The organism is Sphingobium sp. DC-2 (assembly GCF_000722555.1).
GTDB classification, from domain to species: domain Bacteria; phylum Pseudomonadota; class Alphaproteobacteria; order Sphingomonadales; family Sphingomonadaceae; genus Sphingobium; species Sphingobium quisquiliarum.
Window position 1 is genome coordinate 54237 of the sequence record NZ_JNAC01000026.1, and the last position, 111014, is coordinate 165250.

At 65.0% G+C, this 111014-nt stretch carries 110 protein-coding genes and 1 tRNA gene (2 of these 111 cut by a window edge); 33 read left to right on the forward strand and 78 right to left on the reverse strand.

The genetic code is table 11. The features are described from left to right. The 6 genes from ileS to gpmA all read right to left on the reverse strand — a co-directional run. Positions 1 to 1458: the beginning of an isoleucine--tRNA ligase gene (gene ileS / locus ET21_RS0104020; RefSeq protein ID WP_030538687.1), read on the reverse strand. It extends 1494 nt beyond the left edge of the window; only the first 1458 of its 2952 coding nucleotides appear in the window; its start codon is at positions 1456 to 1458; the stop codon falls past the left edge of the window. 160 nt (positions 1459 to 1618) lie between these two features. Then, on the reverse strand, positions 1619 to 2560 hold the full coding sequence (locus tag ET21_RS0104025) for a bifunctional riboflavin kinase/FAD synthetase (RefSeq protein WP_030538688.1): 942 nt from the start codon (positions 2558 to 2560) through the stop codon (positions 1619 to 1621). Between the two features lie 44 nt (positions 2561 to 2604). Then, complete coding sequence (locus ET21_RS0104030; RefSeq protein ID WP_030538689.1) at positions 2605 to 3105, reverse strand: dihydrofolate reductase; 501 nt, start codon at positions 3103 to 3105, stop codon at positions 2605 to 2607. Then, positions 3102 to 4172: a 5-(carboxyamino)imidazole ribonucleotide synthase gene (locus ET21_RS0104035; RefSeq protein WP_030538690.1), complete on the reverse strand. Its 1071-nt coding sequence runs from the start codon at positions 4170 to 4172 to the stop codon at positions 3102 to 3104. The genes ET21_RS0104030 and ET21_RS0104035 overlap by 4 nt, the downstream gene beginning before the upstream one ends. A gap of 1 nt (position 4173) precedes the next feature. Continuing rightward, entirely contained in the window at positions 4174 to 4665 is a 492-nt protein-coding gene (gene purE / locus ET21_RS0104040; protein WP_030538691.1) for a 5-(carboxyamino)imidazole ribonucleotide mutase, read from the reverse strand. Between the two features lie 179 nt (positions 4666 to 4844). After that, positions 4845 to 5531, reverse strand: a complete 687-nt coding sequence (gpmA, locus tag ET21_RS0104045) for a 2,3-diphosphoglycerate-dependent phosphoglycerate mutase (RefSeq protein WP_021237881.1) — start codon at positions 5529 to 5531, stop codon at positions 4845 to 4847. A 165-nt stretch (positions 5532 to 5696) separates the two neighbouring features. Between gpmA and sppA the strand changes: the two genes are divergently transcribed. Then, positions 5697 to 7574: a signal peptide peptidase SppA gene (gene sppA / locus ET21_RS0104050; RefSeq protein WP_030538692.1), complete on the forward strand. Its 1878-nt coding sequence runs from the start codon at positions 5697 to 5699 to the stop codon at positions 7572 to 7574. A gap of 451 nt (positions 7575 to 8025) precedes the next feature. On the opposite strand, the gene ET21_RS0104055 is transcribed toward sppA, so the two are convergent. From ET21_RS0104055 to ET21_RS0104070, 4 genes are read right to left on the reverse strand one after another with little or no spacing between them, the layout of a single operon-like run. Then, positions 8026 to 8643, reverse strand: coding sequence for a trimeric intracellular cation channel family protein (locus ET21_RS0104055; RefSeq protein ID WP_030538693.1), 618 nt, complete (start codon positions 8641 to 8643; stop codon positions 8026 to 8028). Positions 8644 to 8675: 32 nt separating this feature from the next. Further along, positions 8676 to 9221 (reverse strand): glutathione peroxidase, encoded by a 546-nt coding sequence (locus ET21_RS0104060; protein WP_021237878.1) that lies wholly within the window; start codon positions 9219 to 9221, stop codon positions 8676 to 8678. A gap of 46 nt (positions 9222 to 9267) precedes the next feature. Beyond that, positions 9268 to 10020 (reverse strand): VIT family protein, encoded by a 753-nt coding sequence (locus ET21_RS0104065; protein ID WP_021237877.1) that lies wholly within the window; start codon positions 10018 to 10020, stop codon positions 9268 to 9270. Between the two features lie 15 nt (positions 10021 to 10035). Beyond that, positions 10036 to 11913 carry an ABC-F family ATP-binding cassette domain-containing protein gene (locus tag ET21_RS0104070; RefSeq protein WP_030538695.1) on the reverse strand — a complete coding sequence of 626 codons (1878 nt, stop codon included), beginning with the start codon at positions 11911 to 11913 and terminating at the stop codon, positions 10036 to 10038. A gap of 144 nt (positions 11914 to 12057) precedes the next feature. Here ET21_RS0104070 and ET21_RS0104075 point away from each other — a divergent pair, with 144 nt between their 5' ends. From ET21_RS0104075 to ET21_RS0104095, 5 genes are all read left to right on the forward strand, one after another. Beyond that, positions 12058 to 12789 carry an SIMPL domain-containing protein gene (locus ET21_RS0104075; protein WP_030538696.1) on the forward strand — a complete coding sequence of 244 codons (732 nt, stop codon included), beginning with the start codon at positions 12058 to 12060 and terminating at the stop codon, positions 12787 to 12789. A 76-nt stretch (positions 12790 to 12865) separates the two neighbouring features. Continuing rightward, positions 12866 to 13171 carry a hypothetical protein gene (locus tag ET21_RS0104080; protein WP_030538697.1) on the forward strand — a complete coding sequence of 102 codons (306 nt, stop codon included), beginning with the start codon at positions 12866 to 12868 and terminating at the stop codon, positions 13169 to 13171. 36 nt (positions 13172 to 13207) lie between these two features. Continuing rightward, positions 13208 to 13873, forward strand: coding sequence for a response regulator transcription factor (locus ET21_RS0104085; RefSeq protein WP_021237873.1), 666 nt, complete (start codon positions 13208 to 13210; stop codon positions 13871 to 13873). Positions 13874 to 14062: 189 nt separating this feature from the next. Then, positions 14063 to 15367 carry a HAMP domain-containing sensor histidine kinase gene (locus ET21_RS0104090; protein WP_021237872.1) on the forward strand — a complete coding sequence of 435 codons (1305 nt, stop codon included), beginning with the start codon at positions 14063 to 14065 and terminating at the stop codon, positions 15365 to 15367. Further along, on the forward strand, positions 15367 to 15735 hold the full coding sequence (locus tag ET21_RS0104095) for a YbaN family protein (RefSeq protein ID WP_021237871.1): 369 nt from the start codon (positions 15367 to 15369) through the stop codon (positions 15733 to 15735). Before ET21_RS0104090 ends, ET21_RS0104095 begins: the two co-directional genes overlap by 1 nt. A gap of 46 nt (positions 15736 to 15781) precedes the next feature. Here ET21_RS0104095 and ET21_RS0104100 read toward each other — a convergent pair whose 3' ends face one another. Beyond that, positions 15782 to 17005 carry a polyhydroxyalkanoate depolymerase gene (locus tag ET21_RS0104100; protein ID WP_037470219.1) on the reverse strand — a complete coding sequence of 408 codons (1224 nt, stop codon included), beginning with the start codon at positions 17003 to 17005 and terminating at the stop codon, positions 15782 to 15784. A 118-nt stretch (positions 17006 to 17123) separates the two neighbouring features. On the opposite strand from ET21_RS0104100, the gene ET21_RS0104105 reads away from it, so the two are divergent. Then, positions 17124 to 17780, forward strand: a complete 657-nt coding sequence (locus ET21_RS0104105) for a glutathione S-transferase (RefSeq protein ID WP_030538699.1) — start codon at positions 17124 to 17126, stop codon at positions 17778 to 17780. Between the two features lie 9 nt (positions 17781 to 17789). Here ET21_RS0104105 and ET21_RS0104110 read toward each other — a convergent pair whose 3' ends face one another. The 3 genes from ET21_RS0104110 to acnA all read right to left on the reverse strand — a co-directional run bounded on the left by ET21_RS0104110 (position 17790) and on the right by acnA (position 21680). Beyond that, the gene (locus ET21_RS0104110; RefSeq protein ID WP_030538700.1) at positions 17790 to 18491 is read right to left on the reverse strand and encodes a glutamine amidotransferase; all 702 of its coding nucleotides are present in this window, start codon (positions 18489 to 18491) and stop codon (positions 17790 to 17792) included. Positions 18492 to 18562: 71 nt separating this feature from the next. Then, entirely contained in the window at positions 18563 to 18820 is a 258-nt protein-coding gene (locus ET21_RS0104115; RefSeq protein WP_030538701.1) for a hypothetical protein, read from the reverse strand. A 187-nt stretch (positions 18821 to 19007) separates the two neighbouring features. Beyond that, positions 19008 to 21680, reverse strand: a complete 2673-nt coding sequence (gene acnA, locus ET21_RS0104120) for an aconitate hydratase AcnA (RefSeq protein ID WP_030538702.1) — start codon at positions 21678 to 21680, stop codon at positions 19008 to 19010. A gap of 400 nt (positions 21681 to 22080) precedes the next feature. Here acnA and ET21_RS0104125 point away from each other — a divergent pair, with 400 nt between their 5' ends. Next, on the forward strand, positions 22081 to 22347 hold the full coding sequence (locus ET21_RS0104125; protein ID WP_030538703.1) for a hypothetical protein: 267 nt from the start codon (positions 22081 to 22083) through the stop codon (positions 22345 to 22347). A gap of 25 nt (positions 22348 to 22372) precedes the next feature. Here the strand turns inward: ET21_RS0104125 and ET21_RS0104130 are convergent, their stop codons facing one another. From ET21_RS0104130 to ET21_RS0104150, 5 genes are all read right to left on the reverse strand, one after another. Then, the gene (locus tag ET21_RS0104130) at positions 22373 to 22576 is read right to left on the reverse strand and encodes a DUF5818 domain-containing protein (RefSeq protein WP_030538704.1); all 204 of its coding nucleotides are present in this window, start codon (positions 22574 to 22576) and stop codon (positions 22373 to 22375) included. A 4-nt stretch (positions 22577 to 22580) separates the two neighbouring features. Continuing rightward, on the reverse strand, positions 22581 to 22766 hold the full coding sequence (locus tag ET21_RS0104135) for a DUF1328 domain-containing protein (protein ID WP_021237862.1): 186 nt from the start codon (positions 22764 to 22766) through the stop codon (positions 22581 to 22583). 97 nt (positions 22767 to 22863) lie between these two features. Further along, positions 22864 to 23826, reverse strand: a complete 963-nt coding sequence (locus ET21_RS0104140; protein WP_030538705.1) for a copper resistance protein B — start codon at positions 23824 to 23826, stop codon at positions 22864 to 22866. Then, entirely contained in the window at positions 23823 to 25541 is a 1719-nt protein-coding gene (locus ET21_RS0104145) for a copper resistance system multicopper oxidase (protein ID WP_030538706.1), read from the reverse strand. Before ET21_RS0104145 ends, ET21_RS0104140 begins: the two co-directional genes overlap by 4 nt. Positions 25542 to 25553: 12 nt before the next feature. Then, the gene (locus tag ET21_RS0104150; protein ID WP_030538707.1) at positions 25554 to 26552 is read right to left on the reverse strand and encodes a D-glycerate dehydrogenase; all 999 of its coding nucleotides are present in this window, start codon (positions 26550 to 26552) and stop codon (positions 25554 to 25556) included. A 127-nt stretch (positions 26553 to 26679) separates the two neighbouring features. On the opposite strand from ET21_RS0104150, the gene ET21_RS0104155 reads away from it, so the two are divergent. Next, on the forward strand, positions 26680 to 27147 hold the full coding sequence (locus tag ET21_RS0104155) for an SH3 domain-containing protein (protein WP_030538708.1): 468 nt from the start codon (positions 26680 to 26682) through the stop codon (positions 27145 to 27147). A 137-nt stretch (positions 27148 to 27284) separates the two neighbouring features. Here the strand turns inward: ET21_RS0104155 and ET21_RS0104160 are convergent, their stop codons facing one another. Further along, on the reverse strand, positions 27285 to 28871 hold the full coding sequence (locus ET21_RS0104160) for a peptide MFS transporter (protein WP_030538709.1): 1587 nt from the start codon (positions 28869 to 28871) through the stop codon (positions 27285 to 27287). Positions 28872 to 28990: 119 nt separating this feature from the next. Between ET21_RS0104160 and ET21_RS0104165 the strand changes: the two genes are divergently transcribed. Continuing rightward, a complete protein-coding gene (locus ET21_RS0104165; protein ID WP_021237856.1) occupies positions 28991 to 29569 on the forward strand; it encodes a nitroreductase in 579 nt (192 codons plus the stop codon). A 72-nt stretch (positions 29570 to 29641) separates the two neighbouring features. Beyond that, positions 29642 to 29986, forward strand: a complete 345-nt coding sequence (locus ET21_RS0104170; RefSeq protein ID WP_030538710.1) for a GntR family transcriptional regulator — start codon at positions 29642 to 29644, stop codon at positions 29984 to 29986. Positions 29987 to 30017: 31 nt separating this feature from the next. Here the strand turns inward: ET21_RS0104170 and ET21_RS25590 are convergent, their stop codons facing one another. The 6 genes from ET21_RS25590 to ET21_RS0104200 all read right to left on the reverse strand — a co-directional run bounded on the left by ET21_RS25590 (position 30018) and on the right by ET21_RS0104200 (position 35761). Then, positions 30018 to 31973, reverse strand: coding sequence for a tetratricopeptide repeat protein (locus tag ET21_RS25590; RefSeq protein ID WP_081856591.1), 1956 nt, complete (start codon positions 31971 to 31973; stop codon positions 30018 to 30020). A gap of 10 nt (positions 31974 to 31983) precedes the next feature. Continuing rightward, positions 31984 to 33372 (reverse strand): TIGR03013 family XrtA/PEP-CTERM system glycosyltransferase, encoded by a 1389-nt coding sequence (locus tag ET21_RS0104180; RefSeq protein ID WP_030538711.1) that lies wholly within the window; start codon positions 33370 to 33372, stop codon positions 31984 to 31986. A 269-nt stretch (positions 33373 to 33641) separates the two neighbouring features. Next, positions 33642 to 33908, reverse strand: coding sequence for a hypothetical protein (locus ET21_RS0104185; RefSeq protein ID WP_030538712.1), 267 nt, complete (start codon positions 33906 to 33908; stop codon positions 33642 to 33644). A 47-nt stretch (positions 33909 to 33955) separates the two neighbouring features. Then, positions 33956 to 34621, reverse strand: a complete 666-nt coding sequence (locus ET21_RS0104190; protein WP_030538713.1) for a sigma-70 family RNA polymerase sigma factor — start codon at positions 34619 to 34621, stop codon at positions 33956 to 33958. A gap of 107 nt (positions 34622 to 34728) precedes the next feature. Continuing rightward, on the reverse strand, positions 34729 to 34872 hold the full coding sequence (locus ET21_RS28145) for a hypothetical protein (RefSeq protein WP_021237762.1): 144 nt from the start codon (positions 34870 to 34872) through the stop codon (positions 34729 to 34731). A 94-nt stretch (positions 34873 to 34966) separates the two neighbouring features. After that, on the reverse strand, positions 34967 to 35761 hold the full coding sequence (locus ET21_RS0104200) for a response regulator (RefSeq protein ID WP_021237761.1): 795 nt from the start codon (positions 35759 to 35761) through the stop codon (positions 34967 to 34969). Between the two features lie 325 nt (positions 35762 to 36086). On the opposite strand from ET21_RS0104200, the gene ET21_RS25595 reads away from it, so the two are divergent. Together ET21_RS25595 and ET21_RS0104210 are read left to right on the forward strand one after the other, a co-directional pair. Next, positions 36087 to 36284, forward strand: a complete 198-nt coding sequence (locus ET21_RS25595) for a NepR family anti-sigma factor (RefSeq protein ID WP_156029016.1) — start codon at positions 36087 to 36089, stop codon at positions 36282 to 36284. A 190-nt stretch (positions 36285 to 36474) separates the two neighbouring features. Next, positions 36475 to 38025 (forward strand): sensor histidine kinase, encoded by a 1551-nt coding sequence (locus tag ET21_RS0104210; protein ID WP_030538714.1) that lies wholly within the window; start codon positions 36475 to 36477, stop codon positions 38023 to 38025. A 3-nt stretch (positions 38026 to 38028) separates the two neighbouring features. Here ET21_RS0104210 and tgt read toward each other — a convergent pair whose 3' ends face one another. Together tgt and ET21_RS0104220 are read right to left on the reverse strand one after the other, a co-directional pair. Next, the gene (gene tgt, locus ET21_RS0104215; RefSeq protein ID WP_030538715.1) at positions 38029 to 39159 is read right to left on the reverse strand and encodes a tRNA guanosine(34) transglycosylase Tgt; all 1131 of its coding nucleotides are present in this window, start codon (positions 39157 to 39159) and stop codon (positions 38029 to 38031) included. A 104-nt stretch (positions 39160 to 39263) separates the two neighbouring features. Continuing rightward, a complete protein-coding gene (locus ET21_RS0104220; RefSeq protein ID WP_021237757.1) occupies positions 39264 to 39443 on the reverse strand; it encodes a hypothetical protein in 180 nt (59 codons plus the stop codon). Between the two features lie 239 nt (positions 39444 to 39682). Here ET21_RS0104220 and ET21_RS0104225 point away from each other — a divergent pair, with 239 nt between their 5' ends. Beyond that, complete coding sequence (locus ET21_RS0104225) at positions 39683 to 40636, forward strand: crotonase/enoyl-CoA hydratase family protein (protein WP_021237756.1); 954 nt, start codon at positions 39683 to 39685, stop codon at positions 40634 to 40636. Between the two features lie 22 nt (positions 40637 to 40658). Here ET21_RS0104225 and ET21_RS0104230 read toward each other — a convergent pair whose 3' ends face one another. The 3 genes from ET21_RS0104230 to groES all read right to left on the reverse strand — a co-directional run bounded on the left by ET21_RS0104230 (position 40659) and on the right by groES (position 44943). After that, complete coding sequence (locus tag ET21_RS0104230; RefSeq protein WP_081856598.1) at positions 40659 to 42680, reverse strand: bifunctional diguanylate cyclase/phosphodiesterase; 2022 nt, start codon at positions 42678 to 42680, stop codon at positions 40659 to 40661. A gap of 245 nt (positions 42681 to 42925) precedes the next feature. Further along, positions 42926 to 44569 carry a chaperonin GroEL gene (gene groL / locus ET21_RS0104235; RefSeq protein WP_021237754.1) on the reverse strand — a complete coding sequence of 548 codons (1644 nt, stop codon included), beginning with the start codon at positions 44567 to 44569 and terminating at the stop codon, positions 42926 to 42928. 86 nt (positions 44570 to 44655) lie between these two features. After that, on the reverse strand, positions 44656 to 44943 hold the full coding sequence (groES, locus tag ET21_RS0104240) for a co-chaperone GroES (RefSeq protein WP_007688871.1): 288 nt from the start codon (positions 44941 to 44943) through the stop codon (positions 44656 to 44658). Positions 44944 to 45381: 438 nt separating this feature from the next. Between groES and yghU the strand changes: the two genes are divergently transcribed. Further along, positions 45382 to 46260, forward strand: coding sequence for a glutathione-dependent disulfide-bond oxidoreductase (yghU, locus tag ET21_RS0104245; RefSeq protein ID WP_030538717.1), 879 nt, complete (start codon positions 45382 to 45384; stop codon positions 46258 to 46260). Positions 46261 to 46333: 73 nt separating this feature from the next. Here the strand turns inward: yghU and ligA are convergent, their stop codons facing one another. The 13 genes from ligA to rimP form a co-directional block, all read right to left on the reverse strand. After that, positions 46334 to 48478, reverse strand: coding sequence for an NAD-dependent DNA ligase LigA (gene ligA / locus ET21_RS0104250; protein WP_030538718.1), 2145 nt, complete (start codon positions 48476 to 48478; stop codon positions 46334 to 46336). 85 nt (positions 48479 to 48563) lie between these two features. Beyond that, positions 48564 to 50225 (reverse strand): DNA repair protein RecN, encoded by a 1662-nt coding sequence (gene recN, locus ET21_RS0104255; RefSeq protein WP_030538719.1) that lies wholly within the window; start codon positions 50223 to 50225, stop codon positions 48564 to 48566. A gap of 144 nt (positions 50226 to 50369) precedes the next feature. After that, the gene (locus ET21_RS0104260) at positions 50370 to 51158 is read right to left on the reverse strand and encodes an outer membrane protein assembly factor BamD (RefSeq protein ID WP_030538720.1); all 789 of its coding nucleotides are present in this window, start codon (positions 51156 to 51158) and stop codon (positions 50370 to 50372) included. Positions 51159 to 51226: 68 nt separating this feature from the next. Continuing rightward, positions 51227 to 52243 carry a sensor histidine kinase gene (locus ET21_RS0104265; protein ID WP_030538721.1) on the reverse strand — a complete coding sequence of 339 codons (1017 nt, stop codon included), beginning with the start codon at positions 52241 to 52243 and terminating at the stop codon, positions 51227 to 51229. Between the two features lie 141 nt (positions 52244 to 52384). Continuing rightward, positions 52385 to 54739: a polyribonucleotide nucleotidyltransferase gene (gene pnp, locus ET21_RS0104270; RefSeq protein WP_030538722.1), complete on the reverse strand. Its 2355-nt coding sequence runs from the start codon at positions 54737 to 54739 to the stop codon at positions 52385 to 52387. A gap of 287 nt (positions 54740 to 55026) precedes the next feature. Further along, on the reverse strand, positions 55027 to 55296 hold the full coding sequence (gene rpsO, locus ET21_RS0104275; protein WP_021237747.1) for a 30S ribosomal protein S15: 270 nt from the start codon (positions 55294 to 55296) through the stop codon (positions 55027 to 55029). A gap of 19 nt (positions 55297 to 55315) precedes the next feature. Beyond that, a complete protein-coding gene (gene truB, locus ET21_RS0104280; RefSeq protein WP_030538723.1) occupies positions 55316 to 56239 on the reverse strand; it encodes a tRNA pseudouridine(55) synthase TruB in 924 nt (307 codons plus the stop codon). Between the two features lie 18 nt (positions 56240 to 56257). Then, the gene (gene rbfA, locus ET21_RS0104285; protein WP_030538724.1) at positions 56258 to 56656 is read right to left on the reverse strand and encodes a 30S ribosome-binding factor RbfA; all 399 of its coding nucleotides are present in this window, start codon (positions 56654 to 56656) and stop codon (positions 56258 to 56260) included. Positions 56657 to 56751: 95 nt separating this feature from the next. Beyond that, on the reverse strand, positions 56752 to 59349 hold the full coding sequence (infB, locus tag ET21_RS0104290; protein ID WP_030538725.1) for a translation initiation factor IF-2: 2598 nt from the start codon (positions 59347 to 59349) through the stop codon (positions 56752 to 56754). Positions 59350 to 59417: 68 nt separating this feature from the next. Continuing rightward, the gene (locus ET21_RS0104295; protein ID WP_021238082.1) at positions 59418 to 60074 is read right to left on the reverse strand and encodes a DUF448 domain-containing protein; all 657 of its coding nucleotides are present in this window, start codon (positions 60072 to 60074) and stop codon (positions 59418 to 59420) included. 195 nt (positions 60075 to 60269) lie between these two features. Continuing rightward, entirely contained in the window at positions 60270 to 60506 is a 237-nt protein-coding gene (locus ET21_RS0104300) for a tautomerase family protein (RefSeq protein ID WP_021238083.1), read from the reverse strand. Positions 60507 to 60511: 5 nt separating this feature from the next. Then, positions 60512 to 62083, reverse strand: coding sequence for a transcription termination factor NusA (nusA, locus tag ET21_RS0104305; RefSeq protein WP_021238084.1), 1572 nt, complete (start codon positions 62081 to 62083; stop codon positions 60512 to 60514). Between the two features lie 12 nt (positions 62084 to 62095). Beyond that, a complete protein-coding gene (gene rimP / locus ET21_RS0104310; protein ID WP_021238085.1) occupies positions 62096 to 62620 on the reverse strand; it encodes a ribosome maturation protein RimP in 525 nt (174 codons plus the stop codon). Between the two features lie 238 nt (positions 62621 to 62858). On the opposite strand from rimP, the gene ET21_RS0104315 reads away from it, so the two are divergent. Next, positions 62859 to 63995, forward strand: a complete 1137-nt coding sequence (locus ET21_RS0104315; protein ID WP_030538726.1) for a PQQ-dependent sugar dehydrogenase — start codon at positions 62859 to 62861, stop codon at positions 63993 to 63995. Positions 63996 to 64202: 207 nt separating this feature from the next. Here the strand turns inward: ET21_RS0104315 and ET21_RS0104320 are convergent, their stop codons facing one another. From ET21_RS0104320 to tpiA, 3 genes are all read right to left on the reverse strand, one after another. Further along, positions 64203 to 65834, reverse strand: coding sequence for a CTP synthase (locus ET21_RS0104320; protein WP_021238087.1), 1632 nt, complete (start codon positions 65832 to 65834; stop codon positions 64203 to 64205). An 89-nt stretch (positions 65835 to 65923) separates the two neighbouring features. Then, positions 65924 to 66316: a preprotein translocase subunit SecG gene (secG, locus tag ET21_RS0104325; RefSeq protein WP_030538727.1), complete on the reverse strand. Its 393-nt coding sequence runs from the start codon at positions 66314 to 66316 to the stop codon at positions 65924 to 65926. 110 nt (positions 66317 to 66426) lie between these two features. After that, complete coding sequence (gene tpiA, locus ET21_RS0104330) at positions 66427 to 67170, reverse strand: triose-phosphate isomerase (RefSeq protein ID WP_030538728.1); 744 nt, start codon at positions 67168 to 67170, stop codon at positions 66427 to 66429. Between the two features lie 156 nt (positions 67171 to 67326). Here tpiA and ET21_RS0104340 point away from each other — a divergent pair, with 156 nt between their 5' ends. Beyond that, positions 67327 to 69276 carry a peptidylprolyl isomerase gene (locus tag ET21_RS0104340; protein WP_030538729.1) on the forward strand — a complete coding sequence of 650 codons (1950 nt, stop codon included), beginning with the start codon at positions 67327 to 67329 and terminating at the stop codon, positions 69274 to 69276. Position 69277: 1 nt separating this feature from the next. Next, positions 69278 to 70807 (forward strand): anthranilate synthase component I, encoded by a 1530-nt coding sequence (trpE, locus tag ET21_RS0104345; protein WP_030538730.1) that lies wholly within the window; start codon positions 69278 to 69280, stop codon positions 70805 to 70807. A 65-nt stretch (positions 70808 to 70872) separates the two neighbouring features. On the opposite strand, the gene ET21_RS0104350 is transcribed toward trpE, so the two are convergent. The 3 genes from ET21_RS0104350 to ET21_RS0104360 all read right to left on the reverse strand — a co-directional run bounded on the left by ET21_RS0104350 (position 70873) and on the right by ET21_RS0104360 (position 72516). Continuing rightward, positions 70873 to 71598, reverse strand: coding sequence for an extensin family protein (locus tag ET21_RS0104350; RefSeq protein WP_030538731.1), 726 nt, complete (start codon positions 71596 to 71598; stop codon positions 70873 to 70875). 3 nt (positions 71599 to 71601) lie between these two features. Next, on the reverse strand, positions 71602 to 72372 hold the full coding sequence (locus tag ET21_RS0104355) for an NUDIX domain-containing protein (protein ID WP_030538732.1): 771 nt from the start codon (positions 72370 to 72372) through the stop codon (positions 71602 to 71604). Between the two features lie 68 nt (positions 72373 to 72440). Further along, a tRNA-Ala gene (locus ET21_RS0104360) sits at positions 72441 to 72516 on the reverse strand. A gap of 228 nt (positions 72517 to 72744) precedes the next feature. On the opposite strand from ET21_RS0104360, the gene ET21_RS0104365 reads away from it, so the two are divergent. Together ET21_RS0104365 and ET21_RS0104370 are read left to right on the forward strand one after the other, a co-directional pair. Beyond that, positions 72745 to 73677, forward strand: coding sequence for a DUF2171 domain-containing protein (locus ET21_RS0104365; RefSeq protein WP_030538733.1), 933 nt, complete (start codon positions 72745 to 72747; stop codon positions 73675 to 73677). A gap of 117 nt (positions 73678 to 73794) precedes the next feature. Continuing rightward, the gene (locus ET21_RS0104370) at positions 73795 to 74133 is read left to right on the forward strand and encodes a DMT family protein (protein WP_030538734.1); all 339 of its coding nucleotides are present in this window, start codon (positions 73795 to 73797) and stop codon (positions 74131 to 74133) included. A gap of 11 nt (positions 74134 to 74144) precedes the next feature. Here ET21_RS0104370 and queA read toward each other — a convergent pair whose 3' ends face one another. From queA to ET21_RS0104395, 5 genes are all read right to left on the reverse strand, one after another. Beyond that, positions 74145 to 75173, reverse strand: coding sequence for a tRNA preQ1(34) S-adenosylmethionine ribosyltransferase-isomerase QueA (gene queA, locus ET21_RS0104375; RefSeq protein ID WP_030538735.1), 1029 nt, complete (start codon positions 75171 to 75173; stop codon positions 74145 to 74147). 70 nt (positions 75174 to 75243) lie between these two features. After that, positions 75244 to 75999: a peptidylprolyl isomerase gene (locus ET21_RS0104380; protein ID WP_021236831.1), complete on the reverse strand. Its 756-nt coding sequence runs from the start codon at positions 75997 to 75999 to the stop codon at positions 75244 to 75246. A 95-nt stretch (positions 76000 to 76094) separates the two neighbouring features. Beyond that, a complete protein-coding gene (gene coaD, locus ET21_RS0104385; protein WP_021236830.1) occupies positions 76095 to 76607 on the reverse strand; it encodes a pantetheine-phosphate adenylyltransferase in 513 nt (170 codons plus the stop codon). 1 nt (position 76608) lies between these two features. After that, positions 76609 to 77517, reverse strand: a complete 909-nt coding sequence (locus ET21_RS0104390; protein WP_030538736.1) for a polyprenyl synthetase family protein — start codon at positions 77515 to 77517, stop codon at positions 76609 to 76611. A gap of 11 nt (positions 77518 to 77528) precedes the next feature. After that, positions 77529 to 77789, reverse strand: coding sequence for an exodeoxyribonuclease VII small subunit (locus tag ET21_RS0104395; protein WP_021236828.1), 261 nt, complete (start codon positions 77787 to 77789; stop codon positions 77529 to 77531). Positions 77790 to 77958: 169 nt separating this feature from the next. Between ET21_RS0104395 and ET21_RS0104400 the strand changes: the two genes are divergently transcribed. Next, positions 77959 to 78339, forward strand: a complete 381-nt coding sequence (locus tag ET21_RS0104400; RefSeq protein ID WP_021236827.1) for a hypothetical protein — start codon at positions 77959 to 77961, stop codon at positions 78337 to 78339. Positions 78340 to 78402: 63 nt separating this feature from the next. On the opposite strand, the gene ET21_RS0104405 is transcribed toward ET21_RS0104400, so the two are convergent. Next, entirely contained in the window at positions 78403 to 78837 is a 435-nt protein-coding gene (locus ET21_RS0104405; protein ID WP_030538737.1) for a DUF805 domain-containing protein, read from the reverse strand. A gap of 103 nt (positions 78838 to 78940) precedes the next feature. Between ET21_RS0104405 and purL the strand changes: the two genes are divergently transcribed. Next, positions 78941 to 81118, forward strand: a complete 2178-nt coding sequence (gene purL, locus ET21_RS0104410) for a phosphoribosylformylglycinamidine synthase subunit PurL (protein ID WP_030538738.1) — start codon at positions 78941 to 78943, stop codon at positions 81116 to 81118. Positions 81119 to 81297: 179 nt separating this feature from the next. Here purL and ET21_RS0104415 read toward each other — a convergent pair whose 3' ends face one another. Further along, positions 81298 to 82077, reverse strand: a complete 780-nt coding sequence (locus ET21_RS0104415) for a methyltransferase domain-containing protein (RefSeq protein WP_030538739.1) — start codon at positions 82075 to 82077, stop codon at positions 81298 to 81300. A gap of 62 nt (positions 82078 to 82139) precedes the next feature. On the opposite strand from ET21_RS0104415, the gene ET21_RS0104420 reads away from it, so the two are divergent. The 3 genes from ET21_RS0104420 to bfr all read left to right on the forward strand — a co-directional run bounded on the left by ET21_RS0104420 (position 82140) and on the right by bfr (position 84245). Beyond that, on the forward strand, positions 82140 to 83384 hold the full coding sequence (locus ET21_RS0104420; protein ID WP_030538740.1) for a DUF418 domain-containing protein: 1245 nt from the start codon (positions 82140 to 82142) through the stop codon (positions 83382 to 83384). A gap of 53 nt (positions 83385 to 83437) precedes the next feature. After that, positions 83438 to 83608, forward strand: a complete 171-nt coding sequence (locus ET21_RS0104425) for a bacterioferritin-associated ferredoxin (protein WP_021236822.1) — start codon at positions 83438 to 83440, stop codon at positions 83606 to 83608. Between the two features lie 157 nt (positions 83609 to 83765). Next, a complete protein-coding gene (gene bfr, locus ET21_RS0104430; RefSeq protein ID WP_021236821.1) occupies positions 83766 to 84245 on the forward strand; it encodes a bacterioferritin in 480 nt (159 codons plus the stop codon). A 52-nt stretch (positions 84246 to 84297) separates the two neighbouring features. On the opposite strand, the gene ET21_RS0104435 is transcribed toward bfr, so the two are convergent. Continuing rightward, on the reverse strand, positions 84298 to 84705 hold the full coding sequence (locus ET21_RS0104435; RefSeq protein ID WP_030538741.1) for a (deoxy)nucleoside triphosphate pyrophosphohydrolase: 408 nt from the start codon (positions 84703 to 84705) through the stop codon (positions 84298 to 84300). 80 nt (positions 84706 to 84785) lie between these two features. Between ET21_RS0104435 and ET21_RS0104440 the strand changes: the two genes are divergently transcribed. Next, a complete protein-coding gene (locus tag ET21_RS0104440) occupies positions 84786 to 84971 on the forward strand; it encodes a Flp family type IVb pilin (protein WP_030538742.1) in 186 nt (61 codons plus the stop codon). 133 nt (positions 84972 to 85104) lie between these two features. After that, positions 85105 to 85263, forward strand: a complete 159-nt coding sequence (locus ET21_RS0104445; protein ID WP_030538743.1) for a Flp family type IVb pilin — start codon at positions 85105 to 85107, stop codon at positions 85261 to 85263. A 73-nt stretch (positions 85264 to 85336) separates the two neighbouring features. Here the strand turns inward: ET21_RS0104445 and ET21_RS0104450 are convergent, their stop codons facing one another. From ET21_RS0104450 to ET21_RS0104470, 5 genes are all read right to left on the reverse strand, one after another. Next, positions 85337 to 86806: a M48 family metalloprotease gene (locus ET21_RS0104450; RefSeq protein WP_051767999.1), complete on the reverse strand. Its 1470-nt coding sequence runs from the start codon at positions 86804 to 86806 to the stop codon at positions 85337 to 85339. A gap of 67 nt (positions 86807 to 86873) precedes the next feature. After that, a complete protein-coding gene (locus ET21_RS0104455) occupies positions 86874 to 87818 on the reverse strand; it encodes an acetyl-CoA carboxylase carboxyltransferase subunit alpha (RefSeq protein ID WP_030538745.1) in 945 nt (314 codons plus the stop codon). A gap of 11 nt (positions 87819 to 87829) precedes the next feature. After that, positions 87830 to 88747, reverse strand: a complete 918-nt coding sequence (locus tag ET21_RS0104460; protein ID WP_030538746.1) for a tyrosine recombinase — start codon at positions 88745 to 88747, stop codon at positions 87830 to 87832. Between the two features lie 5 nt (positions 88748 to 88752). Next, positions 88753 to 90564 (reverse strand): hypothetical protein, encoded by a 1812-nt coding sequence (locus ET21_RS0104465; RefSeq protein ID WP_030538747.1) that lies wholly within the window; start codon positions 90562 to 90564, stop codon positions 88753 to 88755. 5 nt (positions 90565 to 90569) lie between these two features. Beyond that, positions 90570 to 90758: a hypothetical protein gene (locus tag ET21_RS0104470; protein ID WP_030538748.1), complete on the reverse strand. Its 189-nt coding sequence runs from the start codon at positions 90756 to 90758 to the stop codon at positions 90570 to 90572. Positions 90759 to 90839: 81 nt separating this feature from the next. On the opposite strand from ET21_RS0104470, the gene ET21_RS0104475 reads away from it, so the two are divergent. Together ET21_RS0104475 and aroB are read left to right on the forward strand one after the other, a co-directional pair. Next, positions 90840 to 91388 carry a shikimate kinase gene (locus ET21_RS0104475; protein ID WP_030538749.1) on the forward strand — a complete coding sequence of 183 codons (549 nt, stop codon included), beginning with the start codon at positions 90840 to 90842 and terminating at the stop codon, positions 91386 to 91388. Further along, positions 91379 to 92488, forward strand: coding sequence for a 3-dehydroquinate synthase (aroB, locus tag ET21_RS0104480; protein ID WP_030538750.1), 1110 nt, complete (start codon positions 91379 to 91381; stop codon positions 92486 to 92488). Before ET21_RS0104475 ends, aroB begins: the two co-directional genes overlap by 10 nt. A 241-nt stretch (positions 92489 to 92729) precedes the next feature. Here the strand turns inward: aroB and rpmE are convergent, their stop codons facing one another. The 12 genes from rpmE to rpsB form a co-directional block, all read right to left on the reverse strand. Further along, positions 92730 to 92954, reverse strand: a complete 225-nt coding sequence (rpmE, locus tag ET21_RS0104485; protein ID WP_021236802.1) for a 50S ribosomal protein L31 — start codon at positions 92952 to 92954, stop codon at positions 92730 to 92732. Between the two features lie 122 nt (positions 92955 to 93076). Then, positions 93077 to 93559: a 3-hydroxyacyl-ACP dehydratase FabZ gene (gene fabZ / locus ET21_RS0104490; RefSeq protein ID WP_021236801.1), complete on the reverse strand. Its 483-nt coding sequence runs from the start codon at positions 93557 to 93559 to the stop codon at positions 93077 to 93079. A 7-nt stretch (positions 93560 to 93566) separates the two neighbouring features. Continuing rightward, positions 93567 to 94238, reverse strand: a complete 672-nt coding sequence (locus tag ET21_RS0104495) for an OmpH family outer membrane protein (RefSeq protein ID WP_030538751.1) — start codon at positions 94236 to 94238, stop codon at positions 93567 to 93569. Further along, positions 94238 to 96880, reverse strand: coding sequence for an outer membrane protein assembly factor BamA (gene bamA, locus ET21_RS0104500; RefSeq protein WP_030538752.1), 2643 nt, complete (start codon positions 96878 to 96880; stop codon positions 94238 to 94240). The genes ET21_RS0104495 and bamA overlap by 1 nt, the downstream gene beginning before the upstream one ends. Positions 96881 to 96973: 93 nt before the next feature. Next, entirely contained in the window at positions 96974 to 98107 is a 1134-nt protein-coding gene (gene rseP, locus ET21_RS0104505; protein ID WP_030538753.1) for an RIP metalloprotease RseP, read from the reverse strand. Then, entirely contained in the window at positions 98104 to 99261 is a 1158-nt protein-coding gene (locus ET21_RS0104510; RefSeq protein WP_030538754.1) for a 1-deoxy-D-xylulose-5-phosphate reductoisomerase, read from the reverse strand. Before ET21_RS0104510 ends, rseP begins: the two co-directional genes overlap by 4 nt. Then, positions 99261 to 100037, reverse strand: a complete 777-nt coding sequence (locus tag ET21_RS0104515; RefSeq protein WP_030538755.1) for a phosphatidate cytidylyltransferase — start codon at positions 100035 to 100037, stop codon at positions 99261 to 99263. Before ET21_RS0104515 ends, ET21_RS0104510 begins: the two co-directional genes overlap by 1 nt. A 5-nt stretch (positions 100038 to 100042) precedes the next feature. Continuing rightward, positions 100043 to 100822 (reverse strand): isoprenyl transferase, encoded by a 780-nt coding sequence (locus ET21_RS0104520; protein ID WP_030538756.1) that lies wholly within the window; start codon positions 100820 to 100822, stop codon positions 100043 to 100045. A gap of 44 nt (positions 100823 to 100866) precedes the next feature. Further along, positions 100867 to 101424 carry a ribosome recycling factor gene (gene frr, locus ET21_RS0104525; protein WP_021237497.1) on the reverse strand — a complete coding sequence of 186 codons (558 nt, stop codon included), beginning with the start codon at positions 101422 to 101424 and terminating at the stop codon, positions 100867 to 100869. Positions 101425 to 101429: 5 nt separating this feature from the next. Next, on the reverse strand, positions 101430 to 102155 hold the full coding sequence (gene pyrH, locus ET21_RS0104530) for a UMP kinase (RefSeq protein ID WP_021237498.1): 726 nt from the start codon (positions 102153 to 102155) through the stop codon (positions 101430 to 101432). 171 nt (positions 102156 to 102326) lie between these two features. After that, positions 102327 to 103253 carry a translation elongation factor Ts gene (tsf, locus tag ET21_RS0104535; protein ID WP_030538757.1) on the reverse strand — a complete coding sequence of 309 codons (927 nt, stop codon included), beginning with the start codon at positions 103251 to 103253 and terminating at the stop codon, positions 102327 to 102329. A gap of 99 nt (positions 103254 to 103352) precedes the next feature. Beyond that, complete coding sequence (gene rpsB, locus ET21_RS0104540) at positions 103353 to 104111, reverse strand: 30S ribosomal protein S2 (RefSeq protein ID WP_021237500.1); 759 nt, start codon at positions 104109 to 104111, stop codon at positions 103353 to 103355. Between the two features lie 247 nt (positions 104112 to 104358). Between rpsB and ET21_RS0104545 the strand changes: the two genes are divergently transcribed. Then, positions 104359 to 104586, forward strand: coding sequence for a hypothetical protein (locus tag ET21_RS0104545; protein ID WP_030538758.1), 228 nt, complete (start codon positions 104359 to 104361; stop codon positions 104584 to 104586). 11 nt (positions 104587 to 104597) lie between these two features. Here ET21_RS0104545 and ET21_RS0104550 read toward each other — a convergent pair whose 3' ends face one another. Together ET21_RS0104550 and ET21_RS0104555 are read right to left on the reverse strand one after the other, a co-directional pair. Then, the gene (locus ET21_RS0104550) at positions 104598 to 105323 is read right to left on the reverse strand and encodes a phosphatidylcholine/phosphatidylserine synthase (RefSeq protein WP_051209617.1); all 726 of its coding nucleotides are present in this window, start codon (positions 105321 to 105323) and stop codon (positions 104598 to 104600) included. A 50-nt stretch (positions 105324 to 105373) separates the two neighbouring features. Beyond that, positions 105374 to 106108: a phosphatidylserine decarboxylase gene (locus tag ET21_RS0104555; RefSeq protein ID WP_021237503.1), complete on the reverse strand. Its 735-nt coding sequence runs from the start codon at positions 106106 to 106108 to the stop codon at positions 105374 to 105376. Between the two features lie 166 nt (positions 106109 to 106274). Here ET21_RS0104555 and ET21_RS0104560 point away from each other — a divergent pair, with 166 nt between their 5' ends. The 3 genes from ET21_RS0104560 to ET21_RS0104570 all read left to right on the forward strand — a co-directional run bounded on the left by ET21_RS0104560 (position 106275) and on the right by ET21_RS0104570 (position 109705). Further along, a complete protein-coding gene (locus ET21_RS0104560) occupies positions 106275 to 107495 on the forward strand; it encodes an NADP-dependent isocitrate dehydrogenase (protein WP_021237504.1) in 1221 nt (406 codons plus the stop codon). A gap of 122 nt (positions 107496 to 107617) precedes the next feature. After that, positions 107618 to 109231, forward strand: a complete 1614-nt coding sequence (locus ET21_RS0104565) for a bifunctional GNAT family N-acetyltransferase/carbon-nitrogen hydrolase family protein (protein ID WP_030538759.1) — start codon at positions 107618 to 107620, stop codon at positions 109229 to 109231. A 276-nt stretch (positions 109232 to 109507) separates the two neighbouring features. Beyond that, positions 109508 to 109705 carry a KTSC domain-containing protein gene (locus ET21_RS0104570; RefSeq protein WP_030538760.1) on the forward strand — a complete coding sequence of 66 codons (198 nt, stop codon included), beginning with the start codon at positions 109508 to 109510 and terminating at the stop codon, positions 109703 to 109705. Positions 109706 to 109711: 6 nt separating this feature from the next. Here the strand turns inward: ET21_RS0104570 and glmS are convergent, their stop codons facing one another. Further along, positions 109712 to 111014: the 3' portion of a glutamine--fructose-6-phosphate transaminase (isomerizing) gene (gene glmS / locus ET21_RS0104575; protein WP_030538761.1), read on the reverse strand. It continues 521 nt past the right edge of the window; the window shows 1303 of its 1824 coding nt (coding positions 522–1824); its start codon lies off the right edge, out of view — the gene reads right to left on this strand; its stop codon occupies positions 109712 to 109714.

Genomic DNA, 111014 nt, shown 5'->3' on the forward strand with positions numbered 1-111014 from the left:
GCGGGGCATGATGCCGTCGCTGATCGGGCGATCCATGGGGATGAACCATTGGGGCGTGCAGCGGAAGATGATCTTCGCCTTTGAGCGCCAGCTATGGGGATAGCTGTGCCTGAAATCGTCGGATGCGGCGAGCAGGCCGCCTGCCAGCGCCAAGTCGGTGCAGATCGGGCCGTCCTTGCTGACGAACTTCGGGTTGATGACGCTGCCCTGACCGCCAAGCCAGGCCCAGTCCTCGCGGTACTTGCCATCATTTTCGACGGCGAAGACCGGGTTGATGCCGTTCGCCTTACAGAGCGTGAAGTCGTCCTCGCCATGGTCGGGGGCCATGTGGACGAGGCCGGTGCCTGCGTCGGTGGTGACGAAATCGCCCGCGAGGAACGGGCGCGGCTTGGCGAAGAAGCCGCCGAGGGCGTGCATCGGGTGGCGGGCGACGGCTCCGGCAAGTTGGGAGCCTTTGACCTGACCAAGCACCTTCAAATGGGCATTGAGCGAAACTTCAGGCTGTGTGCTCTTATCGCGCAAATCGTTGTTCATTCGGGCGCGAAGCTTAGCGACGAGTTCGTTCGCCACTAGCAGGCGCTTGAAGTTCAGAGTTTGCATCAGCGGGTTACGCTGCTGCTCGAGCGAGAGATTACCATCGCCAGCATCAGATACGCCGAGGCTCACTTCAACAATCGAATACTCAACTTCCGGCCCATAAGCCAAAGCCTGATTGACCGGGATCGTCCAGGGCGTCGTCGTCCAGATCACCGCATAAGCGCCGGCCAGTTCCGGCGCGTTCGGGGCTTCGACAATCTCGAACGCCACGTCGATCTGGGTCGAGACGATATCCTCATATTCGACTTCCGCCTCGGCCAGCGCGGTCTTTTCGACCGGGGACCACATGACGGGCTTGGCGCCGCGATAGAGCTGGCCGCTTTCCGCGAATTTCAGAAGTTCAGAGACGATGGTAGCTTCGGCGTCGAACTTCATGGTGAGATAGGGATCGTCCCAGTCGCCCATGACGCCAAGGCGCTTGAACTGCTCCTTCTGCACGCCCACCCATTTGTCCGCATAGGCGCGGCACTGGGCGCGGAATTCCTTCGCCGGAACCTCGTCCTTATTCTGCTTCTTCTTGCGATATTCCTCCTCGATCTTCCATTCGATCGGGAGGCCGTGGCAGTCCCAGCCGGGGACATAGGGCGCGTCCTTGCCCAGCAGCGACTGGCTGCGGACGATGATGTCCTTCAAGACCTTGTTCATCGCGTGGCCCATATGGATGTCGCCATTGGCGTAGGGCGGGCCATCGTGGAGGATGAAGCGTTCGCGGCCCTTCCGCCGCTCGCGCAGCTTGCCGTACAGGTCCATTTCCTCCCAGCGCGCCAGAATGGCCGGTTCCTTCTGCGCCAGACCGGCCTTCATCGGAAAGCCGGTGACGGGGAGGAATACGGTGCTTTTATAGTCTGGCTGGTCGGTCATCTTCGGTCCGGCGCTGAAAGGACCGTTCGTGCTGAGTAGGGACTGAGCTTGGCGAAGACCCGTATCGAAGCATCCGCGCCACGCCTGATCCTTCGATACGCCATTTCGGCAAGCTCAATGGCAACTCAGGACGAACGGAGTGATATATGGAGTGTGCGCCCTACGCGACGTGCGGCGTTCCCGCAAGGATTTGCCGTGCGGCGTCGCAGTCCTTCGCGATCTGGGCGGTGAGCGCGTCAAGCCCGTCATATTTCGCTTCGGGGCGGAGGAAGTGGATCAGCTGCACCTCTATGCACTGATCGTAGAGGCTTTCGCTGAAATCGAAGAAATGCGGCTCCAGCAATTCCTTGGGCGGATCGAAGCTGGGGCGGATGCCGAGATTGGCGGCGCCGTCCAGCACGCGGCCGTCCGGCAGCAGCCCGCGCACCGCATAGATGCCGTAGGCGGGGCGCAGATAATGGCCAAGGTCGATATTGGCCGTGGGAAAGCCGATGGTGCGGCCCAGCTTGTCGCCATGCTGAACCGTGCCCTGAATGGCGAAGGGGCGTGTGAGGAGCCGGGTCGCGGTGGCGCAATCGCCTGAGCGCAGCGCCGCGCGGATGCGGCTGGACGACACCACCTCGCCCGCTTCGTTGGTGACGGCGGGGACGGCTTCGGCGCTGATGCCGATTGCCGCGCCGGATCGCGCCAGAAGGTCCACGGTGCCGCTGCGCCCTCTGCCGAAGGTAAAGTCCTCTCCGGTAACGACGCCCGCCACGCCCATATCCTCTGCCAGCAGGCGAATGAATTCGCCCGGTTCGAGCGAAGCCAATTGATGGGTGAAGCCGAACACCAGCATGGCGTCCGCCCCGGCGCGGGCGAACAGCGCCGCCCGCTGATCAAGGCTGGTGAGGCGGAAAAAGGGCGCGTCGGGATGGAACAGGCGCATGGGATGCGGGTCGAAGGTGGCGACGATGACCGGCCGCCCCTCCGCCCGCGCACGAGCGGCCGCGCGGCCCACGACCGCCTGATGGCCGAGGTGAAACCCATCAAAATTGCCCAGCGCCATGATGCTCCCGCGCAGATGGGCGGGGATCGGGGCGCCGCTCTCCAGCCGCTCCATCGTGCCAGCCTATAGGCAGCAGCCCAGCCGCTGGCAATGCGGCATCACGGGGCGGTCCGGCGGTGGAAGGTGACGAAGCTGTGGGCGGGCGCATCCCCCTGCGCCGGGTGATCGGCGCGGGCGGTTTCCTGCCATGCCGTGGGATCGGGATAGGGGATCGCGGCGTCGCCCTGCGCATCGATATGCACTTCGGTCAGTTCGATCCGGGTCGCGAGCGGCAGGAACAGCTGGTAGATTTCCGCGCCGCCGATGACCATTACCGGCGATGCGGCGGCGATGCGGATGGCGCTGGCGGCGTCATGGGCGATTTCAGCGCCCTCCCCCCTCCCCTGCGCATCGCGGGTCAGCACGATATGGCGGCGGCCGGGCAGCAGGCCGGGCAGGCTGTCGAACGTCTTGCGCCCCATGACCATGGGATGGCCGAGCGTCAGCGCCTTGAAATGCCTGAGGTCTGCGGGCAGGCGCCAGGGCAGGCCGCCATCCTTGCCGATCACGCCATTGTCGGCGCGGGCGAGGACGAGGACGATGTCCGGCCCGGCGCTCATAGCGTCAGGCGGGTCACATGGCCCATCTTGCGGCCCGCGCGGGCTTCATGCTTGCCATAGAGGTGCAGGTGGCTGGCGGGATCGGACAGGATCGCCTGCCACTCATTCGCCTGGGCGCCGATGAGGTTGCGCATTTCGACGCGCCGGGCGGCGAGGCCGGTTTCGCCCAGGGGCAGGCCGCAGATTGCGCGGACGTGATTTTCGAACTGGCTGGTGACCGCGCCCTCGATGGTCCAGTGGCCGCTATTGTGGACGCGCGGGGCCATTTCGTTGAAGACGGGACCGTCGGCGCTGGCGAAGAATTCCAGGGTGAGGACGCCGATATAGTCGAGCGCGTCGGCGACCTGGGCAGCGAGCGCGCGGGCGGCCTCGACCTGCGCTTCGATCCGGGGACCGGCGGGCACGGTGGAGGTGGCGAGGATGCCGTCGACATGGACGTTGGCCGCGGAGTCCCAGAAGCGTATTTCGCCATTCGCTCCGCGCGCGAGGACGACGGAAAATTCCTCGTCAAAGGTCACGAAGCCTTCGAGGATGGCGCTCTGGCGGCCGATCGCGTTCCATGCGCCCACCGCATCGCCGGGATCGTTGAGGCGGGCCTGGCCCTTGCCGTCATAGCCCATGCGGTTGGTCTTGAGGATGGCGCGGCTGCCGATGAGGGCGATGGCCTGCTCCAGGTCGTCGAGGCTCTCTACCGGGGCGAAAGGCGCGGTGAGGCCGCCCAGATCCTGGACGAAGCGCTTTTCGGCGAGGCGGTCCTGCGCGATGCGCAGGGCGTGCGCGCCGGGGCGGACGAGGCCATGGCTGGAAAGGACGTCGACGGCGGCGGGATCGATATTCTCGAACTCGTAGGTGACGACATCGACGCTGTCGGCGAAGGCGGCGAGCGCGGCCGCGTCCTCATAGGCGCCGCGGGTCCAGCGGGGCGACACGTCGGCGGCGGGGCCGCTTTCCTCCGGCGCGTAGATATGGGTGCGATAGCCAAGCTGCGCGGCGGCGATGGCGATCATCCGGCCAAGCTGGCCGCCGCCGAGGATGCCGATGGTGGAGCCGGGCGGGACGATCGTCATCTTATTCGGGAGTCTCCGCGACATCGCTCGTCTGCTTTTCGCGCCAGGCGTCGAGGCGCTGGGCGAGAGCTTCGTCGGTGGTGGCGAGGATGGCGGCGGCGAGCAGCGCGGCGTTGATCGCGCCGGGCTTGCCGATCGCCAGCGTGCCTACGGGAATGCCGCCGGGCATCTGGACGATGGAGAGGAGCGAATCCATGCCCTTGAGCGCCTTGGATTCGACCGGCACCCCCAGCACCGGCAGGCGGGTCATGGACGCGGCCATGCCGGGCAGATGGGCAGCGCCCCCCGCCCCGGCGATGATCACCTTGAGCCCCCGCCCCGCCGCGCCGGTCGCGTAATCATAGAGGCGCTCGGGCGTGCGGTGCGCGGACACGACCTTGCATTCATGGGCGACGCCGAGCGCTTCCAGGGTTTCGGACGCGTGGCGCATCGTGTCCCAATCGGACCGCGAACCCATGATGATGCCGACGGCGGCGGCGCTTTCTCCGGTCATGCGCGCTTGTTTCCCCTGATGGCGCGGAAAGCAAAGCCCCTTAGCGCCGCGGGTGCCGGGGGGCAATGCGGGATGTGGTTAAATCATGCCCTGCGTTCGTTTCGAGCCTGCCGGAAAACGGGATGTGAGGCTCCTTGTTTCCCCGCCACGCCCGAAACGAACGGAGGTTGCAGGCGCGATTAGCGTTCCGACAAGTAATAGCGGTCCTTTGCCGTCAGGTCGTCGGCCAGGTCGTAGACGATCGGCTGGCCGGTCGGGATTTCCAGTTCGGTGATCTCGTCATCGGGAATGTTCGACAGATGCTTGACCAGCGCGCGCAGCGAGTTGCCGTGGGCGGAGATGAGGACGCGCTTGCCCGCCTTCAATTCCGGCGCGATGCGGCTTTCCCAATAGGGCAGCACGCGCGCGATCGTGTCCTTGAGGGATTCGGTCGCCGGGATGGCGATGCCCGCATAGCGGCGGTCCTTCGACAGGTCGAACTCGCTGCCAGCCTCCAGCGGCGGGGGCGGCACGTCGAAGCTGCGGCGCCAGATCTTGACCTGCGCGTCGCCATGCCTGGCCGCCGTTTCCGCCTTGTTGAGGCCGGTCAGCCCGCCATAATGACGTTCGTTGAGCCGCCAGTCCTTTTCCACCGGCAGCCACAGGCGGCCCATTTCCTCCAGCGCCAGGTTCAGCGTCTTGATCGCGCGGGTCTGGAGCGAGGTGAAGCACTGGTCGAAGTCCAGCCCCTTTTCCGCCATCAACCGCCCGGCGGCGCGCGCTTCCTCCGCCCCCTTTTCCGTCACATCCACGTCCCACCAGCCGGTGAAGCGGTTTTCCAGGTTCCAGGCCGACTGGCCATGACGGATGAGGACGAGAGTGGGCATGGGGCGCGTCTCCTGCACTAGAGCGACAATTTACGCCCTCCCATAGCGGGTGAAATCATGGGCGCAAGCTTGCGAAGGCCACCCCTGCCCCCACATTGCAGTCGGCCCGCCGATACGATAGCGCGGATGGCCTGTGGGCGGATCGAGGAACAGGGAGACGGCGAGTTGGCATTCGTAAAGGCCGCGTGGCGCATATTGGTCGCGATCAAGGACGGGTTGGTCCTGCTGTTCCTGCTCCTGTTCTTCGGCCTGCTCTATGCCGCCCTGTCATGGTCGCCCAAGCCCGCGCGCGCGGTCAGCAGCGGCGCGTTGCTGTTGAAGCTGGACGGAACGATCGTGGAGCAGCCCGCTGAGGTCGATCCGTTCGCCCTGCTGTCCGGATCAGGATCGCAGATGCGGGAATATCGCCTGTCCGACATCATCACCGCGCTTGATGCGGCGAAGGACGATGCCAAGGTGAAGGCCGTGGTGCTGAACCTGGACGGCTTCATGGGCGGCGGTCAGGTGGCGCTGGCGCGGGTGGGCAAGGCGCTGGACGCGGTGCGCGCGGCGAAGAAGCCGGTGTTCGCCTATGCCACCATCTATAGCGACGACAGCTACCAACTGGCGGCCCATGCCAGCGAAAGCTGGGTCGATCCGCTGGGCGGCGTCGCAATCATGGGCCGGGGCGGATCGGGCCTTTATTATAAGGGGTTGATCGACAAGCTGGGCGTCAACACGCATGTCTACCGCGTCGGCACCTACAAGAGCTTTGTCGAGCCGTTCATCCGTTCCGACCAGTCGCCCGAAGCGCGCCAGGCGAACCAGGCGCTGGCCGATGCGCTGTGGCAGCAGTGGCAGGAGGATATTTCGAAAGCGCGGCCCCGTGCCAAGCTGGCCGCCTATGCCAGCAATCCGGTGGATGCGGCGACGGCGGCGGGCGGGAATCTGGCCAAGGCAGCGCAGGCGGCGGGCCTGATCGACCGGCTCGGCGATGAAGCGGCGTTCGGCGAGCGGGTGGCGCAGGTGGCGGGCGAACCGTCAGACGAACGCGCGGGCGACTTCGCGGCCATCGACCTCAGAAGCTATGCGAAGGCGCATCAGCCCGCCAATAATGGCCAGATCGGCCTGTTAACCGTCGCCGGGGACATTGTGGACGGCGAACGCGGTCCGGGAAGCGCGGCGGGCGATACGATTTCGGCCCTGCTCTACAAGGCGCTGGCCGAAAAGGATCTGAAGGCCCTAGTTGTGCGCGTCGATTCGCCGGGCGGATCGGTGATGGCCTCCGAAAAAATCCGCAGCGCCATCATGGAAGCCAGGCAGCAGGGCCTGCCCGTCGTCGTTTCCATGGGCAATGTGGCGGCGAGCGGCGGCTATTGGATATCGACGCCCGCCAACATGATCTTTGCCGAGCCGGACACGATCACCGGATCGATCGGCGTGTTCGGCATCCTGCCCAGCTTTGAAGGCACGCTGGCGAAGATGGGCATCACCACGGACGGCGTGCGCACGACGCCGCTGTCGGGGCAACCCGATCTGGCGGGCGGAACGACGCCGGAATTCGACCGCATCATGCAGATGGGGGTCGAGGATATCTACCGCCGCTTCGTCGGGCTGGTGGCCAAGGCGCGGAACAAGTCGCCGCAGCAGATCGACGCGATCGCGCAAGGCCGGGTATGGGATGGCGGCACGGCGCGCCAGATTGGGCTGGTCGACCGCTTCGGCGGGCTGGACGAGGCGATTGCCGAGGCGGCGAGACTGGCGAAGATCGATCCCAAGGCGGCGCGCACCTACCGCATCGAAAAGGAGCCGGACAAGTTCGTCGAGTTCCTGCAATCCATGACCGAGCGGGACGAGGATGCCGACGCTCCGCGCGACATGCTGAGCCGTCAGGCGATGATCCAGCGCCGCTGGGCGATGCAGGCCATCGCCGATGTGCGCGCGCTGGTCAGCGGGGCTGGCGTGCGGGCCGACTGTCTGGAATGCCGGAGCTTTGGCGCGCCGCGTGGCATGGCGGATGAGCGGGGATTGATGGGGCTGCTGACGGCCTTGTGGCGGGGATGAGGGTTGGGGAGACGCTTTCCGGCGTGTCCGTTCGCGTTTGTCTGTGGGTTCGGCCATCTTGGAGAGAAGGGGTGGGCTTCGCCACGCTCAGCCCGGACGGTTCCTGTTCAGGTTCAGCTTTTTTGAGTTAGCCCAGCCCTGTTCCTGCGGGGCACTCGGTAGGCTTTAAACCCTGACCAATAGGCTCGCCCCCCAAGCGTTCGGGCTGAGCTTGTCGAAGCCCTTGTCTGAGCGGAGACGAAGACGCCTCACTGCGTTCGGCGGACCCTTCGACAGGCTCAGGGCGAACGGGGTGGGGTTGGACCGTTGGTGCCGAGTAGGTGCTGAACTGCGAAGCGCCGTGTCGAAGCGGCTACCAACTGCTGATCCTTCGATACGCCATTTCGGCAAGCTCAATGGCTACTCAGGATGAACGGATGCTGGTGATCTGTGACGCGCTTTGGGGCGAGTCTTATCCCTTGTACCCCGGCAATCCCAGGCCCCGCCGGATCGCGATCGCCCGCAGCAGGAAGCCGGTGAAGGCGGCGACCAGCCCCGCCACCGGCACATCCAGCCCGCACCAGCGCAGCAGCACGAACAGGCCGGACGCAACCGCCGCCGCCGTCACATAGAGTTCGGGCCGCAGCAGGATGGACGGCTCATGCGCCAGAAGGTCGCGGATGATGCCGCCGACGCAGCCCGTGACGACGCCCATCATCGCGGCGACGAGGGGCGGGATGCCGTAGTTCAGCGCCTTGGCCGCGCCGAACACGGCGAAGGCGGCGAGGCCCACGGCATCGAGCCAGTCCAGCGCACGGCCGCTCCACAAGCGGCGGGGCGTGAACCAGACCAGCAGCGCAGCGGCCATGCAGGTGACGGCGGGTATCGCATCATGCACCCAGAAGACGGGCGCTCCGATCAGCAGGTCGCGTACGGTCCCGCCGCCTACCCCGGTGATCAGCGCGAAGAAGGCGAAGGTCACCAACGTCAGCCGCAGGCGCGCCGCCGCCAGCGCGCCCGACGCCGCGAACACGAAGATACCGACGATGCCCAGCGCTTCGAGCACCGGTCCGATCTGGGGCGGCATCATGGGCGGCGGCGCGGACGGCGTGCGGCGATCGGTTACTTGGCCAGTTCAGCCTCGATCGCCGAAACCAGCGCCGGATCGTCCGGCGTGGTGCCGGGCGCGAAGCGGGCCGCGACGGTGCCATCCTTCGCGATCAGGAATTTTTCGAAATTCCACAGAACTTCCGGTTCTTCCGTCGGGGTCATTCCATAGCCTTTCAGCTTTTCGCGGAAGGCGTCGCTTTCCCCCTGCGCCTTGGGCTGCTGGCTGGTGAGGGCGGCATAGAGCGGGTGCTTTTCCGGGCCGGTCACCGTGATCTTTTCGAACATCGGGAAATCGACGCCGAAATTGGTGGTGCAGAAGGATTCGATTTCCTCATTGCTGCCCGGCTCCTGCCCCGCAAAATCATTGGCGGGGAAACCGGCGACGACCAGCCCCTTGTCCTTGTAGTTGCTGTAGAGCTTTTCCAGCCCTTCATATTGCGGAGTCAGGCCGCATTTGGAGGCGACGTTCACCGCCAGCACGACCTTGCCCGCATAGTCGTTGAGGCTGGCGTCGGCGCCCTTGATCGTTTTCAGGGGAATTTGCTGAATCTCGGTCATGATCGTCTCCTTGAGGGATTCTCTTGAATGGCGGCGGAGAGTGCCATCATATCGCCGCGCCGAAAAGCCTGCCCGCCGCCGCCGTCACGCCCATGGCGAGCGCGCCCCAGAACAGGACGCGGGCGACGGAGCGCAGCCGCCGCCCTCCCCCCAGCCGCGCCCCGGCATAACCGAGCACGGCAAGGCAGAGGAGCGAGGTCGCGATGACGGCCCCCACGGCAAGCCCCTGCGGGCTGACGGCGGACGCGATGACGGGCGCGATCGCGCCCGCGGCAAAGGTGGCGGCGGAGGTGAGCGCGGCCTGCACCGGGCGGGCGGTGCTGACCTCCGAAATGCCAAGCTCGTCCCGCGCATGCGCGCCGAGCGCATCGGTTTCCATCAACTGGCGCGCGACCTGCCCCGCCAGATCGGGGGTCAGGCCGCGTTCGACATAGATGTCGCGCAGTTCGCGCCATTCCTCATCGGGCTGATGAAGCAGCGCCTTCTTTTCCTTGGCAAGGTCGGCGCGTTCCGTGTCCGCCTGCGCGCTGACGGACACATATTCGCCCGCCGCCATGGACATCGCCCCCGCGAGCAGGGCGGCGATGCCGGTGAGCAATATGGTTTCCCGGCTTGCCCCTGATGCGGCAACGCCGGTCAGCAGGCTGGCGGTCGAGACGATGCCGTCATTCGCGCCCAGGATCGCGGCGCGCAGCCAGCCGACGCGGTTGACATAATGGACCGCATGATGCGGCTGTCCGGCCTCTGCTTCCGCCTGCGGCTGCGGCAGAATGGCTGTTGCTGCGTGGCTTTCGACCATGGACGTTCCCCTTTTTCAGCCGCTCATCCCCTCGGCCTTTTCGGCGAGTTCGAGCCAGCGTTCCTCCGCCTTGTCCTTCTCGCCGCGCGCCTGCTCGATCGCCTGGGTCAGGCTGGCGAAGCGCTTGGGGTCGCGGGCGTAGAGATTGGGGTCGGCCAGAGCCTGCTCGTCACGGGCGATCGCGGCCTCCAGCTCCTCGATCCGGGCGGGCAGCAGGTCCAGGTCGCGCTGGTCCTTGTAGCTGAGCTTGGCGGAAGCGGGCCTGGGCGGCGGGGGCGCGGCGGCGGCTTTCTTTTCCACCCTGGGGGCGTTGCGCGGCTGGCGCTTGGCGGTCCAGTCGGCATAGCCGCCGACGATCACGTCGACATGGCCCGACCCGTCCAGCCCCAGGGTGACGGTGACGGTGCGGTCCAGAAAGTCGCGGTCGTGGCTGACGATCAGCACGGTGCCGTCATAGTCGGCAATGACTTCCTGGAGCAGGTCGAGCGTTTCGAGGTCAAGGTCGTTGGTCGGCTCGTCCAGCACCAGCAGGTTGGATTCGCGCGCGAATTCGCGGGCAAAGAGCAGGCGCGAGCGTTCGCCGCCCGACAGGGTGCCGACCCGCGCCTCGGCAAGCGAGGGGTCGAACAGGAATTCCTTCAGATAGCCGTGGACATGCTTGCGCGATCCCCGCACGTCGATCCAGTCGCCGCCCTCCGCCAGCACGTCGCGGACGCGCTTGCCGGGCTGCATCAGGCTGCGCTGCTGGTCAATGAAGATCATATCGAGCGATTTGGCCTGACGGACGGCGCCGCTGTCGGGCTCCATCTGGCCGGTGAGGAGCTTGAGCAGCGTGGTCTTGCCAGCGCCATTGCCGCCGACGATGCCAATGCGGTCGCCGCGCTGGATGCGGAGAGAAAAGTCCTTGATGACCGTGCGGCCCGGCCCCTGCCCTCCGTCCGCTTCGGGCGAAGCCGGGAAGCCTCGCGCGTCCCGTGTCTCGACTTCGCTCGACACGAGCGGGTTTTTTGGCGGCGGCGGAAAGGATTTGGTGACATGCTCGGCGGTGATGACGCTTTTCGTCTTGCTGTCGTCGGCGGCGACGGCGATCTTGGCGACGCCCTGCGGCCCCACCATCGCGGCGCGCTGGGCGCGCATCTCGTGGAGCTTGGCCAGGCGGCCCTGGTTGCGCTTGCGTCGGGCGGTGACGCCGCGTTGCAGCCAGTGCGCCTCGATCTTGAGCTTGGCGTCCAGCTTTTCGGCGGCGCGCGCCTCCTCCGCATAGACGGCTTCCATCCATTCCTCGAAACCGCCGAAGCCGATTTCATTGCGGCGGATCGATCCGCGGTCCAGCCACAGCGTCTGCCGCGTCAGGCGGGTCAGGAAGGCGCGGTCGTGGCTGATGACGATGAACGCGCCGGAATAGCGGGCGAGCCAGCCTTCCAGCCAGTCGATCGCGTCGATGTCGAGATGGTTGGTCGGCTCGTCCAGCAACAGCAGATCAGGCTCGCTGGCGAGCGCGCGGGCGATGGCGGCGCGGCGGCGCTCGCCGCCCGAGGCCGTAGCGGCTTCGCGGTTGAGGTCGGTGCCAAGCTGGCTGGCGATCGCCTCCACCTCATGCGCGGGGGGCGCATAGTCGCCCGCCAGCGCGAAGTCGCGCAGGGTCGCAAAGCCGCTGACGTCCGGGTCCTGCTCCAGCATGATGACGCGCGCGCCGGGGCGGACGGAGCGCGTGCCCTCATCCGCTTCGATCTGGCCGGCGATCAGCTTTAGCAGCGTCGTCTTGCCAGCGCCGTTCCGGCCGATCAGCGCCAGCCGGTCGCGGTCGCCCACGAAGATGTCGAGATGCCGGAAAAGCCAGTGCGTGCCCTGGCTGACGCCAAGATTTTCGAAGGAGAGAATGGGAGCCGCCATGGCCGTGCAGCTAGGCGCTTGCGCGCGCCGGGGCAAGGGCCGCCAAGGAACCATAAGCTGTCTGGCGGCTTTCAGCGCATGTCAGCGTCCATTCATCGCACCCGTTACAATAGGGTCGCACCATCCTTTCAAGGAGATATGCTCATGAAGTCCGCCCTTGCCCTGATGACCCTTGCCGCATCGTCGCTGGCCCCGGCCGCGCTGGCGCAGACGAGCGTCACGGTCGCGGAAAAGGCGCCGATCGTAACGCTGAACGTCACCGAGACGGTGGAGGCGGTGCCCGATGAGGCAGTGGTAGGCACCGGCGTCCAGACCCGCGCGCCGACAGCCGTGCAGGCGATGCGCGACAATGCGGCGCAGATGGACAAGCTGATCGCGACGCTCGCCAAGGCGGGCATCGCCAAGAAGGACATCCAGACCAGCGGCATCAACCTCAACCCGCAATATGATTACAGCAACCGGGCCGGGCAGCCCACGACCCCGCGCTTCATCGGCTATGAGGCGTCCAACCAGTTGAGCGTCAAGCTGCACGACGTGAAGAAGGTGGGCAGCCTGCTGGACGCCATGGTGGCGGCCGGGGCCACCAATGTGAGCGGCCCTTCTTTCTCCATCAGCGACCCTACGCCCATGCTGGCGCAGGCGCGCGGCGCGGCGCTCCAGTCGGCGAAGGCGCAGGCGGAATATTATGCGCAGGCAGCGGGCTATCGCTCCGCCCGGCTGGTGTCGATCAGCGAGAGCAACAGCGGCGGCCGCCCGCCCATGCCGATGATGGCGCGGAGCTTCAAGGAAGACGCCGCCGCCGTGGCGACGCAGGCCGAACCCGGCCAGGTCGGATCGTCGGTGACGCTGACCGTGCAATATGCGCTGGAGCGCTAAGCCAGCGTCGCAGCGGTGTTGAGCGGCATATTCACCACCTGTTCAATGGCTCCCCGCTATGGCATGCCTCATGAAGATGACGCGACACAGGCTGATTGCGGGCCTTGGGGCCATTGCAGCGATGCTGGCGCTGAACCCGGCCGTCCAGGCCGGTCAGCGCGAGGAGCAGGACGCCGCGCGGCGCGCGATGCTGGACGGGCAGACCATGCCCTTTTCCCTCATCAAGCGCCGCGTCGACGCCGCGATGGGCGGCGCGACCTATCTGGGCGCGGAATTCAATCCTTCGTCGAACCGCTACCGCCTGAAATATGTGAAGGACGGCAAGGTGGTTTGGGTTGATGCGGACGGGCGCACAGGCGATATAACCGGCTGGGCGCGATAACGCGCCGCAGCCAAGAACAGGAAGAAACGGGGCCATATGCGTCTGCTGATCGTCGAAGATGAACCCAATCTGGGGCAACAGCTTCGCAATACCCTTGAAGGGGCCGGTTATGCGGTCGACCTGGCGAACGATGGCGAGGACGGGCATTTTCTGGGCTCCACCGAAAATTATGACGCCGTGGTGCTGGACCTGGGCCTGCCGACGATGGATGGCCTGACGGTGCTGGACCGATGGCGCAAGGATGGCCGCGGCTTTCCGGTGCTGGTGCTGACGGCGCGCGATAGCTGGTCGGATAAGGTGGCAGGGCTGGATGCGGGCGCGGACGACTATCTGGCCAAGCCGTTCCAGAGCGAGGAACTGATCGCCCGGCTGCGCGCGCTGATCCGCCGTGCGTCGGGCAATGCGTCGAGCGAGCTGACCGCCGGTGACGTGCGGCTGGACACGCGCAGCGGCAAGGTGACGCTGAAAGGCGAGCCGGTGAAGCTGACCGCGCAGGAATATAAGCTGCTGTCCTACCTGCTGCACCACAAGGGCAAGGTGGTGAGCCGCACCGAATTGATCGAGCATATCTACGATCAGGATTTCGACCGTGATTCCAACACGATCGAAGTGTTCGTGACGCGCATCCGCAAGAAGCTGGGCGCGGATGTCATCACCACGATCCGGGGCCTTGGCTACAGCCTGGACGAGCCGGGGCGGTAAGTTGCTTTCTCCGTTCGTGCTGAGTAGGGGCTGAGCGAAGCCGAAGACCCGTATCGAAGCATTCCGCACGAACCCTTCGATACGCCACTTCGGCTTCGCTCAGTGGCTACTCAGGGCGAACGGCCGTTGGTCAATTCTAGCATAGCAGATCAGCCCCCCGTCCGTTCGACCGGATCGCTGAGCCGCCGCATGATCGGCATAGCGGCGCTGTGGATCAGCCTGCTGCTGCTGGGCGGCGGGCTGGCGCTGGACCGGGTGCTGTCGGACGCCGTCACCCGCAATTTCGACGATGGCCTGAACTATGTGCTGACGGCGATGATCGCTTCGGCGGAAATCGGGCCGGACGGCGAAGTGCTGTTCAACCGCCCGCTGGCGGACCAGCGGTTCCTGGAGCCCAATAGCGGCCTTTACTACCAGATCAGCGCGAAGGGACATGAGGATTGGCGGTCCCGATCGCTGTGGGACCGGGCGTTGAAGGCCCCGGTGGAGCATCATGACCGCAATTTCCACGTCTATGACAGCAAGCAGTTTCCGGGCGAGGACCTGCGCATCATGGAGCGGACGATCATCCTGCCGGGATCGGACACGCGCTGGATGTTCATGGTCGCGGCCGCGCGCGCGGGGCTGGACGACCAGATCAGGACATTGCGGTCCACCCTGTTCGAAAGCTTCGCCCTGCTGGCGCTGGGCCTGATCGTCCTCACCACGCTCCAGACGCTCTACGGCCTGCGCCCGCTGCGCCGGGTGCGGCACGAGATCGTTCGAATGCGCGCGGGGGAGAAGAACCGCGTCACCGAACCCATGCCCAGCGAGGTCCTGCCCATGGTGGAGGAACTCAACGCCCTGCTCGCCCATAACGAAACGCAGGCGGAAGAGGCGCGCACCCATGCGGGCAACCTGGCCCACGCATTGAAGACGCCGCTGACCGTGATCATGAACGCGGCGACGGCGCAGGCGCCCGACCTTGGCGAAACCGTGATCCGGGAAGCGACGACGATGCGCCGTCAGGTGGACCACCACCTAGCCCGTGCGCGCGCCGTGGGCAGGCGCGGCGCGGCGCAAAGCCGGGCGGAGGTGTGGCCGAGCCTGCAAGCCGTGGAGCGCGCGGTGCAGCGGCTTTATCCTGACGTGCGCATCGACATGGATGGGGACAAGGCCGCAGAGGTGCGGGTCGAGCGGCAGGATCTGGACGAAATGCTGGGCAATCTGCTGGAAAATGCCGCCAAATATGGGGGCGGCAGCGTGTTCGCCACCGTGTTACGCAACGGGCCGATGATAGAGATTCTGGTCGAGGATGACGGCGCGGGGATCCCAGAGGCGGACCGGACGCGCATCTTCGACCGGGGCGTGCGGCTCGATTCGGGCAAGCCGGGAACTGGCCTCGGCCTCGCCATCGTCCGCGACGTCGCCGAAATCTATGGCGGATCGGTGGCGATGGAGGAAAGCGAGGATCTGGGCGGGCTGCTGGTGCGGCTGCGGCTGCCAGCGGGCTGATGCGCCGGACGCTCTACCTTGCCGCAGGATTTGCGGCGCTGGGGCTGGGCGCGGTGGGCGTGGTGCTGCCGCTGCTTCCCACCGTGCCGTTCATGATATTGGCCGCCTTCTGCTTCGCACGGTCAAGCCCTGCGCTGGAGGCGCGGCTGCTCAACCACCGGCATTTCGGCGTCCATATCCGGCGCTGGCGCGAACGTGGCGCGATCAGCAGGCGGGGCAAGCATGCGGCGCTTACGGCCTTTGCCATCAGTGCGGCGATCGGCCTGATCTTCTCGCCCTTCCCATGGTCGCTGATCCCGCTGGCGGCGGCGCTGATCGGCGGAAGCTGGATATGGACGCGGCCGGAGGCGGATGGGGAGGAGCGTTAGGCGTTCCTCCCCCAAGCCGGATCGCGCTCCCCCAATGGCGTACGGCTCAGTTCATCGCCAGGATCATGTTGCGCACCTGCGGGAAGACTTCCTTTTCCCACTTGCGGCCTGAAAAGACGCCATAATGGCCCGCGCCGATCTGAAGATGATGGCGTTTCAGATGGGGCCGCAGCCCGGTGCACAGCGCATGGGCGGCGGCGGTCTGGCCCACGGCGCAGACATCGTCCTTTTCGCCCTCGACCGTCAGCAGCGCCGTGGTGCGAATCGCGCCGGGGTTGACCGGGCGGTCCCTGTGCTTGAGTTCCCCCTTCGCCAGCAAGGCGCGCTGGAACACGCGGTCGACGGTTTCCAGGTAGAATTCGGCCGTCATGTCCAGCACGGCGAAATATTCCTGGTAGAAGGTCTTGATCTTCTCGGCCTCCGCCTCCTTGCCATCGGCCAGGAGTTGATAAAGCTCCCGATGCTGCGCGCCGTGCCGTTCCAGGTTCATCGACATGAAGGCGGACAGTTGCAGGAAACCGGGATAGACCCGCCGCCCCGCCCCGGCATAGCGCATCGGCACGGTGGTGATCAGGTGACGGTCGAACCATTCCATCGGCTTTTCATTGGAAAGTTCATTGACCACCGTCGGCGCGGCGCGTGGATCGATGGGGCCGCCCATCAGCGTCATCGACCGCGGAGTCGCCGCGTCGCCATCCTCCGCCATCAGCGCGACGGCGGCGAAGGCCGGAACGCAGGGCTGGCACACAGAGAAAAGATGCGCGCCCGGCCCCATTTCCTGCAAGAAGGTGATCACATAGTCGATATAGTCGTCAAAGCCGAAAGGACCGGCGGACAGCGGCACGTCGCGCGCATTCTTCCAGTCGGTGATGTAGACATCATGGTCGGGCAGCATGGTCCTGACCGTCGCCCGCAGCAGCGTCGCGAAATGGCCGGACATGGGCGCGACCAGCAGGACGCGGGGCTGTTCCGTATCCACATCATCCTTGGCGAAGTGCAGCAGATTGCCGAAGGGCAGGTCCAGCAGCACCTCTTCCCGCACCGCAACAACCGCATTGCCGCTGCGCACCTGATCTATGCCATAGGCGGGACGTTTGTGGGTGAGGCGCGCGCCCTGGAATATATCCATTAGCGCGAACATGCGGCGCGGCATCGGCCAGTCGCCCGCCGGACCCATGCCATCCCGCATGGACAAGGCGAGTCGCGCGCCGAACCGCGCGGGTGCGAGCATATCTTCCAATGCCTGATAGCCTGTGTACAACATCATCATATAACGATTGCGACCCCCCGCAATGTTCCCCATCATTGAACCGTTGTACAATGCTTATATTATTTTTCTATATTGCAGTGCATCATCTTCACGGAAAATCGCATGTGGGAGGATTGCCATGCCGGTCGCTGAACTGACGATTTCCAGCAAGACCTACTCATCCTGGTCGTTGCGCGGGTGGCTTTTGTGCCGCCTGGCCGGGTTGGAGGTCCGGGAAAAGATGGTGGAGCAGGACAACCCGGAAAATCGGGCGGAACTGCTGCTGCTGACGCCGTCCGTGCTGGTGCCGCGCCTGACCCATGAACGGGCGAGCGTGTGGGACACGCTGGCGATCGCGGAATATCTGCATGAGCTTTATCCCGATGCGGGCATGTATCCCAAGGACCGGATCGCGCGGGCGTATTGCCGTTCGGTATCGGGGGAGATTCATTCGGGCTTTGCGAATCTGCGGTCCGCGCTGCCCATGAACCTTAAAGTGCGGCATGAGCGGTTCCCGATCTTTTCCGGCGCGAAGCCCGACATAGAGCGAGTCGAGACGATCTGGACCGAATGCCTGGAAACCTATGGCGGACCGTGGCTGTTCGGGGAAAAGCCGACGGTCGCCGACGCCATGTTCGCGCCGGTGGCGCAGCGTTTCCTGACCTATGCCGTGCCGCTTTCGGCCAGTTCGGCGGCCTATTGCGAGACGATCAACAGCTGGGACCTGATGCGCGAATGGATCGACGACGCGCGCAGGGAAGCGGACGAGGTGGCGGAACTGGACGTCGAATTCTGACGCGGCGGATCAGGGGCGCAACTGATCCAGCCATTCGGCGATCATCGTCCGGCCTGCCGACACCGCGCCCGGCCCATGTTCGTCATGATCACGGCGCAGGGCGATGCGGCATTGCTTCGCCACGTCCAGGTCAGACCAGAAATGGGTCAGCCAGTCCTCGAATCGCGGGTCCTCGCCCATTTCGGCGTGGAATTGCAGCGCCAGCAGATTGCGCCCGCGGCGGAAGGCCTGATGATCATAGGAGTCGGTCGACGCCAGCAGATCGACGCCGCGCGGCAGGTCGAACGTGTCGCTGTGCCAGTGGAGCACGGGGACGCCATCCAGATGGCGCAGCGGCGAATCGGCGCCCGCCGGGTTCAGAGTCACAGGCGCGAAGCCCAGTTCCATCCGGCCGCCGGGGAAGACGCGCGCGCCCAGCGCCGCGGCGATCATCTGGCTGCCCAGGCACACGCCCAGCGTCGGCAGGTCCTGCTCCAGCCGGGCGGCGAGCTTGCTGATCTGCAAGGGAATCCAGGGATGGGCATCATGTTCATAGACGCCCATCGGCCCGCCCATCATGATCAGCAGGTCGGGCGTGCAGAGGTCTACGTCATCGAAATCGGGGCTGGCCACATCGATCCGCTCGATCTCATAGCCCGCGGCCTCGATCGGCTGGAGAAACCCCGCCGCTCCCTCGCGCGGCACATGACGGACGATCAGTGCTTTCTTCATTGCTGGATGGACGGATAATCCATCCCTGCCGCGCCCGCCAGCCAGCCTTTCTTGCGAAGGCGATACTCCTCCTATCGGCCCCGGGCGGCCTTGCCGCGCCGGATGCGCCAGAGGGCCGCGAAGCCGATGCAGCTCCAGATGATGTTGAGCACCATCGACGGGATGGCCCCATGCCACCAGGTGTTGAGCACGAAGAGAGCGGCGCCCAGCGCGTTCATCCACTGGAAGGCAGCGGAATTACCCAGCAACCGGCCGGTCGAGACGAGGACATAAGCGCCAAGGACGAGAAGCGCGCCCAGCCAGCCAAGGACTTCGATGAAGATCGTCATGCCGGCGCCCGCTCCTTTCCGATCCGTCATCCTGAACCTGTTGCAGGAGGCGTTTAACCGGATCGGCGAAGTCTGAGGCACAATGGATGCTGAAACAAGTTCATCATGACGAAGGGGGCGGGAACGTTACGCGAAAGGGCTCCCCCCTTGCGGAGGGAGCCCTTTCTTTCAGCGATAACCCGGCCGGTCAGGCGGCGAGCTTGCGCAGCACGTACTGGAGGATGCCGCCGTTCATGAAATAGTCCAGTTCATTGACGGTATCGATGCGGCACAGCGCGGTGAAGGTGAAGGTCGAGCCATCGGCGCGCTTCACGATCACGTCCACGTCCTGGCGCGGCTTCAACCCGGCGACATTCTGGATGGTGAAGCTTTCATCGCCGGTGAAGCCCAGCGTGTCCTTGCTTTCGCCATTCTTGAACTGGAGCGGCAGCACGCCCATGCCGACCAGGTTCGAACGGTGGATACGCTCGAAGCTTTCGACGATGACGGCGCGGACGCCGAGCAGGCTGGTGCCCTTGGCCGCCCAGTCGCGCGAGGAGCCGGTGCCATATTCCTTGCCGCCGATGACGACCAGCGGCGTGCCGTCCGCCTTGTGCTTCATCGCCGCGTCGTAGATCGGCATCACTTCGCCTTCATAGCGGGTCATGCCGCCTTCGACGCCGTCCAGCATCAGATTTTTGATGCGGATGTTGGCGAAGGTGCCGCGCATCATCACTTCATGATGGCCGCGGCGCGCGCCGTAGCTGTTGTAATCGGCCTGCGCGACCTGATGTTCGGACAGCCACTTGCCCGCAGGGGAGGTCGCCTTGATCGAACCGGCGGGCGAAATGTGATCGGTGGTGATCGAGTCGCCGAAGATCGCCAGCGGCTTGGCCTCGACAATGTCGGTGACCGGCGCGGGCGTCATGGTCAGCCCTTCGAAATAGGGCGGGTTGGCGACATAGGTGGAACCGGCGCGCCAGCTATAGGTGTCCGAACCGGCGACATCGATCGCCTGCCAGCGCGCATCGCCGGTGAAGACGGTGGCGTAGCGGCTTTCGAACATATCGCGGGTCAGCGCGCCGTCCATGACGGAACGGACTTCGTCGTTCGAAGGCCAGATGTCCTTGAGGTACACGTCCTGCCCGTCGCTGCCCTGCCCGATCGGGGTGGTGACGAAATCTTCCGTCACGGTGCCCTTCAACGCATAGGCGACGACCAGCGGCGGCGAGGCGAGGAAGTTGGCGCGCACGTCAGGCGACACGCGGCCTTCGAAGTTGCGGTTGCCCGACAGGACCGAGGCAGCGACGATGTCGTTGCTGTTGATCGCCTTCGAAATCGGCTCCGCCAGCGGACCGGAATTGCCGATGCAGGTGGTGCAGCCATAGCCGACAAGGTTGAAGCCGACCTGATCGAGATAGGACTGGAGGCCCGCCTTGTTCAGATAGTCGGTCACGACCTGCGACCCCGGAGCGAGCGAGGTCTTGACCCAGGGCTTGGGCTTCAGGCCCTTTTCAACCGCTTTCTTGGCGACGAGGCCAGCGGCGACCAGAACGCCGGGGTTGGACGTGTTGGTGCAGCTGGTGATCGCGGCGATGACAACGTCGCCGTCGCCAATGTCATGATCCTTGCCCTCCACGGCGCAGCGGGCGGGCGCGCCCTTCTTGTAGACCTTTTCCAGATCGGCGTTGAACACGTCATCGACTTCGCTGAGGACGACCTTGTCCTGCGGGCGCTTGGGACCGGCGAGCGAGGGTTCGACAGTGCCCATGTCGAGTTCCAGCACATCGGTGAAGACCGGCTCGGCCGACGGATCGAGCCAGAAGCCCTGCTCCTTCGCATAGGCTTCGACCAGCGCGATATTCTCTTCGCTGCGGCCGGTGAGGCGCATATAGTCCAGCGTCTTGTCATCAATGCCGAAGAAGCCGCAGGTCGCGCCATATTCCGGCGCCATGTTGGCGAGCGTCGCGCGGTCGGCCAGCGACAGCGAGGCAAGGCCGGGGCCGAAATATTCAACGAAGCGGCCGACCACGCCCTTGGCGCGCAGCATCTGGGTGCAGGTGAGCACCAGGTCGGTGGCGGTGATGCCTTCCTTGAGCGCGCCGGTCAGCTTGAAACCGACGACTTCCGGGATGAGCATGGAGACGGGCTGGCCCAGCATCGCGGCCTCGGCCTCGATACCGCCGACGCCCCAGCCAAGCACGCCCAGGCCGTTGATCATGGTGGTGTGGCTGTCGGTGCCGACGCAGGTGTCGGGATAGGCGACGGTCGCGCCGCTGTCATCCTGAGACGACCAGACGGCCTGTGCGATATTTTCAAGGTTCACCTGATGGCAGATGCCGGTGCCGGGGGGCACGACCTTGAAATTGTTGAGCGACTTGGAGCCCCATTTCAGGAAGTCGTAGCGTTCCATGTTCCGCTGATATTCCAGCTCGACATTGTCCTCGAACGCGGTCGGGGTGCCGAATTCGTCAACCATGACCGAGTGGTCGATGACCAGGTGGACCGGCACCTGCGGATTGATCTTGGCAGCGTCAGCGCCCAGCGCGTTCATCGCGTCGCGCATGGCGGCAAGGTCGACCACGCAGGGAACGCCGGTGAAATCCTGCATCAGCACGCGCGCGGGGCGATACTGGATTTCCCGTTCCGACTTGCCCTTGTCCTTCTGCCAATCGACGATCGCCTGGATGTCGGTGGTGGTGACGGTCACGCCATCTTCGAAGCGGAGCAGGTTTTCCAGCAGCACCTTCATGGAGAAGGGCAGGCGCGAAACGTCGCCCAGCTTCGCCGCCGCCTTCTTCAGGGAGTAATAGGCAATGTCCTTGCCGCCGACCTTCATCGTGTCGCGCGTGCCGAGAGTGTCCTGTCCAATGGCGGTCATGAGTCGTGCGTCTCCTCGCAGTGCCCGGCCAAGGGGCTAGGAGGATAACGACATTCCACCAGTAACCCGCTGGCGAGCATCGAGATACAGGCCGGCAAGGTGGCGGGATGCGCCCCAACCGATGGCCGAAGCGGGTAATGTCCCTTGATGGGCGCCGCCATAGCGCCTGCACCCGCCAAGTCAATGGAGGCGCGAAATGGGACAGCCGGAGAATCTTTCTTATCGACGCACCATTCGCGCAGGGGATACATTGATGACCAGCCGCGTTCTGATTCATTGGAGCGGCTTCGTAGAACCAAAGGATGGTCGCGCGCTCTGGCTTTTAGTCGTTGCATCACGGCGGCATGAACAAAACACCGTCATCGATGCCCGAAGATAATTGTCTGAGGAGGAAGAGACGATGCGCCCAATTTCCAACTTTGCCGCCGGCAAGTCTTTCGACCCGGCAACAAGGGGTTACATTATCCATTACCATCCGGGGGAAGCGAACCATTGCCCCAGTTGCGGCCGCAGCCAGTGGATGGTCGGCCGGTTGATGGCGGAATGCGCCTATTGCGAAACCGCGCTGCCGCTGGAAAATAATCGTGGCGTCGGCGCCTGCGCCCGCTTCGTCCAGACGAATAGCGGCGTTTCACCCTTTGATCAGGCAGGGCCGATCACCGCCTGAAAAGCCGTAGCTGCCGCCCGGAAGTTCAGGCGGCGGCGACGCCTTCCACCTCGACAATGCCGTTCCCGGCATAATATCCCTGCACGCGCACCCGTTTTTCGACATGATCGACGGGCACGCGCAACAGCACCAGGCGGAACGTGCCGCCAACATCACGCTGGAGCAGAAAACCGGACCCGTCCCGGACGAGCCTGCCCGTCTCATCTACTCCAGCGCCGATGTCTGTCATAAAATTAGTCTATAGCGTTCTTGATACCCTTGCCAGCCAGCAGGCCGAGCACGAGGAACAGAACGAACAGCGCAATCGCGATGAAGAAGAGAATCTTCGCGATGCCAACGAACGTGCCAGCCGCGCCGCCAAAACCCAATATGGCGAGCACGGCCGCGATCACGAGCGAGATAATAGCCAGGCGGATCATCGGACCATCCTTTGTTGCAAGATAACAGGGATGGAACGAGCGATGGGCGCGGCAGTTCCGTTTGCCCCCTACCGGCCTGGCCATCAGGCGTTGCGCGTCAGAACCAGAAGCGCAGGCCCGCGACGAAGCTTGTCACCGACGCATCTTCCCCCGCCGCGCGCGCCAGCCGGGCCGTGCCGCCCAGCTTGCGTTCCCAATTGAAGCCCACATAGGGCGCGAATTCGCGCGCCAGTTCATAGCGCAGCCTGAGGCCGAGTTCGATATCCGACAGGCCGGACCCGATGCCGAGTTCCGGCACGTCCTGCGCGGCGATGTTCGCCTCTGCGGCGGGTTGCAGGATCAGGCGCTGGGTGATGCGCTGGTCATAGCTGCCCTCCAGCCGCAGATGCGCGTCGCCCTTGTCCGACAGGAACGCCTGGGCGCTGACTTCGAAGAAATAAGGCGCGAGGCCATCGATGCCGATCACGGCGTAGCTGCGCTGCGGGCGCGGGCGGATGTCGTGGCGGACGCCTGCCTCCAGGTTGAACCAGGGCCCGATCGCGCGGCTGAACAGCGCCTGGATCTCCGCGCTTTCCAGCGGGCCGCCCAGATCGCCCTCCCCTCCCGTCTTGACCGCGAGGCGGTTGATGTCGCCGCCGATCCAGCCTTCGCCTTCCCAATGATAGCCGTCAGCGCCGCGCACCGTGCGATATTCGAGGCGGTCGAGCATCCAGCGCGAGAAGGTCATGCCGCCATTTTCGCGCCGCATAAGATCGCGTGAGCGGGCCATCGCGGCGGGATCGTAGAAGGCGTCTGCGGCGTGATCTGCCGGAGGAGGCGGCGCCGTGCCCTGGGGAATGGCGGCGCCAGGCGTGGGCCGGGCGTGAGCGGCGTGCGGATCTGGGGCGGGCGTGGCTGCCGCGTCATGCTGCTGATGGGTGGAGTGATCCTCGCCCGCCGCTTCATGACCTGCATGGGGATCGGCTGGCGGCATTGCGCCATGATCCATATGCTGATGGTCCTGCGCCATGGCGGGCAGCGGCGCGAGCGCCAGCATCGCGGCGGCGGCGAGCGTCTTCATGCGCCCTCCCCTTCATGCCGCACGGTGACGACGCGCATCATGCCCGAATGCATGTGCAGCAGCATGTGGCAGTGGAAGGCCCAGTCGCCCAGCGCATCGGCGGTAAGGTCGAAACTGACCTTGCCGCCGGGCAGCACGTTCACCGTATGCTTGCGCGGATTATGCGGCCCTGCCCCGGTCACCAGTTCGAAGAAATGGCCGTGCAGATGGATCGGGTGCGGCATCATCGTGTCGTTGATGAGGTTCACGCGCACCCGCTCCATATGGCGGAAGGCGATCGGCGCTGCTCCATCCGACAGCTTCACCCCGTCGAAGGACCACATATAGCGTTCCATATTGGCGGTGAGATGGATGTCCAGCGTCCGGCTGGGCTGGCGCTGGTCCTTGTTGGGTGTCAGCGCCTTGAGGTCGGCATAGGTCAGCACCCGATGGCTTTCATGCTCAAGGCCGGTGGGGCGGCCGGCGGTGCGATCGGCGGGCATCGGCGACAGGGTGGCGACGCCCGGCCCCATGGCGACCTGCGGCGCGACGGAGGGATCGCGCATCTTCATGGCGTGGCCCGCCATGTCCCCATGGTCCATGCCGGCCATGTCCATGCCCATGTCCTTCATGCCCAGCAGCGGACGGGCGCGCAGGGGCGGCACTCGGGCGGCCATGCCGATGCGCGGCGCCAGCGTGGCGCGGACCTGGCCGGAACGGTCTATGGCTTCGGCGATCAGGGCATAGGCTTGGTCCTCGGGAGGCTGCACCAAGACGTCGTAGGTTTCCGCGATTCCGATCTGGAATTCATCGGTTTCGACCGGCTGCACATCCTGACCGTCGCATTGCACGACGGTCATGGACAGACCGGGCAGGCGGACGTTGAAGTTCGTCATCGCCGACGCGTTGATGATGCGCAGCCGCACCCGCTCGCCAGGGGTGAAGAGGCCGGTCCAGTTCTCCGCCGTGCCATGGCCGTTGACGAGGAAGCTGTAGGTCGATCCGGTGACGTCCGAAATGTCCGTGGGGTCCATCCGCATCGCGCCCCATTGCAGGCGTTCCTGGATGCCTTGGTCCCTGCCCGCGAGCAGCCCGGCCAGAGTCTGCCGCTGCATGTTGAAATAGCCGCCATTCTGCTTGAGCCGCCGCAGCAGCAGATGCGGATGAATGGGGCTCCAGTCCGACAGCACGATCACATGCTCGCGCGTGGCCTGCACCGGGTCCGGCGCGGCGGGATCGATGACGATCGGGCCATAATGGCCGATCGCTTCCTGCATGCCGGAATGGCTGTGATACCAATAGGTGCCCGACTGGCGGACGGGGAAATCATAGGTGAAGGTTTCGCCGGGGCGGATGCCGGGGAAGCTGACGCCCGGAACGCCATCCATCTGGAACGGCACGATCAGGCCATGCCAGTGGATCGACGTGTCCTCCTTCAGCCGGTTGGTGACGGCGATGCGGACATTCTGCCCTTCCTTCAGGCGGATGAGCGGCGCTGGCAGCGTGCCGTTGACCGTCACCGCATGCGCGGAGCGGCCGCCGGTCGAAAAATGGCTTTCCCCAACAGTCAGCGCGATGGCTTCTCCGCTCAACACCCCGGCAGAGGGGAGGAGGCCCGGCGTTCCGCTGCGCGCCCAGGCGGGGAACGCGCCGCCCACTCCGGCGAGACCGGCCAGACCGGCTGCGCCCATGAGAAGGCTACGGCGGGTAATGTCGTGATCGAGGGGCTCAGTCATTGCGGACGGGCCTTACACCCATCCTTCCAGAACCTGGTTGGGCGGGCGGTGGCCATCGGCCCAGCTGCGGATATTGGCGATCACCCGCGCGCCGGTGGCGTCGCGCCCTTCGAAGGTCGCAGAGCCCATATGCGGCAGCAGCACCACGTTGGACAAGGCGAGCAGCCGGGCATCAACGGCCGGTTCATGGGCATAGACGTCCAGCCCCGCGCCAGCGATCCGCCCTTCGGCGAGCGCGGCGATCAGCGCCGGTTCGTCCGTGATCTCCGCGCGGGAGGTGTTGATGAGATAGGCGTCCGGCCGCATCAGCGCGATACGCCGCGCGTCGATCATGCCCCGGCTGTCGCTGTTGAGCGGGCAGTTGATCGACACGATGTCGCTGTCTGCCAGCAGGGAGTCGGCATCGGCATGCCAGGTGGCGGCGAGTTCCTGTTCCACCTCGAAAGGCAGGCGATGGCGGTTGTGATAGGCGACGGTCAGGCCGAAAGCGGCAGCGCGGCGGGCGACGGCGCGGCCGATGCGCCCCATGCCGATGATGCCCAGCCGCTTGCCGCCGATGCGATGTCCCAGCATGCCGGACGGGCTCCATCCGGTCCAGCGGCCCGACCGCACCAGCTTTTCCCCCTCCGCCAGACGCCGGGGCACGGACAGGATGAGCGCCATGGTCATGTCCGCCGTGTCTTCGGTCAGCACGCCGGGCGTGTTGGTGACGATCACGCCCCTGCGCCGCGCCGCTGCCAGATCGATATGGTCGACCCCGCTGCCGAAGCTGGCGATCAGTTGCAGCCGGTCCGGCGCGCCTTCGATCAGGGCGGCGTCGATCTGGTCCGTGACGGAGGGCACCAGCACGTCGCATTGCGCCATGGCGCGGGTCAGCGCGGTGCGGTCCATCGGCGTGTCGCCCACGTTGAAGACCGCATCGAACAATTCGGCCATGCGCGCCTCGACATTGGGAGGCAAACGGCGCGTGACGATGACGCGCGGCTTGGCGGGGCGCGGTTTATGGGCCATGCAAGGCCGCTATTCCCCGTTCGGGCGCTGGTCAAGCGCTTATGCCCCATCGGCAAGTCGGCAGTTGCCCGCAATGGCGGGCAGAGGCTATGGTCATGACCAGGACGGTGAAGGGAACAGGTCAGGCATGAAGGGGTATCTGCTCGGCGCGGGAGCCATCGCGGCGCTGTGCATTGCGGGAGCATCGGGGGCATCCCCGGCCAGGCCGGTCCCTTACTGGGCGTCCATCAGCCAGGACGAGGCGCGGATGCGCGTCGGGCCCAGCCTGGATTATCCGTCCAACTGGGTCTACCGCCGCCGCGACCTGCCGGTGAAGGTCGTGCAGGTGCTGGGCCTGTGGCGCAAGGTCGAGGACCCGGACGGCACGCAGGGCTGGATGCACGTGCGCCTGCTGAGCGATACCGCGACGGCGATCGTCACCGCCCGCACGGCGCCGATGCGCGCGTCCGCCGACGACGGCGCCCGGACCGTATATCGCGCCGAAAAAGGCGTGGTGGGCCGGCTGGCTTCGTGCAGCAACGGATGGTGCCAATTCGACGTAAAAGGTCAAAAGGGCTTTGTGCGGGCCACGGATGTCTGGGGCGCGACGCAATAGAGCGCCGGATCACGATCGCGGCTGACCCCCTGATCCAGGCTGGGTCCGTCCAGGCCTGCGTGGAAAGGGCAAGAGCAAGAGCCTTCGGTTAGCCGGGCCAGCGGCATGCCAGTCCATGCCCGTCCCAACCCTTAGGATCATCCAAGCCGGTCTGGTTTACCGGCCATGTCGTCCCGCACAGCATAGCCGTCAGCGGGAGCATTCCCGAACACATCAACATCGTCCAGCCGGTCTAGGTGCATCAGCCGCTTCACCCATGGCGCGATGGCCATCACCGCCACGCCGATGCCGATCGACCACCAGCCGATCCGGCCGTAGACCGCCAGCACCCCTTCGCGCGAAGCCGCGCCTTCTTCGCCGCCGGCCGCCGCCGCGATCATGCCCGCCGCATATTCGCCCAGCGCCATGGCGAGGAACCAAATGCCCATCATCAGGCCAATCATTCGCGAGGGCGCAAGCTTCGACATGGCGGAAAGGCCGACCGGCGACAGGCACAGTTCGCCCAGCGTGTGGCAGAGATAGAGGAGGAAAATGAACAGCAGCGGCGTCAGCGTGCCCGGCGCGCCGCTGCCTGCGACGAGGACGAGGAAACCCGCGCCGACGAGCGCCAGCGCCAGGCCGAACTTGGCCGGAGTCGACGGCTCCCACCCGCGCCTGGCGAGCCATATCCACAGCGCGGCGATGACCGGCCCGAACAGCAGGATATAGGCGGCGTTGACCGACTGGAACATGGGAGCGGGCACGTTGAAGCCCAGGATCGTTCGGTCGGTATAGCGATCGGTGAACAAAGCGAGCGAGGAGCCGGTCTGTTCGTACAGGCCCCAGAAAATCGGATTGACGACCAGCAGGAACAGCGCCGCCAGCATCCGGTCGCGCCCCACCCGCTCCATCCGGCCGAACGCTTCCCAGAGGATATAGAGCACGACCAGCGCGCTGGCCGCGGCCAGCATCCATCCGACGATCGCATGCTGCTGGATCAGGAACCAGCAGAGCAGGATCGAAAGCAGGCTGGACAGATAGACCAGCCATTCCCGGCTGATCAGTCCGCCCACCCGCTGCGCAAGGCCCGCCGGATCGGGCGGCTCGCCCCCGCCCTGCAACAGCGGCTTGCACCAGACGAAGCCGATCACGCCCGCGATCATCCCCACCGACGCCGCGCCGAAGCCCCAATGCCAGCCCCAGCGCTGCCCCAGATAGCCGCAGATCAGCGGCCCGATGGTCGCGCCCACATTGATGCCCATGTAGAAGATCGTATAGGCCGGGTCCCTGCGCATGTCGGCGCGCGGGTAAAGCTGCCCCACCAGCGCCGACACGCTGGACTTGAGGAAGCCCGTGCCGGTGATGACGGTCGCAAGGCCCAGCCAGAACAGCCCCACGCCCATGCCGCTGGACGCCACGCCCCCTTCCAGGCCGAGGATGATGTGCCCGATGGCGATGACGACGCCGCCGAACAGAACGGCCTTGCGCTGGCCCAGATAGCGGTCGGCAAGGTAGCCGCCCATCAGCGGGGAAATGTAGATCAGCGACATATAGGCGCCATAAGCATAGGCGGCGTCGCGATCGGAAAAGAGGAAATGCTGCGTCAGGTAGAAGATCAGCAGCGCGCGCATGCCGTAGAAGGAAAAGCGCTCCCACATTTCCACGAAGAACAGGAGGAACAGCCCGCGCGGATGGCCGAGCCAGGTCTTTCCCGTTCCGGCCGCGATCGATGTTGAGGTCGCCATCCACTTCCCTGCATGCTGTCCCCAACGGGGCGATGCAGAAGCGTAGAGCGGAAATCATACAAGTGTCAAAGAGGCGCGCATACTTGCGCTGGCGAGGATGCCGCGCCATTTGGAACCGCATGTTCAACGATCTCAGCACGCCCCTGTCACTCCTTCGCACGCGCCGGTCGGGCAAGCCGCGCGATCTGGCCGCGCCCGGACCGGATGACGGGCAGTTGCGCCAGATGCTGGAAATCGCGCTGCGCACGCCCGATCATGGCAAGCTGGCCCCCTGGCGCTTCGTCATCGTGCCGCAGGACAGGCGCGACGCGCTCGCGGCGCTGCTGGAACAGGCTTACCGGGCGGAAAAGCCGGATGCCGGGCGGCTGGAACTGGAGGCGATGCACCAGTTCGCGCATCAGGCGCCCGCGCTGGTCGTGGCGCTCTCCGCGCCTGTGGCGGGCAGCAAGATACCTTTGTGGGAACAGGAATTGTCGTCCGGCGCGGCGATCATGAACCTGCTTCACGCCGCCCATGCGCTGGGGTTCGCGGCAGGATGGCTGACCGGCTGGCCCGCCTATAATGAGGATGTGCGCGCCGCCTTTGCGGGAGATGGGGAGCGCATCGCCGGGTTCGTCTTCATCGGCACGCCCAGCCGTCCGCAGGAAGAACGGCCCCGACCGCTATATGACGAAAAAGTGTCCTTCTGGGACAGATAGTTGCGCGGAAGCGATGGGCGGCGTTCCGCCCTTCCTTGACCTGCATGGCTGTATTATGGCACTGATGCAGTGATGGTCGAAGATTCCAAGCCTGTCTATCTGCGCCTGAGGGACATCATCGCGGCCTCCATATTGGACGGCACTTATGGCGATGGCGACATGCTGCCTTCGGTCCGGGCTCTGGCTGCGCAAGAGGGGGCGAACCCGCTGACGGTGGCGAAGGCCTATCAATGTTTTCAGGATGACGGGCTGGTCGTGGTGAAGCGCGGCGTGGGCATGTTCGTGGCGGAAGGCGCGAGCCGCCGCCTGCGCGAAGCGGAACGGCGGCGGTTTCTGGACACCGTGTGGCCCCCGGTCGCCGACCAGATCAGGCGGCTTGGCATATCGGCCGAAGATCTGGACTTGCAGCGCGTTTGATCCTGAACATGATGGAGCCTGAACGCAGGCTCTAGCGCGCCGCCAGTTTCGCGCCTTTCGCGGCATAGGCCTGCGCCAGATGAGCGCGCAGGACGGGGTGCGCGGGGGCGAGCGCCACGGCCTTTTCCAGCAGGTCGATCGCGGGCTGGCGCTCTCCGTTCGCGAGCAGGACCCAGCCATAGGCGTCCGCCGCCACCGGACTGCCGGGCAGCAGGCGATAGGCATGGGCGGCATAGCTGCGGGCGGCGGGCAAGTCGCCGGTCTCCAGCGCCGCGCGGGCGAGGTCGGCCATCAGCAGCGCGTCATTGCTGCCGATGCGCGCCTGCACCCCGCGCAGCAGGCGGAGCGCCCCGCGCCAGTCGCTGCGCTGCATCGCTTGCGCCGCCGACAGCCGCATGGCGTCCACATCATTGGGGTTCTGCGCCAGCAAGGCACTGACGATCCGGGCGGACTGGCCGGGATCACCGAGCTTGCGCCACGCCGCCGCTAGCCGCAGCGCCGCTTCGCGCGAATTGCCGATCTTCGCGCCCGCTTCATAGGCGCGCACGGCCTCCCGCATCCGCCCTGCGGCATCCAGCGAGTCGCCCAGCACCAGCCACGCCGCCGGAGCGCCGGGATTGGCGCGGCTCAGCAATCGGGCGCGCTCCACCGCCAGACCAGCCTTGCCGCTGTTCAGCAGGGCGCGGATATAGGGAATATTGTCCTGCGCGAAGCGGGCATCGGCGGGCGCGGGACCGGCTGCGATGGCCGCGTCCTGCGGGCTGGCGAAGGGCACGGCGGCCGGGCGCGCGGGCCAGGCAGCGCGGGCGAGCATGTCCTGCGCCATGGCGCTTTGCCCCATCGCCTCCTGCACGCGGGCGGCAAGCGTCAGCACATAGGGATCGGCGTCCCTCTGCGCGACCATGGGCGCGAGCGCATTGGCCGCCGCCACATGATCCCCCGCCTCGAAAAGCGCGCGGCCAAGCAAAGTGCGGGCGACGTCATTGTCCGGCTGGCTGGCGGCGAGCGGCGCGAGCGTCTGCGCCGCCTGCGCCGCCTTGCCGCCCTCGATCAGCAGCACGCCGCGCAGCAGCATCGTCGCGGGTTCCGCGTCCAGCCTGCCGCCGGTGCGCGCGAGCAGGGTCCGGGCGAGGTCCGCCCTGCCCGCCCGTGCCGCCATGACGGCCTGCATGAACCAGGCGCGCGCATTGCCCGGATCGATCGCCAGCAGCCGCCGGGACACGCCCAGCATCCGCCGCGCCTCGCCGCTGTCCGCCAGCGTCGCGCCATATTGCTCCAGAGCGGGCACGTCATGGGGGTCGCGTTCCAGCGCCCGCTCGAACCAGGGGAGCGCGGCGGTCAGGCCATATTGATCGCGCACCAGTTCGCCACGCGCGGTCAGCGCCCGGACGCTGCCCGGCGCGATCTGCAAGGCACGATCGGCGGCAAGGATCGCCCCCGCCTGATCCCCCGCAGCCATGCGCAGCCGCGACAGCGCGACCCATGCCTGCGCATCGGAAGCGTCCAGCTTGAGCGCGCGGTCGAGGGCGGCCGCCGCCGATGGAAGGTCGCCCTTCGCCAGCCATGCCTGCCCCACCACGCGCGCGGCGATGGCGCGCGAACTGGCGGGCACGTCCCCCATCCCCGCCTCCTGCAACGCGCCATCAGGATCGCCCTGGAGCAGCAAGGCTTCGGCCATCAGGTGGCGCGTCGCCGCCGCGCTGCCGCTGAGCTGGCGGGCCCGTTCGATCTGGATGCGCGCGGCTTCGCCATCCCGCAGGTCCAGCAGTGCCCGCGCCTGGGCAATGCGCGCGGGAATCGAATTGGGGTGCGCGCGCACGGCGTTCATCAATTCGACCCGCGCGGTGCGGGCATCGCCCTTCGCCAGCGCCGCGATGCCGCGCGACAGGGCCGCGTCCGCCGCGCCCCTGTGCCATTGCCACAGCGCGGCGGCCGACAGCAGCGCCGCCACGATCGCGGCCAGCAGCAGGAAACGGGCGCGGCTCATCAGCGTCGCCTCAGCGCGCCCCTTCGGGCCACAGGATGACTCGCACCGTCTGGATCAGGATCAGGAAATCCAGGAAGGGCGTGTAGTTCTTGGCGTAATAAAGGTCATATTCCAGCTTGTGCCGGGCATCCTCGATCGATGCGCCATAGGGATAGTTGATCTGCGCCCAACCGGTGATGCCGGGCTTCACCATATGGCGTTCGGCATAATAGCGCAGATGCTGTTCCAGATCGTCGACGAACTGGCGCCGTTCGGGGCGGGGGCCGACGAAGCTCATCTCCCCCTTCAGCACCGTCCATGTCTGGGGCAGTTCATCGATGCGCAGCTTGCGCAGCCAATAGCCGAGGCGGGTGATGCGCGGGTCATCCTTTTCCGCCCAGACCGCCTGCCCGCTGACCTCCGCATCCTGGCGCATGGTGCGCAGCTTCACGATCCAGAATTCCTCGCCGAACAGGCCGACGCGCTGCTGGCGGTAGAAGGCGGGACCCTTGCTGTCGAGCTTCACCAGCAGCGCCGCGATCAGGATGACCGGGCCGGTGAGCAGCAGGAGCAGCGAACTGGCGATGATGTCGAACAGGCGCTTGGCGATGCTCGACAGGCGGCGGCCCGCGGAAAAGCCGTCGGAAAAGATCAGCCAGCTCGGATTGACGCTGTCCAGATCGACGCGGCCGGTCTCCCGCTCCAGAAATGTCGAGATTTCGTTGACGTGGACGCCGGTCGTCTTGATCCGCAGCAGGTCGGACAATGGCAGGGCGTTGCGCCGTTCCTCCAGCGCCAGCACGACCTCGCTCGCGCCAAGCCGGACGACGAAATCGGCCAGATTGTAGATGGCGTTGCGGTTGATGGCTTCGGGAATGACCTGCGCGCCGTCATTCATGGCGATATAGCCGACGACGAGGAAGCCCGATCCCTTGCGCTGCTCCAACTGGCGGATGCGGTCAGCGCGCTGTCCCGCGCCCAGCACGACCAGCCGCCGCTTGAAGGCTTCGCCGCCCAGCATCGATCCCAGCAGCAGCCGGATGGCGAGAAGCAGGACGACCGACAGGCCCATGGCGTAAAGCGAGTTGGACCGCCACAAGGTCAGGTCGGGCAGCAGGAAATGCATGACCGACAGGAAAATGACGCCCAGCGATATCGCGACCAGCAGCCGGGCCATTGCAAAGCGAAGGGATTGCAGCGCCTCCGTCCCGTAAACGCCGACCGCGATCATGCCGGTCTGGATCGACAGGGCAAAGCTTAGCAGCGGGCCGATGCGGGTCATCACATGGTCCACCTCCATGCCGATCTGGCTGGCACGGATGATCCACCCCGCTTCGGCGGCGCACAGCAGCAGAACGAAGTCCAGCAATCCCAGCAGCAGCACCGCATGCGGCACATAATGTTTGAAAAGCCTGATCATCGTTCGCGCATATATCCCGACGCTGCCCGCACAGAAGCGAGCCCATGGCATCGGACCGGCCTGGCGCTGCAAGACGATCCGACAATGACCGGACCCTTGCACGAAATTCGCAAAGATTCTCTGAAGATGAGGATGGAGGCCGGGTGGCGAAGCGCTCCATCCATTACAAAAAGGCGAGATCCTTTGACCAGCAGCAGGCGATCAGGAGGAGGATGTGGCAAGCTCAGCCCGAAGGGGGCAAGAGGTGGCGATGATCATCGAATGATCAGCTAACGGCGATTGCCGATCTGGTCCGCCGCATTCTGTGCAGCGTCGCCGACGAGGCGGACGGCGCTGTCGGCGGAGTTGGCCGCGTCCGTCACGGCGCGCTCCGGGCCGCTTTCGCGATCTTTGGTCAGGTAGAAAAAGCCGATTGCAAGGACAAGGGCGATGGCGATCAGGATGAAGATCAGACCGCTGCCGCGCGTCATCGCAGGGTCCGTGGCGCGTGGCGCCCCAGGCTCGTCGTCCGGCAGGCCTTCTCCATTTCCCACCATGCGCCCTCTCCCATATCCGCCTCTCCTTTCAAGACGGATTGCAGGGTTTAATCCGCATCGGGGCCGGTTTCATCTTCCTTCTTTTCCCGTCCCCGGCTCAACCGGTCGACATCATCCATAATCTCGTCGAGCACCGCCGTATCCGTGGCTTCCTGGCTCCGCCGCGAAGGCAGGTCGCCATTGTCCAATATCTGTTCCAGCGCGGCGCGGCCCCGCGCGACACGGCTTTTGATCGTGCCCACGGCCACGCCGCAAATTTCCGCCGCTTCTTCATAGGCGAAACCGCCCGCGCCGACCAGGATCAATGCCTCGCGCTGCGGCTGGGGCAGCTGGAGCAGCGCGCGCTGCATGTCGGAAAGCTCCACATGCTTGTCCTGACCCGCGGGCGCGGCCAGCAGCCGGTCTGCCGTCAGGTCGTCCCAATCGCCCCGGAAGCGGGAGCGCCGCATCTGGGAGAGATAATGGTTGCGCAGGATGATAAAGGTCCAGGCGCGCATGTTGGTCCCGGCCTGGAACCGCCCACGCGCGGCCCATGCCTTCAACAGCGTTTCCTGGACCAGATCGTCCGCGACGTCGCGATTGCCCGACAGAGAGCGGCCGAAGGCGCGCAGGTGCGGAATGACCGCCGCCAGTTCCCGCTTGAAATCGGAATCCGACAGGGATTCGCGTACAGGTTCCTGCTGCTCCCCTTGCTGGCTCAGCCCTTCGCTCATGGGAACAACCCTCTCACTGGCTGTCGCCCTCGCCGCATGAATCGAAGTCGTCAAAGCCATAAATGCGTCCGCATCCTATACCCATTGCTTCCGGCAGCCAAAGACCTTCACCCTTTATAATATGCCCAAAGCACGATCAGCATTCCAATAACCACCAAAGGCAAGGAAATGCCCAGGATGTAACGGACGATGTGCGGGGTGGAACCTGAACGCGCGTCATCGGTAACGACATGCTGTTCTTCGTCCGCCATTGCTTCATCTCCCGATCGTTACGCATAAATAACGCGGGGTGGCAGCACCGGTTCCGCCCGCCATCCACTCTTTCGCCAAAGTGCCTGGCGCGACTCAGGCCGGCGCGGTCGCCTCGTCAAAGAACAGCGCCTGCGAAATCGCCGCCTTGACCGTCGACCGCTGGAACGGCTTGGTGATGAGGAAGGTCGGTTCGGGGCGCTCGCCGGTCAGCAGCCTTTCGGGGAAGGCGGTGATGAAGATCACTGGGACGGAGAATTCGGCCAGAATGTCCTTCACCGCGTCGATACCGCTGGAATCGTCGGCGAGCTGGATGTCGGCGAGCACCAGGCCGGGACGTTCCGCCATCGCCTCCCGCACGGCATCCTCGCGGGTGACGGCGATCGCCGTGACCTCATGCCCCAGGTCGCGCACGATGGTTTCGATGTCCATCGCGATGATCGGCTCATCCTCGATGATCAGCACCTTGGCGCGCGTCTGCGCCTCGATCTCGCTCAGCGCTTCTTCGACCAGCGCCTCGACATCGGCGGGCTCCAGCCCGATGAGATAGGCCACGTCATCGACGGTGAAGCCTTCCAGCGCGGTCAGCAGAAGCGCCTGGCGCGGCAGCGGCGTCAGCCGGGCAAGCCGTGCCTGCGCCACCGCTTCATGCCCGTCCGCGCCGGTCAGCACCGGCCCATCCTCCAGATGGGAAGACGACCAGATGGCGTGGAAGATCTTGTAGAGGCCAAGGCGCGGATCGACATCGGCCGGAAATTCCTCCGGCGCCGCGACGATCGCTTCCAGGGTCGCGCGGACATAGGCGTCGCCATGCGCCTGACTGCCCGTCAGGGCGCGGGCATAGCGGCGCAGGAATGGAAGGTGGGGGTGCAGTTGCTGTCCTAGCGACATCTGTAGGTCTTCTCCCAGCCCGAAGGCGCGTTGTTCAAAAACATTTGCAAAGGGGGAAGGATGGATCGCTGACGCCGATGTGGCAAGCCCCCGCCCCTTTTTCCGCCACCGGCGAACCAGTCGCAAAAAATGCTTCGGCACAGGGAACCAACGAGCGGCGGATTTGTTTCACAGCCGTTCGGTTTTTTCATCAATGCTGCCAATTCGTTTCGCACTCGCATGACGATCGATTGACGTCATCCGCGAAAGCCGCGAAAAGAACGGGCATTACGGCTTATTGTTTCAGAGGGGCATGGTTTTGGTTGCTTCAACGACGGAACGGGATGTGAAGGGAGGGGACAAGAAAGATGTCGGCGCCAACACCCCCGCTTCGGGCGTGAAGGGGGAAGCCGCGCGCAAGCGCCGCTCCGCCCCGCATAAGGAAGAAAATCAGGTCTCCAACGCTTTGCGCTCGGTCTATCAGCGCGCCGTGGACGAAGATATTCCCTCTGAAATGCTCGACCTGCTGCGCAAGCTGGACTAGGCAGCCGCATAGCGGCCACGGCCGCCTTCTGAATCGATGCGAGCGGAGGGGGTGGCCTTGCATTTTGAAACCGGAAGACCGCAATCGCCGTTTGCCATGCAAGGCAAGCGCGCAACCGCTCTTGCTGAAGTTCGAATGGCCCTGACGATCGCATGATCGGGAGCCGCCCCATCCGGCGAACCTTTTGCTCATGCTCAAATTGAACAGCATCATCCATTCCACGGGCGTCAAGATGTTCCTCATCCTGACGCTGGCGCTGCTGCCGTTGGGCCTGATCGCGCTCATCGCCTCCTTGCAGGCGATCCGCACCGCTGATCTGGAAAAGGAGGCGCTGCTGCGCGTGGCGGTGACGCAGAGCGCGCGCAAGCTGACCGCGGATCTCGCGTCGGACCGTACCGCGCTGATGCTGACGGCCAATGCGCTGGCGAACGGCGATGCCGACACCGGCATGTGCCGCCGCCTGTCGGTGTTCCTGACATCCCATGATCGTGAAGGCGCGCGCTTCTATATCTATGATCGCGCGGGACGCCGCCTGTGCGGGTCGCCCCAGCCGGAGCCTGCGGGGCTCACCGGCGAAACGCGCTTTGCCAGGCCGCCGTTCGAACTGCTGCCGCAATCGGGATTTCTGGTCAGCCGCGCGCAAAGCGGCAACGGCCGGATCGTGGCGCTCGCTTATTATTCGCGCGGCTATCTGGAAAGCATCGCCAACCCGGCCACGGCTTTGCAGAACCGGCAGCTCAGCCTGCGGCAGGGCGAGAAGACGCTGGTCGTCAGCCGCCCCTCCCGGCATCCGGGCGGCCATAGCACCAGCCTGTCCGCGCGGCTCGACCCGCCCGACATACTGTTGACCATGACCCTGCGCGACCCGCCGGTGACGCTGGCGCGCATGCTGTCGCTGTTCCTGCCGCTGGTGATGTGGTTCGCGGCGGCGGCGATCGGCTGGCTGGTGGTGAACCGCCTGCTCATCAAGCCGCTGGTGGTGCTGCGCCGGACGGTGGCCGCCTATCATCCCGGCGAAGTGCTGGAGCCCATGCGCCGCATCCGCACGCCCGCGCAGGAAATCGTGGCGCTGGGCGAAACCTTCCGCGAGATCAGCGAGGATGTCGCCACCCACGAGGCCGAAATGGCGGAGGGACTGGAGACCCAGCGCAAGCTGACGCGCGAGGTGCATCACCGGGTCAAGAACAACCTTCAGATCATCGCCAGCCTGATCAGCCTGCATGCCCGGTCCGCGCATGATCCCGAAGCGGTGGAAGCCTATGCGTCGATCCAGCGCCGGGTCGACGCGCTGTCGGTCGTCCACCGGAACCATTATGCCGAACTGGAGGAAAATCGCGGCGTCGGCGTCCGGTCGCTGATCAGCGAGCTTTCCGCCAGCCTGCGCGGCACCGCCCCGGCCGAAGCGCGGCGGTTCGGCATCCAGATCGACAGCGACAACCTGCACATCAGCCAGGATGTGGCCGTGCCCATAGCCTTCCTGCTTACCGAACTGGTGGAACTGGCGATGATATGCGATCCGCGCGCGGGCATGCGGATTTCCGCGCATCTCGACAGCGAGCAGGCGGACCGGGCGATCCTGCATGTCAGTTCCCCCGCCCTGCGCGGTTCCGAAACGATGAGCGCGCAGGTGGACGAGCGTTACGGGCGGGTGCTGACCGGATTGTCACGGCAGCTTCGTTCGCCTCTGGCGCATGATCCTGAGGCGGGCGATTATGCGATTGCGTTCACTGTCCTCCCCTGAAGGTCAGGCGCGGCGGTAGCCTTCACGGAATTCCGCTGCAAAGGCCGCGAAACGCCCCTGCGCGATGCTGTCGCGGATGGCCTGCATCAGCGCCTGGTAGAAGGAGATATTATGCTGCGTCATCAGCATGGCGCCCAGCATTTCCCCTGCCTTCACCAGATGATGCAGATAGGCGCGGCTCCAGGTGGCGCAGACCGGACAGCCACAGCGCGGATCGAGCGGCGAGAGATCCTCGGCGAAGCGGGCATTGCGGATATTGAGCGGCCCGGCCCAGGTAAAGGCCTGCCCGTTGCGCCCGCTGCGCGTCGGCAGCACGCAATCGAACATATCGATGCCGCGCTCCACCGCGCCGACGATATCGTCCGGTTTCCCGACCCCCATCAGGTAGCGCGGCTTGCCGGCGGGCAGCATGCCGGGCGCATAGTCGAGGCAGGCGAACATCGCTTCCTGTCCCTCTCCCACCGCGAGGCCGCCCACGGCATAGCCGTCAAAGCCTATCTCGATCAGCTTTTCCGCTGAAACGCGGCGCAGATCCTCGTTCAACGATCCCTGCTGAATGCCGAACAGCGCGGCCCGTTCCGTATGATCGCCGCCCTGGTCGAAGGCGTCGCGGGACCGTTTGGCCCAGCGCATGGACCGTTCCATGCTGTGCGCCGCCTCTTCATGCGTGCAGCCATTCCTGGTGCATTCGTCGAAGGCCATGACGATGTCGCTGTCCAGCAGGCGCTGGATTTCCATCGAACGTTCCGGCGTCAGCATGTGCCGCGACCCGTCGATATGGCTGGCGAAGGCGACGCCCTCCTCGCTCATCTTCGTCAGCGCCGACAGGCTCATCACCTGATAGCCGCCGCTGTCGGTCAGGATCGGCCGGTCCCATCCCATGAACCCGTGCAGGCCGCCAAGCCGCGCCACGCGCTCCGCGCCGGGGCGGAGCATGAGATGATAGGTGTTGCCAAGGATGATGTCCGCGCCCGCCGCGCGGACTTCGGTCGGCCGCATCGCCTTGACCGTGGCGGCCGTGCCGACGGGCATGAAGGCGGGCGTGCGGATGTCGCCCCGGCGCATCTGGATCGATCCGGTGCGGGCCTTGCCGTCGGTGGCGGCGATGGTGAAGGAAAAACGGTTCTGGGTCACCCGCCGCGCTCTAAAGCATCGCGCGCGAAAGTGGGAACGGCTTTTTTCGCGCGGCACGAGCGGCAAAGGCTTACCGCGAGCCGCCCCCGCCCAAGACCTGAGCGTCAGCCGTTCCGGCGGACTCCGTCGAAGGCGACGATCGCATCGATGTTGAAACCTTCGACGCGGCGATAGTTGCCGATGAAGCAGAGGCAGTCCGCAGCGAGGCTGAGGCGCCAGGACGCCCCCTCCTCATCATGTAGCAGGAGCGTCACGATCTGTCGGCCGGTGCGATGCTGTTCCATGCATCCAGCCTCTAATTAATAATGGTTAACAAAGCCCTGACGCCATATTTTTACACTTGTATGAGTTGCCACCTTGTTGCATTAATACAACGTTAACCTTGATGATCGGGCGATTTCGGCAGCTTATGCGCAACAGTTCCCGATAAAAAGGGTTAACGCGGCGGCGTTTGCAGCATGGGCGGTTGCCTCCGGTCATCAAGACTGTTTTCTTCACGACGGATCGAAATTCGGGGGCACAGATGATTGATTCCGCGCGGTTTAGCCCAGCACGCGACGAGGCTGACGATCTGTCCATGAGCGATCTGCCGCATGATGACGAAATTCATCAGATCGCCGCTACGGAACCCTCCATTCCCGGCATGCTGGGACGATCGAAACTGTTCGACCTGGGACAGATCGACGTGCGCTGGGAACCGGAACTAAGCACGCTCTGGGCGTTCATGACGCCTCTTGAACGGCCCAACTCCAATCTCGCCTTGATTCGCGATACGCGGGCATGGCTGCATGAAAGCCGCGAGTTGTTCGCCGATCAGGCTGGCATGCTGAAATTCATGGTGCTGGGATCGCGCTTTCCCGGCGTCTTCAACCTGGGCGGCGACCTGGAGATGTTCGCCGAATGCATAGAGCGCCGCGACCGCGACACTCTGCTGCGCTATGGCGTGGCCTGCTGCGAGATCGTCGATCGCATCTGGCACAGCAACGACATGAACATCATCAATATCGGGCTGGCGCAGGGCGACGCGCTGGGCGGAGGTCTGGAAGCCCTGCTCTGCTTCGACGTCATCATTGCGGAACGGCAGGCGCGCTTCGGCCTGCCTGAGGTGCTGTTCGGCCTGTTCCCCGGTATGGGCGCTTTTTCCGTCCTGTCCCGAAGGGTCGGGCCGCTGCTGGCGCGGCGGATGATAATGGAGGGCCAGGTCTACACCGCCGAAGAAATGTACGAGATGGGGATCGTCACCCAGGTGGTGGAGGAAGGCGAAGGCGAAGCGGCAACGGTCCGCTGGATCAAGGACCATATCTCCCATCATGCCGGTTATGTGGGGATCAACCGGGCCGGACGGCGGGTCAATCCGCTTACGCTCACCGAACTGACGGATATCGTGGAAGCATGGACCGACACGGCCATGTCGCTGCCGTCACGGGATTTGCGGATGATGCGGCGGCTGGCATCGGCACAGACGCGATTGCGCTGAATGGCGATGCCTGACGCCGGGTTCAGACGATCCGGCTGCGCACCGGCCTGCCCGGCCATTGATGTTCGCCCAGTTGCAACGGACCAGCGGCGATAAGGCCCGTGATTTTGTCGAGCGGGATGGGACGGCTGAACAGATAGCCTTGAACGTCCGTGAAACCCGCCTCCTGCGCGTGGTGGAGTTGATCCGCCGTTTCGATCCCTTCGGCCACCGTATCCATCGCAAGCTCACGGGCCAGGCTGCCGATCGCCCTCACGATCGCGCGGTCTTCCGCATTTGCGCTCACCCCCGCCATGAAGCTCTGATCGATTTTCAGCGTGTCGAACCGGTAGGAACGCAAATAGGCCAGGGACGAATAGCCGGTGCCGAAATCATCCAGCGCCAGACGCAGCCCGATCCTTTGCAGGTCGCGCAGAATGGCGTTGGTTTGCCCGCTATCGTCCAGGAAGATTGACTCGGTCACTTCCAGTTCCAGGCGTCGGGCCGGAAGCCCCGTCTCCAACAGCACGGCGATGATATTCGCGGGCAGTTCGGCGGACTTGAGCGAGGCGGGCGAGATGTTCACGGCGATGCGGACATCGTCCGGCCAGGAGGCCGCGGCAAGACAGGCCTGACGCAGCACCCAGGCCGTGATCGACTCGATCATCCCCATGCCTTCGGCGATGGGGATGAACTCGGACGGCGGCACTGGGCCCAATATGGGATGATCCCAGCGCAGCAACGCCTCGCAAGCGCTGATCCGTCCGCTTTCCAGATCGATGATCGGCTGGAACAGCAGCTTCAATTCGCCGCAATCCAGCGCACGCCGCAGGCCCGTTTCAATTTCGTGGAGGCGATTGAAACGTTCCTTGAACGACCAGTTGAAGCTGGTCGCGCGATTGCGGCCGCCACGCTTCGCCTCATACAAGGCCAGGTCGGCATGCTGCATCAACTCGTCCATGTCGCGGCCGTCCTGCGGCGCGACCGCGTAGCCGATGGATGCAGTGACCTGCAATTGATTGTCGCCAAGGTCGAAGGCGTGGGAGAAATAGGAGATGATTTCCTGCGCGAGGCCCGCCGCCGTCAGACGATCCATATCGGGGCAGATGATGACGAACTCGTCCCCGCCGAACCGGGCGATGCGCCCGCGATCCTGAACGACCTCGTTCAACCGCTCCGCGACATTGCGCAGCAGTTGATCGCCGATGATGTGGCCCAGCGAATCGTTGATTTCCTTGAACCGGTCGATGTCCATCCACAGGATGGTCACCGCATCGTTCCTCTTGTGATTATGTTCGAAGATTTCCCGCAGGCGCATCTGCATCGCCATCCGGTTTTCAAGCCCGGTGAGGCTGTCGAAACGGGCAAGGCGCTTGAATTTTTCGGCAAGCAGGGACTTTTCCCTTTTGCCGATCAGCGCCTGAAGCACGATCCGGTGGATGGTCGAGCTGATTTCCGCGAGGCCCAGCACCATCATGATCATGGCGACCGCGAGCACCCGGTAGCCGGTCGAACCCTGCAACCACAGGCCAAGCGCGGTGGGCAGCAGCGTCAGGCACACCTGACCGATGGCGATTTGAACCCGGCCCGCGTTGCGGCCAGAAATGCCGCCCGCATAGCCGGTCGCCATGGAGACGCTGAGCATATGCGTGACCGGATTGGGCGATCCGGTGAGCGTGACGAACGCCATGAGCCCCAGCAGCCCGGAATAGCACCAGGCCCCCAGCTCATAGGCCACTTCCCAGCTTCGCGACGCCACGGCGGTGCCGCGCACCAGTTGACGATGGAAGAAAATGGCGGAGACGACACGCAGCGTCGCCACCAGGCACAGCAGCGCCACGACGATCCGAACCGGGCCGGAAGGCGACAAGGTGCAGTTGACAAGCCCCACGGCGACGCCGGTGACTGCACCGATGGTCAGGGATGCCGGGGACGCGTAAAGCGATTCCACCAGGCTGCGGCGCACGTCTGCATCCTGGCCCGAGGGGTGGAGCCCAAGCCTCTGCAACAATGTAGTCAGAACGTGCAAATTGCGGGTCTCCGCTTCCCAACCCGCTGATCGCATCATCCCTTTATTTTTTCGTTAACGCTATTGTCCTGATCGGAACGAAACGCCTGCAAAATGTAGGTTGCGCTGCATTTTTCGGTTAACATTTGAAAGCGGCCCGGAAAGCCGCCGGCAGGCAAGGCCACGAAAAAAGCCGGCGGATCGCTCCACCGGCTTCTTCCTTTTCGCGTGAGCGAAGGACTGGTCCTCTGCCGCGATCCAGGCAGCGGGCGGAGTGTGGTCCGCCCGCTGCTGCGATCGCTTTAGAAGTCCATGCCACCCATGCCACCCATGCCGCCCGGCATCGCGGGAGCAGCGGACTTGTCTTCCGGCAGTTCGGCGATGGTGGCTTCGGTGGTGATCAGCAGACCGGCAACCGATGCCGCGTCCTGCAAGGCAGCGCGGACGACCTTGGTCGGGTCGATGACGCCAGCGGCGACCAGATTTTCATAGGTGTCGGTCGCGGCATTGAAGCCCTTGGTCTCGTCATTTTCGCGCAGCAGGTTGCCAGCGACGACCGCACCGTCAACGCCCGCGTTCGTGGCGATCTGGCGCAGCGGCGCTTCGATCGCCTTGCGGATGATGTCGATGCCACGGGTCTGGTCGTCGTTCGCGCCCTTGAGGTCCTTGAGGGCCTTGGTCGCGTACAGCAGAGCCGTGCCGCCGCCGGGAACGATGCCTTCTTCAACAGCGGCGCGCGTCGCATGCAGCGCGTCATCGACGCGATCCTTGCGCTCCTTCACCTCGACTTCGGTCGCGCCGCCGACCTTGATGACGGCAACGCCGCCAGCCAGCTTGGCGAGACGCTCCTGAAGCTTCTCACGGTCATAGTCGGACGTGGTCGTCTCGATCTGGGCGCGGATCTGCTCGGTGCGGGCCTTGATCGATTCAGCGTCACCGGCGCCATCGACGATGGTGGTGTTGTCCTTGTCGATGGTGACGCGCTTGGCGGTGCCGAGCATGCCGAGCGTGACGTTCTCAAGCTTGATGCCGAGGTCTTCGGAGATGACTTCGCCCTTGGTCAGGACGGCGATGTCTTCCAGCATGGCCTTGCGGCGGTCGCCGAAGCCGGGCGCCTTGACCGCAGCGACCTTCAGGCCGCCGCGCAGCTTGTTGACGACCAGGGTCGCCAGCGCTTCGCCTTCGATGTCTTCCGCGATGATCAGGAGCGGACGGCCCGACTGCACCACGGCTTCGAGGATCGGCAGGATCGACTGGAGGTTCGACAGCTTCTTTTCGTGGATCAGGATGTAGGGGTCAGCCAGTTCGACCTGCATCTTTTCCGGGTTGGTGATGAAGTAGGGCGACAGGTAGCCGCGGTCGAACTGCATGCCTTCCACGACGTCCAGTTCGAAGTCGAGGCCCTTGGCCTCTTCCACGGTGATGACGCCTTCCTTGCCGACCTTTTCCATCGCTTCGGCGATCTTCTGGCCGACTTCGACGTCGCCATTGGCCGAAATGATGCCGACCTGCGCGACTTCGTTCGAACCGGCAACCGGCTTGGAACGGGTCTTGATGTCTTCGACGACCTTGGTGACGGCGAGGTCGATGCCACGCTTGAGGTCCATCGGGTTCATGCCGGCGGCAACCGACTTCATGCCTTCGCGGACGATCGCCTGAGCAAGGACGGTCGCGGTGGTGGTGCCGTCACCAGCGATGTCGTTGGTCTTCGAAGCGACTTCGCGGACCATCTGGGCGCCCATATTCTCGAACTTGTCCTTCAGTTCGATTTCCTTGGCGACCGAAACGCCGTCCTTGGTGATGCGGGGCGCGCCGAAGCTCTTGTCGATGACGACGTTGCGGCCCTTGGGGCCCAGGGTCACCTTGACCGCGTCGGCCAGGATGTCGACGCCGCGCAGGATGCGCTCACGGGCGTCGCGGGAGAATTTTACGTCTTTTGCAGCCATGGGTAAAAACCTCTGCTTTTTTGACTATTGGGAAATTGCCGGTCTCCGTTCGAACTCAGGACGAACGGAGGAAAAGCTGATCACTGTCAGGCGATAACGCCCAGAATGTCGCTTTCCTTCATGATGAGCAGGTCTTCGCCGTCGACCTTCACCTCGGTGCCCGACCACTTGCCGAACAGGATGCGGTCACCAGCCTTGACGTCCAGCGGAGTCACCTTGCCATCTTCGGCCTTCGAGCCGGTGCCGACGGAGACGATTTCGCCTTCCTGCGGCTTTTCCTTGGCGGTGTCGGGGATGATGATGCCACCGGCAGTCTTCTCTTCCGCCTCTACGCGGCGGACGAGAACGCGGTCGTGCAACGGACGAAATGCCATGTTGAGTACCTTTCCCTCTTACGACGTTGATGGGATCTGGAAGGGCGGCCGGCAAAGGAAACACATCCCCTGAAAGCCTGCGCCCGTCGCTCCTTCTCCCGATGAACCTGGTTCTGTTAGCACTCCCGGTTGGGGAGTGCCAGCGCCGTTTCATATGGACGGCGGGAAATCATCGTCAAGAGGCAGGCAGAAAATTTTGTTCATCCGCCGTCCATGTCCGCCTACCCCGATTTGCCTCGCTCAGCCATGCACGGCGGGGCTTTGACTGGCCCGCCGTGCAGGAAACGAGACGTGGCGAGCGGTGCTGGCAATGCCCTGCCCCAAGCATATTTTTGCTTGTACGGCTTTTGCCCGGCCCGGCCGCTTCCTACCTTGCGGCGGAAAGCGGGGGTGCTGCCTTCGTCTTCCATCGTCATCAAGTGCCTTGGGGAAACCGGAATGACAGAGAAACAGCCTTACACACCGCCGCGCGTCTGGACCTGGGAACCGGGAAATGGAGGCGCCTTCGCCAATATCAACCGGCCCATCGCCGGTCCGACCCATGACAAGGAACTGCCGGTCGGCAAGAATCCGCTGCAACTCTATTCGCTGGGCACGCCCAATGGGCAGAAGGTGACCATCATGCTGGAGGAGCTGCTGGCGGCGGGGCATCAGGGTGCGGAATATGACGCCTGGATGATCCGCATCAACGAAGGCGACCAGTTCGGCAGCGGCTTTGTCTCGGTCAATCCCAACAGCAAGATCCCGGCCCTGATGGACCATAGCGTGTCCCCGCCGCAGCGCGTGTTCGAATCGGGATCGATCCTCCTCTACCTTGCCGAAAAGTTCGGCGCATTCCTGCCCGCCGATCCCGCCAAGCGGACGGAGGCGCTGAGCTGGCTGTTCTGGCAGATGGGCAGCGCGCCTCTGCTGGGCGGCGGGTTCGGCCATTTCTTCGCCTATGCGCCGGAAAAGTTGGAATATCCGATCAACCGCTACACCATGGAAGTGAAGCGGCAGATGGATGTGCTCGACCGGCGGCTGGCGGAGCATGAATTTGTCGCGGGCGATGAATATACGATCGCCGATATCGCCATCTGGCCCTGGTATGGCGGGGTGGCGCTGGGCCGGAGCTATGAACGGGCCGCGGAATTTCTGGATGCGGAGAGCTACAGCAATCTCCAACGGTGGGCGAAGCAGGTCGACGCCCGCCCCGCCGTTAAGCGCGGCCGCATCGTCAATCGCGCTTTCGGCCCGCCGGAGGAGCAATTGCACGAGCGCCATGACACCAGCGACTTCGAAACGAAGACGCAGGACAAGGTAGAAGACGCGGCTTAAATCCGATCTGCCGTTGCAGGTAGGAGTCCGTTCGGGCCTTGAACTGATTCCTGCCTGCGCAGAAGCGATTGATCTAGCCCGCCGCTTTCACGATCTCGGCCCAGGCGGCTTCGTCTATGACCTGGATGCCCAGGGCAGCGGCCTGTTTCAGCTTCGATCCGGCACCGGGTCCCGCGACGAGCAGGTCGGTCTTGGCGCTCACCGACCCGGCGGCCTTGGCCCCCAGCCGTTCCGCCTGCGCCTTTGCCTCGTCGCGGCTCATCGTCTCCAGCTTGCCGGTGAACACGACCGTCTTGCCCGTCACCGCGCTGGCGGTGGTTTCCACGACATAGGGCGGCGGCGACACTTCCGACAGCAGGTCTTCCCATGCTTCCCGGTTATGCGGTTCATGGAAGAAGTCGGCCAGCGCGTGGCCGACAGCGGAGCCCGCATTTTCGACGCCGATCATCTCCGCGATCGCCTTGTTCAGGCGATTGGCGCGCCTGGCCTCCTCCTCCCCTTCACCCATGGGGAAACTGTCCCGCAGTTCGATGATCTGCTCCGCCAGGGCACGGATCGCGGGGAGCGTTTCGTAGCGCTTGAGCAGGTCGCGCGCGGTCACCGCGCCGATATGGCGGATGCCCAGGCCAAAGAGCAGGCGGGCGGCGTCGGGGCTGCGCTTCGCCTCAATCGCCGCCAGCAGATTGTCGACGGACTTGTCCTTCCACCCTTCCCGGCCCAGCAACTCGGCCCTGTGCGTCTTCAGCCGGAATATGTCGGCAGGCTCCGCGATCCAGCCAAGCGCGATGAATTCCTCGATCGTCTTTTCGCCCAGTCCTTCAATGTCCAATGCCCCCCGGCTGACGAAATGGCGCAGCCGTTCGAAGCGCTGCGCCGCGCAGATGAGGCCGCCAGTGCAGCGGACATCCACCTCCCCCTCTTCGCGCACCGCTTCGGACCCGCAGACGGGGCAAGAGGCGGGAAAGACGAAGGGCGGCCGCGCTTCGCCACGGGTGAGGTTGTCCACCACCTGCGGAATGACGTCACCCGCCCGCTGCACGACGATGCGATCGCCCGGACGGACGCCCAGGCGCGCAATCTCATCGGCATTGTGCAGCGTGACGTTGGACACGACGACGCCGCCGACCGTCACCGGGGTCAGCCGCCCGACCGGGGTCAGCTTGCCCGTCCGCCCGACCTGGATGTCGATCGCCTCCAGCGTGGTTTGCGCGCGCTCCGCCGGGAATTTATGCGCGATCGCCCAGCGGGGAGCCTTGGCGACGAAACCCAGACGCTGCTGCCAATCGAGCCGGTCCACCTTGTAGACCACGCCATCGATGTCGAAGGGCAGGTCCGCCCGCGCCGCTTCGATATCGCGATAATGGGCGATGAGCGCATCCAGCGTATCGACGCAGGCCAACCGGTCCGACACGGGCAGGCCCCAACTGGCGATCGCCTGCATGACGCCAAGCTGCGTTTCGGCGGGGAAGGCGCTGACCTCGCCCCAGCCATGCGCCAGAAATCGCAGCGGGCGGCTGGCGGTGACGCCGGGGTCCTTTTGCCGCAGAGATCCGGCGGCGGCATTGCGTGGATTGGCGAACTGGCGCGCCTTGGCCGGGTCCTCCGCTTCGGCCAGCAGCCTTTCGTTGAGGGCGGCGAAATCGTCCTTCGCCATGTAGACCTCGCCCCGCACCTCGAACAGGCCGGGGACGTCAGCGCCGGTGAGCGTCTGGGGAATGTCGCCGATGGTGCGGACGTTGGCGGTTACATCCTCGCCGGTCGTCCCGTCGCCGCGCGTCGCCGCCAGCCGCAGCTCCCCCTCCTCATAGCGCAGCGAGCAGGACAGGCCATCAATCTTGGGCTCCGCCGTCAGCGCGACCGGCGCGTCGTCCGGCAAGGCAAGGAAGCGCCGGACGCGGGCAATGAATTCAGCGATGTCCTCGTCGGAAAAGCCGTTGTCCAGGCTCATCATGCGGACGGCATGCTGGACCTTTTTCAGGCCCGATGTCGGGGCCGCGCCGACCTGCGCATTGGGCGAATCCGCGCGGACAAGCTGCGGGAAGGCTGCCTCCAGCGCGTTATTCTCGCGCATCAGGGCGTCATATTCGGCGTCCGTGATCTCCGGCTGGTCCTGGTCATGGTAGAGCCGGTTATGCCGCGCGATCTCCCTGGCGAGGCGCATGAGGCGGTTGGCGGCTTCGGCTTCTGTCAGCTGGGCGGGGGTGACTGAGTCATTCATATCTGCTCCATCCCCGTTCGGTTCGAGCTTGTCGAGAACTGTTGCGCTGCCTGCTTCTCGACAAGCTCGAACCGAACGGAACGTGTCAAACCTCCAGCAGCCGCTCCGCCTGCGCGCGCGCTTCCACGGTGATCTCGGCGCCCGACAGCATGCGCGCGATTTCCTCGCGCCGTTCGCCATCGGTGAGGGCATGGACGCCGGTGCGGGTAACAGTGCCGTCGCTGGACTTTGCGATCAGCATATGGCCCGCTCCCCGCGCGGCGACCTGCGGGCTGTGGGTGACGACCAGTATCTGGTTGGTCCGCGCCAGCCGCGCCAGCCGCTCCCCGATCGCCGAAGCCACCGCGCCGCCCACGCCCCGGTCGATCTCATCGAAGATCAGCGTGTCCGCCCCGCCCTGCTCCGCCAAAGCGACCTTGAGCGCCAGGATGAAGCGCGACAATTCGCCGCCGCTGGCGATCTTCACCAAGGGGGCGAAGGGCGCGCCGGGATTGGTGGAAATCTCGAACTCCACCCGATCCATGCCATGGGCGCTCCACTGCCCTTCCTCCAGCGGCGCGACCACGGTGCGGAAGCGCGCGGCGTCCAGCTTGAGCGGCGCGAGTTCGCCCGCAACCGCCGCGTCCAGCCGGGCCGCCGCATCCTTGCGCGCGGCGGACAAAGCCTGCGCCGCCCGCGCATAATCCTCTGCCCGCGCCGCGACTTCTGCCTCCAGCGCGGCGAGATGCTCCTCCCCGCCCTCGATCGCGGCCAGCTTCGCCGCCATGTCGTCGCGCAGGGCGGCCAGATCGTCAGGCTGCACCTGATGCTTGCGCGCAAGGCCGCGCAGGTCGAACAGCCGGGTTTCGATGGCGTCCAGCCGCGCCGGATCGAAGCTCAACGCCTCGGCCGCGCCCGCCAGCCGGTCCTCCGCCTCCCCCGCCTCGATCACCGCGCGGTCGAGCGCCGCCAGCACATCGGCGAGCGGTTCATATTCGGACACGATCCGGTCCAGCCGCCGCGCCGCCTGCCGCAACTGGGCAAGGCCGCCGTCCGATCCGGTCAGGCAGTCTGTGACGGCGGACAGGTCATCGGCTAGGCGCGCGCCCTTCTGCATCGTCGCGCGTTCCTCCGCCAACGCCGCTTCCTCCCCCGGCTCCGGCGCGAAGCGGGACAGTTCCTCCACCGCATGGGTCAGATAGTCGCGGTCGCGCGCGGCGATCTCCACCGCTTCGCGGCTTTCCGCCAGCTTGTCCGCCGCAGCCCGCCATGCGGCATGGGCGCTGGCCACCGCCCCCGTATCGCAGCGGCCATAGCTGTCGAGCAGGCTGCGGTGGCCGCGCGGGTTGAGCAGGCCGCGATCGTCATGCTGCCCATGGATTTCAACCAGCGCCCCGCCCAGTTCCCGCAGCAACGCGGCGGAGCAGGCCTGATCGTTCACAAAGGCGCGGCTGCCCCCGTCCGCCTTCAATGTCCGGCGGATGATCAGCGGTTCGCCCGGTTCGATGTCGATGCCATTGTCCGCCAGCAGCCGGGCGGCGCGGTGATCAGGGGCCGGAGACTCGAAGGTCGCGGATACGCTTGCCTGCGCCTCTCCGCTGCGCACCAGCCCGCTGTCGGCGCGCGCGCCAAGCGCCAGGCCCAGCGAATCAAGCAGGATCGACTTGCCCGCGCCCGTTTCCCCCGTCAGCACGCCAAGGCCTGCGCCGAATTCCAGGTCCAGCGCCTCGATCAGGACGACATTGCGGATGGAGAGGGTGGTCAGCACCTGACAATCTCCCCCCTCCCTTTCTAGGGAGGGGCCGGGGGTGGGTGTGCCGTCCCAAGCGGCACCTGTATCCGAGAGGCCGGACGCTCGCTGCGCTCGCACCCACCCCGGCCCCTTCCCCTGAATGGGAGGGGCTATATTCCGTTACGCCTTTCCGCCATGTTCCCGCATGAGCTTGAAGGAACGCTCATACCATTTGGAACCGGGATAGTTCCGGCCCAGCACGGCGGCCGCCTTCTGCGCCTCTTCCCGGATGCCGAGCGAGAGGTAGCTTTCGACCAGGCGCTCCAGCGCTTCGGGCGTGTGGGTGGTCGTCTGATATTTGTCGATGACCGTGCGGAAACGCAGTGTCGCCGCCAGCCACTGGCCGCGCCGCTGATAGAAGCGGCCGACTTCCATTTCCTTGCCCGCCAGGTGATCGTTCACCAGGTCCAGCTTCAACCGCGCATCGGCGGCGTATCGCGTGTCGGGATAGCGGCGGATGAGTTCGCCCAGCGCGTCCAGCGACTGCTGCGTGATCTTCTGGTCGCGGGTGACATCGGCGATCTGCTCATAATAGCAAAGCGCGATGAGATAATAAGCGTAGGGCGCGTCCTTGTTGCCGGTATGGATCGACAGGAAACGCTGCGCCGCGCCGATCGCCTCGTTATAGTCCCGGTTCATATAATAGCTGAACGCGGACATGAGCTGCGCGCGGCGGGCCCAGGGGGAATAGGGATGCTGGCGTTCCACCTCGTCGAACAGGGCGGCGGCGAGCTTGTACTGGCCCCGATCCAGCCGGTATTTGCCCGCATTGTAGAGGGTGGACACGTCCCGCGCGACATATTGGGTGTCGGCCTTGTTCTTGGACGTCGCACAGCCCGAAAGCGCGAGGGCGGCGAGCAGGACCGGAGCGGTGGCCGCGCCGATGCGCGTCATTGTTTTCGTCAGCATGGCCGGGTCATAGCGGAGCGAATGGCGCTCGCCAAGCGGCAGAATGGGCAGGCAGGCCCATGCGGCGTTCAGTGCGCTCCCGCAGGCAGGTCGAGCCGGGCGATCACGCCGCCTTCGGGCCGGTGATCGAGCGCGAAACGGCCCTTGAGCTGGGCGGCCAGCGCCGTCGCGATCTTGAGCCCGATCGAGGGGCCATGGCCAAGTTCGAAGCCGGGCGCCAGCCCTGCCCCGTCATCGGCGATCTTCAACGACAATGCGCCGCTGCTGTCTTCCAGCGTCACGGCGATGGAGCCGCCCCGGTCCGGCAGGCCATGTTCGATCGCATTACTGACCGCTTCGGCCACGATGATGGCGAGCGGCACGGCGACGCGGGATTGCAGCGTCAGGCCCGGCGGCGCTTCCACGCTGACGCTGATATCCTCGCGCCCGCTGGCGGTCACGACATCCTGCGTCAGGCGCGTGAGGAAGCCCTGAATATCCTGCCCTTCATCGGCCGGATCGTACAGGGTGCGGCTGATCCGCCCGATCAGGGCGAGGCGGCCGGCCGCGTCGTCCAGCGCGGCCCGCGCCTGCTCATGGTCCACATGGTTCTTCCGCAGCGCCAGCATCGCGGCCACCACCTGCAAATTGTTGGACACGCGATGCTGCAATTCGTGGAACAGCAGCTCGCGGTTTTCGGCGAGCGCGCGGCTGCGCTCCCGCTCCAGCGCCAGATTGACATTCGCCCGTTGCAGGAAATGGATCAGCGCAATGTCGACGGCGGCGACAAATCCATAGAAGCATAGCGCGAGCGCCACGCCGGGATTCATCGTGAAGGCCATGCGCGGCGGGATGAAGGCGTACCAGGAAACAAGGCCGCACAAGATCGCCGCGAACGTGCCGGGCCGCACGCCGAACAGAAAAGCCGTCAGGATGATCACCGGAAAGAAGGCGACGAAGGGATAGCCGATCGGCAGGAAACTCTCCGCCAGCAGGCGAAGGCCGAAGGCAACGCCGCAAAGCAGCGCGCTGATCAGATAGGCATAAGCGGGATGAGGAAGAACGAGCGGCAGGCGCTCGACGAACCGTTCATTGGTGCGCTGCATCAACTTCCCCCCGGTAACGGGCGGCACAATATCAGAAGAATCCGCAGCGCCAATTGATGGATATCAGGCACATGGCGTCAATGACAAAAAAAGGGGCGCCCCGAAGGACACCCCTTTCCTATTCATCAGAAGCAGGAACAATCAGTCCTGCGTCAGGAAGTCCGGCAGACCGGCGTTGGAGCCGTCATCGTCTCCGCCGCCATTGCCGCCACGGCCTTCGCCACGCGGGCCCCGATCACCACCGCGGTCACGGCGCGGGCCGCGATCGCCGCCACGGTCACCACCGCGACCGCCACGATCACCGCCGTCGCGGCGCGGGCCACGGCCACGATCGCCACGGTCGCCGCGATCACCACGGGGCTCGCGAGGTTCGCGCGGAGGACGGGTGTCTTCCAGTTCCTCGCCGGTTTCCTGATCGACGACGCGCATCGACAGGCGAACCTTGCCGCGCGGATCGATCTCCAGGACCTTGACCTTCACTTCCTGGCCTTCCGACACGACGTCGGTCGGCTTTTCGACGCGCTCATTCTTCATTTCGGACACGTGGACGAGACCGTCCTTGCCGCCCATGAAGTTCACGAAAGCGCCGAAGTCGACGATGTTGACGACCTTGCCGTTGTAGATCTTGCCGACTTCCGCTTCCTCGACGATGCCGAGGATCCACTTCTTTGCGGCTTCGATCTGGTCGATGTCGGACGAGCTGATCTTGATGATGCCTTCGTCGTCGATATCGACCTTCGCGCCGGTTTCCGCGACGATTTCGCGGATGACCTTGCCGCCGGTGCCGATGACGTCGCGGATCTTCGACTTGTCGATCTGGATCGTCTCGATGCGCGGGGCATGCGCCGACAGCTCGGTCCGGGTCGAGGACAGGGCCTTGTTCATCTCAGCCAGGATGTGGGCGCGGCCTTCCTTCGCCTGACGCAGCGCGACTTCGAAGATTTCCTGCGTGATGCCGGCAACCTTGATGTCCATCTGCATGGTGGTGATGCCCTGTTCGGTGCCCGCCACCTTGAAGTCCATGTCGCCCAGATGATCTTCGTCGCCCAGGATGTCGCTGAGAACCGCGAAATCCTTGCCGTCGAGGATCAGGCCCATGGCGATGCCCGACACCGGACGCTTGAGCGGAACGCCCGCGTCCATCATCGACAGCGAACCGCCGCAGACCGTCGCCATCGAGGACGAGCCGTTGGACTCGGTGATGTCGGACAGGACGCGGATGGTGTAGGGGAATTCTTCCTTGCTGGGCAGCACGGGGTGCAGGGCGCGCCATGCCAGCTTGCCATGGCCGACCTCGCGGCGGCCCGGCGCGCCGAAGCGGCCGACTTCACCGACCGAATAGGGCGGGAAGTTATAGTGCAGCATGAAGCTTTCATAATGAACGCCGGTCAGGCCGTCGATCATCTGCTCGGCGTCCTTGGTGCCGAGCGTGGTGGTGCAGATCGCCTGCGTTTCGCCGCGGGTGAACAGCGCCGAACCGTGGGTGCGCGGCAGGAAGCCGACCATCGCTTCGATCGGGCGGATCTGCGTGGTGGTGCGGCCGTCGATGCGCTTGCCATCCTTGATGATGGCGGTGCGGACGATTTCCGATTCCAGCTTCTTGGTCAGCTTGATGCCGGCCATGACGGCCTGCGCGTCCAGACCCTCTTCCGCGAAGAAAGCCTTCGCCTTGTCGCGGGCGGCGTTGATCGCATCCGAACGGGCCGACTTGCTGGTCAGCTTGTAGGCGGCCGCGATGTCCTTGCCGATCAGCTTCTTGAGCTTCTTCTTGAGGTCATCCAGGTCGTCGCCCTTTGCGACTTCCCACGGCTCCTTCGCAGCCTTTTCAGCCAGCTCGATGATCGCGCCGACGACCTTCTTGCTCGCTTCATGAGCGAACAGGACGGCGCCGAGCATGACGTCTTCCGAAAGCTCCTTGGCTTCGGATTCGACCATCATCACCGCGTCCTGGGTGGCGGCGACGACCAGGTCGAGTTCGCCGGTCTTCACCTCGTCCATCGACGGGTTCAGCTGATATTCGCCATCCTTGTAGCCGACGCGGGCAGCGCCGATCGGGCCGAGGAAGGGCACGCCCGACAGGGTCAGCGCGGCCGAAGCGGCGATCATCGCCACGATATCGGGCTCGCTCTCGCCATCGAAGCTCAGAACCTGAGCGATGACGTTGATTTCGTTGTAGAAACCTTCGGGAAACAGCGGGCGGACCGGGCGGTCGATCAGGCGGCTGGTCAGCGTTTCCTTTTCGGTCGCGCCACGCTCACGCTTGAAGAAGCCGCCGGGGATGCGGCCGGCCGCGGAATATTTTTCCTGATAGTGGACGGTCAGCGGGAAGAAGTCCTGCCCTTCCTTCACCGACTTGGCGGCGGTCACGGCGCACAGCACCACGGTTTCGCCATAGGTCGCCAGCACGGCGGCGTCAGCCTGACGCGCAATGCGGCCGGTTTCGAGCGTGAGGGTCTTTCCGCCCAGCTCGATTGATACCTTCTTTACATCGAACATAATGTTTTCCTTCGCCCGCCGGGCCCTATTGCCGGGCGGGGCCTTTGATGGGCCTGATGGCCCAAGATGGAGAGCTTTACCTCTCCTCCGTTCGCCCTGAGCGAAGTCGAAGGGTCCAGCTGAGCGTAGCGAAGGCACTTCGCCTTCGCTCAGTGGAGGGCTTCGACAAGCTCAGCCCGAACGGTTGGGGGAGGTTCCCCCGTCATGGCGCCGTGCCGGATTGCCCGGAGCCATGTTGTCAGAATCGGAAACGGCCCCGATCGGGGGCCGCTCCTTCTTTAGCAGACTTACTTACGCAAGCCCAGCTTTGCGATGAGGTCGTTATAACGGCCCGCATCCTTTTTCTTGAGGTAATCCAGCAGCGAACGGCGCTTGTTGACCAGCATCAGCAGGCCGCGACGGCTGTGGTTATCCTTGTGATGACCCTTGAAATGCTCGGTCAGGTTGGAAATGCGTTCCGAAAGGATCGCGACCTGGACTTCCGGCGAACCGGTATCGCCTTCCGCGCGGGCATGTTCCTTGATCAGCGCTTCCTTGCGCTCAGCAGTAATCGACATCGGCTTCCTTTCATAACATCTAGAGATTGAAGCCGCGCACCACCCGGATTTCCGGGCCACTGGCTTCGACCAGCGCGACGGGCACATCGCCCTCCATCGCCAGCATCAGGCCGGTATGCGGTTTCCCCACGAGCACCTTCCCCTGCCGGAGAGCCAATGCGTCATCGGGAGAGACTGCGAGAGCCGGGATGTCGTCCAGCCCTGCGGTCAACGGCAGCATCAGACCGCCGAAGCCGCCGCCCCTAGCAGCTTCGTCCAATTTGTCCAGCGAAATCGCGGATTCCAGGGTGAACGGGCCTGCCTTGATGCGCCGGAGCATGGTGACATGGCCGACGGTGCCAAGGGCAATGGCGATGTCGCGCGCGAGGGAGCGGATATAGGTGCCCTTGGAGACATGGGCGGTGAGGGTGACGCTTCCCACTTCCTCCGCGTCTCCGCGTCTCCGCGTGAACTGATTTTCCTCGCGCGGAGACGCGGAGACGCGGAGGGAATATATGGTGACCTGGCGCGTCTTCATTTCCACGTCCTGCCCCGCGCGCGCGAGGTCGTAGGCGCGCTGGCCGTCGATCAGGATGGCGGAATAAGCAGGCGGCGCCTGCTCGATCGGGCCGGTGAAGCTGGGCAGCACCGCCTCGACTTCGGCAAGTGTGGGCCGGGCATCGCTGCTGGCGATCACCTTCCCTTCCAGGTCGAGCGTGTCGGTCTGCGCCCCGAACGCTATGGTGAAGTCATAAATCTTGTCGCTGTCGAGCATCCGCCCGGCAAGCTTGGTCGCCTCACCCACCGCAACCGGCAGCACGCCCGTCGCCAGCGGATCGAGCGTTCCGCCATGGCCGACCTTCAACTTGCCCGCCCCGCTCTGCCTCAGCGCGCGCTTGACGGCGCTCACCGCCTGCGTGGAGCCGAGCCCATGCGGTTTGTCGAGGATGATCCAGCCGTGCATGCAAATCGACGCGGCGCGTCAGTCCTCGCCGCCCGGCTGCTCAAGATCGCGCGCCACCTTGGGGTCGCGCAGCAACTTGTCGATATGGCTGCCCTCATCGAAGCTCTCATCGGCGAGGAATTTGAGCTTCGCCGCATATTTGAGGCGTACGCGATGGGCGACCTCACGCTGGAGATAAGCGGTGTTGGTGCGCAGCGCCTTCAACACCGCGTCTTCATCCTGCCCCAGCAGCGATTTCACGAACACGGTCGCGTGGCGCAGGTCCGGGGACATGCGTACTTCGGTTACGCTGACGACATGCCTGGCGAGAACATCGTCATGCACGTCGCCGCGCTGGAGGATGCCGGACAGGACATGGCGCACCTGCTCGCCCACGCGAAGGAGGCGGACGGAGGGGCCTTCGGGTTGATTGGACATAAATCCTCCCCTCCCGTGAACGGGAGGGGCCGGGGGTGGGCTCTTCCCATCGGCCGTTGCAATTCAGGAGAGGGCGAGGCCGAGGGGAGCACGGATCACAGCGTCCGGGCGCGTTCTTCGACCTCGAACAGTTCCAGCGTATCGCCAGCCTTGATGTCGTTCGTGTCCTGCAACACCGCACCGCACTCCATGCCCGCCCGGACTTCGGACACATCGTCCTTGAAGCGGCGGAGCGAGGCGATGTGGGTGCGCGACACGATGACATCGTCGCGGGTGAGGCGCGCGGCCAGCCCCTTGCGGATGATGCCGTCGAGGACGAGCAGACCAGCGGCCTTGTCCTTCTTGCCCGCGGGGAAGACCTGCAACACCTCGGCGCGGCCGACGATGGTTTCGATGCGCTCTGGAGCCAGCTGGCCCGCCATTTCGCCGCGAACTTCCTCAAGCAGGTCGTAGATCACGTCATAATAGCGCAGCGAGATCTTCTCGCGCTCCGCCAGCTGACGCGCCTTGGCGTTGGGACGGACGTTGAAGCCGATCAGCGGCGCGCGGCTGGCGGCGGCCAGCGTGACGTCGCTTTCCGTGATCGCGCCGACACCCGAATGCAGGATGCGCACCTTGATCTCGTCGGTCGAGATGCGGTTGAGCGACGACACGATCGCTTCGACCGAACCCTGCACATCGCCCTTCACCACCACCGGATATTCGATGACCTTGGTGTTGAGCGCCGAGAACATATGTTCGAAGCTGGTCGGAGCCGCCGTGGTCCGCTTCTTCGTCGCCTGTTCCTGACGGTAGGCGGCGACTTCGCGGGCGCGCGCTTCATTCTCGACCACGGTCAGCTGATCACCGGCGAGCGGAACGCCCGACAGACCCAGCACTTCGACCGGAGTGGACGGCCCTGCGACCTTCACATTCTGGCCCTTGTCGTTGATGAGAGCGCGGACCTTGCCGCTTTCCGCACCGATGACGAAGGTGTCGCCGACCTTGAGTGTGCCCTTGCGGACCAGCACGGTCGCAACCGCGCCACGGCCCTTGTCCAACTGCGCCTCGACCACATTGCCTTCGGCCGGGCGGTCGGGGTTAGCGGTCAGCTCCATCAGTTCGGCCTGGAGCAGGATCTTCTCGATCAGCGTGTCGAGGCCGGTGCCCTTGAGCGCCGAAACTTCGACGTCCTGCGTTTCGCCGCCCATGTCCTCGACGATCACCTCATGCTCCAGCAGGCGCTCGCGCACGCGCTGGGGATTGGCTTCGGGCTTGTCGATCTTGTTGATCGCGACGATCATCGGCACGCCAGCGGCCTTGGTATGGTTGATCGCCTCGATCGTCTGCGGCATCAGCCCGTCATCGGCCGCCACCACCAGGATGACGATGTCCGTGACGTTCGCGCCACGCGCGCGCATTTCCGAAAAGGCTTCGTGGCCCGGCGTGTCGAGGAAGGTGATGGTGTCACCGCCCTTGGTCTTGATCTGATAGGCGCCGATATGCTGGGTGATGCCGCCGCTTTCGCCCGACACCACATTGGTGCCGCGCAAAGCGTCGAGCAGCGACGTCTTGCCGTGATCGACATGGCCCATGATCGTGACGACAGGCGGACGCGGCTTCAACGTTTCGGGCGCGTCAACCTCGCCTTCCATGCCGATTTCGACGTCAGCGTCGGACACGCGCTGGATACGGTGGCCGAATTCCTCGACCAGCAGCTCCGCCGTATCCTGATCGATCGGCTGGTTGAGCGTGACGGCGGTGCCCATCTTGAACAGGGCCTTCACCAGATCCGCGCCCTTTTCGGCCATGCGGTTGGCGAGTTCCTGAACGGTGATGCTTTCCGGCACGACAACGTCGCGGACCTGCTTTTCACGCTGCTGCGCGCCGCCCGAATAATGAGCGCGGCGCTCCTTCTCCCGGGCGCGCTTGAGCGCGGCGAGGCTGCGGGCGCGGGCGCTGTCATCATCCGCGAGGGCACGGGTGACGGTCAGCTTGCCCGACTGGCGGCGATTGTCGTCGGCACGCTTGGTCCGGTCCGGCTTGGCCGGTTCGGGACGCTTGATCGGAGTGACCGGCGTGAAGCGGCGCGGCGGTGGCGTGGTGGCGGCAGGCGAGGCGGCGGCGGGGCGCTGTTCGGGCGCTTGCGCGGCGGGCTGTTCCTCCGCGGGAGCGGGAGCAGGCGCAGGCTCGACGGCCGGAGCCGCGGCAGGAGCCCTGGCCTCTTCCTCCGCACGGCGCGCGGCTTCTGCCTCGGCAGCTTCGGCGGCCAGACGGTTTTCCTCGGCGCGGCGCTTCTCTTCTTCGGTCGCGGCAAGGCGCTGCGCATCTTCGCGGCGGCGCGCTTCTTCCAGCGCGTTCATCCGCGCTTCCTCAGCCTCGCGCAGCAGCTTGGCCTGCAATTCCTGACGCGACATCAGGCTCTGCGGCGGAGCGGGCCTTGCGGGGGCGGCAGGCTGCGGCGCGCGCGCCTGGGGCTGCTGCGGCGCGGGCGCTGCGGCGGCGGGCGCCGGGGTCGGATCAGCCTGCGGCGCAGAAGCGGGCGCACCGGCTTCGCCCGGCTTGCCCAGGATGCGGCGCCGCTTCACCTCAACCACGACCGTATTCTTGCGGCCATGGCTGAACTGCTGCTGCACCTGGCCGGATTCGACGGTCCGCTTGATGCCCAGCGGCTTGCGGCCCAGAACCGGCTTGTCTTCCTTGCTGTCACTCATACGACTGAACTATACCCTTCACTTCAACCCGGCTGGTAAGGCCCGCCGGCGCCTTCATTCCATGCAGCCTAGACGCCCTGCGCACCGGCGGAGTCCTGCTCCCCATGCGCGGGCGCCTCGGTAGCGCAACCCAGATAGCTTTCCAAGCGGCCGATGGCCGTACGCAGACGCGACGCGGCACGCGAGTCGGTCACTGCGATATGGACGACATTGTCCCGCCCCATTGCCATAGATAGGGCGTGTCGGTCCACAGGCAAGACGATGCCTGCCAAATCCGTGCCTTCCGCCTCCTGCCCGACGCGCAGGGCCTGGTCCAGCTTGCGATTGCCGTCCGCCGCCGCATCGCTGGCGTGGAGCAGCAGTTCGACCTTGCCCTGACGGCAGGCCACGTCGATCTTTTCAGAGCCGGTGAGGACCATGGACGCCCGCGCCTCCAGCCCCAGCCGGTCGAGCAGCGCCTTGCGCAGCCCCTCCTCTATGAGGTCCGGCAGCGCATCGGGAATGTGCAGATCGCCGGTCTTGAAAGCGCGGGACAGCGCGCCCTTGAGCTTGCCCCTGGTTAGCGCCTGCTCCAGCTCGGCGCGCGGCACACCGATCCATGCGCCACGGCCGGGCGCCTTTGCGCGGATATCGGGCAGCACCTCACCAGCCGGTCCGATGGCCAGCCGCACGAGCCCTTCGGGATCAGCGCGATCGCCGGAGAGGATGCACTTGCGTTCGGTCACAGGATCAGCCCCTCCCTTTCAAGGGAGGGCCGCCCAGAGGCACGTGACTCTGGATGAGGGTGGGTCGCGCAAAGCGCATCCGCCCTCACCCTTTCCTGGTAGCTGGCGATTGCCACCCAATCGCACCCACCCCCGGCCCTTCCCCTGAAATGGAAAGGCGCGGATAGAGCAGCGCTATATGCCGGTCTTAGCCTCTCATTGGGGAGTAACCGCAGCATTGGCGTCCTCCCCAGGCTTGGGCGCGGGCGGACGATCGGCAATCAATATGCCGTTCGTCCCGTAATTTTCCGTCGAAATCTCCGAAATCACCACCTGCACGGCGGCAGCGGGCTTGCCCAGCCGCTCTACCATCGACCTGGTGATGTCGGCGACGATGGCCGATTTCTGTTCGCGGGTGGCGCTTCCGGCCAGACGGATATCGATGAACGGCATGAGCCTTACGCCTCCTCGCCTTCGAACCAATGCGCGCGGGCGGCCATGATGATCTCATTGCCCTGTTCTTCGGTCAGGCCATATTCGGCAAGGATGCCGCCCTTGTCCTCACTGCCCTCATTACGGCGGCGGCGCTGATCGACGCGCTTCTTCGCGATCAGTTCATCGGTCGCAAGGTCGGCGAGATCGTCAAGCGTCTTCACGCCCGCCTTGCCCAGCGTCACCAGCATGGCTTCGGTGAGGTGCGGCATGTCGGCCAACGCATCCTCGACGCCCAGCGCGCGGCGTTCGTCGCGGGCAGCGGCTTCGCGGCGCTCCAGCGCTTCCTGCGCGCGGCTCTGCAACTCGGCGGCCAGTTCCTCGTCGAACCCTTCGATCGAGGCCAGCTCGTCCACCTCGACATAGGCGACTTCTTCCAGCTCGCCAAAGCCTTCCGCCACCAGCAGCTGCGACAGCGTTTCGTCCACGTCCAGTTCGTTCTGGAACATTTCGGAGCGGGCAACGAATTCCTTCTGGCGCTTTTCGGAGGCATCAGCCTCGGTCATGATGTCGATGGCCTTGCCGGTCAGCTGGCTGGCGAGGCGGACATTCTGACCACGGCGGCCGATGGCGAGCGAGAGCTGATCGTCGGGAACGACGACTTCGATACGCTCCTCCTCCTCGTCGATGACGACGCGGGCGACCTGCGCGGGCTGGAGCGCGTTGACGACAAAGGTCGCCGTGTCTTCCGACCAGGGGATGATGTCGATCTTTTCCCCCTGCATTTCCTGCACGACCGCCTGCACGCGGCTGCCCTTCATGCCGACGCAGGCGCCGACCGGATCGATGCTGCCGTCGCGGCTGATCACGCCGATCTTGGCGCGCGAGCCCGGATCACGGGCGGCGGCCTTGATCTCGATCACGCCGTCATAGATTTCGGGCACTTCCTGCGCGAACAGCTTCTTCATGAATTCGGGATGCGCGCGGGACAGGAAAATCTGCGGCCCGCGATTTTCGCGGCGCACGTTCAGGATCACCGACCGGATGCGGTCGCCGACGCGGACGACCTCGCGCGGGATCTGCTGGTCGCGGCGGATGACGCCCTCGGCCCGGCCCAGGTTCACGACGACATGGCCGAACTCGACGGACTTGACGACGCCGGTGATGATCTCACCCACGCGGTCCTTGAATTCCTCATATTGACGCTCGCGCTCGGCGTCGCGGACCTTCTGGAAGATCACCTGCTTGGCCGACTGGGCATCGATGCGGCCAAGGTCGATCGGGGGCAGCGGATCGACGATGAAGTCGCCGATGACGGCATCCTTCTTCAGCTTCTGCGCCTGCTTGAGGTCTACCTGCTTGAAATAATCGTCCACGGCCTCGACCACTTCGACGACGCGCCACAGGCGCAGGTCGCCGCTATCGGGGTCCAGCTTCGCGCGGATGTCGTTTTCCGCACCATAGCGCGCGCGGGCGGCGCGCTGGATCGCGTCTTCCATCGCCTCGATGACGATCGCCTTGTCGATCATCTTCTCGCTGGCGACGCTGTTCGCGATGGCGAGCAGCTCGGCCTTGTTGGCGGAAATGGCGTTGGCCATGGTCGTGAACCCTTACTCTTCGGTTTCGAACTCGTCCGCCCCATCGGATGAGAGCGGCATGCTAGCAGAAATGAGCGCGTCGGTCAGTATCAGCTTGGCATCGCCGACCAGCGCGAAGGGGATGGAGACATCCCCGGCCTTATTGTCCTTGAACTGGATGTTCCCACCCTCGACGCCGTTCAGCGTGCCCCGGAAGCTCTTGCGCCCCGCGACAGCCTCCGCCGTGGCGATCTTCGCCTCATGCCCGGCCCATTCCATATAGTCGTGGAGGCGGGTCAGCGGCCGGTCGATGCCGGGCGAGCTGACCTCCAGCCGGTAGGCTTCCTCGATCGGATCAGCCTCGTCCAGCACATCGGACAGGCGGCGCGAGATGGTGGCGCAATCTTCGATGACGAGCTGCTTGGTCGCGGGATTTTCCGCCATGACCTGCAACGTATATTCGTCACCCGACCCGAACAGCTTCACGCGCACGAGGTCGAAGCCCAGGGCCTTCACCTCCGGTTCGATCAGCGCGGTCAGTTCGGCGATGTCCGCCATGCAGTCTCCAGCAAAATATATGCGCCTTCCCCGCCGCAGGCTTTCCGCCCGCGACCCCGACATGTTTGACGATGTAAGGAAGCAAGGGCGATATAAGGGGCGTGTGGAAAATCTGCAACAAAATTAATCCTGGCCCATTTCATCCGTTCGGGCTGAGCTTGCCGAAGCCCTTCGCTTTCTTGCAGAAGTAGAAAACGCCGCCTCCGGCGCGAAAGGCTCAGGACGAATGGAGATTGGAATGGACCGCGCACTCATCACAGCCCTGCCCCTCATCCTCATCGCCTGCTCGGCGGACAACGCCACGGGACAGAATAGCAGCGGCGTGGCGGACAAACCGTTCAAGACATCCGTCATCGCCGATTTCGATTCGCCCTGGGCCATGACGTTCCTGCCCGACGGCCGCGCGCTCATCACCGAAAAGGCGGGCGAGATGATCCTGTTCGACCCGAAGAACGGGGCGAAGATTCCGGTCGCGGGCATCCCGAAAGCCGACAGCGCGGGCCAGGGCGCGCTGATGGACGTGGTCCTTTCCCCCGGCTTCGCGCGCGACAGGAAAGTCTATTTCAGCTTTTCGGAGGCCGGGCCCGGCGGCAAGGGCGTCGCGCTGGCGACCGGCACCTTCAACCAGGCGAGCGACGGCACCACGAAACTGGACGGCGTGAAGACCATCTTCCGCGCCACGCCCTATGTCGATGGCAACGGCCATTATTCCGGCCGCATCGCCTTTTCACCGGACGGGAAATATCTCTTCTTCACCAATGGCGAGCGGCAGAAGTTCGATCCGGCGCAGGACCCGAAGGCCACGCTTGGCAAGGTGCTGCGCCTGAACCTCGACGGCACGCCTGCCGCCGGAAACCCGCTCGCGGCGAAGGGCTTTCATCCTGCCGTCTGGTCCTATGGCCACCGCAACCTGCTGGGCATCGCCTTCGACAAGGACGGGCGGCTGTGGGAGCAGGAGATGGGGCCCAAGGGCGGGGATGAGGTCAATCTCATCAAGCCGGGGCTCAACTATGGCTATCCCAAAGTGTCCAATGGCGACCATTATGACGGCAAGCCGATCCCCGATCACAGCGCGGGTGACGGCTTCGAAGCGCCGAAAGTCTGGTGGACCCCGGTGATTTCGCCCGCTGGCCTGCTTTATTATTCAGGCGACCTGTTCCCGCAGTGGAAAAATTCCCTCTTCATCGGCGGCCTGTCGAGCCAGTCGCTGGTGCGCGTGAAGCTGGACGGAGAGAATGCGGCGAAGGCGGATCAGTGGGACATGGGCGCGCGCATCCGCGAGGTGGAACAAGGACCGGACGGCGCGCTCTGGCTGCTGGAGGATGGTGGTCAGGGGTCGCAGGGGCGGCTGCTCAAGCTGACGCCTGCCAGTTGACCAGCCTCACCTCCGTTGGTTTCGAGCGACGTCGAGAAATGGAAAGCGCATCCCCATCGTTTTCTCGACTTCGCTCGAAACGAATGGAGGCATTAATCGTCATCCCCGCGAGGGCGCGGACCCACTTGCCGCCTTATAGCTGGATGAAACCCGGGTTCCCGCCCGCGCGGGACGACGAAGACATGCTGGAAGCGGCGCGTACCAGCCTTAAACCAGCCGGCTCTGCTTCACCGCCGCCTCGATGAAGCTGGCGAACAGCGGATGCGGGTCGAAGGGTTTGGACTTCAACTCCGGGTGGAACTGCACGCCCACGAACCACGGATGGTCAGGCCGCTCGACAATTTCGGGCAGAGTGCCGTCAGGCGACATGCCGGAAAAGATCAGGCCGCCCTTTTCAAGCGCGTCGCGATAGCCCGCATTCACCTCGTAACGGTGGCGGTGGCGCTCGCTAATCTCTTCCACGCCATAGATGCCCGCGACGACACTGTTGCCGGTCAGCTTGGCCGGATAAGCGCCCAGCCGCATCGTGCCGCCCAGATCGGTCTCGGCCGTGCGCTTCTGGAGCCCCTCGCTGCTCATCCATTCGGTGATGAGACCGACGACGGGCTCCGACGTTTCGCCAAATTCAGTGGTGGACGCATCGGCAATGCCTGCCGTGTTCCGCGCGCCTTCGATGCAGGCCATCTGCATGCCAAGGCAGATGCCGAAGAAAGGCACGTTGCGTTCGCGCGCGAAGCGGACGCTGGCGATCTTCCCTTCCGACCCGCGCACGCCAAAGCCGCCGGGCACCAGGATGCCGTGCATCGGCTCCAGGCTGGCGGCGACGTCATCGCCCTTTTCAAACAGTTCCGCGTCGATCCACTTGATGTTCACCTTCACCCGGTTGGCGAAGCCGCCATGGGTCAGCGCTTCGTAGAGCGACTTGTACGCGTCCGGCAGGCCGACATATTTGCCGACGACGCCGATCGTCACTTCGCCTTCGGGATTCTGCTGGCGATCCATGATGTCGATCCAGCGGTCGAGCGACGGCTTGGGCGCGCCCTCAATCCCGAAGGCGCGCAGCACTTCCTCATCCAGCCCTTCGGCATGATATTGCGCGGGCACGGCATAGATGCTGCTGGCGTCCAGCGCCGGAATCACCGCTTCCTTGCGGACATTGCAGAACAGCGCGATCTTCGCGCGCTCGCTGTCGGGCAGAGGATGTTCGCAGCGGCACAGCAATATGTCCGGCTGGATGCCCAGCGACGTCAATTCCCGCACGCTATGCTGCGTCGGCTTGGTCTTCAACTCGCCCGCGGCGGCGATATAGGGGACCAGCGTCACATGGACGAAGATCGACTGGCCGCGATCCAGATCATTATGCAACTGGCGAATCGCTTCCATGAAGGGCAGCGATTCGATGTCGCCCACCGTGCCGCCAATCTCGCACAGCACGAAGTCCAGATCGTCGGTGTCGGCGGTGGCGAAGGCCTTGATCTCGTCCGTGACGTGGGGGATCACCTGCACCGTCGCGCCCAGATAATCGCCGCGCCGCTCGCGCTGGATGATCGTCTGATAGACGCGGCCCTGCGTCACATTGTCGGACTGGCGCGCCGAAACGCCCGTGAAACGCTCATAATGACCAAGGTCAAGGTCGGTTTCCGCCCCGTCGTCGGTCACATAGACTTCGCCATGCTGATACGGGCTCATCGTGCCCGGATCGACGTTGAGATAGGGGTCGAACTTCCGAATGCGCACACGGAACCCTCGCGCCTGCAACAGAGCTGCAAGCGAAGCGGCCATCAGGCCCTTGCCAAGCGAGGAGACCACGCCGCCGGTGATGAAAATATACCGCGCCATGGGAGGAGAGGCTTAGCCTTTTACAAACGAGTTGGGCAAGCACGCGAATCCACGCGCGAGCAAAAAAGATCGGAAATGGGAAAGAAAGATCAGTTGGCGAGCGGGACCGCGCCGCCATTGGCGTTGCCGCCGGCCTGACCTTCGCCCGCCGCGCCTGCCGCACCGGCGAGCGGATCGGCATTGCCCGCCGCGGGAGCCGGGGCCGCGGGCGCCGCGGGCGCCTGCTTCACCAGCGACGTGTCGATGTCGCTGGGCGCATGCTGCACCGACGCGATCACCGCCAGCACGATCGACAGCAGCACGAAAATGCTGGCGAGCACGGTCGTCGAACGGGTCAGAAAGTCCGCCGCGCCCCGCGCCGACATCAGCCCCGCCGGGCTGCCGCCCACGCCCAGCCCGCCGCCTTCCGACTTCTGCATCAGAATGACGGTGACAAGCAGGGCCGCCACAATGGCCTGCACGACGAGGATGAAAGTGAACATGCGAGGAATCTGTCCCAGTGGGTGCGTTGGGGAGCCCATAGCGGCGAAGGGCGGCGGGGGCAACCGGGCTAAACTCCCCTCCCGCGCGAGGGAGGGGATGGTTCGATCGTTCAGCCCGCCGCAGCGATCACCGGCGCGAACTTCTCCGCCGTCAGGCTCGCGCCGCCGACCAGGCCGCCATCGACATCCGCGATCGCCATCAGGTCGGCCGCATTGTCCCCGCTCATCGACCCGCCATAGAGGATGCGCATCTTCTGCGCCTCGTCCGCGCCGATGCGGCTGGCGAGCGCCGCGCGCAGCGCCGCGTGCATGGATGCGACCGCCTCCATCGCCGGGATTCGCCCGGTGCCGATCGCCCAGATGGGTTCATAGGCGATGGCCAGCCAATCGGCCGCAGCGCCTTCGGGCAGGGAAGCGAGCAGTTGCGCCGAAACGACCGCTTCGGCATTGCCCGCGTCCCGCACGTCCAGGCTTTCGCCGACGCACAATATCACCTTGAGCCCGGCGGCCCGCGCCGCCGCCGCCTTGGCCGCGACATCGGCGTCGCTTTCGCCCTGCGCCTCGCGCCGTTCGCTATGGCCCACGATGATATATTCCGCCCCCGCTTCGGCCAGCATCTGGGCCGAAAGGCATCCGGTATGCGCGCCGCTGGCGTTCATATGGCAATCCTGCGCGCCGATAAACGCGCCGCCCTTCCGCTCCGCCGCCGCCATGATCAGCGTGGCGGGCACGCACAGCCCCACTTCCACCACGGGCCGCTCGGCGGCGATGCGGCCGATCGCCTCGACCTCCGCCAGGTGGCTCCGCATGCCGTTCATCTTCCAATTGCCGACAACCAGCTTTCGCCTGCCCATCGATCCGATACCTCTTCATGATTATTGCTGCACGCCGATGGCGATGGACGGCGCTTCGTCATTTGTCCAGCCTGCCCGGCCATGGCGCACTTGCCGCAGCGGCGATCCGCCCTTAAAGCGGGCCGCCACAAAGCCCTAGCGTCTGGACTTTCCGTCATGCTTTCAACGTTCCGCCGCCTCATCCATTCCAAATTCGGCGCGCTTTTCGCGCTGCTGTTCCTGGGCGTCATCGCGGCGGCCTTCATCCTGGGGGACATCAGCAGCGGCAAGTTCGGCCCGTCGATCGGCGGCGGCGCGACCGTGGCCAAGGCTGGCGGGTCCCGGCTGACGCTGACCGAGTTTCAGGAGCGGGTGCAGCGCGTGTTCGAAAACGCGCGGCGCGCCAATCCCGGACTGCAAATCAGCGAGTTTCTGGGGCAAGGCGCGGCGCGCCAGATTTTCGACCAGCTTGTCGCGGCCATGACGCTGAAGGAATATGCGCAGGATCAGGGCGTCCATATCTCCAAGCGGCTTGTCGATGCGCAGATCGCGCAAATCCCCGCATTCCAGGATGCGGCGGGCAATTTCAGCCAGGATAATTTCCGCCAGTTGCTGCTGCGCGAACGCATCACCGAACAGGCGCTGCGCGACGATATCAGCCGCGAGATTCTGGAGCGGCAGATGCTCGCGCCGCTGGGCCTGGGCGTGAAGCTGTCCGACAGCCTGATCCTGCCTTACGCCTCCCTGCTGCTGGAAGCGCGGCAGGGCACGATCGCCGCCATCCCGTCCATGGCGTTCAAGGATATCAAGGACCCGACCGAGGCGCAGCTGGCGGAATATTACCGTTCGAACGCCGCGCGCTACACCATCCCCGAACAGCGCCGCATCCGCTACGCCGTGATCGACGGCCAGCGCTTTGCCCAGGCGGCCCAGCCCAGCGATCAGGAAATCGCCGCTTATTACAACCAGAACAAGGCCGCCTACGCCGCGAAGGAAAGCCGCAGCTTCGAACAGCTGATCCTGCCGACCGAAGCCGGGGCTAAGGCGATCGCCGCTGAGGTCAGGGGCGGCAAGCCGCTGTCCGCCGCCGCGCAGGGTGCGGGATTTGCCGTGTCCACGCTGAACGGCCAGAGCCGCCAGGCGCTGGCCTCCGCCTCTTCCGCCGCCGTTGCCGATGCGGGCTTCCGCGCCAAGGAGGGGGAGCTGGTTGGTCCGGTTCGCGGGCCGCTCGGCTGGCTGCTGCTGCGCGTGACATCGGTCAAGACCATCCCCGCCCGCCCCCTTGCCGCCGTGAAGGATGAGATCGCCTCGACCCTGCGAGAGCAGAAGGAAAAGCGGCTGCTGACCGAGTTCACCGGCAAGATCGAGGATCAGATCGCCGATGGCGGCAGCTTCGAGGAAGTGGTGAAGGATAACGGCCTGAAACTGGAAACCACGCCCTTCCTGCTGGCGACCGGCAAGCAGGTGGAGGATCAGGCCTATCAGGCCCCCGCCGACGTGCAGCCCCTGCTCGCGCCCGTTTTCCAGATGAGCCAGGATGACGATGCGCAACTGATCCCGATCACGCAGGACAAGCGCTATGCGCTGGCCGCGCCCGCCCAGATCCAGGCCGCCGCTCCGCCGCCGCTGGAAAAGGTGAAGTCGCTGGTGGCGATGCAGTACAAGCTCGCCAAGGGCAATGAGAAGGCCAAGGCGCTGGCCGAACAGATCCGCGCGAAGGTGGCCAAGGGCATGAAGCTGGCCGACGCGGTCGCCTCGGCTGGCGTCCAGCTCCCCGCGCCGCAGGTCGTGGGCGGCCGCCGCGCCGACATATTGCGCGGCGAACAGCGGCCGCCCGCAGAGGTGATGATCCTCTTTTCCATGGCGGCGAACAGCGTGAAGACGATGCCCATCGGTCAGGATCGCGGCTATTTCGTCGTCCAGCTGAACGGCATAAAGCGCGGCGATGCGGGAGGGCAGCCCGCGCTGCTCAATCAGGTGCGCAGCCAGCTTGGTGATGTCGTCGGCCAGGAATATGCGCAGCAGTTCGTCCACGCCGTCGAAAAGGAACTGGGCGTGGAACGTAACCCTTCGGCCGTCGCGCAGGTCCAGCGCGCGCTCAGCAGCACCAATAGCGGCGCTCAATGATATGAGCGCGGCGGGGGATGTTCCGGGCAGCGACGGCATTCAAAGCGCGCGCGCCGCGCTGGCGGCGGGCAAGTCGGCGCTGGTGTGGCGGCGGCAGATCGCCGACACCGACACGCCGATTTCCGCCGCGCTCAAGCTGTTCGAGCCCGATCGCGGCGACTTCCTGCTGGAATCGGTGGAAGGCGGCGCTGTTCGCGGGCGCTACAGCCTGATCGGCCTTGCCCCGGATCTTGTCTTCCGCGCGAATGGCGAACAGGCGGAAATCAACCGCCAATGGGCGACGGACCGCGACGCCTTCACCGCCGAACCTGCTGGCACGCTCGATGCGTTGCGCGCGCTGGTGGCGGAATGCCGGGCCGATCTGGATGCGGCGCTCCCGCCCGCCCTTGCCTGCCTCGTCGGCTATTTCGGTTATGAGACGGTCGGGCTGGTGGAAAAGCTGCCCCGTCCTGCCCCCAATCCGCTCGACGTGCCGGACATGCTGTTCGTACGGCCGACCGTCATTCTGGTTTTCGACCGGCTGGCCGACGCGCTCTTTCTCGTCGCCCCTGTGTGGAAGGGCAGCTTCCGCGACGCCGGTGCCGCCATAAGCGAGGCGCTGGACCGGATCGACGCCACCGCCGCCCGCCTCGCAGCGCCGCTCCCCGCCGTCAGCCCTCCTGCCGATATCGCGGACATAGAGGTGACGCCAGCGCTCGAACCGGGCCGCTATGCCGCGATGGTGGAGCGGGCGAAGGATTATATCGTCGCGGGCGACATCTTTCAGGTGGTGCTGGCCCAGCGGTTCAGCAGTCCCTTCACCCTGCCGCCCATCGCCCTGTACCGCGCGCTGCGGCGGATCAATCCGTCGCCCTTTCTCTATTATCTCGACCTGCCCGGCTTTGCCCTGATCGGGTCGAGCCCCGAAATATTGGTGCGCACCCGCGATGGGGAGGTGACGATCCGGCCGATCGCGGGCACTCGCCCCCGTGGCAAGACCGCCGTCGAGGACGCGGCGAACCGTGAAAGCCTGCTCACCGATCCCAAGGAACGTGCCGAACATCTGATGCTGCTCGACCTTGGCCGCAACGATGTCGGCCGTGTCGCGGCCGCCGGAACGGTGACGGTGACGGACAGCTATACGGTCGAATTCTACAGCCATGTGATGCACATCGTGTCGAACGTGGTCGGCCGCCTCGCGCCCGGCAAGGATGCGCTCGACGCCCTGTTCGCTGGCTTCCCCGCCGGGACCGTGTCAGGCGCGCCGAAAGTGCGGGCGTGCGAGATCATCGCCGAACTGGAGCCGGAAACCAGGGGCGCCTATGCGGGCGGCGTCGGCTATTTCGGACCGGACGGCAATATGGACAGCTGCATCGTCCTGCGCACGGCCGTGCTCAAGGATGGCGTGATGCATGTGCAGGCCGGGGCGGGCATCGTCGCCGACTCCACGCCCGAATATGAGCAGCGGGAATGCGAGGCGAAAAGCGGCGCACTGCTCGCGGCGGCGCGCGAGTCGGTGAAGATCGCCCGCGAAGCAGGCTTCGGCCAGTAAGCCCCACTTTCCAAGCGCCTGCCCCGTATCAGGGCCGGTCTGTCAATGGGATTGGGCGTCTCCCCTCAACGGCACGCCCGCCAGCCGAACGCGCCGCGATCCGCCTGGTCCAGGTGAAAATGGTCGCGATGCGCCGCATTATAGTCGGGTGACAACACCGTTGAAAATAACGGACATGCGCCGTCCCGCACCTCGCGCAGGAAAGCGGCATCCTTGTCCTCGCCCTTCCAGCCGCCCACGACCGTGACGCGCCTTCCATCCTCCAGCGTGAAGCCCGCTATGTCGATGGCGTCGGCGGTCGCATGCTCGCTGAAATCGCCCTCCGACCGGCCATATATGCGGCGGCAACTGAAGGAGCCGAAATGCGACATGCTCCTGACCGCCTGGCCGAAATGGCGCTGGGCGGCGGGCTGCACCACATGCCATTCCCATAGCTTCAGCGCCGCAGCCACGGGGCAGGACGGCCCCACCGAAGCAGGCGACAGCCGTATCGCGTCCTCTCCCCCCTCCAACCGGACGGCATCGTCATAGCGGCACTGCCCACTCCCGCCCGGCGGCAGCGCCACATAGGCGACCCCCGCCCGATCCAGCAGCGCGCGGCACTGGTCAGGCGACTGGCCCAGCGCCGCCAGCTTCCGCCCGGTGAACAATCCCACCGGCTGCGCCAGATCGATCTGCGTCCAGGGAAGGTCCTGCGGCCGTTTCCTCAAATAGGCATAGCCGCCGAACAGCAGCGACAGGATGATGGCCAAAGCGACGATCCGGCGAGCGATGACATGAATGCGGCGCATGGCCTAACCACGCCGCACACGGCCCAACGGTTCCGAAGTCACCGGATAACCCAGATGATCGGGGATGCACAGATAGCGCTCCCCCGCCCGTTCCTCGATCCAGGGCCGCACCATTTCCACCGGGATGGAGGCCGCATGCGCCGCCATCGCCTCGAAACTGCCGAACAGCGCCAGCCGCTCAAGGTTGCGCCGCGTCGGAAAGATGATCCGCCCGTCCCCCGCATCGCAGCGGCGGATGGTATCCTGCGCCGCGCTCCAGAACAGCCGCACATTTTCGGTCGCATCCACGCTCGCGTCCTGACCCGAAGGCGCGCGCGCAAGGTAGAAGCGCGTGTCGAAGATCCGCGTCACATGCTCCGCGACGGCCGGGTGCCAGCGGCTGAAAGGCACCAGCCGATCGAGCGCAAGCCGCAGCTTATGCGCCCGCACGACCTCCGCCAGGCTCGCCCCGTCCGCCAGCGCCGCGCGCATGTCCGTCAGTTGCGCTTCACCCAGGACATTGTCGAAGCCGATGCCAAGCCCGCTTTCCTCCAGCGTCTCGCGGATCGCCGCGATCCGGGCCGCGATGTCGTCCACATCCCCGTCCAGCCCCAGCGCCTCCGCCAGCGCCCGGTCGGCGGGATCGACAGCGCCGCCCGGAAAGACCAGCGCGCCGGAGGCAAAGACCATGCTCGCCGCCCGCTCCATCATCAGGATGTGCGGCGGCGCAGCGGGCATGTCGCGTACGATCACCACCGTGGCCGCAGGACGTCCATTACCAATATTTTCAGACATGAGAACCGCCTTAGGTCAGCAATGCGCCTGCGGTAAAGTCTTCCACCCCTTCCGGTGAAAAGGGGGAATGGTGGAGCCGAGGGGGATCGAACCCCTGACCTCGTCATTGCGAACGACGCGCTCTCCCAGCTGAGCTACGGCCCCAAAGGAGCGCTGCCTATAAGCGAGCGTCCCAAGGCTTGCAACGGTCTTTTTATGATGAAGAAGCAGGAAGCTTTCCCCCTTCGCGCCCCACCGCCGCCATTCGATGAAACGGTCCAAAGCATGGACGTTACCGCCGCGTAACAGGCGGAACGATGCGCCCTAACGTACATTAGTGCTGCAATGGCTCCTTCGGCAACGGAGGCGAATTCCAGGTTAAGGAGAAAGATGATGGGCTATCAAGGCGGACGCCGCTATGGCGAATATGATCGCAGCCGGGGTGACTGGGATCGCGGATCGGACCGGTATCGGGGCCAGCGTGACTGGCGTGACGACCGCAGCCGTTACGGAACGCGCGGACAGTTTGGCGGATCGGACTACCGGCACGGGCCGGAAGGCTATGACCCCGACGAACGCGGCTTCTTCGACCGGGCGGGCGATGAAATCCGTAGCTGGTTCGGCGATGAAGAGGCGGAGCGCCGTCGCGAATATGACGAATATTACAACCGCCCCTATGGCGATCCCCGCGATGAAAGCAGCCGCATCGGCTATGCCTCCGCCTCGCGCAGCAACCAGTATCTCCCCAATCGCGGCTACGCGCCCTATACCGGCGAACGCAGCGGCTTTGGCAGCGAGGATCATGGCAACCGCGTCCGCTCCTATGGCCCGGCGCATGATTATGGCGAACATCATGACGCCAACTATCATGCATGGCGGCAGCAGCGGATCGATGAGCTTGACCGCGACTATGCCGAATATCAGCGGGAACATCGCGACCGCTTCAACCAGGAATTCGGCAGCTGGCGGACGCGGCGCGGCGAACAGCGCCAGGCGATCCAGCAGGTGCGCGAACATATGGAAGTCGTCGGCAGCGATGGCGAGCATGTCGGCACCGTCGACAAGCTGAGCGGCGACCGCATCATCCTGACCAAGACGGATCAGGATGCGGGCGGCGTGCACCACTCCATCCCCTCGTCCTGGATTCGCTCCGTGGACGCGCAGAAGGTGACGATCGAAAAGACGGCCGACGAAGCCCAGCACGCATGGCGCACCGAACGGGAACAGAACGCCATGTTCGGCGATCGCGACAGCCGCAGCAGCTGGGACCAGCAGGGTTCTACCGGCAGCAGCAATGCGCAGGGCCAGACCAGCCGCTATCGCTGAACAGCGGACGCGGCGGCAACGCCAGTCAGGGAGGCCCGGCCGCAAGGCTGGGCCTCTTCGCTTGCGCGGCCCGCGCGCGCATGAGAAAGCGGCCTCTTCCTGTTATCGAGGCCGCGCATGCCAACCATCCTGCTGCTCGTCATTTCCAACATCTTCATGACGGTGGCCTGGTATTGGCATTTGAAGGGCGGGATGCACAAACCGCTGCTGATCGTCATCCTGATCAGCTGGGCGATCGCCTTCGTCGAATATTGTTTCGCCGTGCCCGCCAACCGCATCGGCTTCGCCCATGGCTGGAGCGCGGGGCAATTGAAGATCGCGCAGGAAGCGATCGCGCTGATCGTCTTCGGCGGCTTCATGGTGACCGTGCTGGGCGAGCCGCTGCACTGGCGCCATTTCGCCGCCTTCCTGTGCATCATCGCGGCGGTGGCCTTCCTGTTCGCGGGCCGGTCCTAGGCCGCCCTGCCTCACGGCAGCAGCAGTGAGGAATCCCCGTAGGAATAGAAGCGATAGCCCTGCGCGATCGCATGGGCATAGGCCGCCTGCATCCGCTCGCGTCCCATCAGCGCGCTCACCAGCATGAACAATGTCGATTTGGGCAGGTGGAAATTGGTCATCAGCCCGTCGACCGCGCGGAAACGATAGCCCGGCGTGATGAAGATGCGCGTTTCATCGGCGAAGGGGTGGATGCGGCCTTCTTCGTCCGCCGCGCTTTCCAGCAGGCGCAGGCTTGTCGTGCCGACCGCGATCAAGCGCCCGCCGCGCGCCCGCGCCGCATTCAGCCGGTCCGCGGTATCCTGCTCGATCCTGCCCCATTCGGCATGCATGCGGTGATCGTCCGTGTCATCGGCCTTCACCGGCAGGAATGTGCCAGCGCCGACATGCAGGGTCAGCGTCTCCGCCTGCACCCCGGCCTTACCAAGCGCCGCCATCAATTCGAGCGTGAAGTGCAGCGCCGCCGTGGGCGCGGCCACAGCGCCGTCCTCGCGGGCGAACATGGTCTGGTAATCGCTGCGATCGCGCGCATCGGTGGGCCGCTTGCTGGCGATATAGGGCGGCAGCGGCATGCGCCCCGCCCGCTCCAGCAGCAGTTCGACGGGCTCCTCGCCCTCAAAGCGCAGCGTCACGCCGCCATCCTCGTCGCGCGGCCCGGCGATGGCGGTGACGCCCGCGCCGAAATCGATCCGGTCCCCGTCCCGCACCCGCTTGGCATTGCGCAGAAAGGCCTGCCATTGGCGCAGCCCCAGCCGCTTGTGCAGCGTCGCGCCGACCCTGGCCTCTCCCCGCATCCCCTCAAGCTGGGCGGGGATCACCTTGGTGTCATTGAAGACCAGCACGTCGCCGGGACGCAGCATGGAAGGCAGGTCGCGGACGACCCTGTCCTCGAATGGCGCGTCACCAGCGACCAGCAGCAGACGCGCGGAATCGCGTGGAGAGGCGGGCCTCAGCGCGATGCTCTCCGGCGGCAGGTCGAAGTCGAACAGATCTACGCGCATGGTGAAACGCTCTGGCAGTTGCGCACCGTGCTCCTGCCTTCGCAGGAGTACGGCCGGGTCTGCCGCTGCCTTATTTCTTCTTGCCCGCAGCCGCCTTCCTGGGCGCTGGAGCCGGGGCAATGATCGAAGGCGCAGGGGGCGCCGGCAGCGCGGTTACCGGCGGCTTGCCGTCGCTTTCGATCGACGCTTGCAGGATGACGGTGGGATTGGCGGGCGGCTCGCCCGGCGTGATCGCGTCGACATATTGCATGCCCTCGATCACGCGGCCGAAGACGGTATATTTCTTGTCGAGCTGCATGCGCGGCAGCAGCACGATGAAAAACTGGCTGTTGGCGCTGTTTTCATCCTGCGCGCGCGCCATCGACACGGTGCCGCGCAGGTGCGGCATCGGGTTGAATTCGGCCGCCAGGTCGGGCAGCGCCGACCCGCCCGTGCCGTCGCCCTTGGGATCGCCCCCCTGCGCCATGAAACCGGGGATGACGCGGTGGAATTTCAGGCCATTGTAGAAGCCCTGCCGGGTCAGCTGCTTGATCCGCTCGACATGGTTCGGCGCGATGTCCGGGCGTAGCTGGATGCGCACGCGTCCGCCGCTCGACAGGTCCAGGTCCCAGATATTCTCAGGGTCTGCGGGCACGGTCGCGGGGGGCAGCTTGAGCGCCGGGTCCTGCCCCATGACCTTGGCGTTCTGCTCGGCGCGCGCGGCGGCTTCGGCTTTCTTCGTGGCCTCCGCATTGCCCTGCCCGCCCCCCTGCGCCAGCGCGGCGCCGCTGGAAGCGTAGAGAGCGAAACCGATCGCCACCGTCTTGAGCGCAGACGTAAACCGCATGGATAAGCATTCCCTGACAAGTGCCTGATGAGGCGAAGACGCCCTGATAACGCGCTCTTCGCGATTGGCAACTGAACGAAGGCTGAGCGCCGCCTTTAGCTGGTCCCCTTGCGGCCGATCACGCCGACCCGCGCAACAACCTCTTCGCCCACGCGCGGGCTGACGAACTTGTGGATCGGGCCGCCATAAAGCGCGATTTCCTTGACCAGCCGCGACGCGATCGGCTGCAACGAAACATCGGCCATCAGGAAGACCGTCTCGACCCGCGAATTGATCTGCTGGTTCATGCCCGCCATCTGATATTCATATTCGAAGTCAGCCACGGCGCGCAGGCCCCGGATGATGACGCTGGCCCCCTGCGATTCGGCAAAGTCCATCAGCAGCGAATTGAATCCGGTGACGACGATCTCCGTATCGATGCCCGCGCATTCCCGCCGCACCATCTCCAGCCGTTCCTCGTCGGAAAACATCGGCGACTTGGCGATGTTGGTGGTGACGCCGATGACCAGCTTGTCGACCAGCTTCGCCCCGCGCCGGATGATGTCCATGTGGCCAAGCGTGATCGGATCGAAGGTGCCGGGATATACGCCTACCCTCTGCCTGCTCATCCTAACGGTCCCTTTCCACGATATAGTCGGCGATCGCGCGCAGCAGGTCCGCCCGCGCGCCATGCGCGTGCAGATGCGCCTTCGCCTGCTGCACCAGAAGCTGCGCCTGTTCCCGCGCCCGTTCGACGCCCAGCAGGGAAACGAAGGTTTCCTTGCCCGCCGCCTCGTCCTTGCCCAGCGCCTTGCCCGCGGCGGCCGCATCGCCTTCCACGTCCAGCAGGTCGTCGGCGATCTGAAAGGCAAGGCCGATGTCGCGGGCATAGCCGTGCAGGCTGGTGCGCCCCTCCGCCGGGATCCGCGCCATGATGGCGGCGGCATCGACGCAGAAGGCGATGAGCGCGCCCGTCTTGAGCTGTTGCAGCCGGGTGACGGTCGCCAGGTCGAAGCTCGCCCTTTCCGCTTCCAGGTCCATCATCTGGCCGCCCGCCATTCCCGCCGGGCCGCTGGCGATGGCGAGCGCCTTCACCAGTTCCACGCGCACGAACGGATCGGGATGGGTCTCCTCGTCGGCCAGCAACTGGAACGCCAGGTCATGCAGGCAATCGCCCGCCAGGATGGCTGTCGCCTCGTCAAACGCCTTGTGGATGGTCGGCTTGCCCCGGCGCAGGTCGTCATCGTCCATCGCGGGCAGATCGTCGTGGATCAGCGAATAGACATGGATGCACTCGACGGCCAGGCCCACCCGCAACGCTGATTCACGCGAAATGTTGAACAGGTCGCTCGCCGCCTGCACCAGCAGCGGGCGCAGCCTCTTGCCGCCGCCGATCGCCGCGTGGCGCATCGCCTCATACAGGCGGGATCGCGGATCGGCGGGAACGGTCAGCAGCGCATCGAACGCCCGGTCCACCTCTGCGGCGAGGGCGGCGGAGCGGCTGGCGATCAGCGCCTTGCCGGAGGTCGCTCCCTCCATCGCCAGCACGCTCAATCCGCGCCGAACGGCTGGGCGCCCGTCACGGCCCCGCTGGGATCGATGGTCAGTTTCTGGATGCGCGCCTCGGCCGCCTGCAACCGTTCCAGGCAGCGCTTGCGCAACTCTTCCCCCCGCGCATAGAGCGAGATGGACTCATCGAGCGGCACGTCGCCGCTTTCCAGCCGGCGAACGATCGACTCAAGCGCGCGCAGCGCATCCTCGAACGACAATTGAGACGTATCGTCCCCCTGGGTCATGCTCTCTTCGGCCATGTCTCCTGCATTGACCGGCCCCGTGCGCCCGGTCAAGCCCGCAGCGGCCCTGCCCGCCTTTTAGCGCCCCCTGTCATCAAGGCGTCATGACGCCACGCCACGGCGCTGGCGGTTTTTTGGCAGTTTTGCGTTGACGCTCCGTGTCGCAGATGCACATAGAAGGATCGCTATGAAATATCATCTCCCCCTGATCACCGCAGCCGCGGTCAGCCTGCTGTCCGCCTGCAACCAGAATGACGAACCCGAAGTCGTGGGCGGCCCCGCCGATCCCATGGCCCAGCAACTCGCCAACGCCGCGCCGGTCGAACTGCCCCCCTCGGTGAAGGTCAGCCATCAATATCGCTGCAAGGACAACAGCCTGTTGTTCGTCGATTTCCTGAGCGACGACAAGACCGTGAACCTGCGCACCGAAAAGGACGGCTCCCCCACCAAGCTGGTGGCGTCCGAACCGGGCAAGCCCTTCACCGCCGAAGGCTATTCGGTCGAAGGCACCGGCAAGCAGATCACCGCCACCCTTCCGGGCAAGAGCGCGCTCAGCTGCAAGGCCTGAGGGTTTCAGCTCCCCTTTTTTCCCAAGGCCGGGCCTCCCCATCGGAGCCCGGCCTTTTTCATGTCAGCCCTTCGCCAGCTCCGGCTCGCCCGCCTCGACCGGGTCCGGTCCGAAACGGTTCGGCCCGCGCGTCCCGCTCATGATGAAGAAGACCAGCAGCACCAGGCTGCCGATGATCGGAAAGAACAGGATCAGCAGCCAGAAACCGCTCCTGTCGCTGTCATGCAGCCGCCGCACCGCCACCGCGATCCACGGGATCAGCACCGCAAGGCCGAACAGCGCGGTCAGCGGCCCGCCCCGCGTGCGATAGCCCGTGTCGAACCCCCACTGCCCGCTCTGCGCCCAATGTTCGGTCGTGCTGATGCCCAGCGCCCCTTCTATGATCGCGATGGCCGTGAAGCACAGGATCAGGAACAGGATGAACATCCAATATTCCTTCGGCCGCGATCGCCCGGAAAATTTGGCATAGCGGCGCAACGGCAACAGCATCCATTCCATCTGCACTCTCCCGGCCAGACCGACTGCTCTTTGCTAGCATGTTTTGTCCGGCGGCGGCGCGCAAGGATTGTCTATCCGCCGCGCCCCGGCTAAAGGCGCGCTCATGTCGACCGCAGCCACTCAGATCACCCCGGAAATCGTCGCCGAACATGGCCTTTCGCCGGAAGAATATGACCGCGTCCTGAACGCCCTCGGCCGGGAGCCGAACCTGACGGAACTGGGCATATTCTCCGTCATGTGGTCCGAACATTGCTCCTACAAGTCCAGCCGCATCCATTTGAAGAAGCTGCCGACCGAGGGGCCCCAGGTGATTTGCGGCCCCGGCGAGAATGCGGGCGTCATCGACATAGGCGACGGGCAGGCGGCGATCTTCAAGATGGAGAGCCACAACCACCCCTCCTATATCGAACCCTATCAGGGCGCGGCGACGGGCGTGGGCGGCATCCTGCGCGACGTGTTCACCATGGGCGCGCGGCCGGTGGCGAACATGAACGCGCTGCGCTTCGGCCGTCCCGATCATCCCAAGATGAAGCATCTCATCAGCGGCGTGGTCCACGGCATCGGCGGCTACGGCAATTGCGTGGGCGTTCCGACCGTGGGCGGAGAGGTGAATTTCCACCCCGCCTATGACGGCAATATCCTGGTCAACGCCATGACCGTGGGCGTCGCCGAAACCGACAAGATCTTCTATTCGGCGGCATCGGGGGTCGGCAATCCGATCGTCTATGTGGGGTCTAAGACCGGCCGCGACGGCATCCACGGCGCGACCATGGCCTCCGCCGACTTCGGCGAGGATTCGGAAGAGAAGCGCCCCACCGTCCAGGTTGGCGATCCCTTTACCGAAAAGCTGCTGATCGAAGCGTGCCTTGAACTGATGGCGTCCGACGCGATCGTCGCGATCCAGGATATGGGCGCGGCCGGCCTCACCTCCTCCTCCGTCGAAATGGCGTCCAAGGGCGGCGTCGGCATCCGGCTGGACATGGACAAGGTGCCACAGCGCGAAACCGGCATGACGGCCTATGAGATGATGCTGTCGGAAAGCCAGGAGCGCATGCTGATGGTGCTCCAGCCCGGCAAGGAAGCCTTCGCCGAAGCGATCTTCCGCAAGTGGGAACTGGACTTCGCCGTCATCGGCGAAGTGACCGACACCGGGCGCATGGTCCTCGTGCACAAGGGCGAGACGGTGTGCGACATTCCGCTCGCGCCGCTGGCCGACGACGCGCCGCTTTACGATCGCCCCTCCATGCCACGCGACGAATATAAGGTCTGGGCGAAGGTCCAGCCGCTGGGCGACGTGACCGAAAGCGCGGACATTGGCGCGGATCTCGTGAAGCTGATGGGATCGCCCGACATCGCCAGCCGCCGCTGGATCTGGGAGCAATATGACCATATGGTCGGCGCCGACACGGTGCAGCGCCCCGGCGGCGACGCGGCGGTGGTGCGCGTTCACGGCTCGCAAAAGGGCATCGCGATCAGCACCGACTGCACGCCGCGTTATTGCTATGCCGATCCCTATGAGGGCGGCAAGCAGGCAATCGCCGAATGCTATCGCAACATCAGCGCGGTCGGCGCGGCGCCGCTGGCGGTCACCAACTGCCTGAACTTCGCCAATCCGCAGCGGCCGGAGATCATGGCGCAGCTGACCGGCTGCCTCGACGGCATGGGCGACGCCTGCCGCGCGCTCGACTTCCCGATCGTGTCGGGCAATGTCAGCCTCTATAATGAATCAAAGGCGACCGGCGGCGGATCGGCGATCCTGCCCACGCCCGCGATCGGCGGCATCGGCCTGTTGCAGGACGTCGGCGTCATGGCGACGGTGGCCTTCAAGCAGGAAGGCGACGCCATCTGGCTGATCGGCGGCGAAGGATCGCATCTGGGCCAGTCCATCTGGCTGCGCGAGATTGCAGGCCGCGAAGCTGGCGAAGCGCCAAAGGTCGATCTCGCCGCCGAGCGCGCCAATGCGGAACTGGTCCGCACCCTGATCGCCCAGGGCAAGGTCAATGCCGTCCATGACATTTCCGATGGCGGCCTGCTGGTCGCGATCGCCGAAATGGCGCTGGCGGGCGGCATCGGCGCGCAGCTTGACGTTTCGCTCTCCACCGCCGCCGCCTTCGGCGAGGATCAGGGCCGCTACATCGTCGCCGCGCCGCAAGGCGTGGAGATTGCAGGCGCCCTCCGCATCGGCGCCACTGGCGGCAACACGGTCGCGGGAGTAGCGCTCGACGATCTGCGCACCGCCCACGAAGGCTTCTTCCCCGCCCTCATGGACAGCGAACTCTAACCCCCTCCGTAGTGCAGGCGGGGACCCAACTCTCGTCAGGCAACTGGAGTGCCGTAAGACGAGACGGGTTGCCGCCTACGCGGGAACGACGACGGAGATGAAGAACACACGATCATCTGGCTTGGTGCCTTGGCTAACCACCGCCATGCCACTCCTGATATCGCTATTCGTGCGAAGCCCTACCCGCCCGCCAAAACAACCCGCGTAACCCGCCCGAACAGCAACTGATAGGCGTCATCCCCGCCGCTCCGGTCGAACGCCTCCATCACGCGCCGCAATTCCCTTGGCGGCAGCGGCTTCCTGCCATCGGACGGAACCACAGCGCCAATCCCTTTCAGATGCGCGATCAGCCCCCGCGCCCCGCCGCAGGACAACATATAATCCTCGTCAAAGGCGAAGGCGTCCTCATAAGCCCCCAGCATCGCGCGAAGGTCATCCAGGCGCGGATAATCCGGCACGCCCGCCGTCAGCCCGCAAGCCTCATGCGCGGCGCGCCAGCGGGCGAAGCTCCCTGCCCCCATGGTCGAAAAGATCAGGCTCCCCCCCGGCCGCAGCAGCTTCGTCAGCCGGGCGATGGCGTCCTCCAGCCGGTCGAACCATTGGAAGGCTAGGTTCGACAGGATAAGGTCGAACCATTCCCCCTCGAACACTGGCGCTTCCCCATCCATGGGGAGGAACCTGCCTGCGACCAGCCCCCACTTTGCCGCCTTCGCCAGCATTTCGGGCGACAGGTCCGTCACCACCAGTTCGGCGGCGGGCCAGCGGCGCTGGATATCGCGGGTCAAAATGCCCGTGCCGCAGCCAATCTCCAATATGCGCTCGACCGGGCCGGGCATCTGCCTGTGCGCCAGATCGGCGACCAGCGCGGCGGCGGCGCGCTGCGGCCCGGCATGATCGTCATAATGGTCGGCCGCAGCGCCGAATGCGTCGCTTATCCGTTGCTTGCGGCCGCTGTTCATGGCTAGTCGCATGGCAGAGGCAAGTCCCATTTGCCAGTGTCTTTCCAAGGAATTCTCGCCGCATGAGCGCCCCATCCTTCCGCATTCCCGCCATGGACGTGCTGCGCGGCTGTGCCGTCATGGGCATTTTGTGGATGAACATCACCGCCTTTGCTTTTCCCCAGGCGGCCTATTTCAACCCGCGCGTGACAGGCCCATTGTCCGCCGGAGACACGCTGTTCTGGCTGGTCAGCTTCCTCCTTTTCGACGGCAAGATGCGCGCGCTTTTCTCCATGCTGTTCGGGGCGTCGATGCTGCTGCTCGTCGACCGGGAGGAACTGGCGGGCCGCAACGGGCGCAGGGCGCAGATGATCCGCGCCGCATGGCTGTTCCTGATCGGCCTTGCCCATTATCTGCTGCTCTGGTGGGGCGACATATTGACGATCTACGCGCTCGTCGGGATCGCCGCCCTGCCCTTCATCGGGAAGGAGCCGCTTTCGCTGGTCAAATGGGCCTTCCTCTTCTTCCTGGCGCATTTTCTTGTCTGCACCCTCTTCGTCCTTGGCCTCTACGGATGGGCCGGATCGGCGGTTGAACCGGGGGCCGCATCGGCGGCGCGGGACGGTTTCGCCGCTTTCGCCGCCTCCTTCACTGATCCCAACCATTCCGCGATCCAGTCGGAAATACTGACCTACCGCAGCGGCTTCGGCACGATCCTGCGCCATCATCTCCACCTCTTCGCCAATGAATGGCCGAACAGCCTGCTGTTCACCGGGCTGGATACGCTGGGCTTCATGCTGCTGGGCATGGCCATGCTGAAGGGCGGCTTCCTGACCGGCCGGTGGGATGCCGGACAATATCGCCGCACCGCCGTTCATTGCTTCCTGATCGGGCTGCCCCCCATGGCCGGTCTGGCCGCGTGGCTGATCACCGGCGGTTTCCCGGTGCTGCCGGCCTTCGGGGCGGCGCTTGCCTGGTCCTTCCCCTTCCGCATTCCCCTGTCGGTCGGCTGGGCCGCGTTGATATTGTGGCTGATCGTCCGTCATCAGGACAGCGCGCTGGTGCAGCGCATCGCCGCGGCGGGGCGCCTGGCGCTCAGCAATTATCTCGGCACCAGCCTTGCCATGTGCGCGCTTTTCTACGGATGGGGGTTGGGCCTGTTCGCCCAACTGCGCCCCGCGCAATTGCCGCTGGTGGTGCTCTGCGTCTGGGCCGTCATCCTGCTATGGTCGAAGCCGTGGCTATCCCGATTCGCGATGGGACCGGCCGAATGGCTCTGGCGCAGCCTCGCTCATGGAAAGCCGCAAAAGATTCGCAAAAGCAGCTGATCCACTATTGCGAGCAATTATCATGTGCGCTATCTCCGAATCAGGAGAAGTCGATGGTTGTCTGTGTCTGCAATGCCATTCGGGAAAAGGATCTGAAGGAAGCCGTGCGTGGCGGCGCGGATACGCCGTGCAGCGCTTATGCCCGTCTTGGCCGCCGCCCGAAATGCGGGCAATGCGTCCCTTTCGCCCGCACCATCATAGCGACCGAGCGCGCCTCTGTCTGACGACTGATAATCATCCGCATCAATTGACTGATATAAAGCGCGAGTATCTCGCAATATCCGTCTGTAAAATCAGCGGATTTTCTGAGCTTTTCCATTAACAATCGCGCGCCATGACCTTATAATCCGCCGCCTGTACAAACAGCCGGAGCAAACCGCCATGAAGGGCGATCCCAAGGTCATCGACTATCTCAACGAGGTCCTCAAAAATGAGCTGACCGCGATCAATCAATATTTCCTCCACTATCGCATGCTCAACCATTGGGGCATCGAAAAGCTCGCCAAGTTCGAATATGAGGAATCGATCGACGAGATGAAGCACGCCGACAAGGTGGCGGAGCGCATCCTGTTTCTCGACGGCCTCCCCAACTTCCAGCTGCTCGGCCGCTTGAAGATCGGCGAGACGGTTGAGGAGATACTGAAGGCCGACCTCGAACTGGAATATGAAGCGCTCCCGGTGTTGAAGGATGCGATCGCCTATTGCGAAACGGTCCGCGACTTCGTCAGCCGCGACTTGTTCCAGTACATCCTCGAAAGCGAGGAAGAGCATGTCGATACGCTGGAAACCCAGTTCGAAATGATCGAACGCATGGGCATCCAGAACTATATCCAGCTGCAAAGCAAAGCAGCGGAAGAATGACGCCTCGGGCAGGGCAGCGCCTCCGGCAGCGATCTGCCCTGCCTTTCACTCTCTAGATCAGCGCATCCAGCAACCCGATCAGCGGCAAATCCGCTGGCGGCATCTCCAGCGCATACATCTGGTTCGGCCTGACCCATTGCAGCGCGGTCGCATGACGCGCTTCGGGCAGGCCCTGCCACTTGCGGCAGACATAGAGCAGCAGCAACAGGTGCCTGTCCCCCAATGCTTCGCTGGCGAAGGATGCGGGGGCAAGGCAGCTGGCATGCGTGCGAATTCCCAGTTCCTCCTCCAGTTCCCGGATCAGCGCCGCCTCAGGCGTTTCTCCGCTTTCGACCTTCCCCCCCGGAAATTCCCAAAGCCCCGCCATCGCCTTTCCCGGCGGACGCTGCTGCAACAGCACGCGCCCATCCGCATCAACCAGCGCCACGGCCACGACCAGCAAAGGCAGGATTGTCGTCATGTCAGTCCAGCGAAAGGGGTTTGTTAACCCGGCCCTTTTACAAGGCTATCCGGGCCTGTCTGCAATAATCAGGGGATGGCATGAGCAGACTGATTGGAAACCTGTCGCCGATGGCGTTGCTGCGTTGTGAACGCGGCGCAACTGCTATCGAATATGGCCTGATCCTCGCCCTTATTGCATTGGCGATTATCTCGTCAATCACAAGCGTCGCCAACAAGACTATCAATATGTGGAACAATGTCGCCATGGAAGTAGTGAATAATTAACCATCATTCCGCTTGAATGGCAAATGTCGTTAAATCTTTATCAACCCTCCAAAGTTAAAACATCCGTAGCTGACCTAATTTCGAGCGGGGCGGCGGGGAAGTTGAACTGGAATTTTAGTCAAGGAGATTTGCAATGCAGTTCATCCGTAAGATGCTGAAGAATGAAAAGGGTGCGACCGCGATCGAATATGGCCTGATCGCTGCCCTGATCGCTGTCGCGGCTATCGGCGCCATGACGACGATCGGCACCAAGTTGAACAACACCTTCAACAACGTTTCGAACAAGCTCTAAGATCAGGTTCGAACCCGTGAAAAGGGCGGCGGAAGCAATTCCGCCGCCTTTTTTGATTCCAGCACATTATTGATCAAACGACAATCTTCACCTTCTGCCCAGCCTTCAGCACACTCTGCGCCGTCAGCGCATTGATCGTCAGGAAGCGCTCCAGCTGATAATCCGGATAGGCCATCCTGCGGCTAAGCGATTGCACCGTATCGCCAGCCTTGACCGTGACCACACTGACGCGGCGCGGCTTGATGGCGGCGGCGTCCTGCGCGGACAAGCGCTGGACTGACTGGACCATCGGCGTGAACGGTCCGATCCCCTGCCCTGCCGGGGTCAGCAGCAGGAAGTGATAGGCCTTGCCACCCCCGAAATCATAAGCAAAGACGGTTGCGTCCACCTGGCTCGACTGCGTCCGCGCCCGCACGGTGCGCCAGGCAGCGGGCAGTCCGTTGACGGTCGTGCGGCGCACCTCGCCCTCCGGCACGCTTCCACTGCCGCCCAATTTGGCGAAAACGGACTCCACATAGGCGTCCAGATTCCCCGAATAGGGAGCAGCGCCGAACTGCGCCTGTCCGCCCGATCCCGTGATCGACACCGCATCGGTGGAATTTTCCATGCCAAAGCCCGATGGCGCGACGAAACTCAGGCGAAGGTCGGGATGACGGAAGCGGGTGCCGTCGATCACGCCCTGTTTCGGATCATCGCCATATAACACGCCGTCCAGCGCGGAGAGAAAAGCATCCCTGTTCCGCGCCGTAGACGTCCCCGCCCGGACGGCGTTGCGCGCGGCACGGTCGACGCGTGAGCCGGGATCGGGGTGCGTGCTCGCCCATTCGGGCACCGAGCGCGCATTGCCGGTCAGGCGCGCATCCAGGCTGCTCTGCGCGGCAAGCGATGCCAGCATGGTGGACAGCGCTCTGGGATCATAGCCGCCCGACGCAAGGTAGCGGATGCCAAGATCGTCCGCCTCATATTCCTGCGACCGTGAAAATTTAAGCGTCAGCAGCTGGCTACCCGTTCCGATTCCCCTCTGGACCAGCCCGGCCAAGGCCGAATCGCCCAAGAGCGCGCCGGTCAGCACCTGTAGCAAGGTGCCGCCGATGGCATTGCGCTGTGCTGTCTGCTGGCGCCTTTGGCCATGCTGAGCCGCGACATGGCCGACCTCATGCCCCAGCACGCCCGCAAGCTCCGCCTCGTCATTCATCAGCGCCATCAACTGGCGCGTGACATAGACATAGCCGCCCGGAATGGCGAAGGCGTTATTGACCGGCGAATTGAGCAGCGTGACCGTAAAGTCGCTCTGCGCGTCCGACAGGCCGGACTGCACGGCGACCCGCCGCCCCACCGTCTCCACATATTTGGCCTGCGGTCCCGCATAGGCTCCGCCAAACTCATTCAGCAACTGCGGATGCTGCTTCGCGCCCGCAGCCTTGTCCTGCGGGCTGATGGACGAGACGGTTCGGATGGCCCTTTGCTGCCCGACGACCGAAGGCGCGACCAGAGCCGCCGCCGTGCCAGCCGTCACACATGCCCATATCTTCGCGCGTTTCACGCTTCCTCCCACATAGCTGTTACTGCGACGTAACGAGCCTGCGGACGTCATGTTCCAGAGCGGAAGATCAGGCCCCGATCGCCAGGAACTTGTCCGCCCGGTCGGTGCGCAGGTCCGATGCGCTCATGCCCGAAAGCGCGTCCAGTTCCTCGCCGATCGCCGCGCCAAGCTGCGCGATCGCCTGCACTGGCTGGCGATGCGCACCACCCGCCGGTTCAGGCACGATGCGATCGATGACGCCCAGCGATTTCAGATGCTGCGCCGTCACCTGCATGGCGGTCGCCGCATCGCTCGCGCGGTCGGCCGTCCGCCATAGGATGGAGGCGCAGCCTTCGGGCGAGATCACCGAATAGATGGCATGTTCGAACATCAGCACGCGGTTCGCGGCCGCCAGCGCCACCGCGCCGCCCGATCCGCCTTCGCCCACCACGGCGGCGACCATCGGCACGCCCAGCGCCAGGCACTGCTCGGTCGATCGCGCGATCGCTTCCGCCTGCCCGCGCTCCTCCGCCTGCACGCCCGGAAAAGCCCCGGATGTGTCCACCAGCGTCACCACCGGCAATCCGAACCGGTCGGCAAGCTGCATCAAACGGATCGCCTTGCGATAGCCCTCCGGCTTGGCCATGCCGAAATTGTGTCGCACCCGGCTGGCGGTATCGTCGCCCTTTTCATGGCCGATGACCATCACCCGCCGCTCGCCCAGCGTTGCGAAGCCGCCCAATATCGCCTGATCGTCGGCAAAGGCCCGGTCACCCGCCAGCGGCATATAATTGTCGAACATGCCCGCCACATAATCCTTGAAGTGGGGGCGATCAGGGTGGCGCGCCACCTGCGTCTTCTGCCATGGCGTCAGCTTGGCATAGGTGTCGACCAGCATCTTGGCGGCGCGCTGCTCCAGCTTCTCGATCTCGCCGCCAATGTCGATATCCCCGGCGCTGGCCGTGGCGCGCAATTCGATGACGCGCGCCTCCAGTTCAGCGATGGGCTTTTCAAATTCCAGAAAGCTAACCATGGGCGACGGCGTTAGGGCGCAGATGTCCCGCCGTCAACGAGGCGATGACCCATCGTCGCGAGCGGATGGCGGCTGTTGACCAATTCCACCAGCCTGCGGCTGTCCACATGCGTGTAGATCTGGGTCGTTCCGATGTCCGCATGCCCCAGCATAGACTGGAGCGCGCGCAGGTCCGCCCCGCCTTCCAGTAGATGCGTGGCAAAGGCGTGGCGCAGCACATGCGGGCTCACCCGTTCGGGCGCGATACCCGCGGCCGCCGCCAGGGCCTTCACCATCTGATAGAGGCGGATGCGGCTCACATGGCTCTTGCCGGACGGGAAAAGCCAGGGACTGTCCACCGGCACATGGGGCAACCATGCCGCAACGGCGGCCCGCGCCCGGTCGGAAATCGGCACCAGCCTTTCGCGCGCGCCCTTCCCCTTCAGGATCAGTAACGGCTTGTCCACGGCAAGCGCACGGCGGGGCAAAGACACCAGCTCGGTCGCGCGCAGGCCCGACCCGTAAAGCAGTTCGATCAGGGCCGACAGCCGCAGGTCGAGCGGCGCGGGATGCCCGGCGGCGATCTTCGCCTCGATAACCCCGAAAAGCAGGTCCACTTCCGCCGCTGACAGGATCTTGGGCAGCGGCCGACGCGTCGCAGGGCGCGGCAGCGCGGCCGCCGGATTATCGGCGCGCAGCCCCTCTTCCTCCAGAAAAGCGTAGAAGGCCCGCAGCGCCGAAGCCTTGCGCGCGACGGTCGAGGCCGCCAGCGTTCCCCACGCGCCCGCCAGCGCGCCGATGCTGTCCATGCCCGCTCTGGACAAGCCCCCCATGATCTCCGCCGCGGACATCAGGTCGGTGCGATAGGCGAGCAGCGTGTTGCGCGACGCACCCCTTTCGGCGGCCATCATCTCCAGAAAGCGATCGATCAGCGCCGCGTCGTCACTCATAAGCGTCAGGCTCGCGTGATCGCCTCCGCCGCGATCATACGCGCTTCGGGGTCCAGGCCGACGCGATGCAGGGCGGCGATGATGTGGTACAGATGGCCGGGGGGCAGCCGGCTCCATTCCGCCGTCTGCATGCCGACTGCGGCCAGCAGGGCGACGCTGCCCTTCTCGCCCCGCGCGGCGGCCTGCCCGATCGCGCGGGCCCAGCGGCTGGCGGGGGCAAGCTGAAACCCATTGTCCTGCGCCAGCGCCGCCGCCTTTTGCGCGTCCATGCGCGACAAACCCGCCAGCGCGGCGATCAGCATCCTGCCCTTCGCTTCCCCTTCCTCATCGATGAAGCTGGACAGGCGGCTGTCGCTGATGTCGACGGCGACCGTGGGCGCTCCGGCGGCCAGCAATGCCCACAGGATGCCCGCGCCATCGCCATCCGCCTGCCGCGCCACCGACGTCCAGCGCAGCGTGCTGCGGTCATATCCGGCGGTCAGCATGGCGGCGACCAGATTGGCCGCGTCGCGCGCATCCACCTGCGTCACCGGCAGCGCCGCCGCCGCTCTGGCCGTCGCGATCAGGCCGACATAATCAGGCCGGCCATTGTCCCGCCACAGGGTGCGCATCGCCCGAACACGGTCGCCAACGCTTCCCGCGGTATAGGCAGTGCGCAGCGCCTCGATCCGGTCGGCGACCTCCCCTTCCGCGTCGCCATCAGCGCCCAGCTGGCTGTAGAAGCCGACCAGCGCCTTGTTCGAAAAGACGCCCAGCCGCGCCGCCACTTCGGCCCCCGGCAGACGGCGCGCGGCGCTCAAGGCCGGGGCCCGCGCCTCCCACGCCCGCACATGCTGCCCCGCCGTGGCGTAGAGCGCATCGGGAATCTCGACATTGAGCGCGGTCGCAAGGCCGAAACGCCAGGCAGTCAGCCGGTCGACCCCATCCCACTCGATCTTCACCGATCGGCGGGCGTTGAACCCTGTCCCCACCACCTTTTCCGCCAGCCGGTAATCGATGCCGCGCACCACGCCGCGCCGCTGCGCCTGATTGAGCGCGCCGCTCGCCGATCCCTGATCCCCCGACAGCGCCGGGCAGATCGCGCGCGTCATGTCCCATCCCGGCTCCTTGCTGGTGCGAAGCGCGCCTGCGGACAGCGGGCACAGCCCAGCCGGGTCGGCGGTCGCCAGATAGGTCTGCATTGCCACGGCATAGAGGCGGGGGGTGAAGCGATCCGAATCGACGCTTTGCACCAGCAGCCGGGCGCTGTCCGCCTCCCCCATGCGCAGCAGCAGCCAGGCGCGCTCCGCCACCCAGTCGGCGCCATTGATGCCGCGCGGCGTATCCGTCTCCGACAGCAGCGCCCGCCGCAGCAGGATCGACGCCCAGCGCGACGTGACCGGCGCGCGCGTCTCCTTCATCAGCGCCGCCAGAAACTGTCCCGGCTGATTGCCGAAATCGTCGGGCGCAAAACCCAGCCGGCCGGGCGTCAGTACGCCAATCCGGTCGAGCGATCGATGCGCGCCCTCCGGCAGGTCATATCTGGCCTTCTGCGCCGCAATCTCTTCTTCGGACAGCGCGTCTTCCCCGGCCGCATTGGCCGCCGCATTCTCCTCCGGCAAGGCGGCCGGGGGCGGCAGCGGCTGCACCATCGGCACCGGCGCTGCGGGAGCCGCTGGCCGCCCAGGCTGCGGAGCGGCGGGCGCAGGCGCCTGGGGCGCATCGCCAAAGCCGGGCGGCAGCAGGGATTCGGGCGCGTCCTGCGCAACCACCGGCAGCGCCAGCGCAATGGCGAGCGTCCCCAGCGCCCATCTGGCATTCCCCCGGCGGCGGCGCATGTCGCTTATTGGCCCAGCTTTTCGGCGGGGATCGCCTTTTCCACGCGCTGCTGCGGCTGTTCCCCGCCGCGCGACCAGAGGAGCGCCAGAAATCCGACCAGCAAGGCGATCAGGACGATGGGGACGATCGGCAGGCGCTTGCCCCGGCGGCGTGAGCTGCTTTCGAAGTTGCTGAAGGAACGGTTGCTTCTCATGAGTCCTTGTGCGGCCAAGCCGGAAGATGAGGAAAGTTGCGATTTGCCTCTGTGACGGGGGGATGTATAGCCCCGCTCTGCATGCAGCGAAACAGCAAATCCGCCCCTGTCGATCCGAAGCGTGGTCCCATCGTCCTCGTCGGCATGATGGGCGTGGGCAAATCGACCGTCGGCCGCCGCCTTGCCGCGCGGCTCGGCCTTGCTTTCGTGGATGCCGACGAAGAGATTGAAAAGGCGGCGGGCATGACCATCACGGAAATGTTCGAACGCTATGGCGAATCCTATTTCCGCGATGGCGAGCGGCGGGTGATCGCCCGGCTGATGGACGGCGAGCCCAAGGTGATCGCCACGGGCGGCGGCGCCTTCATGCAGGATGACACGCGCAAACTGATCCTCGACCATGCCACCGCCATCTGGCTGGACGCGGACATCGACATATTGGTGGATCGCGTGTCCCGGCGGGATGGCCGCCCGCTGCTGAAAGGCAAGGACCCGCGCGTGGTGCTGACCCAGCTCGCCGCCACGCGCAATCCCGTCTACGCGCTCGCCCCCATCCACATCAAAAGCATCGCCGCGCCGCATGAAGTGACGGTGGACAGCATAATGGAGCAACTCGTCGCATGGCATTAGTCCGCGTCGCGCTCGATGCGCGCAGCTATGACATCATCATAGAGGAAGGCGCGCTGGACCGCGCCGCCGCGCATCTCGCGCAATATGCGCGCAAGGACCGGCTGGTGGTCGTGACGGACGCCAATGTGGCCAGGGCGCAGCTGCCACGGCTGCAAGCCAGCCTGCGCGGCGCGGGCATCGCGCTCGAACCCATCATCCTGCCCGCCGGTGAGCAGACCAAGAGCTGGCGGCATCTGGAACAACTGCTCGACGCGCTGCTCGCGCTGGAGATTGAGCGGGGCGATCATGTCGTCGCGCTGGGCGGCGGCGTCATCGGCGACCTGGTGGGCTTTGCCGCCTCCATCCTGAAGCGCGGCTGCCACTTCATCCAGGTTCCGACGACCCTGCTCGCGCAGGTGGACAGTTCGGTCGGCGGCAAGACGGCGATCAACGCCAAGGCAGGCAAGAATCTGATCGGCAGCTTCTATCAGCCAAGCCTCGTGCTGATCGACCCGTCGACGCTCGACAGCCTGCCGCCCCGCGAAACCCGCGCCGGCTATGCCGAAGTGGTGAAATATGGCCTGATCGACGATCCCGATTTCTTCGCCTGGTGCGAAGCCGAAGGCTATCGCCTGCTCGACGGCGACAGCGGCGCGCGCGCATATGCGATCGAACGCAGCGTCCAGGCCAAGGCCGCGATCGTCGCCGATGACGAGCGGGAAACCTCCGGCCGCCGGGCGCTGCTGAACCTTGGCCACACGTTCGGCCATGCGCTGGAGGCGGACACCGGCTTTTCCGACCTCCTCCTGCATGGCGAAGGCGTTGCGGCGGGCATGGCGCTCGCCTTCCGCTATTCGGCCCGGCTGGGGCTATGCCCCGCAGCGGACGCGGAGCGGGTCACGGCGCATCTGAAATCCGTGGGTCTGCCCCACAATCTCGCCAGCGCGCACGTAAAAGCGGACGGCGCCGCGCTTGTCGCGCACATGCTTCATGACAAGAAGATGGCTGCGGGCACCCTCCCCTTCCTGCTGGCGCGCGGGATCGGACAGACCTTCCTGTCGAAGGATGTAGCGCTGGATGATGTCGCCGCCTTCCTGAACGAGGATCGCGCCGCGGCGTGAAGCCGCGCCAGACTTGTCAACGCCCCACCTGATCCTGCCCATCGAATGATGGGGCGGGGGACCATCGGCGCAGCCGGTGGTGGAGGGGAAAAGGCACAATATCAGCCCATTTTCCCTCCACCATGCCAGGCATGGCCCCCTTCCCCACGCCTCCGGCACAGGGAGAATTAAGCAATCAGCGCCAAAACAAAAAAGGGCGCCCCGAAAGGCGCCCTCCTCATCCGCTCATCTGACGAAGCGATTATTTCTTCAGCGTCAGGCCGCCGAAACGCTTGTTGAAGCGCGCCACCTGGCCGCCCTGCTCCAGCTGGCGCTGGCCGCCGGTCCACGCCGGATGCGACTTGGGATCGATGTCGAGCGCCATCGTGTCGCCTTCCTTGCCCCAGGTCGAACGGGTGCGGAAAGTCGTCCCGTCGGTCATCTGGACGGTGATAAAATGATAATCGGGGTGCGTATCGGCCTTCATGGGTCTGCTCCGTCTATGGGCCGGTTTCCGACCGGCCATGGATGCGATAAATTGCGAAGGCGCGCGGTTACATGGCTTTGCGCGCGAAAGCAAGGGGCGACCGGCAGGCCGCCCCTTCCGCTTCACTCCGCTGGCGGATCGGTGATCATGGCGACGAAATTGGTTTCGGCGCACACATTGCCATTCACCAAAGCCCGGCCCGCGAACTTGCACACGCGCCCGCGATTCTGGGTGATCTCCACATGCAGGTCGAGCAGGCATCCCGGCTCTACCGGCGTGCGGAACTTGGCCCCTTCGATGCTCATGAAATAGACCAGCTTGCCCGAACCGCGCAGGTTGAGCGATTCAACGGCCAGCACGCCCGCCGCCTGCGCCATCGCCTCCACGATCAGCACGCCCGGCATGATCGGGCGGCCGGGGAAGTGCCCCTGAAAGAAGGATTCGTTGATCGACACGGCCTTGACCGCATGGATCGACTCGCTGCGCACGAGCGAGACCACGCGGTCGACCAGCAGCATCGGATAACGGTGCGGCAGCGCCGCCATAATCCCGCGAATGTCGATGGGACCCATGGCGGCGGCAGCCGCGTCAGCTTCACCCGTCATCGGCGGATCAGCGCGACGTCGGCTGCTGCGACGGGTTGGCGGGCGCGGCGGGCGCTGCTGCGGCAGGCGTCGGCGCCTGACCACGGGCGCCGCCCGGCTGCCAGCCAGCAGGCGGCGTGATGCCGACGCTGGGCACCAGCGCGTTCAGTTCCGTCACCACCTGCTGCGTGATGTCCACGCCCGGCTGATAGGAAACCGTCGCGTCGGGGGAGAGGATCAGGTCGACCTTGGCCTTGGTCATGGCGGATTTCAGCGCGTCCGACAGCTTGGCCGAAATCTGTTCCTCGACATAAGCGTTGGCCAGAGCGATCGGCTGGCCCAGGCGTTGCAGTTCGGCCTGACCGTTCTGGCCAGCCTTCTGATAGGCTTCATACTGGGTCTGGATCGCCGGGGTGGGCTTGTTGCCCGCAGCCTTCATCGCCGCTTCCAGCGCCGTGCCCTTCGAACGCAGGTCCGCGTCGATGGCGTTCTTGCGCGCGTTGAAGCTGTCGATCTGCGCCTTGTAGGTCGTCTGGATCTGCGAGCGGGCGGTCGTATAGGCCGAGCTGGTGGCGACGGCGCGCTGGATGTCGACCACGGCGATGCCGTTCTTAGACTGAGCGGCCGCGGGCGCGCTGGCAAGTGCGATGGCAGTCATGGGGGCGAAGGCGAGAGCCGCCGCCTTGAGGATCATGTTCATTAGAATTGAGTCCCTACGTTGAAGCTGATGAGCTGAGTGTCGTCCCCTGGTTCCTTGAGCAGGGCCTTGGCGATGTCGATGCGGAACGGCCCGAACGGCGAGTTCCAGTTGACGCCGAAGCCCACGGAAACACGCGGCTTGAGCGTGTCGCCGAGATACACTTCCTCGAAGCCCGTGCCGTCGAGATAGGCAGCGTCGAAGCCCGCAGGTGGCGCATTGCAGGTGCCCAGCGAAGCGGCACGTACAGTGCTGGCCGGACCGGTGGTGCCCGTCTGCGGCGTGATGGAGCAATAGCCGGGGAAGTTGGTCGGCTGCGGATCACGCAGTCCGCCGACAGCGCCGGCATCCACGAATATGGAGGGACGCAGGCCCATCTCTCGCGCGCCTGAGCCCAGCGGAATTTCGACTTCCGCACGCGCAAGATAATAGACTTTGCCGCCCAGAGCGTCGTCACGGACATTATTGTCGCCCGAATTCCGCGAAAATCCGGTCGGGCTATTGGGATCAGCCACCAGATAATAGCGCTTCACGCGCGGACCAATGCCGCGAATGTCAAAGCCGCGAATCTGCGGGTTGCCCAGGAAGAAGCGGTCGGTCAGCCGGATCTTGTCCACCAGTTCGCCGCTTGCATCCCGCCGCTCGCCTTCCAGCGAATGGATATATCCGCCTTCCGCCGACAGCGAGAAGATGAAGCCGCCGCCCAAGGGCCAATATTTGGCCCCGTTAAGCCGCGTGCGGACATATTTGACGCTGCCGCCCAGCCCGGCGAAATCCTGGCTCAGCACGATATTATGACCGCGCGTCGCCCGGATACGGTTATCGCGATTGTCGTAGATCAGCGAATAGCCGAGCGAGGATGTCGTCCGCTTGCCGATGGCGTCGCACAGATAGCGCCCCGCGAGGATCGGGTCGCAGACGCCATTGGTATAATAAGTGTCCTCGTCCAGACTCACATCGTCCAGATTGAGGCTGTAGCGCAGGGCGAGCGACATATATTCCGTGATCGGCACGCCAGCGCGGATCTGGAAGCCTGTCGTCGTCTGCTTGTAGGTCGTGTCGCGATCGTTGGAATTGCCGAGATAGCGGAAGCTGTTGAGGTCGCGGCGGTAGATGTCGCCGCCCAGCGCGATATTCTTGTCCATGAAATAGGGTTCGGTGAAGCCCAGTTCGACGGACTTGGAATAGCTGGAATAATTGACGCTGGCGCGCAGTTCCTGGCCCTTGCCGCGGAAGTTGCGCTGGGTGATCGACGCCGCGACGATAAACCGCTCAAGCGAGGAGAAACCGGCCGAAAGCGACAGTTCGCCCGTCGATTTTTCCTGCACATTGGTTTCCAGCACGATGCGGTCTGGCGCGGAACCCGGCTTCTGCTCGATCTCCAGCTTTTCCTGGAAGAAGCCGAGCGAGTTGATGCGGTCGCGCGACCGCTTGACCAGGAAGCTGTTGAAGGCGTCGCCTTCCGCCAGGCGGAACTCGCGGCGCACGACCTTGTCCTGCGTCAGCGTGTTGCCGTTGACGTCGACCCGCTCGACATAGACACGGGGCGCATTGCCGATGCGGAAATTGATCCCCATCGTCAGGCTGTCCTTGTCGCGGTTGAAGTCCGGCTGCACGTCCGCAAAGGCATAGCCGAACAGGCCCGCCGTCTCGCTCAGCGTATCGACCGTGTCCTCAACCTGCTTGGCGTTGTACCAGTCGCCCTTCTTCATCGGCAGCGTCTTGGTCAGCGTCGCGCCCGAAAGGTCGCGAATGTCGCTTTCCACCTTCACGTCGCCGAATTTGTAGCGGTCCCCTTCCTCAACCACATAGGTGATGATGAAGTCCTGCTTGTCGGGCGTCAGTTCCGCCACGGCTGAAATGACGCGGAAGTCGGCATAGCCTTCGGTCAGGTAGAATTGCCGCAGCTTCTGCTGGTCATAGGCCAGGCGATCCGGGTCATAGCTGGTGCCGGAGGAGAAGATGCGGAACCAGCGCGACTGCTTGGTCACCATCTGGCTGCGCAGTTCGCCGTCGCTGAACTTGTCGTTGCCGATGATGTTGATCTGCCGGACCTTGGACTTGGGCCCTTCGGAAATCTCGAAGACGATATCGACGCGGTTCTGGTCGAGTTGCACCATCTTCGGCTCGACCGTGGCGGCGAAGCGGCCCTGGCGGCGATAGAGTTCGATGATGCGGGCCACGTCCGCGCGCACCTTCGACCGGGTATAGATCTGGCGCGGGGCGAGCTTGATCTCAGGACGGATCTTGTCTTCCTTCAACCGCTTGTTGCCTTCCAGCACGATGCGGTTGATGACCGGATTTTCCCGGACCTCGATGGTCAATGCGCCATTGTCGTTGCGGATCTGCACGTCGGCGAACAGTTCCGTCTCATACAGGTCGCGCAACGCCTGATCGAGCGTTTCCTGCGTATAGGGCTGACCCACGCGCAGCTTGGTGTAGGACAGGACCGTGTCGGGCTCCAGCCGCTGCTGACCCGTCACGGCGACGCTGCGGATGGTGCCCGCGGCAGGCACGGCGGCGGGCACGGGCGCGGCGGCCGGCGCGGCGTCCTGCGCCAGGGCCGGGCCTGCCGCGATGCCGCCGATCATCGTCGTCGCCAAAAGGGCCGCGACAATCGGGCGCTGCCTCTTGCTGCTCATTATCGCTGTCACCCGCTTCACCCTTTTACAAATAAGCAATGCTCGTTCACGCCCGGAAAGACGCCGCACAAGCCGCGCCTCCCTGCCCGATACGGATCAGCCGATCAAGCCGGACAGGCGCTCCCAGATACCGAAAGACGTTAGATCGTTGAATGTAACCAGCATCATCATGGTCAGAAGCAGCGCCAGACCAGACCGGTAGGCCCATTCCTGCACCCTGGGGCTGACCGGCCTGCGCTGCACCGCTTCCAATCCGTAGAACAGCAGGTGGCCGCCATCCAGCATCGGAATTGGCAAGAGGTTGATGAACCCCAAGTTAATCGAGATGAGCGCCATGAAGAAGATGAAGCTTTCCACCCCCAGCGTCGCCGCCTGCCCCGAAACCTCCGCGATCTTGAGCGGCCCGCCAAGCTCCTTCACCGACCGGCCGCCGCCCAGAATCTGCCCCAGCGTTTCCACCATGGTGCGGACGATCTGGCCCGTGCGCTCGATCGCCACCACCGGCGCGCGCCACAGGCTGACCGGCTCGATCACCGGATCGCCCGGCGCGATGCCCAGCCGCCCGATCCTGAACCTGTTGCCAAAGCCGTCGCTTTCCTCGACTGCGCCGATCCGCCCCTGCCGGTCGAACCGCTTGCCGCCCCGCTCGACCTGGATCACCACGGGCTCGCCCGGACGGATCTGCGCATAAAGGCGGATGTCGTCGAAGGTCGCCATCTCGCGTCCGTTGAGCGCGACGATGCGGTCGCCCGCCACGATCCCGGCGGCGGCGGCCGCGCTGCCCGGCTGCACCTGCCCCGCGACGGCGGGCGTCCGGCTCTCGCCATGGACGAAGGCGAAGGCGCCCAGGATCAGGATGGCGAAAAGGAAGTTGATCGCCGGACCCGCCGCCACGATCGCCGCGCGCTGCCACAGCGGCTTGGCGGGAAAGCTTTCCGCCCGGTCGCGCGCCGACATTTCCAGCCAGGCCGGATCGGTCTGGCTGGCGGCGTTCATGTCGCCCTTAAACCGCACATAGCCGCCCAGCGGCAGCGCGCCGATGCGCCATCGGGTGCCGCGCTTGTCGACCCAGGCGGCGATTTCCGGCCCGAACCCGATCGAAAAGGCTTCCGCCTTCACCCCGCACCAGCGGCCGACCAGATAATGGCCCAGCTCATGCACGAAGACGAGCGGGCCGATGACCGCGACAAAGGCGAGGACGGTCAGCAGGAAACCCGGATTCTGGATCAAGCAGTCAATCTTTCCATCACTTGCCCCGCCATGGCTCGCGCCCGTGCATCCACTTCCAGCACGTCTTCGATCCGGCAAGGCGCAGCCGCGCTATAGCGGTTCAAGACATCCTCCACAATCATGGCGATATCAAGGAAGCCGATGGCGCCTTTCAGGAAAGCGGCGACCGCGACTTCATTGGCCGCGTTCAGAATGGCCGGAGCCGCCCCGCCCTGCCCGGCCGCGTGCCGCGCCAGGCGAAGCGCGGGAAAACGTTGCGGGTCCGGCGTTTCGAAATCGAGCCGCCCCGCCCGCGCCAGGTCCAGCGGCTGGCACGGCGTCTCCATCCGCTCCGGCCAGGCAAGCGCGCTCGCGATCGGAATGCGCATGTCGGGCGAGCCAAGCTGCGCCAGGGTCGAACGGTCGCGATATTCGACCATCGAATGGATGATGGACTGCGGATGGACCAGTATCTCGATCCGGTCGAGCCCGATGGGAAAGAGGTGCGCGGCCTCGATCAGTTCCAGCCCCTTGTTCATCATCGTCGCGCTGTCGACGCTGATCTTCGCGCCCATCGACCAGTTGGGATGCGCCACCGCCTGCGCCGGGGTGATGCCGCGCATCTCCTCCCGCGAGCAGGTGCGGAACGGGCCGCCGCTCGCCGTCAGGATGATCCTTGCCACATCGTCCAAGCGGCTTCCGGCAAGGCATTGGAATATGGCATTATGTTCACTGTCGACCGGCAGCAGCGCCGCACCGGACTGCGCCGCCGCCTCCATCATCAGCGCGCCTGCTGACACCAGCGATTCCTTGTTCGCCAGCGCGACCGTGCCGCCCGCTTTCAGCGCCGCCATGGTGGGGCGCAGCCCCGCGCAACCGACGATCGCCGCCATGCTCCAGTCAGCGCCCGCCTGCGCGGCCTCCACCAGCGCCTCTTCGCCAGCGGCGGCCTGCACGCCCGACCCCTGCAATGCATCCTTGAGCGCGCCGTACAGGCCTTCATCGCCGATCACCGCGATGCTCGCGCCGCAGTCGCGCGCGGCGGCGGCCAGCCCGCCGACATCGCCAAAGGCCGTCAGCGCCACCACTTCGAACGCATTGCGATCGCGCCGGATCAGGTCCAGCGTGGACGTGCCCACGGAGCCGGTCGCTCCGAAAATCGAAATCTTGCGCATCAGCCGAGCACCAACACCAAATAAAGCAGCGCTGCGAGTGGCGCGACGGCCGCCACGCCATCCAGCCGGTCCAGCACACCGCCATGGCCGGGCAGCAGCGTACCGCTGTCCTTCACGCCCGCCCTGCGCTTCATCGCGCTTTCAAGCAGGTCGCCCAGTTGCGCCGCCACCGCGAGCAGCCCGCTGGCGGCGGCAAGCTCGACCGGCAGACCGGCCAGGCGATGGAGCAGGAACCCGGTGGCCAGCGCGGCAAGCACCCCGCCGCCCAGCCCCGCCCAGGTCTTGGACGGGCTGACCCGCGGGGCCAGCTTGGGCCCGCCGATCGAGCGGCCAGCGAAATAAGCCCCGATGTCGGTCGCCCATACCAGCGCCAATGCCCAGAAAGCGAGCAGCAGCCCATAGCTGTCGGGCGTCTGCTGCCGCAGATAGAGCAGCGCCATCACCGGCAGGACGACATAGGGAATGCCCAGCGCCAGGCGGACGGAACGCGTCACCAGCAGCACGAAGAAAAACGCCGCCGCGCCCAATGTGAACGCGACCCAGGATACATTGGCGGCCAGCGGGCACAGCAGCGCCAGCGGCACCGACACCGCGAACATGGCCAGCCGCCTTTGTTCGGGCGTCGCGCTCACGAGCGCGCCCCATTCCCCCTGCATCAGCACGCCCGCCACCACCAGCAGCAGCCAGAACAGGAAACCGCCGGAATAGAGCGCAGCCGACGCCAGAAGGATCAGCGCGACGCCAACGATCGTGCGGGTGCGAAGCTCGCTGGACATGGCGCTCACAGGCCGCCGAACCGGCGGTCCCTCATGCGAAAGGAGTCAAGCGCCTGCGCCAGTGCCCGGCCATCGAAATCCGGCCACAGCATGTCGGTGAAATAGAGTTCCGCATAGGCCGCCTGCCACAGCATGAAGTTGCTGAGCCGCTGCTCCCCCGACGTGCGGATCAAAAGGTCGAGCGGGGGCAGAGCGGCCGTGTCGAGATGCGCATCGATGTCGCCCGCGGCGATGTCGGCCACGCTCATCTCCCCCGCCTTCACCCGCTCGGCGAGGCTCTGCACGGCCCGCACCAGCTCATCCTGCGCGCCATAGTTGAGCGCGATGGCGACGATGGGCCCCTTGTTGCCCGCCGTCCGCGCAACCGCTGCTTCGATCAGTTCGACCAGCGAGGGATCGAGCGCCCTGTAATTGCCGATGATCCGCAGGCGGATGCCGTTGGCGTGGAACTCGTCCAGATCGGACTGGATGAAGTGCCGCAGCAGCCCCATCAGGTCCGCCACCTCCGCCGCCGGACGCTTCCAGTTTTCCGAGGAAAAGGCGTAGAGCGTCAGGCATTCGAGTTTCAGGTCCAGCGCTGCGCGCGCCACCCGGCGCACCGCCTCCACCCCCGCCTTGTGACCGGCGATGCGCGGCAGGAAGCGCTTTTTCGCCCAGCGGCCATTGCCGTCCATGATGATGGCGACATGGCGGGGACCGGACGATCCGGCGCGGACGCCATCGACATGACGCGCGCCAGCCGAAGGCGCGCCCTGTCGAATGTCGGGCTTGGCTTGGCTGGCCATCAGAAGAGAAGATGCGCGATGGACACGGGCGGAAGGACCCCGGCTCAGCGGCCGAGAATTTCCTTCTCCTTGGCCGCAGCCGCCGCATCGATATCGGCGATGGTGCTGTCGGTCAGCTTCTGCACCTCGGTTTCCATGCGCTTGCGTTCGTCCTCGCTGATCTCGCCCTTCTTCTCGTCGGTTTTCAGGCTGTCCATGCCGTCGCGGCGGACGTTGCGCACGGCGACGCGCGCGCCTTCGGCATATTTGCTGGCGAGCTTGGCCAATTCCTTGCGGCGTTCCTCGGTCAGGTCCGGGATCGGCAGGCGCAGCGTCTGGCCGTCAACGATCGGGTTGAGGCCAAGGCCCGCCGAACGGATTGCCTTGTCGACCGGGCCGACATTGCTCTTGTCCCACACCTGGACGGACAGCATGCGCGGTTCCGGCGCGGAGACGGTCGCGACCTGGTTGAGCGGCATGTGCGCGCCATAGACCTCTACCGTCACCGGATCGAGCAGCTGGATATTGGCGCGGCCGGTGCGCAGACCCGCCAGGTCTCCTTTCAGCGATTCGACGGCGCCATGCATGCGGCGTTCGAGATCGGCTTTGTCATATTGGGCCATGTTGTTCAGCGCTCCTGATTTTGCACGATCGTCGCCACCCCGTCCCCGGCCAGCACCTTTGCCAGATTGCCGGTTTCGCGAATGTTGAACACGACGATGGGAATATTATTTTCGCGGCAGAGCGCAATGGCGCTCGCATCCATGACCTTCAGATTGTCGTTCAGCACCTTGTCGAAGCTGATCTGGTCATATCGCGCCGCATCCGGCACCTGCTTGGGATCGGCATTATAGATGCCGTCGACGCTCGTGCCCTTGAACAGCGCGTCGCAGTTCATTTCCGCCGCGCGCAATGCCGCGGTCGTGTCGGTGGTGAAGAAGGGGCTGCCGGTGCCCGCCGCGAAGATGACGATCCGGCCCTTTTCCATGTGCCGCACCGCCTTGCGCCGGATATAGGGCTCGCACACGGACGCCATCGGGATCGCCGACTGGACCCGCGTGTCGTAACCGATCTTTTCCAGCGCGTTCTGCACCGCCAGCGCGTTCATGACGGTCGCCAGCATGCCCATATAATCGGCGCTCGCCCGGTCGAATCCCTTGGCGGCCCCCGCCAGCCCGCGGAAGATATTGCCGCCGCCCACGACGACGCACAGTTCAAATCCGGCGTCCTTGGCCGCCGCGATCTCGGTCGCGACGCGGTTCACCGTCTCCGGCTCGATACCGAACTGCCCTTGCCCCATCAGCACTTCGCCCGAGAGTTTCAGCAGGATGCGCTTGAAGGGCGGGCGAGTCATGTGGCGGAAAGATCCATTACAAGCGGGCAAGGAAATGGCGCGCACCTTAGGCAGCACGCGCCATGATGTGAAGTCCTTAGCGTCCGGCGCGGACTTGTCGAGAAGCCTTGGCCTCCCGATGTCGTCCGAACCGAACGCTCTGTCAGATACAGCGGCTGATGCGGCGGGCGCTCAAACGCCCGCAGCGGCGGCGACTTCGGCCGCGAAGTCGCTCGTTTCCTTCTCGATGCCTTCGCCGAGCTGGAAACGGACATAGTTTTTGAGCGTGATCGACGCGCCCGCATCCTTCGCCGCCTTGGCGACGACGTCGGCGACGGGGGTCTTGTTGTCCATCACGAACAGCTGCGACAGCAGGGCGTTTTCCTTGGCGTACTTGGCCACCGCGCCATCGACCATCTTGGCGACGATTTCGGCGGGCTTGCCCGATTCGGCGGCCTTTTCAGCGGCGATGGCGCGCTCCCGCTCCAGCAGGGCGGGGTCGATATCGGCCGACGACAGCGCCAGCGGGAAAGCGGCGGCGATGTGCATCGCGATCTGCTTGCCCAGCGGCTCCAGCACATCGGCAGGCGCATCGCCTTCCAGCGCGACCAGCACGCCGATCTTGCCCAGGCCCGGCGCGGCGGCGTTGTGGACGTAGGGAACGACGACGCCCTGGCTCACTTCCACCTGGCCGACGCGGCGCAGCGTCTGGTTCTCGCCGATGGTGGCGATGTTCGACACCAGCTTTTCGGCGATCGTGCCGCCAGCCGGGTGCGCCTGGTTCGACAGCGCCTCGGCGTCCGAAACGCCGCTCTGCAAGGCGACCTGCGCCACGGTGCGCACGAAATCCTGGAACTGGTCGTTCTTGGCGACGAAGTCGGTTTCGCTGTTCACTTCGACGGCAACGCCCTTGGTGCCGGCGACGGCGACGCCGACCAGGCCTTCGGCAGCGGTGCGGCTGGACTTCTTCTGCGCGGCGGCGAGGCCCTTGGCGCGCAGCCAGTCGACGGCCGCTTCCATGTCGCCATTGGCTTCTGCGAGCGCCTTCTTGCAGTCCATCATGCCCGCGCCCGAACGGTCGCGCAGTTCCTTGACGGCGGCGGCGGTAATCTCGGCCATGTTTCGGCTCCTAAAAGTTTAAGGTTCAAATAAGCACTAGGGCGCGGTCCGGTGGAGCGCGCCCTAGCCTGTCAATCTTGCAGTTCGAAGACCGCGGGATCAGGCCTGGACGGCGACCTCTTCGGCTTCCGGCTCGTCCAGAGCGCCCAGATCGACGCCCGAAGCCTGCTGCGCGCCACGGTTGCCCTTGGTCGCGGCGGCGGCGACGGCGTCGCAATAGAGGCGGATCGCGCGGCTGGCGTCGTCATTCGCCGGAACCGGGAAAGCGATGCCATCGGGCGAGACGTTCGAATCGAGGATCGCGACGACCGGGATGCCCAGCGTGTTGGCTTCCTTGATCGCCAGTTCTTCCTTGTTGGCGTCGATCACGAACATGACATCGGGGATGCCGTTCATGTCGCGGATGCCGCCCAGCGAAAGCTCCAGCTTCTCGCGCTCGCGGGTCATCTGAAGGACTTCCTTCTTGGTGAAGCCGTGGGTGTCGCCCGACAGCTTCTCTTCCAGGGTCTTCAGCCGCTTGATCGAACCGGAAATGGTCTTCCAGTTGGTGAGCATGCCGCCCAGCCAGCGATGGTTAACGAAGTGCTGGCCCGACTTGCGGGCGGCTTCGGCGATCGGGTCCTGCGCCTGGCGCTTGGTGCCGACGAACAGCACCTTGCCGCCAGCGGCGACGGTCGCCGACACGAAGTCCAGCGCGCGGCCGAACAGCGGCACGGTCTGCGACAGGTCGAGGATGTGGATGCCGTTGCGCTCGCCGAAGATGTACGGCTTCATGCGCGGGTTCCAGCGGTGGGTCTGGTGGCCGAAGTGAGCCCCGGCCTCGATCAATTGGTGCATGGTGACGACAGGAGCCGCCATAATATTTCTCCTTCCGGTTCAACCTCTGGGAATCAGGAACTGGGGCGTCACGCCGTCAGCACCGGATATGTGCGATTCCCATGTGGAATGGCGCGCCCCTTAGCGCGCACGGCTGGGGGAGGCAAGGCTTGACTTGCTCCAAAGAATGGAACATATAGGGAACATTCGGAACAAAGCGCGGCTCAGCCCCGTTTCGACCGGCAATAGAGGAACAGTTGTTCCGTCGCAAATATGAAAGTGAGCGCCCATGTTCACCATTATTGCAGCCACCATTTTCCTGGCAGCCTTCCTGCTGGCGGCAGGCACGATCGTTGGCATGTTCGCCCTTTACCGGGACAAGATGATCGCGGCCCTGCTGTTCGAACCCATTCCCCAGGAAGCGCCCGTCTACCGCCTGCGGATCAGCCGCCGCCGCGCCACGCCGGAGGCGCGCACCCCGGCGCGTCCCCTGCCCGCATCCATCTTCGCCGCCTGAGGGCGTGAAGCTCAGGCAGCGGCCTTGGACTGCTGCTGCCGCCGGACGCGTGCGTAGGACATGATGCCGAACGGGATCGTCGCCACATAGACCGCCGAAAGCGCCAGCAGCGTCAGCCAGGGATCGGTGATCAGCAGCGCGGCCAGCAATCCGGCAACCGCGATCGCCTCCAGCCGGATGCGCTTGCGCAGCCGCAGCGCCGACCAGCTATAGGTCGCGATGCTGGAAATCATCAGGAAGGCGGTGAAAGCCGTCCACGGCGCCACCACATACCAGGCGCGGAAGATATCTTCCCCCGTCACCAGCCACAGATAAAGCGGTACGAAGGCGAGGCCAGCCCCGGCGGGCGCGGGAACGCCGGTCAGGAACCCGGCCGATTTATGCGGCTGTTCGTCCGCGTCGATATTGGCGTTGAACCGGGCGAGCCGCAGCGCGCAGGACAGCGCATGGGCCAGCGCGAAGATCCACCCGAATTTTGGCATGGCATGCAGCGCCCACAGATAAAGGATCAGCGCCGGAGCCACGCCGAAGGCGATGGAGTCCGACAGCGAATCCAGCTCCGCCCCAAAACGGCTTTCCCCACGCAACAGCCGCGCGATGCGGCCGTCCAGCCCGTCCAGTATCCCCGCGATGATGATCAGCGTCACCGCCCATTCCCACCGTTCCGCGATGGCGTAGCGCACGCCGGTCAGGCCGCAGCACAGCGCCATGGCCGTGACCGCGTTGGGCGCGACCATCCGCAGGGTGATGCCACGGCGCAGGCCGCGCGGGATGGCGCGCCGCTGCCTCACTGCTGGATACCCGAAATGACGCGCGCGTCGCCGATCTGCCCCAGGATCGTCTCTCCCGCGACGGTCCGCTGCCCCAGCACCACGCGCGGCGCCGTGCCAGCGGGCAGGTAGACGTCGACGCGGCTGCCGAAGCGGATCAGGCCGATGCGCTGCCCCGCCGCGATCAGGTCGCCCGGCTTCACGAAGGGGACGATCCGGCGCGCGACCAGGCCCGCAATCTGGGTAAAGCCCACCCGCACGCCGTCATGCCGCTCGATCAGGATATGCTGCCGTTCATTATCCTCGCTCGCCTTGTCGAGATCGGCGTTCAGGAACTTGCCCGAAATATAGACGACCGACTTCACCATCCCGCCGATGGGCGTGCGGTTGATGTGGACGTCGAACACGCTCATGAAGATGGAAACGCGCACCATCGGCTGGTCGCCCAGGCCGTCCGGCCCCGCCATCTCGCGCGGCGGCGGCACGCGCTGGATCAGCGTCACCAGACCGTCGGCGGGCGCGATGATCGCCCGCTCGTCCTGCGGCACCGCGCGCACCGGGTCGCGGAAGAAGGCAAAAACCCAGATCGTCACGATCACCATCAGCCAACCGGGAATCTCCCATCCGACCAGGAACAGCACCAGGGTGATCGCCACCGCGATCAGGCCGAACTTCACGCCTTCGGGATGAACCGTGGGGAAGCGCCACTTCACATTGCCGCCCAGCGCGACGGTGATTTCGTCATTTTCCATGGCATCGTCTTTAGGCACAGTCACTTGGACTGACAACGGTCGATCCCCCGGCAAGTGCCGCGAAATCATGCGCCCTGCTTCACCGCCATTGCGCGGTTGAACATTGGCTCCGCTTTCCCTAGGGCGTTTGCAAAATTCCACCCGAACGAAGAAGGCGAAGAGGCGCATGGCGAAGATCAAGGTCAAGAACCCAGTCGTGGAGATCGACGGCGATGAGATGACGCGGATCATCTGGCAGTGGATTCGTGAGCGCCTCATCCTCCCCTATCTCGACATCGACCTCAAATATTACGACCTCAGCGTTGAAAAGCGCGACGAAACCAACGACCAGATCACCATCGATTCCGCCAATGCGATCAAGCAATATGGCGTCGGCGTGAAGTGCGCCACCATCACCCCGGATGAAGCCCGCGTCGAGGAATTCGGCCTCAAGGAAATGTGGAAGTCGCCCAACGGCACCATCCGCAACATCCTGGGCGGCGTCGTTTTCCGCGAACCGATCGTGATCAAGAACGTGCCCCGGCTGGTTCCCGGCTGGACCGACCCGATCGTCATCGGCCGTCACGCGTTCGGCGACCAGTATCGCGCCACCGACTTCCTGGTCCCCGGCCCCGGCAAGTTGCGCATGATCTGGGACGGCGCCAATGGCGAGAAGATCGAAAAGGACGTCTTCAACTTCCCCAGCCCCGGCGTCGCCATGGGCATGTACAATCTGGACGATTCGATCCGCGATTTCGCCCGCGCCAGCATGAACTACGCGCTGGGCCGCAACTGGCCGCTCTATCTGTCGACCAAGAACACCATTTTGAAGGCCTATGACGGCCGCTTCAAGGATCTGTTCCAGGAAGTGTTCGACAAGGAATTCGCGGATCAGTTCAAGGCCGCTGGCATCACCTACGAACACCGCCTGATCGACGACATGGTCGCCGCCGCGCTCAAGTGGAGCGGCAAGTTCGTCTGGGCGTGCAAGAATTATGACGGCGACGTTCAGTCCGACACCGTGGCGCAGGGCTTCGGCTCGCTCGGCCTCATGACCTCCGTGCTGCTCTCGCCCGATGGCAAGACCGTCGAGGCCGAAGCCGCGCACGGCACCGTCACCCGCCACTATCGCCAGCATCAGCAGGGCAAGTCGACCTCGACCAACCCGATCGCGTCGATCTTCGCCTGGACCCAGGGCCTCAGCTATCGCGGCAAGTTCGACGACACGCCGGACGTCACGCGCTTTGCCGAAACGCTGGAGCGCGTCTGCATCGAAACCGTCGAAGGCGGCGCGATGACGAAGGATCTGGCGCTGCTGATCGGCCCCGATCAGGCATGGATGACGACCGAACAGTTTTTCGAAGCGATCCGCGTCAATCTCGAAACCGCGATGGGCCAGTGGAACTGACCTGCGCGGAACAGAACTACGCGGAACGGAACTGATCGGCCGCTTGCGGCTTGTTCAGAACGTTGGCGAAATGAGGCGGCGCTGGTCCACGGCGCCGCCTTTTCCATGACGGGAGATGATTGATGACCACCAAAGCAGGAAAGCGCCTGGAAGTCCGCACCGCCGTTCCGGGCGATGTCCGCGCCATCCTGCGGCTCATCGCGCGCGTCTATCCCGGCCTGCCCAACTATTCGCCCGCGACCGTCCGTGGCCAGATCAACAATTTCCCCGATGGCTGTTTCGTCGCCGTCTATGACAACCGGATCGTCGGCTATTGCGCGACCATGCGCGTCAGCAGGACGATGGCCTTTTCCTTCCATGATTGGGAAGAGATCACCGCCAACGGCTTCGGCACCCGGCACAGCGCCGCGGGCGAATGGCTGTACGGCTATGAAATGGCGGTCGATCCCAAGCTGCGCGGCCTGCGCATCGGCCAGCGTCTCTATGACGAGCGCAAGGAACTGGCCGAGCAGCTGGACCTGCACGGCATCGTCATCGCGGGCCGCATGCCCGGCTATGCCCGCGCCAAGCGCCGCGTCGATGGCCCCGCCGATTATCTGGACAAGGTGGTCCAGGGCAAGCTGCGCGACCAGGTCATCAGCTTCCAGCTCAAGAACCAGTTCGAACCGCTTGGCGTGCTCGAAAACTATCTGCCCGAAGACAAGCAGTCGGACGGCCACGCCGCCCATCTGGTCTGGCGCAACCCCTATGTCGATCCTGACGAAGCACCCGAAATGCGGGTGCCGCGCGGCGTCGAAAGCGTCCGGCTCGCCACCTGCCAGCTTCAGGCGCGCGCCGTTGCGGACTTCGATGAATTTATCCGCAACATCGAATATTTCGTTGATGTTGCGGCGGATTACCGCTCCGACTTCATCATCTTCCCGGAACTCTTCACCCTTCCCCTGCTCTCCTTCGAAACCAAGAAGCTTTCCCCGATAGAAGCGATCGACAAGCTCACCGGCTACACGCCGCGCCTGACGAAGGAACTGACGCGGATGGCGCTGGAATATAATATCAACATCATCGGCGGCTCCCACCCGACCCGCGCCGACGATGGCGATATCCAGAACATCGCCTATGTCGCCCTGCGCGACGGATCGGTCCACACGCAGGAAAAGATTCATCCCACCCCCAACGAAGCCTTCTGGTGGAACATCAAGGGCGGCGATTCGCTCGACGTGATCCAGACGGACTGCGGCCCGATCGGCGTGCTCATCTGCTATGACAGCGAATTTCCCGAACTCGCCCGGCGGCTGGTGGACCAGGGCGCGCGCATCATCTTCGTGCCCTTCTGCACCGACAGCCGCCTGGGCTATATGCGGGTGCGCTATTGCGCCCAGGCGCGCGCGATTGAAAATCAATGCTATGTCGTCATGTCTGGCAATGTCGGCAACCTGCCCAATGTCGACAATATGGACATCCAATATGCGCAAAGCGCCATCCTGACGCCTTGCGACCTGCCCTTCGCGCGCGACGGCATCGCGGCGGAATCAACGGAAAATGTCGAAACCCTCACCATGGCGGACGTCAATTTGGCGGACTTGAGCTGGGCCCGCGCCGAAGGCACCGTCCGCAACCTGCGCGACCGGCGTTTCGATCTTTACCATATCGAATGGGACAGCAATCCCGACCACGGCCACGCCCCCAGCGGCGGCCCCGTCCCCGCGGGCGGCCACAACTCCCCCGGCGGCGGCTGACCATCGGCCACGACGATGTGGAGGGGAAAAGCCGCAACGTCAGCCCCCTTCCCCTCCGCCGCCTGCGCATCCTACCTCTCAAAAATTTTCCGCTGTCCTACAGCCCATAACCGCCGCTAAGCTCCCGGCGGCTCTTTGAACATTTAACATAATCTGTTGGACGCACAAGCGCGAAAGCCCGGTTTCCCGCGCCCTCCTCGTGTCACCTATGTCACCCGAATCCTACAGGGCGCATGCAGCGGGAAACATCGCCAGCCGCCGATCATTATCGCCAGCATGCCCTCCACAGTCATCCGCCACTTCGACTATGATGCGGCCGAACACCGGCTGGACGTGCAATTCGTCAGCGGCAGGCGCTACAGCTATTTCGAGGTGCCGGAAAAGCTGGCCGCCGCCATGCGCCGCGCCTCATCCAAGGGCAGCTTTTTCAACCGCCGCATCCGCGATCACTTCCGTTTCACCCGCCTGGAGTAAACACCGTCACTCCACCGTGACGCTCTTGGCAAGGTTCCTTGGCTGATCGACATCGGTGCCCTTCGCGACGGCGACATGATAGGCCAGCAACTGCACCGGCACCGCATAGACCATCGGCGCGATCAGTGGGTGGACCTTGGGCATGGTGATGGTGGCGATGCACCCCTCGCCCGCCGCCTGCACCCCGTCATAGTCGGAGATCAGCACCACCCGGCCGCCGCGCGCCTGCACCTCCTGCATGTTGCTCACGGTCTTTTCGAACAGCGGGCCGCTGGGCGCGAGGACGATCACCGGCACCTTGTCGTCGATCAGGGCGATCGGCCCATGCTTCATCTCGCCCGCCGCATAGCCTTCGGCGTGGATATAGCTGATTTCCTTGAGCTTGAGCGCCCCTTCCAGCGCCAGCGGGTAATCCGGCCCCCGCCCCAGATAGAGCACGTCCCGCGCCCCCGCGACCAGATGCGCCATCCCCTCGATCGATTCGTCATAGGCAAGCGCAGCGTTGAGCGCGGCCGGTGCTTCGGCCAGATGCCGCACCAGTTCCTTCTCGGCCTTCCCGTCCAGCCTGCCCTTGGCTCTGGCAAGATTGGCGGCAAAGGCGGCCAGAACCGCAAGCTGACAGGTGAAGGCCTTGGTGGACGCAACGCCGATTTCAGGTCCGGCATGGGTGGGCAGCAGCAAGTCGGCCTCCCGCGCCATGGTGCTGGTCGGCACGTTGACGACGGCGGCGATCTTCTGCCCTTCGCTCCGCGCGTGACGCAGCGCCGCCAGCGTGTCCGCCGTCTCGCCCGACTGGCTGATGACGATCATCAAGCCGCCATCCTCCATCACCGGCGCGCGGTAGCGGAACTCGCTCGCCACATCGATGTCGACGGGCACGCGGGCGAACTGTTCGAACCAATATTTGGCGACCATGCCCGCATAATAGCTGGTGCCGCAGGCGACGATGGTGACTCGCCGGATCGCGCCCAGATCGAAGTCCGGCACCGGCAGCGACACCTGATCCTCCATCCGGCGCAGATAGGACCGCAGCGTCTGCGCGACGACCACGGGCTGCTCGTAAATCTCCTTGAGCATATAATGGCGGTGATTGCCCTTGGAGATCAGCTCGCCGGTCACGCCGGAAATGGTGATGGGCCGCTCGACAGGATTATTGTCCCTGTCGAAAATCTCCGCGCCCCCGGCGGTGACGATCACCCAGTCGCCTTCTTCCAGATAGGCGATGCGCTGCGTCAAAGGTGCCAGCGCCAGCGCGTCGGAGCCCAGATAGGTTTCTCCATCGCCATATCCTACGACCAGCGGCGAACCC

What these genes read in the sequence shown, in the direction of transcription:
- ET21_RS0104520 (WP_030538756.1), bottom strand. Translation starts at nt 100,822, where the DNA reads ATGGCCAGCCAAGCCAAGCCCGACATTCGACAGGGCGCGCCTTCGGCT.
- ET21_RS0104150 (WP_030538707.1), bottom strand. Translation starts at nt 26,552, where the DNA reads ATGGCCCATAAACCGCGCCCCGCCAAGCCGCGCGTCATCGTCACGCGC.
- ET21_RS0104070 (WP_030538695.1), bottom strand. Translation starts at nt 11,913, where the DNA reads ATGGCGGCTCCCATTCTCTCCTTCGAAAATCTTGGCGTCAGCCAGGGC.
- rpsB (WP_021237500.1), bottom strand. Translation starts at nt 104,111, where the DNA reads ATGGCGGCTCCTGTCGTCACCATGCACCAATTGATCGAGGCCGGGGCT.
- tsf (WP_030538757.1), bottom strand. Translation starts at nt 103,253, where the DNA reads ATGGCCGAGATTACCGCCGCCGCCGTCAAGGAACTGCGCGACCGTTCG.
- frr (WP_021237497.1), bottom strand. Translation starts at nt 101,424, where the DNA reads ATGGCCCAATATGACAAAGCCGATCTCGAACGCCGCATGCATGGCGCC.
- ET21_RS28145 (WP_021237762.1), bottom strand. Translation starts at nt 34,872, where the DNA reads ATGGCGGACGAAGAACAGCATGTCGTTACCGATGACGCGCGTTCAGGT.
- ET21_RS0104365 (WP_030538733.1), top strand. Translation starts at nt 72,745, where the DNA reads ATGGGCTATCAAGGCGGACGCCGCTATGGCGAATATGATCGCAGCCGG.
- queA (WP_030538735.1), bottom strand. Translation starts at nt 75,173, where the DNA reads ATGCGCGTAGATCTGTTCGACTTCGACCTGCCGCCGGAGAGCATCGCG.
- trpE (WP_030538730.1), top strand. Translation starts at nt 69,278, where the DNA reads ATGAGCGCGGCGGGGGATGTTCCGGGCAGCGACGGCATTCAAAGCGCG.
- ET21_RS0104355 (WP_030538732.1), bottom strand. Translation starts at nt 72,372, where the DNA reads ATGTCTGAAAATATTGGTAATGGACGTCCTGCGGCCACGGTGGTGATC.
- ET21_RS0104510 (WP_030538754.1), bottom strand. Translation starts at nt 99,261, where the DNA reads ATGCGCAAGATTTCGATTTTCGGAGCGACCGGCTCCGTGGGCACGTCC.
- ET21_RS0104060 (WP_021237878.1), bottom strand. Translation starts at nt 9,221, where the DNA reads ATGACCGAGATTCAGCAAATTCCCCTGAAAACGATCAAGGGCGCCGAC.
- ET21_RS0104125 (WP_030538703.1), top strand. Translation starts at nt 22,081, where the DNA reads ATGCGCCCAATTTCCAACTTTGCCGCCGGCAAGTCTTTCGACCCGGCA.
- pyrH (WP_021237498.1), bottom strand. Translation starts at nt 102,155, where the DNA reads ATGACTCGCCCGCCCTTCAAGCGCATCCTGCTGAAACTCTCGGGCGAA.
- ET21_RS0104220 (WP_021237757.1), bottom strand. Translation starts at nt 39,443, where the DNA reads ATGGAACAGCATCGCACCGGCCGACAGATCGTGACGCTCCTGCTACAT.
- ET21_RS0104080 (WP_030538697.1), top strand. Translation starts at nt 12,866, where the DNA reads ATGACGCGACACAGGCTGATTGCGGGCCTTGGGGCCATTGCAGCGATG.
- ET21_RS0104340 (WP_030538729.1), top strand. Translation starts at nt 67,327, where the DNA reads ATGCTTTCAACGTTCCGCCGCCTCATCCATTCCAAATTCGGCGCGCTT.
- ET21_RS0104210 (WP_030538714.1), top strand. Translation starts at nt 36,475, where the DNA reads ATGCTCAAATTGAACAGCATCATCCATTCCACGGGCGTCAAGATGTTC.
- ET21_RS0104185 (WP_030538712.1), bottom strand. Translation starts at nt 33,908, where the DNA reads ATGGTGGGAAATGGAGAAGGCCTGCCGGACGACGAGCCTGGGGCGCCA.
- ET21_RS0104065 (WP_021237877.1), bottom strand. Translation starts at nt 10,020, where the DNA reads ATGGTCGAAAGCCACGCAGCAACAGCCATTCTGCCGCAGCCGCAGGCG.
- ET21_RS0104555 (WP_021237503.1), bottom strand. Translation starts at nt 106,108, where the DNA reads ATGGAAAATGACGAAATCACCGTCGCGCTGGGCGGCAATGTGAAGTGG.
- rbfA (WP_030538724.1), bottom strand. Translation starts at nt 56,656, where the DNA reads ATGTCCAATCAACCCGAAGGCCCCTCCGTCCGCCTCCTTCGCGTGGGC.
- aroB (WP_030538750.1), top strand. Translation starts at nt 91,379, where the DNA reads ATGGCATTAGTCCGCGTCGCGCTCGATGCGCGCAGCTATGACATCATC.
- ET21_RS0104470 (WP_030538748.1), bottom strand. Translation starts at nt 90,758, where the DNA reads ATGAGAAGCAACCGTTCCTTCAGCAACTTCGAAAGCAGCTCACGCCGC.
- ET21_RS0104030 (WP_030538689.1), bottom strand. Translation starts at nt 3,105, where the DNA reads ATGAGCGCCGGGCCGGACATCGTCCTCGTCCTCGCCCGCGCCGACAAT.
- groES (WP_007688871.1), bottom strand. Translation starts at nt 44,943, where the DNA reads ATGGCATTTCGTCCGTTGCACGACCGCGTTCTCGTCCGCCGCGTAGAG.
- bfr (WP_021236821.1), top strand. Translation starts at nt 83,766, where the DNA reads ATGAAGGGCGATCCCAAGGTCATCGACTATCTCAACGAGGTCCTCAAA.
- ET21_RS0104140 (WP_030538705.1), bottom strand. Translation starts at nt 23,826, where the DNA reads ATGAAGACGCTCGCCGCCGCCGCGATGCTGGCGCTCGCGCCGCTGCCC.
- ET21_RS0104465 (WP_030538747.1), bottom strand. Translation starts at nt 90,564, where the DNA reads ATGCGCCGCCGCCGGGGGAATGCCAGATGGGCGCTGGGGACGCTCGCC.
- rpsO (WP_021237747.1), bottom strand. Translation starts at nt 55,296, where the DNA reads ATGTCGATTACTGCTGAGCGCAAGGAAGCGCTGATCAAGGAACATGCC.
- rimP (WP_021238085.1), bottom strand. Translation starts at nt 62,620, where the DNA reads ATGGCGGACATCGCCGAACTGACCGCGCTGATCGAACCGGAGGTGAAG.
- ET21_RS0104415 (WP_030538739.1), bottom strand. Translation starts at nt 82,077, where the DNA reads ATGAACAGCGGCCGCAAGCAACGGATAAGCGACGCATTCGGCGCTGCG.
- ET21_RS0104420 (WP_030538740.1), top strand. Translation starts at nt 82,140, where the DNA reads ATGAGCGCCCCATCCTTCCGCATTCCCGCCATGGACGTGCTGCGCGGC.
- ET21_RS0104380 (WP_021236831.1), bottom strand. Translation starts at nt 75,999, where the DNA reads ATGCGGTTTACGTCTGCGCTCAAGACGGTGGCGATCGGTTTCGCTCTC.
- truB (WP_030538723.1), bottom strand. Translation starts at nt 56,239, where the DNA reads ATGCACGGCTGGATCATCCTCGACAAACCGCATGGGCTCGGCTCCACG.
- ET21_RS0104090 (WP_021237872.1), top strand. Translation starts at nt 14,063, where the DNA reads ATGATCGGCATAGCGGCGCTGTGGATCAGCCTGCTGCTGCTGGGCGGC.
- fabZ (WP_021236801.1), bottom strand. Translation starts at nt 93,559, where the DNA reads ATGACGGGTGAAGCTGACGCGGCTGCCGCCGCCATGGGTCCCATCGAC.
- ET21_RS0104160 (WP_030538709.1), bottom strand. Translation starts at nt 28,871, where the DNA reads ATGGCGACCTCAACATCGATCGCGGCCGGAACGGGAAAGACCTGGCTC.
- ET21_RS0104565 (WP_030538759.1), top strand. Translation starts at nt 107,618, where the DNA reads ATGACCACCAAAGCAGGAAAGCGCCTGGAAGTCCGCACCGCCGTTCCG.
- ET21_RS0104100 (WP_037470219.1), bottom strand. Translation starts at nt 17,005, where the DNA reads ATGATGATGTTGTACACAGGCTATCAGGCATTGGAAGATATGCTCGCA.
- yghU (WP_030538717.1), top strand. Translation starts at nt 45,382, where the DNA reads ATGACAGAGAAACAGCCTTACACACCGCCGCGCGTCTGGACCTGGGAA.
- secG (WP_030538727.1), bottom strand. Translation starts at nt 66,316, where the DNA reads ATGTTCACTTTCATCCTCGTCGTGCAGGCCATTGTGGCGGCCCTGCTT.
- infB (WP_030538725.1), bottom strand. Translation starts at nt 59,349, where the DNA reads ATGAGTGACAGCAAGGAAGACAAGCCGGTTCTGGGCCGCAAGCCGCTG.
- ET21_RS0104455 (WP_030538745.1), bottom strand. Translation starts at nt 87,818, where the DNA reads ATGGTTAGCTTTCTGGAATTTGAAAAGCCCATCGCTGAACTGGAGGCG.
- ET21_RS0104260 (WP_030538720.1), bottom strand. Translation starts at nt 51,158, where the DNA reads ATGCTGACGAAAACAATGACGCGCATCGGCGCGGCCACCGCTCCGGTC.
- ET21_RS0104095 (WP_021237871.1), top strand. Translation starts at nt 15,367, where the DNA reads ATGCGCCGGACGCTCTACCTTGCCGCAGGATTTGCGGCGCTGGGGCTG.
- ET21_RS0104135 (WP_021237862.1), bottom strand. Translation starts at nt 22,766, where the DNA reads ATGATCCGCCTGGCTATTATCTCGCTCGTGATCGCGGCCGTGCTCGCC.
- ET21_RS0104440 (WP_030538742.1), top strand. Translation starts at nt 84,786, where the DNA reads ATGAGCAGACTGATTGGAAACCTGTCGCCGATGGCGTTGCTGCGTTGT.
- ET21_RS0104370 (WP_030538734.1), top strand. Translation starts at nt 73,795, where the DNA reads ATGCCAACCATCCTGCTGCTCGTCATTTCCAACATCTTCATGACGGTG.
- ET21_RS0104085 (WP_021237873.1), top strand. Translation starts at nt 13,208, where the DNA reads ATGCGTCTGCTGATCGTCGAAGATGAACCCAATCTGGGGCAACAGCTT.
- ET21_RS0104395 (WP_021236828.1), bottom strand. Translation starts at nt 77,789, where the DNA reads ATGGCCGAAGAGAGCATGACCCAGGGGGACGATACGTCTCAATTGTCG.
- ET21_RS0104350 (WP_030538731.1), bottom strand. Translation starts at nt 71,598, where the DNA reads ATGCGCCGCATTCATGTCATCGCTCGCCGGATCGTCGCTTTGGCCATC.
- purL (WP_030538738.1), top strand. Translation starts at nt 78,941, where the DNA reads ATGTCGACCGCAGCCACTCAGATCACCCCGGAAATCGTCGCCGAACAT.
- ET21_RS0104560 (WP_021237504.1), top strand. Translation starts at nt 106,275, where the DNA reads ATGGCGAAGATCAAGGTCAAGAACCCAGTCGTGGAGATCGACGGCGAT.
- groL (WP_021237754.1), bottom strand. Translation starts at nt 44,569, where the DNA reads ATGGCTGCAAAAGACGTAAAATTCTCCCGCGACGCCCGTGAGCGCATC.
- pnp (WP_030538722.1), bottom strand. Translation starts at nt 54,739, where the DNA reads ATGTTCGATGTAAAGAAGGTATCAATCGAGCTGGGCGGAAAGACCCTC.
- ET21_RS0104445 (WP_030538743.1), top strand. Translation starts at nt 85,105, where the DNA reads ATGCAGTTCATCCGTAAGATGCTGAAGAATGAAAAGGGTGCGACCGCG.
- ET21_RS0104055 (WP_030538693.1), bottom strand. Translation starts at nt 8,643, where the DNA reads ATGATGCCGCCCCAGATCGGACCGGTGCTCGAAGCGCTGGGCATCGTC.
- ET21_RS0104155 (WP_030538708.1), top strand. Translation starts at nt 26,680, where the DNA reads ATGAAGGGGTATCTGCTCGGCGCGGGAGCCATCGCGGCGCTGTGCATT.
- acnA (WP_030538702.1), bottom strand. Translation starts at nt 21,680, where the DNA reads ATGACCGCCATTGGACAGGACACTCTCGGCACGCGCGACACGATGAAG.
- ET21_RS0104545 (WP_030538758.1), top strand. Translation starts at nt 104,359, where the DNA reads ATGTTCACCATTATTGCAGCCACCATTTTCCTGGCAGCCTTCCTGCTG.
- ET21_RS25590 (WP_081856591.1), bottom strand. Translation starts at nt 31,973, where the DNA reads ATGAGCCGCGCCCGTTTCCTGCTGCTGGCCGCGATCGTGGCGGCGCTG.
- ET21_RS0104130 (WP_030538704.1), bottom strand. Translation starts at nt 22,576, where the DNA reads ATGACAGACATCGGCGCTGGAGTAGATGAGACGGGCAGGCTCGTCCGG.
- ET21_RS0104550 (WP_051209617.1), bottom strand. Translation starts at nt 105,323, where the DNA reads ATGGTCGCGCCCAACGCGGTCACGGCCATGGCGCTGTGCTGCGGCCTG.
- rpmE (WP_021236802.1), bottom strand. Translation starts at nt 92,954, where the DNA reads ATGAAGGCCGATACGCACCCCGATTATCATTTTATCACCGTCCAGATG.
- ET21_RS0104110 (WP_030538700.1), bottom strand. Translation starts at nt 18,491, where the DNA reads ATGAAGAAAGCACTGATCGTCCGTCATGTGCCGCGCGAGGGAGCGGCG.
- ET21_RS0104115 (WP_030538701.1), bottom strand. Translation starts at nt 18,820, where the DNA reads ATGACGATCTTCATCGAAGTCCTTGGCTGGCTGGGCGCGCTTCTCGTC.
- ET21_RS0104390 (WP_030538736.1), bottom strand. Translation starts at nt 77,517, where the DNA reads ATGGAGGGAGCGACCTCCGGCAAGGCGCTGATCGCCAGCCGCTCCGCC.
- ET21_RS0104075 (WP_030538696.1), top strand. Translation starts at nt 12,058, where the DNA reads ATGAAGTCCGCCCTTGCCCTGATGACCCTTGCCGCATCGTCGCTGGCC.
- ET21_RS0104300 (WP_021238083.1), bottom strand. Translation starts at nt 60,506, where the DNA reads ATGCCGTTCATCGATATCCGTCTGGCCGGAAGCGCCACCCGCGAACAG.
- ET21_RS0104025 (WP_030538688.1), bottom strand. Translation starts at nt 2,560, where the DNA reads ATGGAGCGGCTGGAGAGCGGCGCCCCGATCCCCGCCCATCTGCGCGGG.
- ET21_RS0104570 (WP_030538760.1), top strand. Translation starts at nt 109,508, where the DNA reads ATGCCCTCCACAGTCATCCGCCACTTCGACTATGATGCGGCCGAACAC.
- tpiA (WP_030538728.1), bottom strand. Translation starts at nt 67,170, where the DNA reads ATGGGCAGGCGAAAGCTGGTTGTCGGCAATTGGAAGATGAACGGCATG.
- ligA (WP_030538718.1), bottom strand. Translation starts at nt 48,478, where the DNA reads ATGAATGACTCAGTCACCCCCGCCCAGCTGACAGAAGCCGAAGCCGCC.
- ET21_RS0104035 (WP_030538690.1), bottom strand. Translation starts at nt 4,172, where the DNA reads ATGACGATCGTCCCGCCCGGCTCCACCATCGGCATCCTCGGCGGCGGC.
- ET21_RS0104320 (WP_021238087.1), bottom strand. Translation starts at nt 65,834, where the DNA reads ATGGCGCGGTATATTTTCATCACCGGCGGCGTGGTCTCCTCGCTTGGC.
- ET21_RS0104225 (WP_021237756.1), top strand. Translation starts at nt 39,683, where the DNA reads ATGATTGATTCCGCGCGGTTTAGCCCAGCACGCGACGAGGCTGACGAT.
- ET21_RS0104145 (WP_030538706.1), bottom strand. Translation starts at nt 25,541, where the DNA reads ATGACTGAGCCCCTCGATCACGACATTACCCGCCGTAGCCTTCTCATG.
- ET21_RS0104435 (WP_030538741.1), bottom strand. Translation starts at nt 84,705, where the DNA reads ATGACGACAATCCTGCCTTTGCTGGTCGTGGCCGTGGCGCTGGTTGAT.
- ET21_RS0104190 (WP_030538713.1), bottom strand. Translation starts at nt 34,621, where the DNA reads ATGAGCGAAGGGCTGAGCCAGCAAGGGGAGCAGCAGGAACCTGTACGC.
- ET21_RS0104495 (WP_030538751.1), bottom strand. Translation starts at nt 94,238, where the DNA reads ATGAACATGATCCTCAAGGCGGCGGCTCTCGCCTTCGCCCCCATGACT.
- ET21_RS0104515 (WP_030538755.1), bottom strand. Translation starts at nt 100,037, where the DNA reads ATGTCCAGCGAGCTTCGCACCCGCACGATCGTTGGCGTCGCGCTGATC.
- gpmA (WP_021237881.1), bottom strand. Translation starts at nt 5,531, where the DNA reads ATGCCCACTCTCGTCCTCATCCGTCATGGCCAGTCGGCCTGGAACCTG.
- ET21_RS0104200 (WP_021237761.1), bottom strand. Translation starts at nt 35,761, where the DNA reads ATGTCGCTAGGACAGCAACTGCACCCCCACCTTCCATTCCTGCGCCGC.
- coaD (WP_021236830.1), bottom strand. Translation starts at nt 76,607, where the DNA reads ATGAGCAGGCAGAGGGTAGGCGTATATCCCGGCACCTTCGATCCGATC.
- ET21_RS0104475 (WP_030538749.1), top strand. Translation starts at nt 90,840, where the DNA reads ATGCAGCGAAACAGCAAATCCGCCCCTGTCGATCCGAAGCGTGGTCCC.
- purE (WP_030538691.1), bottom strand. Translation starts at nt 4,665, where the DNA reads ATGACCGGAGAAAGCGCCGCCGCCGTCGGCATCATCATGGGTTCGCGG.
- ET21_RS0104165 (WP_021237856.1), top strand. Translation starts at nt 28,991, where the DNA reads ATGTTCAACGATCTCAGCACGCCCCTGTCACTCCTTCGCACGCGCCGG.
- ET21_RS0104230 (WP_081856598.1), bottom strand. Translation starts at nt 42,680, where the DNA reads ATGCGATCAGCGGGTTGGGAAGCGGAGACCCGCAATTTGCACGTTCTG.
- ET21_RS0104180 (WP_030538711.1), bottom strand. Translation starts at nt 33,372, where the DNA reads ATGATCAGGCTTTTCAAACATTATGTGCCGCATGCGGTGCTGCTGCTG.
- ET21_RS0104265 (WP_030538721.1), bottom strand. Translation starts at nt 52,243, where the DNA reads ATGCAGCGCACCAATGAACGGTTCGTCGAGCGCCTGCCGCTCGTTCTT.
- ET21_RS0104405 (WP_030538737.1), bottom strand. Translation starts at nt 78,837, where the DNA reads ATGGAATGGATGCTGTTGCCGTTGCGCCGCTATGCCAAATTTTCCGGG.
- ET21_RS0104105 (WP_030538699.1), top strand. Translation starts at nt 17,124, where the DNA reads ATGCCGGTCGCTGAACTGACGATTTCCAGCAAGACCTACTCATCCTGG.
- ET21_RS0104425 (WP_021236822.1), top strand. Translation starts at nt 83,438, where the DNA reads ATGGTTGTCTGTGTCTGCAATGCCATTCGGGAAAAGGATCTGAAGGAA.
- ET21_RS0104460 (WP_030538746.1), bottom strand. Translation starts at nt 88,747, where the DNA reads ATGAGTGACGACGCGGCGCTGATCGATCGCTTTCTGGAGATGATGGCC.
- ET21_RS0104170 (WP_030538710.1), top strand. Translation starts at nt 29,642, where the DNA reads ATGGTCGAAGATTCCAAGCCTGTCTATCTGCGCCTGAGGGACATCATC.
- nusA (WP_021238084.1), bottom strand. Translation starts at nt 62,083, where the DNA reads ATGGCCAACGCCATTTCCGCCAACAAGGCCGAGCTGCTCGCCATCGCG.
- ET21_RS0104315 (WP_030538726.1), top strand. Translation starts at nt 62,859, where the DNA reads ATGGACCGCGCACTCATCACAGCCCTGCCCCTCATCCTCATCGCCTGC.
- ET21_RS0104400 (WP_021236827.1), top strand. Translation starts at nt 77,959, where the DNA reads ATGAAATATCATCTCCCCCTGATCACCGCAGCCGCGGTCAGCCTGCTG.